This is a genomic window from Nocardia sp. NPDC058633, assembly GCF_042717045.1.
Taxonomy (GTDB): Bacteria; Actinomycetota; Actinomycetes; order Mycobacteriales; family Mycobacteriaceae; genus Nocardia.
The window spans coordinates 57,672-161,238 of sequence record NZ_JBHXRA010000018.1; the positions used below are offsets into that span (position 1 = coordinate 57,672).

The window sequence follows — 103,567 nt, forward strand, 5'->3', positions numbered from 1 at the left end:
AGATCGCGCAGTGCGCGCCCGGCCACTCCGCTCATCCCCGCCGCCGAGGTGCCGCCCGCCTTGAACGCGCCGAGCGCGACCTGGAAGCAGGCTTCGGTCACCGCGCCCTTGCCGAGACGCCACTGGGTGAACACCTCCGACTTCGGTTTGAACGGCGGCTCCGCGGTTTCCACGGTCAGCTGATAGCGCAACCAGAGGTAGGCGGTCTGCAAGTTCCGGGTCATCTCACCGATGAGGACCTGGTGCACGGGGGAGGAGGCGATCGGTTCGCCGGTATCGGCGAAGGTCTTCGTGGTCGTCGCCGCCAGCATCTCGTCGTAGACGTTCTGCGCGCAGCCGGTGTAGACCGCCGCGATGGCGAGTTGGTTGCCGACGAAACTGCCTCTGCTCATGGTGAGCATCTTCGCGAACGCGCCGGGCACCGCCAAGGCTTCGTTTTCGGGAACGAAGACCCCGTCGAGTCGAATGCCGTTGTTGGCGGTGGCCCGCATGCCGAGCCCGTCCCAGGGCGCCCGCACACTCACCCCCGGCGCGTCGCGGGGCACGAAGAAGGTCGCCAGCCCCTCGGCCGTGTCGTATCCCTCGAGCTTGGCCGAGGTCAGGTAGTAGTCGGCCACACCGGTCGCACAGCCGAATGATTTCTCGCCCTGCAGGATCCAGCCACCCTCGACCTTGCGGGCGGTGGTGGCGATGGTGATGTTCGCCGCGGTGGTCTTGATCGCCTCGGAGGCGAAGTTCGCCAGCCACTTGCCTTCGGCCATGCGAGTGAGGACCTTCTCGGCGAAGGCTCGCACAAGGGGGATCTCGTCGTCGGCGAACAGTCCGGCGTCGATGGCCTCCAGCGGCAGCAGGCCGCGTGAGGCGCTGGTGTTGTGGAAGAAGAACGCCAGCGCGGTGGACGGGCAGGCGGTGCCCATCGCGAAGGTGGCGGCGGCCAGATCCCGCAGGGTGCCACCGAGTCCGCCGAACTTCTCCGGCACCACCAACCCGAGTAGTCCGGCCGTGCGCAACAGTTCGACATGGCTCGAGGGGAAGGTGCCGAGCCGATCGGCTTCCTCGGCGGCCGCGCGTAGGGCAGGTAGCACGGCGTCGACCCGTTGTGCGCGTTCGCGTTCGGCGTCGGTCATGTCCTCGACGAGTCGTGCACCGATCATCGGATGATCCCCTCGTGATAGTTGCGGTCGTGGTAGATGAGTGGCGCGGCGGGCCGGGGCGTCGCGGCGTCGCGCACGGACCCGACGACGATGGTGTGGTCGCCCGCGGTGTGGCAGTCGGTGAGTGCGCAGTCGAGCCACGCGACGGCGTCGGTCAATACCGCCGCGCCGGTGCGCGCGATGTCCCAACGCCCGGTGGTGAAACGATCCGCTGGTGCAGGCCGGGCGATGGACGCGAAGCGTCTGCCGATGGCCTCGTGATCGTGCCCGAGGACGTTGACCGCGAAAACGCCGCTCTCGCGGATCTTTCGGCAGGTCGTGCTCGTGGAACGGAGGCATATCGAGATGAGCGGTGGGTCGAGGGACACACTGGTGAACGAACTGGCCGTCATGCCGTGTCGGGTGCCATCGGCTCGGACGGTGGTGACGACCACGACGCCGCTGGCCCATTGGGCCAGGACCGTGCGGAGAATATTAGGCTCCACCTGGATACCCGTTTCGATAGTGGAAACATTGTTCCACTCACGGTAACGCCCGGTGTCGACTCGGCGCAAGCGGAATCCCGATGGGGATGGTGTTTCCCATCGGGAAATCGACGGCTTAGACTGTCGATGTGCCCGAAATCGAATCCGACACCCAGAGCCGGTCGATCGCCGCGGTCGAGCGCGCCATGGATGTGCTGCTGCTGTTCGGCCGTAGCGGTCGACCCGATCTCGGCGTCACCGAGATCGCCACCGAACTCGGTATCACCAAGGCCGCGGTGCACCGCATCCTCACCGCGCTGCGCAATCGCGATCTCATCACCCTCGAACCGACCACGCGCCGCTACGCACTCGGGCATGCCGCCATCGCGCTCGGCCGGGCGTATCTGGCGCGCACCGATCTTCGGGTGATGGCCGCCCCGGAGCTGCGCAGGCTGGCGTCGGTGACCGGCGAGACCGCCACCCTGTCGATTCGCCGCGGCGACACCAGGATGTACGTGGATCAGGTGGTGCCGGATCAGGAATTGCGGATGGAGGTCGTGCTCGGTGTGCCGTACCCGCTGTATGCGGGCAGCTCCTCCAAGGTGATCCTGGCGTTCCTGCGCAAGGAGGAGATCGACGAATATCTGAGCAGGCACGAGTTGACCGCGTTCACCGACGCGACGATCACCACGGTCCGCAAGTTGCGCACGGAACTGAACGCCACGAAGAAGCGTGGTCATGCGATCTCGATGGGAGAGCGTCAGATCGGGGCGGCCTCCATCGCCGCGCCGATCCTCGACCACGACGGCGGGGTCGTGGCAGCGATCAGTGTGTGCGGTCCGCTCTCGCGTTTCCAGCCGCGCATGGCCGACTGTGTTCCGATGCTGCTGAAGGCGGCCGGGGCGATATCGGCCCAATTGGGCTACACGCCGTAGCCACGATTCACAGCTGGGCGCCGGGCTTGATGACACCGAGTACCGCCGCCGCGAGCACGCTGCCCCAGATCAGCCACACATAGGGGAGGCAACCGTCGACGCTGCGCCGCAAGGTGCGCTCGACGGCCTCGCTCGAGCCCTCGGTCATCAGGGTGCCGAAGGCCGCACCGAAGGGGCGCAACGTCATTCGGATGCCGAGCCCCGCGGCGATCGCCAGGGTGTACAGCAGAATTTTCGCGCCGAGCCAGCGCGGGTTGGTCGTCACGCCGAACGGCTCGCTCGCCAGCAGGGCGTAGCCGCCCGCTCCGGCCATGGCCGCGATCACGGCGATCCGGATGGTGAGGTCGGCGCGACGGACCGAGGCGACCTTCCCGTGCGTGCGGTGTGCCTGCACCGCCAGCGCCGACCAGCCTGCGGCGACGATCCACACCAGCACGACCGACCACCAGGGAAACAGGGCGATGCCGAACAGGCTCGCACCGTGTGGCTCCAGGGCCATCAGTGTGATTCCGCTGGGCAGGAACAGGACCAGACAGATCTTCGGCGCCAGGTCCAAGCCGCTCATGATCGTCAGCGCCGTGGCGCGGGCGGGTGGGGTGAGCGCCGGATCGATCACTGACCGGCTGGAATAGAACACACCGAGATCGCCGCCGAGCCAGAACACGAACAGCGTCAGGTGCAGCACGATCCACCAACCGTGCGGATGTTGGCCCATGGGAATCCTCGTCCTCGACTTTCGGGAAACAGTGTTTCCAAGTACCGTTCCGCCATAGTTTCATACCGAAACGCTGTTTCTGCAACCGAAACGGGGGGCTCCATGCGCGCCTTCTTCCTGACCGTCTTCTGTCTGCTCTCGGTGACTGTGACGACACCAGCACCCGCGTCCGCCGAGATCGGCGTCGCACATTTCGAGACCCGCATCGCCGGTGACGCGACGACGGTCTGGTATCCACTGGGCACCGATCGCGCACTACCGGTGGCAGCGGTGCTGCCCGGCGCCGACGTGAAGCGCGAGTACTACGGTCGGTTCGCCACCGAACTCGCCGGATACGGCTTCGTGGTGGTGATTCCCGAGCACTACCCACTGCCGTTCATCGACCGCAGCCTGGCCAGCGAAAACTCGCTCACCGATATCGCGGCGTGGGCACACGCTCAGCCGGGCGACCTGTCCTCACCGGTGCGCACCGTGATCGACCCGGAAACCCTGGTGGCCGCGGGTCATTCCTTCGGCGGCGCGACTGCCCTCTACGCTGCCGCGAATCGATGCCAGATGCCGTTCTGCTTCGGCTTGTCGTATCAGCACCCGCGCGAACTGCGCGCGATCGTCGGCCACGGCACCAACACCACGATCGGCGGCAGTGTGGATCCGGTGACGGTGAACGATATTCCGACGATGCTGATCAACGGCACGCTCGACGGTGTCTCCGAACCAGCCGAGGCCTACGACACCTTCACCCGATTGACCGGCACACCGACCGCGGCCTTCGTCAGGCTTGTCGGGGCAAACCATTTCGGCCTCGTCGATCAGAACAACCCACCCGGTGCCGCACCCGACCATCACGAGGCAACCATGCCTCGTGATCAGTCGGTGCACGCCGCCGCGCAATGGACCGCACTGTGGTTCCGTGCCCAGCTCGGTGATGCCGAGGCGCGCGAGACCATCCAGCGCACCGCCGCGGGATCCGACCCTGCGGTGACCATCGAATTGCGCTGAAACACAGTGCGGCGCTGACGGTTCGGGCGGCAGAACCGTCAGCGGCGTGGCCGATCCGAGGGCTCCGGGCGCAGTACCGCGAGGGCTTCCTCGAGGCTGAGCACATCGGCGTACTTGATGTCGAGGTCGGTGAGGTTGGCCTCGTGCAGGGCGGCGTCACGATCGCCGCAGGCGTCGGCGACGACCAGCGGCCGGAAACCGTGCTGCATCGCATCGGTCGCGGAGGCGCGCACGCAACCGCTGGTGGTGAGACCGACGATGACGAGGGTGTCGACGCGTCGGGCGGCCAGGGTCGCCGCCAGCGCAGTGGCGTGGAAGGCGCTCGGGTACTGCTTGGTGATCACCACGTCGCCGGGGGCCGGTGCCGGGTCGTCGAGAAAGTCGCCGAGCGGATTGCCCTGCTCGAATACTCGGAGCACGGGCACTTTGCGGCGGAACAGCCCGCCGTCGGGACCGTTCGGTTCGAAATGCACGCGGGTGAAGATCACCGGCAGCCCGGATTCCCGTGCCTGCGCGACGATGTCGGCGGCGGCGCGTACCGCGTCCTCCACCGGTGCGCGCAGCGGTGAGCCGTCGGTGACGTAGGCGGCGCAGATGTCGACCACCAGTACGGCGGGGGAGTTGCCCGCGCCGAGGCGCGCGCTGTAGCCGGAGCGACGGTAGTCGCCCGCACGATCGGTCATGGCGAGCTCCTTCTCAGAGAATGCCGTCGGCGGCGAGTTGATCGATGGCGTTCTCGTCGAGACCGAGCAGACCGCCGTAGACGTCCTGGTTGTGCTCGCCGAGCTCCGGGCCGGGGTGACGCACCGAGCCCGGGGTCTCGCTCAGTTTCGGGAAGACGTTCTGCATCGGCAGCTCGCCGAACTCCGGATGCGCGAGTCGCACGATGGCCTCGCGCGCGGCGAAGTGCGGGTCGGTGAACATATCTCGCGCGGTGAAGATCCGGCCCGCGGGTACGCCCGCCGCGTGCAACTGCTCGAGCAGCGCATCGGTCTCGAACGTCGCGGTCCACGCGGCGATCAGGTCGTCCAATTCGGTCATCCGGGCGCCGCGGGCGCTGTGTGTCGCATACCGTTCGTCGGTCGCGAGTTCGGAGCGGCCCATGGCCTCGACGAGGCGGGCGAAGACGGTGTCCTGGTTCGCGGCAACCAGGATCATCTCGCCACCGAGGGTGGGGTAGATATTGCTGGGTGCGACATTCGGCAGCACCGACCCGGTGCGCTCACGCTGATACCCGGTGACCGCGAATTCGGGCAGCAGCGACTCCATCATCGCGAGCACCGCCTCGTAGATGGCCGAGTCCACCATCTGGCCGCGCCCGGTATTCGCGCGGTGATGCACCGCGGCGAGGGTGCCGATGGTGGCGAAGACCGCGGCGAGCGAGTCGCCGAGCGAGATGCCCGCTCGGGCCGGGGCATGGTCGGGATCGCCGGTCACATAGCGAATTCCGCCCATGGCCTCCCCGATGGAGCCGTATCCGGCGCGCGGCGAGTACGGCCCGGACTGGCCGTATCCGGTGACACGCACCATGATCAGCCCGGGATTGTGCTCGCGTAGCCGGTCGAATCCGAGGCCCCAGCGTTCCATGGTGCCGGGCCGGAAGTTCTCGATCACGATATCGGCGCGCTCGATCAGCTGGCGTGCCAGCTGCTGCCCGGCGGGATCGCGAAGGTCGCAGGTCACCGACTTCTTGTTCCTGGCCACCACCGGCCACCACAGCGACTTGCCCGCCGACTGCTCCCGGCCCCACTGCCGCATCGGGTCGCCGGTGCCGGGGGATTCCAGCTTGATCACCTCGGCGCCGAGGTCGCCGAGTAGCTGGCCGCAGAACGGTCCGGCGAGCAGCTGTCCCATCTCCACCACTCTCAGATCGGCAAGCGGACCCGTCGGTGTTGTCGCCTCGACTGCCATGTGGTGGTCTCCATTCCGTGATATCTGCGTCGATGTCGCGGTGGACATATCGCGAACCCTCAATTTGGATACAATGTATCCCTTAGCGGAACGGAGCGGCAAGATGGCTACTTACCCCCGCGACGAAAGCGTTGTGTCGACAGCAAATCTGGAGGATCTGTGAACGTCACATTGGTCGAGGTCGCGCCGAGGGACGGCCTGCAGAACGAGCCGGTCATCGTCACGGTCGAGGACAAGATTCGGTTGGTGCAACGCAGCGTCGACGCCGGCTTGCGTCGGATCGAGGCGGTCAGCTTCGTCCACCCGAAGCGGGTGCCGCAGATGGCGGACGCGGAGGCCGTCATGGCGGGAGTGCCACGGATCGACGGCGTGTCCTACGCCGGGCTGGTATTCAACGACCGCGGCTTGGATCGCGCACTGGCGGCGGGTGTCGACGAGATCAATGTGGTGGTCGTAGCCACGGATTCGTTCAGTCGGCGCAACCAGGGATGCTCGACCGAGCAGGGGGTCGACCACTGGTTGGCGTTGGCGGCAAGGGCGAAAGAGGCGGGGGTGCGCCGCACGGTGACGATCGCCGCGGCGTTCGGCTGCCCCTTCGAGGGAAGCGTCGCCGAATCGACGGTGCTGGAACTCGTGCGCCGAGTCGCAGAGGCGCAACCCGAGGAGATCGCGCTCGCCGACACGATCGGCGTCGGCACCCCGGATCAAGTCAGCGCGCTGGCCACCGGCGCGGCGAAGATCGCCCCGGACGCGGACCTGCGGTTCCACTTCCACAACACCCGAAACACCGGCTACGCCAATGCTATTGCGGCACTGAACGCCGGCGTCCGCATCCTGGACACCAGCACCGGTGGCATCGGCGGCTGTCCCTTCGCACCCGCCGCGACGGGCAATATCGCCACCGAGGACCTGCTGTACACGCTGCACCGGATGGGCATCGAGACCGGCGTGCAGATCGAACGGGTCATCGAAACCGGTTCGTGGCTGGGCGAATTGCTCGGCCGGCCGGTGCCCGCTCTCCTCGGCCGAGCCGGTCTGTTCCCGGAACCGGCCCGAACCGCACCGGTCGACGCGTAACCGTTGCGCACCGCGGCGCCGCACCGGGTACAGTGTCTCGCGGGGGCGTCGCTACCGCGCCTCGCGCAGCAGCGCCATCACAGCGTCCAGGCCGGGCTGACTCGCCAGATCGGCGACCACCGTGCTGATCTCGTCCGCCCGATCGCCGGAGAAGGTGCGCTCGGTGTTGAGCCGGAACTTGGTAGCGAGTTCGTTCCCGGACAGCGGATTACCGGGACCACCCCGGTTCACCTCGACGCGCTCGGTACGGACGCGACCGTCGTGCAACCAGGCCGTGAGGACAGCGGGAAACTGCTGAGGGAAGATCGCGTCGCAGCGCGGATCCGCGACACAGGTGACCCGAGCCGCGAGGGCGAGCCGGTCGGGGTCCGCGGCGGCCGCATCGGTGAAGTCCTGGTGGAACACGCCGAGGCCGCCACCACCGAGTAGCGCGGCCGCCACGGTGTACGGGCCGGAAAAGGCAGCGTGGTAGCCCGATTTCGGGCGGATCTTGTCGGCGTGCGGTTCGCCGATGGTGCGCAATACCGCGGTCGGTACACCGAGTTCGAGGCGCTCGATGTCGTCGGCGGTGATGCCATCGGCGCGCAGCCGCAGTGCCGCGTCGATGCCCGCGTGGGTGAAATGATTGCAGGGGTAGGGCTTGAAGAACACACCGGGCAGCTCCCAGTGCGTGCCGAGACCGTCGAGGATCGCGGCCGGGTTGCTCTGCTCGCCGCAGAACGCTTGCAGCAGGCCGAATCGTCCCTCGAAGACCGTCGGTGGCCCGGTCAGCCCGGCGCGCGCGAGGGCGGCGGCGGTGACCGCGGAGTGTGCGGCCCACCCGCAGTGCACCCGCTTCACCGTGCCGCCGGTGCGGTTGGCTTCCAGTAGACCCGAGCCCATACTCGCCGCGATGCCGATCGCGTGGGCGATGCCGTCGGCATCGGCGCCGGACAGCATCGCGGCGGTCGCGGCGCCACCGAGGGTGCCGCAGATGGCGGTCGCGTGCAGGCCACGTTCGAAGAAGACCGAATTGCCCAGCGCTTCGTCGTAGCCCGCCATGCCTACGCGGACCGCGATTTCCACCCCGACGGCGATGGCATCCAGCAGCGCGGCACCATCGGCACTGCGGGATTCGGCGACCGCGAGGGCGGCGGGCACCACCGTCGCCGAGGGATGCAGGACCGCCGGCAGATGCGTGTCGTCGAAATCCATGGCGTGCGCGAGTGTCCCGCCGAGTAGCGCGGCACTCGCGTCAGGCCAGCGACCCGGCAGGCCGAGTGCGGTGGCCCGAGGTGCGCCGCCCCACTCCGTGATCACCGTGCGCACGGCGTGTGCCGGTGCCGTCCCGAGCGCGGCGATGCTGTTGCCCAAAACGTCCAGCACTCGCTGCGCCGCGTTCGCGCGCAGCTGGTCCCCGACCCCACGCTCGCGCGCCGATGCGGCGAAGGCGGCCACCCGCGCCACGATGGTGGTGTCGTTCATCGGCTGACCGCCGCGAGCGGGCGGATAGGGGAGCCGGTTCCGCCCACAATGCGCAACGGGGCGAGCAGGAACGCGAATTCACTGATCCCGGCATCGGCGAGATCCTCCAGCGCGAGGTGCTCCATGATGTAGATGCCGGATTCGACGAGCAGCACCCGATGCACCGGCAAGATGCTGTGGCCTGCCCCCGGCGCTATGCACTCGTAGGCAGTGGTATCGGAACCGGTCGCCGACACCTCGTGCTCGGCGAGCCAGCGTGCGGCGTCGACGCCGATCCCCGGGACGCCGGTCTCCCGGCCCAGGTAGGCGCCGGGTTCGTCGAACAGCCGCGACCATCCTGTGCGGATCAGCGCGACGTCGCCCGCCGTCACCTGGACTCGCGCCTGCCGGGCCGCCGCTTCCAGATCGTCCACCGTGATCTCGTAGCCACCGGGGAGAGTGTCGGTCTCGTGCACCCGCGCGATGTCGAGCAGTACGCCGCGGCGCAGCATGCCGGGCAGATGTTCGGCGCCGTGCGCGCTGAACTTGCCGCCGCGCTGGGCCTCCTGCGCGTCGACCCCGCCGTGTAGTGCGCCGTCCTGGCTGACGTGGCTGAGTGCGTCGATGTGGGTGCCGACATGCCCGCCGGTCACGATGATCTCGTTGGCTGCCGAGCCGCCGTCGGCACGCACCATGTCACCGTGCCTGCGGGCCAGCGTCATCCGGAAGCCGGGATGATTCGGCGAGCACGGCATACCGGTGAAGAAGGGCTGTCCCAACTCGATCAACCGGATATCGCCGCGCACGGCCACGATCAACGGATCGATGGCGGCTTCTTCGGGCACGGCGGACTCCTGTGATCGTTGTGTCGTTGTCATCGGATCACCCCGGCAGCGCGAAGCTCGGCGATGTTGCTCGCGTCGACGCCGTAGCGACCCAGTACCTCGACGGTGTGCGCGCCCAAAGTCGGCCCGGTCCAGCGTATTTCGCCCGGCGTCTGCGACAGTCGGAACAGGATGTTCTGCATGCGCACCTGGCCGAGCTCGTCGTCGGGCAGCGTGATGATCGATCCGAGTGCCTGGAACTGCGGATCCGCCATGACGTCGGCGGCCGTATAGATCGGCGCGACCGCGGCGTCGGCCTTCTCGAAGGCGTGTATCACCTCCTGGGTGCTGTGCTGTGCGATCCAGCCGCCGACCGCCGCATCCAGTTCATCGGCGTGCTCGGCTCTTCGGGTGCCAGAGGCGAACCAGGGCTGGTCGATGAAATCGGGTCGACCGACCAACCGCACCACCCGTTCGGCGACCGACTGCGCGCTGGTGGAGACGGCGACCCAGCCCCCGTCGGCGGTGCGATAGGTGTTGCGCGGCGCATTGTTCGACGACCGGTTGCCCATCCGAGGTTGCAGCTCGCCGAGTTGGTCGTAGGCGATGATCTGTGGGCCGAGCAGGGTCAGGATCGGTTCGATGATGGCGAGGTCGACCTGCTGGCCGTGACCGTCGTGTTCGCGGGCACGAAGTGCGGTCATGATCGCGAAAGCTGTTGTCAGAGCGGCGATTCCGTCAGCGAGCCCGAAGGGCGGCAGGGTGGGTGGGCCATCCGGCTCACCGGTCACGGCCGCGAAACCGCTCATCGCCTCGGCGAGCGTTCCGAAGCCGGGCCGTTTCGCGTACGGCCCGAACTGGCCGAATCCGGTGACCCGTGCCAGCACCACGCGCGGGTTGATGGCACGCAGTTCGGGGTAGCCGAGTCCCCACCGCTCGAGGGTTCCGGGCCGGAAGTTCTCGATCACCACATCCGCGTCAGCGACCATGCGCCGGAAGATCTCCTGGCCCTGCGGCGAGCCGAGATACAACGTCACCGACTTCTTGCCGCGGCCGAGCATCTTCCACCACAGCCCGATCCCGTCGCGCTGGGCGCCGTGGCTGCGCACCGGATCACCGTTCGGATGCTCGATCTTGACGACGTCGGCGCCGAAATCGGCGAGCAGGGTGGCCGCCAGTGGACCGGCGAACAGCGTCGCCACATCGAGCACCCGGATTCCGGCCAGCGACTGCACCATCGCTCACTCCTTCACGCCGCGAGCGTTTCCCGTACCGAAACGGTGAGGGAGCTCGCGACATTGACTACCAGCGCATGCTACTGCGATGATCGCCAAATTGGTAATGCTGTTTCGTACAGAGAAACTTGGAGGTTGCTGTGCCCGCGACCGAACTGCTGATCCGCAATGCCCGCGTGGTACGTCCGGACGGCCCACCGTCGGAGAATCCAGAGCCCCTCGACATCGCGATTTCCGGGGACACGATCGACGCGATCGGCCCGAACCTGCCCGCCGACGACCGGACGCGGGTGATCGATGCCAACGGCCTGCTCGCTTTTCCCGGCGTCGTCGACGCCCACCAGCACTGGGGGATCTACCGAGATCTCGCCGCCGACACCGAGAGCGAGAGCCGGGCCTGCGCCCAGGGCGGGGTCACCACCTCGTTGACCTACATGCGTACCGGGCGCTACTACCTCAACCGCGGCGGTTCCTATCGCGATTTCGTCCCCGAGGTCCTCGACCGGATGGCCGGGCGATCCCAGGTGGACTACGGCCTGCACCTGGCGCCGATGACCGCCGAGCACATCGACGAAATCCCCTATCTCGTCGAAGAATTCGGGATCGCCTCGTTCAAGATCTTCATGTTCTACGGCGGACACGGCCTGCACGGCCGATCATCGGACCAGGCCGAGTTCCTGATGATCGGGCCGACCGAACGCTACGACCTGGCCCATTTCGAATTCGTGATGCGTGGAATCCAGCGCGCCCGCGAGAAGTACGGCGACCACATCTCGCTGTCGCTGCACTGCGAGACCGCCGAGATCATGGCCGCCTACACCGCGCTGGTCGAACAGGACAGCACGCAGACCGGGCTGCGCGCCTACAGCGCCTCGCGCCCAGCGCATTCCGAAGGCCTGGCGATCACGATCGCCTCCTATCTCGCACACGAGACGGGCCTGGCCAACATCAATCTGCTGCATTTGTCGTCGGAGAAGGCCTTGGCGGCCGCGCTGACGATGGCCGAGGCGTTCCCGAACGTGAACTTCCGTCGCGAGGTCACCATCGGCCACCTGCTCGCCGATGTCGACACCGCCCACAGTATCGGCGGCAAAGTGAATCCGCCGTTGCGTGAGCGCGCCGATGTGGAGGCGCTGTGGCGACATCTGCTGGCAGGCGAGATCGACTGGGTGGTCAGCGATCACGCGTGCTGCCGGGCCGAACAGAAGTTCGGCGCCGATCGCGACGATGTGTTCCTCGCCAGATCCGGCTTCGGAGGTGCCGAATATCTGCTTCCGGGCTTAGTCGGTGAGGGACGCAAGCGTGGCCTGTCACTACAACGCATCGCCGAACTCACCGCGGCCAACCCCGCCCGTCGTTACGGGCTGAGCCGCAAGGGGCACCTGGCCGCAGGATACGACGCGGATGTCGTGCTCGTCGACCCGGTCGCACGATGGACGGTGCGGGCGGCGGACTCCGAATCCGCGCAGGAATACACACCTTTCGAAGGCTTCGAGATGACCGCGAGCGTCACCGATGTGTTCCTGCGCGGAAACCACATCGTGCGCAAGGGCCAACTGCAGGGGCCTGCGCACGGCCGCTACCTGCGGCGCGGCCCGGACGGCAGCTGATCCGTGCCGACGCCGACCGCGCCGCGGGGAGCGCCGGCGGTGTCGGATTACTGGTAGGTGGGGTCGGTCCACGCTCCGATGGAACGGGAGCGGACCGGCTCGACCAGCCGTGGTGCGAGGCTGTGCGCGAAGCCCGGTCCCCAGTTCGTCGCGTCGCCGGATATTTCGATCTTGGCGTTGTCGGTGTACCAGTCGACGAGATCGGCATCCGAGCGCACGATCCAGGTGCACCCGTGTTCGGCGTCGGCGGTGAAGTCACCGTGGCGGATCAGGGCAGGCCGCCAGAAATAGGTTCCGGGCCACATCTTTCCGAAGTTGTAGTCGAAACCGCCGTCGAGGCAGTAAGCCTCCTCGCTGCACGGGTGATGAGCGAGGGGTTCCTCGCGCCACCCGGGCTTGGCCTTGATGAGACGGGTGTAGGAGCCGGTCGTCACGTCGCGTTGCAGGAGCTTGATGTAGAGGCCGGGGACGGGGGTGCCGCCCAGGTCGAAGCGCATCGGGCTGCCGTCCTCGACATCGATCCACGGCATCGACGCGGTGTCGAGGACGACCAGTTTCTGGTCGTCGCGGACGAAATCGCGGTCCGCGTCGGCGATGTCGAAGTGCCAGTCGCCCCCCTCACGGAACAGCAGGATCTCGGTGCCCGCGGCCACGGAGATGGCCGGTGTCCACACCCCGATCGGCGCCATCCAGTAGCCGTGGGGACCGAGTGCGGTATCGCCGATAGTGACCTGTCCGGACAGCACGTACCACTCGGTCGCGGCGTGATGTACGCCGGCGGGCCGCGACCAGTCGCTGGTGAAGCGGACCTTGAGCGAGGCGGAGCCGTCTTCCTCGTCGTAGCTGAGATTGCGTTGTTCGGCACTGCCGGTGGCGTTCTGGAACTCGGCGGGGTGCTGGATCAGATCGCGTTCGTCGATGATCTCGACATGTGGACGCATGGGGTCCTCCTGAAGCGAGCGGTAATTCCACTACAGAATGTACTGGTTATTAATAACCACGACAAGATGTATCGTTTATTACTGTGAGTAAGCCAGGACGCCCCGCCGGTCCCGCCGCCGAGACCGCAGAGCTCGTGCTGTCCGCGGCCTTGGATCTCCTGCTCACCGAGGGCGGCGCCGCGTTGACGCCGCAACGCCTGCATGCGGTGACGGGCGTGGCCAGGACCACGATCTATCGGCACTGGCCGATGCCGCGTGACTTCCTCGCGGCCCTGATCGCCGTCGCCCCACATCCGGGTCCGCAACCGTCCGGCGACCCGGCCGCCGATCTGCACGCCGAAGTCGATCTGCTGTGTGATCGCCTGCGCGACAAGCCCGTTGCCGCCTTTCTGCGCGCCCTCGTCACCGCCTCGTCGACCGATCCGGACTGCGTGCCGCTGCGTCAGCGTTACGTCATGGACTTGCTCGCTCCGGTCCACCGGTCGGTCCGCGCGCTCGCTGTCACCGCCGAGTGTGACGTCGAGGAGGCCGCCATGGCGATTGTCTCGCCGCTACTGGTCGATGCGCTGCTGCTCGACCGGCCGGCCGAGCGGAACCGGGCGCATCGCGCCGTCGACGACCTGCTGGCGCGGGCCACCGACCCGACGTGACACCCGACCGATCGAGGAATGAGCAGAGTAGATGACCAACGCAGTCGGCACCCGAGCCGTTTTCGGTGTGATCGTGCCGAGCACGAACACTGTTGTCGAACACGACTATTGGCGGGCCGCGTTGCCCGGCATCGCATTCCGTTCGGGATCGATGTACATCCCGAACCCGGTGATGGGCAACGACGAGGACTTCCAAGCCCTGCTCGGGCAGATCCGCACCTCCATCGACACCGCGGTGCGCGATGTGCTGACCGCCGAGCCGGATCGCCTGGTGATGGGCATGTCCGCCGAGACCTTCTGGGGTGGGGTAGCGGGCAACGAGGCCTTCGAACAGCGCCTGCGCGAGCGCACCGGGTTACCCGTGACGACCGGCGCGAGCTCGTGCCGGGCAGCCCTCGGTGAACTCGGTTGCCGTCGTATCGCGGTGTTCTCGCCATACCAGCCGATCGCCGACATCGAAGTCGGCCGGTTCTTCACCGAGGCGGGATTCGATGTCGCCGCGATCACCGGCCTGCGCTGCGCGACCGCGACCGACATTGCCCGGGTCGAGGCAGACCGGCTCCGCGAGGTCGTCGCGAACATCGACGGACCGGATGTGCAAGCAATCGTGCAGGTGGGCACCAACCTGTCTTTCGTCGCCCTCGCCGAGGAGTTGGAACGCGAACTCGGCAAACCCGTCGTCGCCATCAACGCCGCCACCCTGTGGTACGCGCTGCGCGAGCACGGCCTGGACGACCGTGTGCAGGGTGCGGGCCGCCTGCTGCGCGAGCACTGATGCCGCGGTGCGAGACGCGACAACCCTTGTTTCTCCCACAGGAACGGTGTTTCCTGTACGAAAAGTCTGTTCCAGAACGGAGAATCGCGTGTCCGCATCAACTCGGCGTGTTTCCACACTCGCTCTCACCCTGGCCGCCGTGGCGCTGAGTCCGCTCTCCGCGGCGCCCGCGGGGGCGGACCCGACCGACTACGGCAACCTGTGCATTCGCGCGCAGGCGCAAACCGCGGATCTACACCCGCGCAAGTTCGAACACGCGGGTGGAACCCTCGACAATGTCGACTATCCGGACGCGGCCGGTTTCGCCACGTCCAAGCCACAGCTCCGCCCGCTCACCACCACGCGGTACACAACCTATGAGGATGCCGCGAAGACCCAGCCGAAACAGGTGCGGTGCAAAGGGAAATCGGCCGACCACATCGCCGCCGAATACGGTGCGCGCGTCGCTGGCGAGGAAGGCACCTGCGCGGAGGTCAACCAGCGAACGGTGCGCGAGGTCGCCAAGGATCTCACCAACCATGAACGAAAAATGTTGGTGCACAAGCCTCGCGACATCGTCATCGACCCGGACACCGTCGCGGTGACCGGTCAGGAGTGGGTTGCCGAATTCCCCACCACGACCATCGATGCCGCCGGAGTCCTGCACCTGCCGTCCAAGGCGTTGTACGTCCCGTACGACACTCCCGGTATCCCGGAGGCGTTCAAGGGGCAGCACTACTGCACGCTGGCCGCACACGCCTATCTGAAGCGTGTGATGCTCGGGCAGGTCACGTCGTAAGGGTGTGTCTCATGTCGCAGACCGGGGCTTGGGCTCCGTTGCCTGGTCGTCGACTCTTCCCTGCCCAGGGTAGAAACGGCCAGACGCGGTCGAGCTGAAAGGGAACCCCTGGGAGATCATGGAGATAATTCCATTTAGGCGTGCCATGGCCGTATTGACAAGCGAGCCGGCTCGCGTTGTCCTGGCGCGGAATCGTTTTCAGGCTGTTTCATCGTGACGAACGGCGCGCGAAAAGCGCAGGTCTTGCAGAGAATTACCTTCAGGGACTGAGTGCGTCGCGAGCGGAGCCCCGGTGGGTGGATACATCCGGGTAGGACAAGCGGATACGGGCTGATCCGACGTCTGGGCATGGGCTGGGGTCTCGTGCAGGTCGTCAGCAGCTTGTGTTTGCGGCCGTGCCTGCGATGAGAACGAGGAGATACCCGGCCACCATGACGAGGATCCCGGTGTTGGTCAGCACGAGTGATGACGAGTTGATGCGGAGGCGATTCGTCCACAGGTAGATCAGCAGGAACAGTCCGACCGCGAGCATGATCATCGAGCCCGTGGTCTGAATGCCCTCGAGTAGCGCGTAATCGCGTTCTCGCTGCCCGGGGCTGCCGTGCGGGCTCACATCGCAGTAGTCGCCGTTGGCCGGGGTGATCACGTATCCGGCCACGGCGATCGCCGGTCCAAGGAAGATCGAGCCGGCGATGTAGATCACGGCAAACAACGATGGCCGGTTCTTGGTCATGGTGTCCGACGATAACCATCCACTGTGGCGGCCCTGCGGTTGTCGTCGACCATGACGCGAATTGTCGAGACAGCCGATTCGCCCAAAGCTCCAGTGGCGAGAACCATTGGGCGCCGGTCAGTTCGGCCCGGGTCGACCGGCGGCGGGGGTGAGGCTGCGGACGAGCAGGTCGATGACCGCTCGCTTGTCCGCGTCGTCGCGCTGATGGGTGAGCAGGCCTTCGATGACGAAGGTGCCGATGGCGGACATGGCGGCGAGGTCGGTCTCGGCGACTCCCGCCGCGCGGAGGTTGTCGGCGAACAGCGCGTCGGCCACCTGGTGGAAACCGGAGTGCCAGGCGTCGATGGCGGGGGAGGCCGCTACGCGGGCGTGCACGGTGTTGACGAGCCCGTGCAGCTGTTCCAGCTGGTCGACGACCCACAGCAGCCGCTCGGTCAACGACAGGCCGTCGATCTCGGCATAGGTGGAGAGCGCGTCGGCCAGGATGCGGTCCAGGACCGCGATGAGCAACTCGTCCTTGTCCTGGAAGTACCAGTAGATCGTATTGACAGCGACTCCCGCGCTTTTGGCGATCCGCCCCGTGGAAGCCGCGTCGAAGCCGTCGTCGATGAGCAGGCGGTGCGCGGCGGCGATGATCTCCTCGCGCTTCTCCTCGCGGTTCTGCGGACGTCGATTCCTTGGCACCTCACCACCCTATCTTGAACGTTGCTCAAGAAGGCGTTACGCTTCTTGAGCAACGTTCAAGAAATCAGGAGATGAGGTTCCCATGGACCCCGACAATGCGGCCGATGAGCTGCGCCGACTCGATACCCGCGGCCTGCTCGACCTGTTCACCACCTTGGAAGCCCCCACGATCGCCGAGATCGACGGCGAGTACACCGCCGCTCTGCTCGCCCAGCCGAACCTGTTCGCCGTGGTCACCGGAAAGGTGGCCGTGGCCAACCCGCTCGGGCCGTGGCTGTGCAAGGCATTCCGGCCCGTCGACGAGAACGGCGGACGCGGCTACAACACTTTCGGCGAGTTCGGCCGGGTCCGGCAGCGCTATCCGATGCGCACGCTGTTGGCCCCGTCACGCTACGACGGAGCCCCGGCCTACACGCTCGTCTACCGCGCCTACACCTCGATGTGTGGGTCGATCAATATGGTGGACGAGGTGCGACGTGCCGCGCCCGGCGTCTACCTGGGCATGGGCACCTGGGGATTCACCGACACTCAGCGCCGCGTCCCTCGACCCTTCCTGCTGACCGGCCCGGTCGGCTCCTACCGCGGCGACATCGGCAAGGCCCGGCTCTCCTTTACGCCCGGCCGCCGCGAACTGCCCGGCTTACCCGCCTGAACGCCGCTCACCTGTCGGCCTCCATCCGAACGAAGGACCCATGACCACATCCCCCCGTACCGCCCTGATCACCGGCGCGTCCGCCGGCATCGGCGCGACGTTTGCCCACCACCTGGCCGCAAGTGGCTACCAACTGTTGCTCGTGGCCCGCCGCGCCGATCGTCTCCAGGAGCTCGCCACGCAGCTGACCGATCGCCACGGTGTGCGCTGTGAGGTGTTCGCCGCCGACCTCACCGACCCCGCCGCACCCACCGCGATCGTGGACTACGCCGACCAACAGGGCCTGGACATCGATGTGCTGATCAACAATGCCGGACTGTCGGGCAAGACCGCGTTCGCCGACACTCCATGGGATGCCCTGTCCGGGGAGATCCAGCTGATGGTGACCGCCCCGACCGAACTCGCCCACTTGGTCATCCCCGGTATGAAGAACCGCCGCTGGGGCCGCATCATCAACCTGTCCTCGGTCGCCGCGTTCAGTCCACCCGGTGCAAGCTTGCTCTACACCGGTATCAAGTCCTACGTCCTCAATGTCTCGCAATCCCTGGACATGGAACTCAAGCCCCACGGTATCCACGTCACCGCCCTGTGTCCCGGCTTCACCCGTACCGAATTCCACGATGTGATGGGCACTCGCGACACAGCCGACCACCTGCCCCGCATCCTCTGGCAACAGCCCGACGCCGTTGTCGCCGAAGGCTTGGCAGCGGTGATGCACGGCAAACCCGTGTGCGTCCCCGGCATCGTCAACAAGATCTCCGTTGCCGCTATGAAGCCCCTGCCCATCCGCCTGGGCTACCTCGTCGGAAAGACCTTCAACCCCTTCAAGAACGACTGAAGCCGTTCTGCTCCCGACCGGGCCACTGCGATCGCGCCTTGCGGACGGTGATCGGAGCCTGCGCAATCTAGTTGTACGAAAGTACTATTTGTACTAACGTACAATTACATTGAGCGGGAGGAAGCCGAGATGACGGAAGTCGCGACTAGGCGGGCAGGCGCACGGGAATGGGCAGGGCTGGCATTACTGGCGCTGCCGACGGTCCTGCTCGGCCTCGACGTCACGGTGCTCTATCTGGTCCTGCCCAGCCTGGTCGAGGCACTCGATCCCTCCGCGACACAGACGCTGTGGATCATGGACGCCTACGGGTTCTTCATCGCCGGATTCCTCATCACGGGCGGGACATTGGGGGACCGGATCGGTCGGCGCCGTCTGCTGATGATCGGCATCACCGCGTTCGCGGCGGTCTCGGTATTCGCGGCCTTCGCCCCCAGCGCCGGGCTCCTGATCCTTGCCTGGGCCCTGCTGGGAACAGCGGGAGCAACCCTGATGCCGTCGACGCTGTCGTTGATCTCCAACATGTTCGGCGATGTGCGTCAGCGCGCGGTGGCGATCGGGATATGGGCGACCATGTTCGCCCTGGGCATGGCGGCCGGACCGGTCGTCGGCGGCGCGCTGGTCGGCGCCTTCTGGTGGGGTGCCGCATTCCTGCTCGCGGTCCCGATCGCCGTCATCGTGCTGGTGGGGGCGCCGGTTCTGCTGCCCGAATACGCCGACCCCGAGGCAGGAGCACTGGATCCGGCGAGTGTCGCGCTGTCCTTGGTTGCCATCCTGCCGCTGATCTATGCGATCAAGCTGGCGGCCGACCACGGGCCCGGCCTCGGCACGGTGACACTGGCGGTCCTCGCCGTGCTCGCCGCGATCGCGTTCGTGCGCAGGCAGCGCCGACTGACCTCCCCGTTGCTCGATGTCACCCTTTTCGCGAAGGGGGCGTTCTCCGCGGCGCTGGCTGTGCTGCTGATCGGACTGATCGGAGTCGGCGGAACCATGTACCTGGTCACCCTGTATCTCCAACTCGTCGAGGGGTTCACACCACTGGTCGCGGGACTGTGGATGGGCCCGCCCGCCACCGCGATGTTCGTCGCCGCCATCGGAGCACCGTTGATCGCCCGGCGGATACGTCCCGGCACAGTCATGGCCGTCACCCTCGGGGTCTCGGTGATCGGTTACGCACTGCTGGCGCTGGCCGACGCCGGTGATCCGGTGCGAGTGGTGACCGGCTTCGCCTTCGTCTATCTCGGCCTCGGCGCGGTCGCCGCACTGGGCACGGACATGGTCGTCGGCGCCGCACCGCCGACGAAATCCGGTTCCGCTGCCGCACTGTCGGAAACCGTCCAAGAACTCGGAATCGCCGTCGGCGTCGCCGTTCTCGGCAGCCTCACCACCGCGCTCTACCGGGCCCGGGTGACCCCACCGGAAAATGTCGCGCCCGAGGTCGGCAAACAGGTCACCGAGAGCCTCGACGGCGCGCTGTCGGTGGCCGATCGAGTGCCCGCGGAAGTCGTACGAGCCGCGCAGCACGCATTCGTCGCCGGAATGAATATCGCCGCCGTGATCGCGGGCATCGCCATCGTCGCCGCAGCCGCGCTCTGCCTGACGGTACTGCGACACGTACGTCCGCTCGGGGCGAGTCGAGATCCCGCAACGGTTGAGTACTGACCGGCTCGACTACCCTCGAAACACACAGGAGGGCGCATGACCGACGAGCATCGGCCCATCGATGGCCGCAAGGCCAGAGGCGACAAGCGCCGCGCCGAAATCATCGAGGCCACCCTCGCCGTGGTCACCCGTGACGGCGCCGCGGGCGTCACCCATCGCACCGTGGCCACGCAGGCCGAGATCACCACCAGCCTGACCACCTACTATTTCGCCACCCTCGACGATCTGCTGGTCGCGGCCCTGTCCAGCGTCGCCGACGGATACACCGCACGCATCCGCCGGATCATCGACGATCCTGGTGACAAGCTTCGCGGTCTGGCCGAACTGATCGCCGATTCCGCCGGGGCGGGGCGCGAACGTGCCTTGGCCGAACGCGAACTGTCCACCCTCGCGGCCCGGCGCCCGGCACTGGCCCCCCTCGCGCGGCGCTGGCGCGACAACGTCGCCGACCTGGCCGCCACCCTCACCGACGACCCGGAGGCCGGGGCCGCGCTCGTCGCCGCCTCCGACGGCCTGTGCACCGCGATCCTCATCGACAACGCCCCCGCCGATGCCGACTTCGTGCACCGCATTCTGGCCCGCGCCCTCACTGAATCCAACGACAGCTCCACGCCATCGCACTGATCTCGACGCTGGTGATCACGCCGGGCGCCCGTGAAAGTTGCGAGCGTTCCGGTTCGCCTGGGCGACAGATCAGCTGAAGCGCAGGAGCATGGTTGTGCTGGTGCTCTCCGGTGCGTTGATGATGTCGGCACGGGCCACTTCGACGAATCCCGTGCGTTCGTAGAGACGCCGGGCGGGATTGCCGGTGTCGACGCTCAGGCTGACACCGGGGTAGCGGGTTTCGGCCTCGGCGAGCAGGCGAGTGAGCAGGGCGGTGCCGAGTCCGGTTGCCCGAGCGGCGGGAATCGTTGCGATGGCCAGTTCGGGAATGTCGTCGTCGACGTATCCGTATCCCGCATTCGCCTTGTCCAGCAACCGAACCCATGCCGCGCCCTGCAAATGCTCACCCTCGCCACCCACGATGCCGAGATCCGCGGCTTCGGCCCAGCCTTCGAGGTAACGCGACAGTTCCGGTATCGCTCGCAGCTGCCCGGGATCGCGCGCCCCTCGCTTCGCGGCATGGGACGCCTCGTAGAGCATTGCCCACAGGAACGGCTCGTCATCCGGGCAAGCTCGGCGCAGTGACATCGCGATGATGACCGCCTCCTTTTCCGTGGTGCGTCGGAATGAACCGAATTCGACCGTACTCCCGACCTGCGACGTGGCACCGAGCTGAGCGTCAACGCCGCCGGATGACGATTCCGCTCATCCCCGAGATCGCCCCGACCAACCGGATCACTTGCCCGCCGGGGCGTTTCGGCGACCCCGCCTTGTCCTTCACGCTCGACCAACCGATCACGTCGACGCCGTTGTAGTCGATCTCGTGATCGGGGCCGAGCATCATCTTGACCGTCGACACCGACACCTGGAGTTCGATATCGACGCTCGGCCCGAGGAATTCGGCATTGACGAAGTTCAAGTCGATCGTTCCCCACGAACCGGTGACCAGCAGCCGCGCGGGCACTTGCCAGACACCCTTGCGCCGGACCGTCGTCCAATCGGCCGCGATCTCCATCGGCCGCACGCCGAGCGGAACGGGCACCACCGCGGCCGACCGCGACATCTCATCGGGAAACAACTGCGCGGCAACGGGAAGCTGCGCCAGCACCCCACGCAGCTCACCGCGGGTCCGTGCGCTGTAGGCCACCACCGACCGCTCCTCGAACTCGGAGATCTCCAGATATCCCGACGAGAACGCGTCATTGAGCAACGCGATGGCGCGTTCACGCTCCGGGTTGCCGACCCGCAGGTCGTCGTCAGGCAGTGATTCGGCCATGCGTTACACCCTAACGAAGGCCGTCAGCGGGGTGTGATGTTCCATCTGCCAACGGGTTCGGCCGGATGAATCGCGGACGACACCGGCATCTGCCCACCGCCGACGAGCGCGAACGTGGCGGCTCCGGTTCGACGGGGATCGGCCCTCGAGGCAGGGTTGTCCCGGTCACCCGGGCGAAACTATCGCTTTGCGCAGACTCGTCAGCGCCTGTGTCTGCGCGTGCATGCGGCCGGCCGACCCACGGTTGACGTGGTCGACGGCGGCATACAGCAGCGCCCACATCATGTTCAGGATCCACGAGGCGTCGAGCGCCGCGTCGATCGAGCTGTCGTGGCGCCCCCGTTCGATCGCCGCGATGGCGTCGTCGTCGGACAAGCTCGACGTGGCCTCGTCGTACACACCTGAGGTGAAGAAGATGACCGTGAGGACATCGCTGAGTTCGAAGTACTCCTGGCACAGCCGCAGGACCGCGTCCAGGCCTGTCCCGTCGGCCAGGCGCGCGCGCTTCGCGGCGTCGGTCACGGCCTGTTCGGTGACTCGCCCGACGGCGGTGATCAGGTCGGATCGTTCGGGAAAGTAGCGGTGCAGCGTCGTACGCCCGACGCGCGCCTTCTCGGCGACTTCCGTCAGCGACGCGTTGGGCGATTTCGCGAACGTCGCCACCGCCGCGTCGAGAATCGCGCGGCGGGTGCGTTCGCGGGCACTGGTCTCTTCGACATCCTCCACAGGTGCAGCATAAACGAGATCCATCCTGGATATTCGCTTTACTAAAATGGAACAATGCTGTTCCATTGAGGGGTGACGACGACAGCGCCTCCCACCGCAACCGCTCCACCGATGACCCTGTCGAACCTGGGTGTCCTGATCGGTTATGCCCGACCGCACACACGCACCCTGTTGATGGGGCTCGTCCTCGCCCTCGGCAGTTCCGCGACGGTGATGGCGACGCCGATGGTGACCAAATCGATCCTCGACGCGCTCGGCACGGGCGCGTCGATCACGGGCCCGACCGTCGCCCTGTTGGTGCTGCTCGTCATCGGCGCCGCACTCGGCTGGGGCTACTGGATCCTGCTCGGCACCGTCGCCGAGAACATCGTCTTCGACGCGCGCACGACGCTCGTCGGACGACTGCTCGGTGCGACGGTTCCGTCGGTGCAGGCGCGGCCCACCGGCGAGCTGGTCACGCGCGTCACGGCCGACACCTTGCTGCTGAAGGAGGCCGCGTCGTCGGCGGTGATCGGCATCATCAACGCCACCTTCCTGACGGTGGGCACCGTGATCCTCATGGGGGTGCTCGACATGATGCTCCTCGGCGTCACTGTGCTCGCCATCGTCGTCGTCGGCATGCTGTTCGCAACGCTCATGCCGCGAATCGCCAAGGCGGACGCGCAAACTCAGGAATCGCTCGGCCGCCTCGGCGGAGTGCTGGAAGGCAGCCTGCGTTCGGTGCGCACCGTCAAGGCGGCACGCGCCGAGCACCGCATCGCCACGTTGATCGGCGCCGACGCCCGCAACGCGCGGACACACGCGATCGAGTCGGTGCGCGTCTCGGCCACGGCATGGACCGTCGCGTGGACCGGTGTGCAGGGCGCCATCATCGCGATCCTGGCCATCGGCGCCTGGCGCGTCGACAACGGTTCGCTGACCGTCTCGACGCTGATCGCGTTCCTGCTGTACGCGTTCACGTTGATGGGACCGATCCAAGAACTGACCACCCACATCACGGCCATGCAGTCGGGTATCGCGGCCGCCATGCGGATCCGGGAGATGGAGACGCTGCACTCCGAAGCGGACGTGGCGCACGAGCCTGCGCAGGCGACGACCGCCGAGCCCGACGCGGCCGTGCGTTTCGACGACGTCACCGTCCGCTACGCACCCGACGCACCGCACGCGTTGCGGGGATTGACGCTGCGGATTCCCGCGACGGGCCACACGGCCATCGTTGGGCCGTCCGGCGCGGGCAAGACGACGGTGTTCTCGACGATCCTGCGATTCGTCGAACCCGACACCGGGTCCATCTCAGTGGGCGGCGTGGCGTACCGGAACCTGACCATGTCGGAAGTTCGTGCGCGGATCGCCTACGTCGAGCAGGAGTCGCCGTTGGTGCCGGGCACATTGAGCGACAACCTGCGGTTCCTGCGCCACGATGCCACCCATGAGGAGGTAGCCGAGGTTCTTCGCCTTCTCCGCCTCGATTCGGTCGTCGCGGCCCAGCCGAAAGGCCTGGACACCCACGTTCGCGACACCGACCTCTCGGGCGGGCAGCGGCAACGGATCGCGATGGCACGCGCGATGCTCGGTGACGCCGACGTGCTGCTTCTCGACGAAGCGACCTCACAGATCGACACCTTGACCGAGGCATCGATTGTCGAAGCGATCGCCGTGCGGGCGCGCACCCACGCCGTCGTCACGATCGCTCACCGCTTGTCGACCGTGCGGCACGCCGATCGGATCGTGGTGATGGAAGACGGCAGCGTACGGGCGGTCGGGACGCACGAGGAATTGATGCGCGCCGACGATCTCTACGCGCGGATGGTCCGCGCCGGTGGATTCGCGTAGGCGCGCGTCCGGTGTCGGCCATGGTCGCGCCCGCGCTCCTCGGTCAGCTGGAACCGCTGGGCAACAGTCCCGCCGAGCCACTGCCGAGCTGGGCGTCTCCGGTGATCTCGACGACGAGGGTCTTGGTGGAGGAGCCCTGAGTGGCCACGATCGTGTACGTACCCTTGGCCGGCGGGCGCCAGGTGCCGCGGACAGCGCTGCGCTGCCGGTCCGGGTAGTCGAGGCGCTCGGGCGAATCGAGCTCGCTGCCGTTGATCGTCACGGTGGCGGGCAGGGCGTAGTCGGAGCCGAACATCCGGGCCATGACACTGCAGTTGGCGCCCACATAATCGCAGGCGACGGGTACTTCGCTGTTGCCCCAGGCGGAGATGGTGATGTCCTCCACCTCCGCCGAGGCAGCGGGAGCCAGGACGGCCGGGAAGATCAGTGCGCCCGCCGCGAGGGCGGTCAGTCCTGCGATTCGCATGGGTTCGGTGGTCCTTCGTCTCGGTGTGGTCAGCCCCGGAGCTCGACCGGGAACCGCGTGAATCGGTAGCGTTCCACAATCTGCGCGGGGCTGGTACCCCGAGAACCCAGGGCTTGACCATCGGTTCTGGCAGTGGCGTACTCCGACTGGGCGGGTCCCCGGTGATCGCCGAAGCCGCCCGTGATCAGCCGCGGAGCGAGGTTGGGCAGTGCAGTGCGAGGTCGGTTACCTCACCGGCGATCGAGCCGTCGATCGCGACTACAGTGGGGCCTGAAATGGTCGGCGGGCAGCACATGAACCTGCCGACCATCCCCATGCCCGTGCCGCACGTGTCCGCTTCTGATCGCTGAGTTCAGGTAGGTAGCCCACCAATGATGATGTACCCCATGGCCAGTCAGGTGACCACGAATCTGGCGTTGCTGCCGGGTTTTCTGGACCCGGTGAACCTGCTCAACTCTTTCGGCACCTGGATGCTCGCGGGTCTCCTCGCGGTGGTGTTCATCGAGTCGGGGCTGCTGTTCCCCTTGTTGCCCGGCGACTCGCTGCTGTTCACCGCGGGCTTGATCGCGGCGTCGAAGTCCACCGAGATCGCTCCGTTCGCGCCGATCGGGGTCTTGTTGGTGCTGGTCCCGATCGCCGCGATCCTCGGTGACCAGGTCGGGTACGTGATCGGTGCGCGCGGCGGCACCGCGTTGTTCAAGAGCGACGACGCTCGGTTCTTCAAGAAGCGCTACATCGACGAGTCGCATGCCTTCTTCGTCAAGCACGGGCCGATCACCATCGTGCTGGCCCGGTTCGTGCCGATCGTGCGGACCTTCGCACCGGTCGTCGCGGGTGCGTCCGGCATGCGGTACCGGACTTTCGCGATGTACAACATCATCGGCGGCGTGCTGTGGGGCGCCGGCGTCACCTACCTGGGTTTTCTCCTCGGCCAGATCAAGATGGTCCGTGACAACATCGATCTCATCTTCCTGCTCATCGTCGCTGTCTCGGTCCTGCCGATTGTCATCGAGGTCGCCAAACGCGTACTCGGCAGCAGGCGAGCCGACCGCGCGTCCGATCCTGCGGTGGACAGTGCCGATGCCAACGAAAGTGTCCACTCCACAGAGTCGCGGTAAGCCACTCGTCGGTGGACAGGCAGGCGCCGGGGCGGCGAGCACCCGCTTCCACCGCGTGGCGGCGGCGCTTGCCTGTGTGAGCGGAACTCGATCGGCGCGGAAAACCTGACAGGACCTGTCAGGGGGGCGGTGTCATCCTGTCTTCCATGGCGACATGGCAGCAGTTCGCGAGCGAGGCGCCCGAGTTGGCCGCCCGCGTGAGGTCCCGGTTCGACGCGTACAAGACCCATGTGCTGGCCACACTGCGCCGCGACGGCGCCCCGCGCGTGAGCGCCTCGGAGGTGGAGTTCATCGGACCCGACCTGATGTTCGGTTCTATGCCCAACGCTATGAAGGCAGCCGACCTGCGGCGCGACGGGCGGTGCGCCATCCACTCCCATCCCGGCGACGGCGACGGCGACGGCGACGCCAAGGTCATGGGCGTCGCAGTCGAGATCACCGGACCGGCACAGGCAGCCTTCGGATCGCCCCCGGGTGTCCACGACTTCCGGCTCGACCTCACCGGCGCGGTTCTCACCTACGTCGACGCGGCCACAGAGCTGCTAGTCATTCAGCACTGGCATCCCGGCACCGGTGTAAAGGTCACCCGGAGGCGCTGAGCGGCCGGCTCGGCACTTCAGCATTCGACGAGGTTCACCGCCACGTTGACGGCGAGGCCGCCGGTGGAGGTTTCCTTGTACTTGGAGCTCATGTCGACGCCGGTGGACCGCATTGTCTCGATCACCTCGTCCAGGCTGACGCGGTGGGTGCCGTCGCCGCGCAGTGCCATCCGGGCGGCGTTGATCGCCTTGCCCGCCGAGATGGCGTTGCGTTCGATGCAGGGGATCTGCACCAGACCCCCGATGGGATCACACGTCAGGCCGAGACTGTGCTCCATCGCGATCTCGGCCGCGTTCTCCACCTGTTCAGCGCTACCGCCGAGGATTTCGGCGAGTCCGGCGGCGGCCATGGACGCGGCGGATCCCACCTCACCCTGGCAGCCCACCTCGGCGCCGGAGATCGAGGCTCGTTCCTTGTACAGGGAACCGATGGCTCCCGCCGTCAGGAGGAACCGCACCGCCGTGCCGTCCGGATCGGACTTTCCGGTGGGGGTGTAGTGCAGCGCGTAGTGCAGCACCGCCGGAATGATGCCGGCGGCGCCGTTGGTGGGAGCGGTGACGATCCTGCCGCCGGAGGCGTTCTCCTCGTTGACGGCCAGAGCCACCAGGTTCACCCAGTCCTCGGCGAAGCCGGGATCGCGGTCGGGATCTTCGAGGTTCAGCCGCTCGTACCAGTCGCGGGCGCGCCGGCGCACCCGCAGTGCGCCGGGCAGGTAGCCCTCCCGGCTGATCCCACGTTGCCTGCACTCGACCATCACGTCTCGAATGTGGAGCAGTCGTGCCCGGATCTCCGGCTCGGGCCGCAGGGTGCGTTCGTGTTCGAGCATGATCTCGCCGATGGTGAGCCCGTAGCGCTCGGAGAGGTCGAGTAGTTCACGAGCGGACCCGAACGACAACGCGTTCTCGACGACTCCGACGGGCACCTTCGGTTCGGCGCCGGTGACGACGAACCCGCCGCCGATCGAGTAATAGGTCTCGGTACGCAGTTCACGACCGTCTACACCGATGGCGGTGAGAGCCATGCCGTTGGGGTGGAAGTCCAGCGCCGTCAACGGATGCAGCACCATCTCGTCCTCGGCGAGCGGAATATCCGTCGTCCCGGCCAGGCGAATCCGCCGACTCACCCGCATCTCGGTCAGCCGCGTCTCCATCTCCTCGGTGGCGATGGTCTCGGGTCGGTACCCCTCGAGTCCGAGGAGGATCGCCGCCATCGTGCCGTGGCCCGCGCCGGTGGCCGCGAGCGATCCGTACAGATCGACTCGGACACCGGCGACGTCCTCGAGCAGGCCGACGGCGGCGAGGTCGTCGACGAACAGTCCCGCCGCCCGCATCGGCCCGACAGTATGCGAGCTCGAGGGCCCGATACCGATCGAGAACAGGTCGAACACACTGATGGCCATGGGATTACAGGCCGGGGTAGAGCGGGTACTTGTCCGCCAGCGCCCGGACCTGGGCGGCCAACCCGGACGGGTCCGCGTCGGGTGGCGCGACGAGGGCCTGGGCGATCAGGTCGGCGACCGCGGCGAAGTCGTCCGGGCCGAAACCACGTGCCGCGAGTGCCGGAGTGCCGATGCGCAGGCCGGAGGTCACCATCGGCGGCCGCGGATCGAACGGAACGGCGTTGCGGTTGACGGTGATGCCGATCGCGTCGAGCCGGTTCTCGGCCTGCTGACCGTCGATTCCGGCATCGCGCAGGTCGACGAGGACGAGGTGCACATCCGTGCCGCCGGTGAGGACGCTGATTCCGGCCCCCTTGACGTCGGGGCGGCTGAGCCGCTCGGCGAGCACCTTCGCCCCGGCGAGACAGCGTTCCTGGCGATCGGCGAACTCCGGTTCGGCGGCCATCTTGAAAGCGGTTGCCTTACCGGCGATCACGTGTTCGAGCGGTCCACCCTGCTGGCCGGGGAAAACGGCGGAGTTGATCTTCTTCGCGATGGCCGCGTCGTTGGTCAGAATGATTCCGCCACGGGGTCCGCCGAGGGTCTTGTGCGTCGTCGACGTCACGACATGCGCGTGCGGTACGGGCGAGGGGTGCAATCCGGTGGCGACCAGGCCGGCGAAGTGGGCCATGTCGACCATCAGATAGGCGCCGACCTCGTCGGCGATCCGCCGGAATTCGGCGAAGTCCAACTGGCGCGGGTACGCCGACCAGCCGGCGATGATCAGCTGCGGCCGATGCTCGCGGGCCGCCGCGGCCACCTTGTCCATGTCGATGAGGTGGTCGTGCTCGGACACCCCGTAGGCCGCCACGTTGTAGAGCTTGCCCGAGAAGTTCAGGCGCATGCCGTGGGTGAGGTGGCCGCCGTCGGCGAGGGCCAGCCCGAGGATCGTGTCACCCGGCTTGATCAGCGCGTGCATCACCGCCGCGTTCGCGGTGGCACCGGAATGCGGTTGCACGTTGGCGTATTCGGCGGCGAACAGCGCCTTGACGCGATCGATGGCGAGCTGCTCGATGGAGTCGACATGCTCGCACCCGCCGTAGTAGCGCCGCCCGGGGTACCCCTCGGCGTACTTGTTGGTCAGCACCGAACCCTGCGCCTGCATCACCGCGAGCGGCGCGTGATTCTCCGAGGCGATCATCTCGAGGCCGACGCGCTGACGCTCGAGTTCCTTGCCGATCAGTGCGGCGACCTCCGGATCGAAGTCCGCGAGGTCGCGGTCCAGAATGCTCATGCCTGCGCTCCGGTCTTCTCGGCGTATTCGGCCGCGGTGAGCAGATCCCCGACAGCGGAGGGCTGGACCGCGAACAGCCAGCCCTCGCCGTAGGGGTCGGACGTGACCAAGCCAGGGTCCTCGACGGCGGCGGTGTTGATCAGCGTGACCCGGCCGCTCACCGGCGGGTACAACTCGGAGACGGTTTTCGTGGATTCGACCTCGCCGCAGGGTTCGCCGACGACGATGGTCGCGCCGACCTCCGGCAGATCGATGAAAACGAGCTCGCCGAGCGAGTCGACGGCGAGTGAGGTGATGCCGACGCGGACGGGCTCGTCGGGCAGCGTGGCGCCCGGCGCGATCGAGACCCACTCGTGGTCGTCGGTGTAGCTGCGGTCGTCGGGGAAAGTCGCTGAAGACATGGTGGTACCTCTTCCAAGGCTGGCGTGAGCGGGGATGTTCAGGAGCGGCGGTAGAACGGCGAAGGGGTGACCACGAACGGTTCCTTCTTGCCACGGATATCGACCGTCAGTTCGGTGCCGGGTTCGCGGAAGGCCACGTCCACGAATGCCAGTGCGACCGGATGCCCGAGCGTCGGCGACAGCGCGCCCGACGTGACGATGCCGATCGGCGAGTCCCCGGCCGCGTCGAACAGCGTGTAATCGGCGCGAGCGGCCCGGCGGCCGGTGCCGGCGATGCCGACGAGCACCCGCTGCGGGGCTCGATCCGACAATGTCTGCAGCGCGTCGCGGCCGACGAAATCCTTGTTCAGCCGGACCACCCTGCCGAGCCCGGCCTCGTACGGGTTCGTGGCCAGGGTCAGTTCGTGGCCGTACAGCGCCATTCCGGCCTCGAGCCGCAGCGTGTCGCGGCAGGCGAGGCCCGCGGGGACACCGCCTCGGGCCACAGTGGCGTCGAGCAGGGCGCGCCACAACCGCACGGACTGGTCGTTGGGCACATACAGCTCGAAGCCGTCCTCTCCGGTATATCCGGTGCGGGCGAGGAGAACGTCGATGCCGGCGACCGCCGCGGGTGTGACCGCGTAATACCTCAACTCCGCCACCTTCTCCTGCTGAAGGGGAGCGAGGGACTGCACGATGTCCTGGGCGGCGGGTCCCTGGATCGCGATCAGCGCGGTTTCCGAGGATCGGTCGTGAACTGTGGCGGAGAATCCCTCGACGCGTGCCGCCAGTTCACGGGACACCGCCGCGGTGTTCGCGGCGTTGGCGACTACGAGGAAGTGCTCGTCGGCGAGCCGGTAGACGACGAGGTCGTCGACGACTCCGCCATCGGTGTTGCAGAGCAGCGAGTACTTGGCCCGGCCCACACCGATCTTCGAGAGTTCGCCGACCAGGGCGTAATCCAGCATCGCGCCCGACTCGGGTCCGCTCACCTCGATCTCACCCATGTGCGAGAGGTCGAACAGTCCGGCGGTTGTGCGGACCGCGTGGTGTTCGGCGAGTTCGCTGTCGTATTTCAGTGGCATCTGGTAGCCGGCGAAGTCGGTGAACTGTGCGCCGAGCGTGCGGTGTTCGCCGAGCAGAGGGGATGCGGGCGTCGTGGTGATGGTCATGCGAAGGCCTCCGCGGGCGTCTCGGCGATGGCTGGAGTGTTGTTGTCGGTGGTGTTGTCGAAGGCCTCGGGGGCGGGGCACGAGCAGACGAGGTTACGGTCGCCGTGGACGCCGTCGATGCGGCGCACCGGAGGCCAGTACTTGGCACCGCGCAGCGACGCGACGGGGTAGGCGGCGAGGTGTCGCGGGTAGGGCAGATCCCAGTCGTCCGCGGTGACCTGTTCCGCGGTGTGCGGGGCCTGACGGAGCGGGCTGCGCTCGAGCGGCCAGACGCCCGCGCCGACCAGATCGATCTCGCGGCGGATCGAGATCATCGCCTCGACGAAGCGGTCGAGCTCGGCCAGATCCTCGGATTCGGTCGGCTCCACCATCAGCGTGCCGTTGACGGGGAAAGACAGGGTGGGTGCGTGAAAACCGTAGTCGATCAATCGCTTTGCCACGTCCTCGGCGGTCACGCCGGTCGCCGTCGTGATCGGGCGCAGGTCGAGGATGCACTCGTGCGCCACCAAACCGGCGGGCCCGGTGTACAGGACGGGGAAGTGCGCGTCGAGCGCCTTCGCGACGTAGTTGGCCGCGAGCACCGCAGCCCTGGTGGCCTCCGTCAATCCCTGCGGGCCCATCAGTGCGATGTAGGCCCAGGTGATCGGCAGGATTCCGGCGGACCCGTAGTTCGCAGCCGACACCGGGGCGCCGAGCTGGTCGCCGCCGAGCGGGTTACCTGGCAGGTATGGCGCCAGGTGTTCGCGCACCGCGACCGGACCCACACCCGGACCGCCGCCGCCGTGCGGGATGCAGAAGGTCTTGTGCAGGTTCAGGTGTGACACGTCGCCCCCGAACTTCCCTGGCTGGGCCAGTCCGACGAGAGCGTTGAGGTTGGCGCCGTCGACGTACACCTGGCCGCCTGCCTCGTGCACGAGATCGCACACCGTCCGCACGTCGTTCTCGTACACCCCGTGCGTGGAGGGGTAGGTGAGCATGATCGCGGCGAGCGCGCCCCGATGGGCGGCGATCTTGGCGCGTAGATCGTCGAGGTCGATGTTGCCGTTGTCCGCCGTCGCGACCACCACCACCCGCATGCCTGCCAGCACCGCGGACGCCGCGTTGGTGCCGTGCGCGGATTGCGGGATGAGACAGATGTCGCGGCCGAGTTGCCCGAGGCTGTCGTGGTAGCCCTTGATGGCCAGCAGACCGGCGAGCTCGCCCTGGGATCCGGCGTTGGGCTGCAGCGAGACTCGGTCGTAGCCGGTGATCTCGCTCAGCCACCGCTCGAGCTCGTCGACGAGCTGCAGGTAGCCGCCGGTCTGCTCGACCGGGGCGAACGGGTGGATCGACGCGAACCCGGGCCAGCTGATCGGCTCCATCTCGACCGCCGAGTTGAGCTTCATCGTGCACGATCCCAGCGGGATCATGGTGCGGTCGAGAGCGAGGTCCTTGTCCGACAGCGACCGCAGGAAGCGCAGCATCGCTGTCTCGGAGCGGTGCTCGTGGAACACGTTGTGCCGCAAATAGTCCGACGTTCGCAGCAGAGACCGCGGCAATCCCGAGACCGTGCTTGCCTGGACTCCGGCGTCGAACGCGGACAGGACACGGCCCACGATCTCGTCGGTGGTGCACTCGTCGCAGGCGATCGCGACGTGGTCCGCGTCGACCTGCCTCAGGTTGATGCCGTCGCGGTCGGCGCGATCCACGATCTCGCGCGCCCCGGCCGCAACGCGTACCAGCACGGTGTCGAAGAAGCTGTCGTGGACTACCGAGTGCCCGGCCGCGCGCAGACCGCCCGCGATCGCGGTCGCGTGTCCGTGCACCCGAGTCGCTATGGCGCGCAAACCTTCCGGGCCGTGATAGGCGGCGTACATCGCGGCGACGTTGGCGAGCAGTGCCTGCGCCGTGCAGATGTTGCTGGTCGCCTTGTCGCGCCGGATGTGCTGTTCGCGGGTCTGCAGCGCGAGTCGGTAGGCGGGCTTGCCGTCGATGTCGACAGACACCCCGACGAGCCGACCGGGAAGCATCCGCTCGAGTCCGCTGCGCACCGCCATGTAGCCGGCGTGCGGCCCACCGAAGAAGAGCGGCACACCGAAACGCTGGGCGGACCCCACCGCGATGTCGGCCCCCTGCTCCCCGGGCGGGGTCAGCAGCGTCAACGACAGCAGGTCGGCCGCGACCGTCGTGAGCGCACCGCGCTCCTTGGCGGCCGCGATGAGTGGGGCCAGCTCGCGCACCGCCCCGCTCGCGCCGGGAGCCTGGAACACGACACCGAACAGGTCATCGTCGGGGAGTCCGTCGGAGAAGTCGGTGACCACGACGTCGATGCCCACCGCCTTCGCTCGACCCAGGACGACGGCCAGCGTCTGCGGCAGGCAGTCGGAGTCGACGACGACCCGGTTGGTGCGGGCTTTCGTCTTGTTCGCGCGCCGCATCAGCAGGACCGCCTCCATCACCGCGGTGGCCTCGTCCAGCAGCGATGCGCCGGCCAAGGGCAGGGCGGTCAGGTCCTCGATGACGGTCTGAAACGTCAGCAGCGCCTCCAGCCGGCCCTGGGAGATCTCCGGCTGATAGGGGGTGTACGCCGTGTACCAGGCAGGCGATTCGAGCATGTTGCGGCGCAGGACCGCGGGGGTGATGGTGTCGGAGTAGCCGAGGCCGATCATCTGCACGCGGGTCTCGTTGCGCTCCGAGAGAGCCCGAAGGTCGGCGAGCACCTGCTGCTCGCTCCGCGCCACGGGCAGATCCAGGGGCTGTGAACTGCGAATCCGGTCGGGGACCGCGGCGTCGATGAGCTGATCGAGCGTGTCGTACCCGAGCGCGCTGAGCATGCGCTGGGTGGCCGCAGCGTCTGGACCGATATGGCGTGACGGAAAATCGCTGGTGAAAGGCACGCCAGACAGCGTGAGAGGGGACTGCGCGGACATGAGGAGACTCCGGTTTCGTAGAGTCCGGCACGCGCCGGACATCGACAAAGGGGACCTCCCCGCTCTGTCCTGAAACCTGAGAGTTTGGGCGTACCGCGTGCGCGGCGCGCTCTTCACCTTCGGTAAGTACCGACCGTGCGGCCGATTCTTTCTCCAGAGTTGCCTCTGCGCTGCGGTACTGGGGCCTGAGAGATTCCTGGGGAGGGCTTGCTCCTACGGCGCCTCCGAAAAGGAGGTTCTCCCGCTGCGCGTCAACGGCGTCTTCAGTTGTGGTTGGCCAAACAGTACACACGCGCCGCCGGTTTGTCTCCCGTAGCCCACACGGCCGATGAGCGGGCTGCCGTACAGCCTTGTCCCGCAGCGAATTACGTTCGTGCTGCCGAATCCGCGCGAAAGGCAGGCAGGGCTGGGACGAGGGTGTCGGCGTAGTCGCGAATGCGCTGTGGTGGGAAGGCTTCTGGGTCGGCGAGCACGAGGCGACCTGCTTCCCGGAACAGCGCGTACAGGGTGCGGGCGGTGAGTTCGACATCGAGGGTGGGCAGTCGGTCCGGTGGGCAGGATTCCCGGACGAACGTGGTGAGTGCGGCGATGAAGGCCTGCCTTCCGCGGTCGAATCGGTCGCGGAAGGCGGGGGTGCTGGCGTCGGCGATGAGGAAGACGGCTCGCCAGCGGTCGGGCGCGGCCAGTACAGCGGTGAGGAAGTGTTCGAGGCTTTCCGATATCGCCGCGGCCGGATCACCTGTGCCGGCGACAGGCACTGCCCGCGCCATCTGTGCCAGTGCCGCGGTCTCCTCTCGGTCGAGTGAGGCGCGCAGCAGTTGGTCGGAATCGGTGAACAGGCCGTAGATGACCGGGCGGCTGACGTCGGCCGCCCGCGCCACGGTGTCGATGGACACCTTGTGGACACCGTGGTCGACGATGACACGCAAGACGGCGTCGAGCAGCTGTTCGCGCCGCTGCTCCGGCGCCATTCGCGGTGCGTAAGCGCGGTTTCGTCGTTCGGCCATGGTCGCTGACCACCTCTCCGTATCGCAGGACTGCTTGACATCGGGCAGCGCCTCGGCAAATAATACGCATACTGTAGCTACATTTACTGTAGCTTTTGCCCCCATCGGTTCCAAGAGGGCGACCGCCATCGCGGGCCGGTGGCAACTGGGCGCGAGCGGGATCGCGCGAAGGGTCGGTCATGGTCGTGCAGATCGATCACCCCGGACGCGCCGCGGTCGGACCGCTGCGTCGCCGCCCCGTGCACCCCGCGCGCTGGTCGGACCGTTGCTGCGCGCTGTCTACCGAAAGCTCACGTGAGCGATCACCGACAGTGCTGGTATCGGCATCGACGTCGTCGCCGGGGGCATGTGCAAGTCGCCGATCGCCCATAACGACTGCGGTGCTCTTGCGCATTTCCCTGCGGGGAACAGCGCTCGGCATGCGAATATCGACTGTGGTCGATATTCCGTAGGTGACTGGCCGATATGGTCTTTCAGTATGAAATTCGCCGGTGTTGCCTCGAATGGCGGGAGCGCAGTGTGGGCAGTGGAAGGGGCAAACGTAGTCGCGCGGCCGTAGCGACGGTCAAGCGCCGCCGTGGATTCATCGCTGAGGTACTTCGCGCCCGGTTGTGGCCGGTGCCCCTGGTGGGAGTGGTCGCAGCGATCCTTGCCGGCATAGCCCTTCCCGCACTGGACAGTCGGCTGAACGGTCGCCTTCCCGAGTCCCTCACCGAGTACTTGTTCGGGGGCGGTGCGGATGCTGCGCGAGAAGTGCTCGGCACCATCGCGACCTCGCTCATCACGGTGACCTCTCTGACGTTTTCGCTGACACTGGTCACGATGCAGTTGGCCAGCAGCCAGTATTCACCCAGGTTGTTGCGTTCCTTTTCCTCCGACCGGTTTGTCCAGCGCACCCTGGCCTTGTTTCTCGCGACGTTCGCATACGCACTCACCGTCCTGCGCGGGGTCCGCAGTGGCGACGACGGCGGTGTCGAGTTCGTCCCACAGATCTCGGTGACAGTGGCGTATGTCCTCGCCATGGTCAGCGTGTTGGGATTGGTCGTATTTCTCGGCCACCTGGTGCGGCAGATTCGAATAGAGACAATGCTCGACCACGTCGCGTCCGAATCCATGGACAACGCCCGTCACCTTCTGGAGCCGTGCGGCGAGGACGATCAATCCATCGGCGCTCCGACAATACCTCGGCAGCGAACAGGAATTGAGGCCCGGGCGTCGGGATATCTCGTCGAAGTCGACGAAGAGGTACTGCTAGCTGCCGCGATCGAAGCGGACGCGGTGTTGTTCGTGCGCTGCCGTACCGGTGATCCAGTCGTTGCCCGCACCGTCGTGGCGTACTGTTGGCCCGCGGGGACCGGTACCTTCACTGCAGAATCCGTCGAACGTCTCGACGACGAGGTTTCTCGAGCGTTGAGCTACGGTGCAGAACGCACGGCTACGCAAGATATCGGATACGGGTTGCAGCAGTTGACCGACGTAATCATCCGCGCGTTGTCTCCGAGTATCAATGACCCCTCGACCGCGAGCCATGGTATCCACTCGGCGACCGTGGTTTTGTGTGACCTCCTGCGATACCAGCTGGGGCCGAAGACTTTTTACGACGACAGCGGCACCGCTCGCCTGTATTCGGCCTATCCAGATTTCCAGGATTTGCTCGACCTCGTCTGCACGCAACCCAAACGATACGGTGCTCATGATCCAACGATCCTTGCCAGCTTGATAACGATGCTGAGTGAGCTTTTGTCTGTTGCGCGCGACCCGGTGATTCGGCGAGCGATCGGTGACCAACTCGCCCGCATCGAGAGGATCGGTCAGGCCCAAGATTTCGACTCGACCGAACGCGACCATCTGAGGCAGCTGGCACAGGCGGCGCAGCGGCAACTGTGAGGTTACCGGACGTTTGCCGCCTCCCGCTCCCGCCGGGCTCAGGCTCGGTCGCGGTGCGCGACATGCTCGCGTTCAGCCGACAACCGTTGCGTAGGTCAGCGGTCGAACTGGGCGCGTTTGTAGTCGCCGTAAGGTTCGTCGCGTTCACGGACCGCTTCCCGGAAACCGACAGTGGCGGCACGCAATTGGAAGGCATAGCCCTCCCTGGTGTGGCGCGAGATACCGTCGAAAACGGTGCTGATCATGCCGGAGTTGGCCACGCCCTGGGCCAGCAATGCCGAGTTGAGCGCCAGCTTGGCCATCATCAGCTGGTTGACCGGCATCCGGGCGATCCGCTCGACCAGCGCCTCGGTGCGTTCGTCGAGTTCCTCGGCCGGGCAGGACTCCACCGCCAGTCCCCATTCGGCGGCCTGCTTGCCGCTGATGCTGTCGCCGGTGAACAACAGCCGTTTGGCGCGCGCGTCGCCGAGACGGTGTGCCCACATTCCGGCGGCCGGGATGCCCCAGGTGCGGGTAGGCGGATAGCCGATCTTGGTGTCGTCGGCGCAGATGATCTGATCGCTGAACAGCGCGATGTCGGTGCCGCCCGCGACAGCGAAGCCGTGCAGCTTCGCCACCGTCGGCTTGTTCGCGTGCAACAGGCTGGAAAAGCCCTTGTTGCAGCGGCTCATCATCGCGTAGTCGATCATCGGGTCCCACGTGCCCCACGGGTTGTGGTTGGCCGCGTTCACCACCGGGTCCAACATGGTGCCGGTGACGTCGTCGGGACCGTCGCCGGTGGCGAACCCCGTCTCCGCGAACATGCCCAGGTCGTAACCGCCGCAGAACCCTTTGCCCCGCCCGCTGACCAGGATCACGTGTACTCGCGGGTCCAGGTCGGCTCGCTCGACGGCGTGGGTGAGGTCGCGCGGCGTCTGCGGGGTGATCGAGTTGCCCTTGTCCGGGCGATTGAACGTGATCCGCGCGATTCGACCATCCCGTTCGTAGGTCAGGGTCGAGTACTCGTGCTCGGAGTCGGGTGCGGGGCGGTCCTGCCACGGCGAGTCCGCGACCTCGGTCCAGTTCTCGTACCAGTCGGCGGGGCGGGTGCCTGCGTGTGAGTGCTCGTCGGACACGGTATTTCCCTTCGATTCGTCCCAGATCGGGCACCAGCGGAAATTGCCGTCGCCGAATGGGTGTCCACCGAAGCTTGACCTATCGAAGCTTTGACAGTCAAGGCTGACTGTGAAAATGTCGGTGCATGACCGCACGCGACGAACAGCGGCAGGCCACCCGGGCCCGCATCCTCGAGGTCGCGACGAACCTGCTGGTCGAGCGCGGATACGCCGCGCTCACGACGGTCGCGGTCCAGAAGGCTGCCGACGTGAGTCGAGGCGCGCTGCTGCATCACTTCCCGACGATGCAGGACCTGACGCAGGCTCTCGTGGCCAATCTCGTCCAACTCAACGAGGCCGCTGCTCGTGAAACCGCCGAGCGGATCGGCGGGGCGATCGACCCGGTCGAACGTGCGCTGAGGGCGTTGCACGAAACCATGACTCGCCCCCCGGCGCAGGCGGAGTTCGAATTGTGGGCGGCGGCGCGCACCGACTCGGCACTCGCGGCCGTTCTGGTCACCGCCGAACGCAAAGCCGGGCGCGACTTGTACCGCGTCGTGGACGAGCTGTTCGGCCCCGACATCGCCGCGCATCCGCGCTACCCGATCGTTCGCGATCTCACCATCACCATGGTGCGCGGGCTGGCGATCGCCCGGGTGGTCCACGGGTCGGAAAGAGCGGCGGACCGCACGATCGGGCACTGGGCCGACACCGTCAGAACCATGCTCTCACTCGGCTCGGGCAGCTCGACCGAATAGCGACCGCGTGGATGCCGAGCCTTTTCGTGACCTCGGCATCAGGAGCAAAAAGGTTGCGACCACTCGCTATCTAAGTTAGCGTACGGGCAATCTATGACGGAGGTCACATGAACTCCCACCTCTTCGACGTAATCATCAGCGGCGGCACGGTTTACGACGGCGGTGGCGGCCCTGGCGTCGTGCGCCACGTGGGGATTCGCGACGGTGTCGTCAGTGCGCTCTCCGCGGAACCGCTCGATCCCACCACTGCGCGAGAAGTCGTCGACGCCACGGGCCAGTGGGTGATGCCCGGCTTCGTCGACGTCCACACCCATTACGACGCCGAGGTTCTCGTCAGCCCCGGCCTCAACGAGTCCGTCCGACACGGCGTCACCACGGTGATGCTCGGCAACTGCTCGCTGTCGACCATCTACAGCACCGCTGTCGACATCGCCGATCTGTTCTCGCGCGTGGAGGCGTTGCCGCGCGATCACGTCCTCAAAGCCATCGATACCGCGAAGACATGGTCGCGGCCCCAGGAGTACATCGAAAACCTCGAACGGCTACCACTGGGACCGAATGTCGCGTTGCTGGTGGGGCACTCGGACCTGCGCGCGCACGTCATGGGACTCGACCGGTCGACCGATCGTCACCACAAGCCCACCGGTGCGGAATTCCGGGCGATGGCGCGGGCATTGGACGAAGCCCTGGACGCGGGAATGCTCGGTATGTCCACGATGACCAATCCGTGGGACAAACTGGATGGTGATCGATATCGTTCGAGGTCGCTGCCGTCGTCGTATGCCAGGTGGAGCGAGTTCCGTGGGTTGCACAAGATCCTGCGCAAGCGAGGACGACTGTTGCAGAGCATCCCGAATCTCAATACCAAATACGACATGATCTTCTTCCTCGGTGCCGCAACAGGACTCGGACGTGAGTCGTTGAAGGTGTCGCTGTTGGCCGCCGCCGATCCCAAGGCGTCGCCGTGGATCCATCGGATCTTCGGGCCGATCGCGGCCCTTGTCAACGGGCCGGGCCGAGGCCGGTTCCGGTGGCAGCATCTGCCCACGCCTTTCGACGTCTACTCCGACGGCATCGATCTGGTGGTGTTCGAAGAGTTCGGCTCCGGTCGGGCGGCGTTGCACCTGCGAGACGAGTTGGAGCGCAACGAACTTCTGTCCGACGAAGCGTATCGGCGGTGGTTCCGCGCCGACTTCGAGAAGAAGTTCAGCTCACGGGTCTGGCACCGCGACTTCGCGGACGCGCGGATCACCGAATGCCCCGACAGCACGATCGTGGGCAAGACTGTCGCGGATGTCGCGAGATCTCGCGACATCCACGTCGTTGACGCCTTCCTCGATCTGGTCGTCGAGCACGGCCGCGCACTGCGCTGGCACACCACCATCGCCAACAATCGACCCCGGACCATGGATCGACTGATCAACGCGCCCGGAGTGACCGTCGGATTCTCCGACGCGGGTGCGCATCTGCGCAATATGGCCTTCTACAACTTCGGTCTGCGGCTGCTCCATCGTGTGAACAGTGCTCGAGGCGAACGGAAACCGTTCATGAGCGTCGAGAAGGCGGTGCACAAGCTCACCGGCGAGCTCGGGGATTTCTACGGCGTCGACGCCGGGCATCTGCGACTCGGTGGCCGCGCGGATGTGGTGATCATCGATCCCGAGGGCCTCGACGACGACGTCACCGCCTATCACGAGGAGATCATGCCCGAATTCGGCGGGCTCAGCCGGATGGTCAACCGAAATGATCGGGCAGTGACGGCGACGTTGATCGGCGGCAAAGTTGTCTTTCGCGATGGGCAGTTCGCGCCGTGGTTCGGCGTCTCCGAACGTGCCGGACGGTACCTGCGGGCTACCGACGGCTCCGTTTCTGCCACGGTGAACGTGTGAGCCGAACCCAGCAGCAACGCCGTACCGAAACCATCCGCAATCTGATCGATGCCACCATCGAATCTCTGTGCGAAAAGGGTTATGCCGCAACCACGATCAGCGAGATCGTCGCACGGGCAGGAGTATCCTCCGGTGCGCTGTTCCGTCATTTCCCCACGCGACTCGAGCTGTTGGTGGCCGCGGCGGAAGAGGTCCGTGCTCGGCAGTTCGCCGAATTCCGCGCCGGACTGAGCGGACTCGGCACCGATTCCATCGACCATTGCCTCGCACTGCTGCGAGCGGCATGCCGTGCCCCGATCAACGGGGCATGGTACGAGCTGCTCATCGCCGCCCGTAGCGACTCGGCGCTGCGCGCACAGCTGACGCCGTTCACCGTTCGATACCACGAGCAGATCGCCCAGCTGGCGAGGACGTTGCCGTTCGCGGCCACTATCGATCCGGAGCTCTTGGACACGGTCATCTTCAGCGTCGTCTACCTCCTCGACGGAGAAGCGCTCGCTGCCGTGGTCCATCCGCACCCCGAGCAAGACGAGCTGCGGCTGACAATGATCGCGAACCTGCTGCGCGTCGGTGCTCCGAACCAGGAATTCGTCAGCGCGTGACAAGTTGGGCGGTGTCGATCGGTGGGTGAACGATCGGCCTGCGGTTCGTGATCGCGCGTCGAGCCGAACCGATCATCCATCCAAAAGCGCGCTGCGCTCGGCAGAGATGGTGTGGGGCAACCAGATCGCTTGGACCGGCACCAACGGGGCGTCTGTCAAGTCCAGTACCGTCACCCGACCTCCCAGTGCCGGTCCGGCCGGTGCGGTGACCAGAGCGACGAAGTCGTTCCCCGCCACCGCGGTGACCGGAGGTGTTCCTTGCACCGGGTTCACCACCAGGGTGGGCTCGAATCCTGCTCGACGACAGGAGGAAACAAGAAAATCGGTGTAGAAGGAACGCATCGGCGGTGCCCACACGATCAGGGTCGAGTCCGCGATGTGCGACAACGTCAGTGACCGGCGCTTCGCGAGCGGGTGCGCGGAATCGACTGCGAGTCGAAGCCTGTCGTAGCCGAGGACCGCGGCGGCGAGATCGGTGGGGGTACTCACGCCGCGACGCAGTCCGACGTCGACGGTGCGATCGATCAGGGCACGTTCGATTTCGTCGAGGAACATCTGGCGAACGGTGATCGAGACCTTCGGCCTCGCCCGGCGCACCGGTGCGATCAGGTCGAATACTTCCTCGGAGGTGATCGCGGGGGTGTGGCCGACGATGAATGCCGGCACTTCGCTCTCCGCTGCCCTGCGAGCGGCAGCGGCGAGCGATCCCGATGCTGCCAACAGGGCTGTGGCACCCTCTCGTAGTTTGTGCCCGGCGGGGGTGAGGATCACATTTCGCCCCTGCCGGGTGAAGAGTTCGGCGCCGATCTCGTCCTCCAGTCGGCGCATCGCGCTGCTCATCGCTTGTTGAGTCATGAACAGTGCACGGGCCGCACCGGTGAGGCTCCCGTGGTCTGCGGCGGCGACGAACTGCGCCAGGCGGCGAAGGTCCATGGGTGGGGTTGTTCGCGCCCCGAGTTCCGCCGTGCCATCCGCCTCCACCGACTGCTCCTCCCGAATGCACAACCAATTCTTGTGAGTCTACCAAGATGTTTAGCTATTCATTTGTGGGTGGCGTTCATAGTGTGGGTGTCACAGGAAGTCGATGACAGGAGCAAGCATGTCGAAATCACTGCAGGGGAAGTCCGCGATCGTCGCAGCGGGCGCCAAGAACTTGGGTGGGCTCATCAGCACCACCCTCGCTGCCCAAGGCGTGAACATCGCCGTCCACTACAACAGCGACAGCACCGAAATCGACGCGGACAAGACCGTGGCCGCAGTCGAGGCCGCGGGAGCCAAGGCCGTGAAGTTTCAGGCGGACCTGACTCGGGTGGCCAATGTCGAGCGTCTCTTCGACACCGCGATCGATGCCTTCGGCAGCGTCGATATCGCGATCAACACTGTCGGAAAGGTGCTGCGCAAACCTATTGTGGAGACTTCCGAAGAAGATTATGACTCGATGCTCGACGTCAACTCCAAGGCCGCCTACTTCTTCATCAAGGAAGCCGGCAAGCGCCTCGAGGACGACGGCAAGGTCATTACCGTTGTCACCGCTCTGCTCGCGGCGTTCACCGACGGATATTCGACCTACGCCGGCGGAAAGAGCCCGGTCGAGCACTTCACCCGGGCCGCGGCGAAGGAATTCGGCGCTCGCGGAATCTCGGTCAACAACATCGCCCCCGGCCCGATGGACACACCCTTCTTCTATGGCCAGGAAACACCGGAACGGGTCGAGTTCCACAAGTCTCAAGCGATGAAGAATCAGCTGACTCAGATCGAAGATATCGTCCCGATCGTCCGCTTTCTCGCGGACGAGGGTTGGTGGATCACCGGACAGACCATCTTCGCCAACGGCGGCTACACTACCCGCTGAACACTGCCTGCTCAGCCAACCGACTCGAGGAGGAATACGATGACAACCGCGCTACCCGCACCTATCGCTCGCCTGATCGAGGCAACCAACAACGGGGACATCGAGTCCTTTCTCGGAGGATTTACCGATAACGGGGTCGTGGACGATTGGGGCCGGGAGTTCACCGGTTCCGCCGAGATAGGCAGTTGGAGCGAGGCCGAATTCATCGGTAAGCAGGTAACCCTGTCTGTCCTCGATTTCGAGAGCGCCGGTTCCGAGACGGTTCTCACCGCGCAGGTGGGCGGAAACGGCTTCAACGGCCCGAGCACCTTTACCTTCGTTGTCGATGGAAATGCGCTGTCCAGGATGAATATTCGCGCTTGATCCGGGCCGCCGATGTCGAACGCTGCGATCGCGGAACCTCGGCCACGCCCGCACAGGCCACTGCCATTTGACGTGGTGGTCGGTGACCCTCGGCTGCCTCGGCCTGGCCGGTTCATCCGGTGGTTTCCCGCGGCAGCGTCGCGTCGTCGGCCGGCATCGCCCGATCAGCGATAGCCTCGGGCGATGACCGACAATGATCAGCCTGCCGAAAGGCATCGGCGGCCCGCCGGGGTCAGCTCTTCGACGGTGGCGGCCGTCGGCAAGCTGTCGGAGGCGTTGGAGACGACCGAACGTGCTCGCGGGCACCTCTACGACTTCCACCAGCTCACCGGCGGAGCCGATCTCGCTCTCGGTGAGGCGGTGGACATGTTGCGCGACGCCGGTCATCGGCAGCTCGCCGAGAAGCTGGCCGCCGCGCTGGTCGGCCGCAATGTGCTGCCCGGCCGGTGGACCTTCCAGATCGTGGAGGAATACGACGAGGGCTACTACGCGCAGTTCCGCCAGATCGAGCGTGAGATCCGCGACGAACTCCTCGACGGGCGTACCCACGTGTACGAGGCCGAGATGAAAGAAGACCGCCGCTCCCATGGTCGTTCTGGACACGAGGCCGGACCGGACAGCTAGTCCGGAGCTTTCGGTTCTGCGGTGTCGCCGACACGTGCGGAAGGCTCGAGGCCGTGCGAGATTCCGGTCCGGGCACCCAGTAGCTTGGCCGGAGAGAATCCGTCGAACGAAGAGAGCTGATCAATGTCGACCTCTACCGCGCGTGCGCACATCGGTGTCACCGGGCTGGCCGTGATGGGTAGCAATATCGCCCGCAACTTCGCCAAGCACGGTTACACCGTCGCGCTGCACAACCGCTCCGTGGCCAAAACCGACGCGCTGCTCGCCGAGCACAGCGGTGACGGCGATTTCGTCCGCACCGAGACCGTCGAGGAGTTCGTCGCGGCGCTGGAGAAGCCGCGGCGAGTGTTGATCATGGTCAAGGCAGGCGAGGCGACCGACACCGTCATCGAGGAACTGGCCGCCGTGATGGAGCCGGGCGACATCATCATCGACGGCGGCAACGCCCTCTACACCGACACGATCCGGCGCGAGGCCGCCCTGAGCGAGCGCGGTCTCAACTTCGTCGGGGCCGGCATCTCCGGTGGCGAGGAGGGTGCGCTCAATGGCCCGGCCATCATGCCGGGTGGACCGAAGGAGTCCTACGAGTCGCTCGGCCCGCTGCTCGAGTCGATCGCGGCGCAGGTCGACGGCACACCGTGCTGCACCCACATCGGCCCCGACGGTTCCGGGCACTTCGTCAAAATGGTGCACAACGGCATCGAATACGCCGATATGCAGTTGATCGGCGAGGCCTACCACCTGTTCCGCGACGCGCTCGGTTTCGATGCCGGGCAGATCGCGGACGTGTTCACCCAGTGGAACTCCGGAGACCTGGAGAGCTACCTGGTGGAGATCACCGCCGAGGTGCTCGCGCAGGTCGACGCGAAGACAGGCAAGCCGCTGGTCGACGTGATCGTCGACGCCGCCGAGCAGAAAGGCACCGGTCGCTGGACAGTCAAGTCCGCGCTCGACCTGGGCGTTCCGGTGACCGGCATCGCGGAGGCGGTCTTCGCCAGGGCGTTGTCGGGTTCGCGCGCCCAGCGCAAAGCCGCGGTGGGTCTGGCGTCGGGCACGCTCGTCGACAAGCCCACCGATGTCGAGCAGTTCACCGAGGACATCCGACAGGCGCTGTACGCCTCGAAGGTCGTCGCCTACGCACAGGGCTTCGACCAGATCGCCGCGGGCAGCGCCGAATACGGTTGGGATCTGCGCCCCGGTGACCTGGCGACGATCTGGCGCGGCGGCTGCATCATCCGGGCTCGGTTCCTGAACCGGATCAAGGAAGCCTACGAGCAGGACCCCGCCCTGCCGAGCCTGATCCTGGCCCCGTACTTCCGCGAGGCGATCGAGACGGCGATCGACAGCTGGCGGCGCGTGGTGTCCACCGCCACCCTGCTCGGCATCCCGGTCCCGGCGTTCGCGTCCTCGCTGTCCTACTACGACGCCCTGCGCGCGCAGCGGCTGCCGGCCGCCCTGACCCAGGGCCAGCGCGATTTCTTCGGTGCACACACCTATGAGCGCATCGACGCAGACGGCAAATTCCACACGCTGTGGAGCGGTGACCGCAGCGAGGTGGCCGCGGACTGAGCGCCGGCTCCGGCGGTGCGTGCCGCGACGGCCTCGGGCCGACATCGGTGAGTCTCCGACCCGAAACGATGTCGGGTCGGACCGCCGGACGTTGCACAGTGGGCGCGCTCGCGGGGCGAGGGCATCGTCGCCATGGCGCGCGCCGGCGCTTTCGAGGGGCCTCCGGCGGTGCGACTCGAGGCATTGGGCACCCCGCCGACTCGGCCGACCCTTCTTGTGCGCGAAAGACCATGACGTGCACGACATTTCCTGCCAAAATGGGTCATGGGCCGTGCCATACACGTGAGCGAACTCCAGACCTTGATCGAGTACAGGCGTGCCGATGTGATCGACGCCCGCATCAAGGACAACGCCGACCTACAGTGCGTGGCCGAGCCCCGCTTCGGATCTCGTTCGCCCTCGGACGCCACAGCCACCGACAGCGACTATCACCGCTGGCGTTCGGCGACCGAGGAATTGCTGGCCTCGATCCGTGTATTGCAGGACCGAGCTCGACAGGTCGGTTTGCACCTGCACCCCCCGCTCGGCGGCTCCGCGCTGTCTCGGCGGTGGTGGCATGTTCGGTACGCGAGAAGAAACCGATTGCTGCGTGCGAACTACGACCCGCAGGCAGCCGCACTGCGAGCGCAGTTCGATCGAGCACTGACGGCCTACCTGGCGCGAGCCGGTGACCTGCCGGCATTCCTGTCGGAGTATCGCGTACAACAACAGCAACGCGCGCAGCAGGAGTGGCAACGACGCAAAGAAGAGACAGAGCGCGAGGAAGCGCGAGCCCGCTCGCGGCGCGCGGAGGCACTGAACGCCGCCACCGGGCCGCAGTGGGCCTTCAAGATCAGCGACTACGCAGGCAGCCGCAGTTTCTGGATCTTGCTGTCCAGCTTGGATGAGGGCCGCGCGGACCGGACCGGGTTGACCGTGGCCGAGGTGCATGCCGCGCTGGTCGCCGAAAGAGCGCAGTACCCGTACACCGGGATCATTTGGGGCACGGAGACCGGACGGGCTCTGGAAGAACAACACCGGAGCAAGGCCGCCGGCTGGGAGGCTCTGACCGGCGAGCTGATCGATCCGCATCCGCTCGATCCGAGCAGGCCACAACGGTCCACCAGATACGGCGGCCCCTCCAGCACCTACGGCAGTGACGGTGGCGGCGGGTTCTCCGGTGGATTCGGCGGTTATCGCTAGTACCTGGTCCGCTGGAACAGGACACCGGGTGTCACGTCGGGGGTATCGCGACCTGGGAGGCGACTCGACAGAGTTTCGGACGGCGCCGACCGGGTAGATCCGGGTGGATTCCGAACGACGGGTGACTTGCGTAATGGTGCGGCAACAACGATGACCACATTAGATATCGAACGCCTGTACTTTGCGGCCGGAATCGCGCTGCTGTTGGCAGCGACGCTTCCTCGCATCTTCAAGGATCGGGCGATCACCGCTCCGATGCTCATGCTGGGAGTCGGAGCCATCGGTGGGCTCGTGATCGGACCCAGCGGCCTGCACGCGGTGTCACCCCTGTCCCATCCCACCGTGATCGAGCATCTGGCAGAGCTGTGCGTGATCGTGGCACTGATGGGTGTCGGGCTCGCGATCGACCGCCCCCTGCATTGGCGCACCTGGGGCTCGACCTGGCGGCTGCTGCTGATCACCATGCCGCTGTGCATCGCGGCGGTAGCGGTGTTCGGATGGTGGGCGGCGGCGCTGACGCCCGCCGCGGCAGTTCTGCTGGCGGCCGTGCTGGCACCCACGGACCCGGTGCTGGCCTCGGATGTGCAGGTCGAGGGTCCGACGGCGGGCGCAGGCTCCGCCGAGGAGGACGATGAAGTCCGTTTCGCGCTCACTTCGGAAGCGGGCCTCAACGACGCGCTGGCCTTCCCGTTCGTCTACCTGGCGATCTTCCTCGCGACCAAAGGTTCGGTCCAGACCTGGTTCGCCGGTTGGTTCGCCTGGGAACTCGTCGGCAAGATCGTGGTCGGCGCCCTCATCGGCGGGATCGTCGGAAGCTTGCTCGGTCGTGGTTTGTTCCGATTCCCCATCAAGAACGCGCGGCTGGCCGACCGCGGGGAACCGATCGTCGCCTTGGCCGCGGTGTTCGCGGTCTACGGGCTCACCGAACTCGTCGGCGGCTACGGATTTCTCGCGGTGTTCGCGTGCGCGATCGCTGTTCGACGGATCGAGCGCGACAGCGATTACCACGAACAGATGCACACCCTGGTCGAACAGCTGGAACACGTCCTCACCCTGGTCGTGCTGCTGCTGCTCGGTGCGGCCCTCACCACGGGCCTGATGGCAGGGCTTTCTTGGCAAGGAGTCGCGGTCGGCGTGCTCCTGGTCTTCGTTGTCCGGCCCGTCGCGGGGTGGCTCGCACTGCAGCGATGCGACGGGATGGAGCCCAAGGAGCGAACCATCACAGCCTTGTTCGGAGTCCGTGGAATCGGTTCGATCTATTACCTCGCGTACGGCCTGACCCAGGCGGACCTCAGCTCGGAAGCGGGTGCCCTATGGGCGATCGTGGCGTTCACGATCGTGCTGTCCGTGGTCGTGCACGGCGCCAGCGCGGGTTGGGTCATGCAATACCTGGAGAACGCACGGGAAAGTAAACAGCCGAGATGACGGTCATCCGGTGCGACGCCACACTGTGGTCACCCCGCCATGGGAACGCGCGGGCGTTGCCTGTGTTCCCAGCTTCTCCACAACTCCGCAACGCCGCAGACGCAGCATCAATGGGCCGAGGCGACGGCGTTCGGCGACCACCGGCAGACCGTCGGCTTCGATGTCGCGCAGGACATCGGCACCGATGAACACCGTGCCCGCTGGATAGTTCGCTATCACCCCGGCGGCCGCCGCGAGAAACCGCTCGGACTCGTGATCGTTCGTTGTTTTCGCCACGCTGTCCCCGATCAGCCGCCCGAACTCGCCCCACTCGAAAGACGATATCTGAACTACCGCAATGTAATTCGGTATTCGAGGTCAAAGTTTCATCGGCGAGAGCCCGTAGCAGCACGTGCCCCAGCGGGTGCATGGCGTCGTTCGATCAAGTCGGGCGCAGTCGGTCTGCGCTTTGACCCGAGGTGCGGCGCGTGGGTGGCCTGATGCCTGGGTCGGCGCCCTTCATGATCGCGGTCCACCAATCCTGCAGCGGGCTGGGGTCGGGCCACCGCACAAACGGTGTCTGACGCTGCGGGGACGGGACTTCCTGAGTGCGGGTCGGCCGGTCGAGAGCACGGTTCATGAAGGTCCTTCTCGATGGTGTGTCACGCAACGACGCGCGCGTGGGCAGTTCTTGTCCGGTACCCGCCGGGTCGGGGTGCTGCGAACTCGTCATCGGAACCCTCCCTCGGTTTCCTTGCCGATGGCTCGCTCACGTAGCCGACCCAGAGTGCGGGTGAGGGTTCGGGCGATGTGCATCTGCGAGACTCCGAGTTCGGTCGCGATCTCGGCCTGGTTCTTGTACTGGAAGAACCGCAGCTCCACGACTCGGCGTTCCTGCGGGGGCAGATGGGCCAGCAGGGGCGCGACGGTGGTGCGGTCGTCGATGTCGGCCCGGCCGGGTTCGGTGTGGCCCAAGGTCGTCGGCGTCGTGAGTGGGCCCTCGTCGCAGTTCCCGCGTTCGACGGTGTCGATGAGCTCGGTGGTGCGGGCGTTGCCCGCGATCAACGCCCGCGTGACCTCGCAGAGTTCGACGTCGAGCTCTGCGGCGATCTCGTAGGCCGTCGGGGGGTGACCCAGCTGCCGCAGTAGTGCCTCGATGCACGCCCCCACTTGCTGGTGGATGTCTTCGGTTCGGCGAGGTACGCGCACCGTCGAGGAGTCGTCGCGGAAGTAGCGGCGTACCTCGCCATGAATGGTCGCGATGGCGAAGGACAGGAACGCGGAGCCGCGTTCGACCTGGAAACGGTCGACAGCATCGACCAGGCCCGCCGACGCCACCCGGAGCAGATCGTCGTACGACTGTCCGCAGCCGCTGTATCGGCGAGCGATGTTCTGCGCCAACGGGAGACACCGTTCGATCATCTCGAGTCGCAACAGCGCCTTCTTGGCTTGGTCCTCGGCCGCAGCCATCTCCACGAACCATGGCTCGGCGTGTTGGTAGATTGTGCGCGGGTCATCGGAACGGTCTGTCCGCGCGGTCATACGGTGCCCGCGATACCTGGGACGACGAGGGTGCTCATGAGGGCCTCCGATGATTCCGACACTTCGCGCCTGTCGCGGCAGCGAGAGTGGTTGTTGTATTGGACAGCACCACCCGAAATGGGCTTCGCTGTGACAATTCCCGGAAGGCGCAGGGTTCTCGACACCGAAATGGGAAGCGGCCGACTGTAAGAAAACGCAGCCGACGAGTGTTATTTCGAGGATTTCGATTCACGCATCGATGCTGCGGTGAAATCCGGCTGACTCACGACGTGGTAGGCATGGAAGCGGATCGTGCTCGCCGCAGAGAAATTCGGCTGAATGCGGGTCCGCGACGACATCGTCGAGACCATAGGGTCGAGCAGTGATCAGTACAGTCGCTGATCGAGAGTGTTCGACGACTCGTGTTTCAGGGTTCGGTGGTTCATCCGCTGCGGTGCGGGTAGGGCTGACGAACCGGGTCTGGAAGGCTCGATGATGGTGCTCATCTGGGCTCCGATGTGGCGCTTGCGCACTGTGGGCGGTCGGGAAGACCGCTGTAGACACAGCCGACCGTTGCCTTATGTCTACCAGAGACAGGGCTGTCTGTATACCTGTTGGCTCAGTAGTGTGAAAGGTGTTATGGAATCCCCGCAGGACAGTCGGACCGCCCCACCACCCGCGATACCGGCTCGGGAACGCATTCTCGGTGCCGCCTACGACTTGTTCACCCGTCGCGGTATCCGCGCTGTCGGCACCGATGAGGTCATCGAGGTGTCCGGGGTGGCGAAGGCCACCCTGTATCGCCACTTCCGCAGCAAGAACGACCTGGTGCTGGCGGTATTGGAGCGTCGAGAGCAACTGTGGACGCTGGGTCTGGTCGAACAGCAGTCGCGACTTCGAGGAACCACACCCGAAGAGCAGTTGCTCGCGATTTTCGACGTGTTCCACGACTGGTTCCAGAAGCGGGAGGACTTCGACGGCTGTTCGTTCATCAACGTCCTGCTGGAGCTGGGCGCCGCGCATCCGGCAGGTCAGGCCAGCATTCAGTATCTGGACAACATCCGCTCGATCGTGAGTCACCGAGCGCGAGCGGCCGGGCTGCGCGATCCCGAAGGGTTCTCCCGGTCCTGGCACATCCTGATGAAGGGATCCATCATTTCCGCGGCCGAGGGCGACGTTTTCGCCGCGCGGAGAGCTCGGGACATGGCCCGCACCCTGATCGAGCAACACCGAACCTCGCCAACCTGAGTGGCGGCCAGTTTTAAGGGTTTGTTGAGAGTGCGCGCTCGGTGCGGAGCCCAGCGCTTACCCGCTGGTAGCTTGTTGGTGCGTATATCGCATGCCGCCAAGCCCGTTTCGCCGGTGCGGGACCGAGTAGAGCAATGAACATCTCGCGTGTACCAGCTGGGCCGATCCAACCCAGCGGCAAAGCTTCTACGCGGTGCGCCTGGTCAGGAGTTGTTTTGTCTGGTGAAAATCTGAATCTCGCACAAATCCCGGAAGATTCTGCCGGGATAGCTCTATCCGGTGCGCGTCGGTGAGTGCGCCGATTCCGCGTTACCCGATCTCACCTCAGCGCAGCCCGCTCCTCTCGCCCCAGGAGTTGTTGGCCGCGATCAATGGGCGTACCGATTGTGAACTGCCGTTGGCGCAATGGGCCCGCACACTCGGATCGTTGTATCGGGACTGGCTGGCCGAGCCTTCGTCTGCGCGCGTCGGCCAGCAGATCGTCGCCGTCATCCACGACATCGACGTGTGGATCAGTGCCCAGCTTCCGCGTCCGCGCCCAGGCGTTCCCCGCGGCATCGACTCGGTCGGCGGGGTGATCGGTCGTGTCGCCGAGGCCGCTGCCTCCGCTCATTGGGCGCTACACAACGCCCAGGACACCGACCAACGGCACCGAGCGTGGAATCACCTCGCTGAAATGCGCGAGGGCTACGAAGATCTGGTGCGGTTGATCCTCGATGGTTTGGTCAAGCTTCCCAAGTCCTGGCCCAGCATCAGCTGGCCGGCCACGGCGATGTAGAAACCTGCTCGGGTTCTGTTGTCGCTCATGCCAACCGATTCGACGAGCCGAGAGGCCATCGGCATCGCGTGCCGTGCCCCACTCGACCAAATCTAGAACACGTTCTACACTCCGGTCATGGATCTGGTTGCTATCGAGGAGATCAAGCGTCTCAAGCACCGTTATTTCCGCACGCTCGACCTGAAGCTGTGGGACGAGTTCGCGGACTGCCTCACCGAGGACATCTCCGCGCGCTACGGCACTCAGGCCATGGACAAGCCGCTGCACTACGACAATCGGGCCGACGTGGTGTCGTTCATGGAGAACAACCTCGGGCCCGGGATCGTGACGATCCACATCGCCAACCACCCCGAGATCGAGGTCGACGGCGAGACCGCGACGGGGTCGTGGGCATTCGAGGACACTGTCCTCGTGCCGGGCGCGAAAGTCCAGATCCGTGGTGGCGGATATTATTCCGACACCTATCGCCGCGACCCGGACGGGGCGTGGCGGATCTCCTCGACGCGGTACGAGCGAATCTACGAGGCGTTCACCTCTCTGGAGGACATTCCGAGTTTCAAACTGCTCGCCAACCGCTGGGATCCTTCCCTCGGACACTGACCACCCGGTTCCGCCCGACGTGCGAGAAATGGTCGCGGTCGCACTGGTGATGGGTACCGCACACCCGCGACCGCCACGGCGCCGCACCCAGCGCCGGTCGCCGACGGCTCGACCTACCTACCCGAGGCGCTGTTCGAGCTCGCCATCTGCCTGATCCGGGTACCGACCTCGGCCTCCGGCGACTCCTCCCAGGGCTGTAACACCTGACCTTCCGCCGGGGGCGTCCATCACGCTGGGCGAGCTCCCGCCGTTGCAGCGGCGGGCGATGTCGACTGACAGCATGCCCTACGAGTTCTGTTGTCGTGGAATCAATTCTGGGCAAGTGTCGCCCGCGGGTATGGCGAACCGTCCGCGTTCCCCATCCGCGTCGAGCCACCGCGCTCGGGTCCGCGGTGCACGGACGAGGCTCGGACCTTCGTTTGGCTCCTTCGATGTCGGGTAAGCAGCCGACGATCAGGAGGAGATGTGTGATGTCGGACAGTGTTGCCGAGCGCGAGCCGGCGGCGCAGGACTGGTCGGAGGGGCCTTCGACGCTGCGATGGCGGTCGTGGTGGGGCGTGCTGCGCCGCACTGTGGTCGAGTTCGTGGAGGACAATCTGACCGATTGGGCGGCGGCGCTCACCTACTACAGTGTGATGTCGCTGTTTCCCGGCATCATCGTGCTCACCGCGGTACTCGGGCTGCTCGAGCCCGCGGCGACCGACTCGCTCATCCAGACCATCGAGGAACTCGGCAGCGGTCCCGGAACCGACCTGCTCATCGACGCCATCAGGGAGCTGCAGGGATCCCGCTCGCTGGCAGGCCCACTGGCGATCGTCGGTGTGGTGGCGGCGCTGTGGACGGCGTCGAGCTATATCGGGGCCTTCATCCGGGCGTCCAACACGGTCTATGACACCGAAGAGGGCCGCCCGATCTGGAAGACGCTTCCGCTGCGTGTCGGGCTCACCGCGGTGATGGTGCTGCTGATCGCGCTGTGTGTGATCGGCGTGCTGTTCACCGGCAGATTCGCCGAGGCGGCAGGGGAGTGGCTCGGTGTCGGCTCGGTCGGTGTGCTGATCTGGGACATCGCCAAGTGGCCGGTGCTCGCCGTCCTCGCCAGTCTCGGGGTCGCGCTGCTGTACTTCGCCGCGCCCAACGCGCAGCAGCCCGGCTTTCGGTGGCTCTCGCCGGGCAGTGTGCTCGCGGTGGTGCTGTGGATTGCCGCCTCGGCCGGCTTCACCCTCTACGTGGCCAACTTCGGCTCCTACAACTTGGTGTACGGCTCGCTGGCCGGCGCCGTCGCCTTCCTGGTGTGGCTGTGGCTCAGCAATGTCGCTGTCCTGCTCGGTGCCGAATTCGATGCCGAACTGGCTCGCGGGCATCGCATCGAACAGGGCCAGCCACCCGAACACGAACCCGTACTGCCCCCGAGAGACACACCCGAATAAGGAGGTAATGCCATGGCGAACACGCACACCGGACCGCCCGCCACCGCGGACAGCCGCTCGGTGGCCGAACTGGTCGACGACGCCACCCAGCAGATCACCCGCCTGGTGCGCGACGAGATCGCGCTCGCCCGCGTCGAGATGCAGGGCCGCACCAAGGGAATCGCCCGCGGCGCCGGAATCGCTGGTGCCGGGGGGCTTCTGGCCCTCTACGGCGGCCTCGCGCTCACCGCTGCCGCTGTCTTCGCCCTCGCGCTCGTGCTGCCGAACTGGGCTGCGGCCCTCATCGTGGGCGCGGTGCTGCTCGCGGTCGGCGCGGGGTTGGGACTACTCGGCAAGAAGAATGTCACCGAAGCCGCGCCGCCGGTGCCGCGGGAAGCCATGCAGGGTGTCAAGGAAGACATCGAGATCGTCAAGGACGGGAGTAAACGATGAACGAACCCAACGACGCGGAAGCACTGCGCCGGGACCGCGACCGCGCACGGCAGGAGCTCGGCGAGACCGTAGCCGATCTGACCGACAAGCTGGACGTGCCCGCGCGCGCGAAGGACAAGGTCCACGAGACGGCCGAAGCGGCCAAGGACCGGGTCACCGACGCCAAGTACCAGACACTTGCCGCCGCCGACCAGGCGCGGGACAAGGCAGAAAAGGTGCAGGCGACTACCCAGGCGAAGGCGGAACAGGTGCAGGCGACTACCAAGGCCAAGGCCGAGCAGGTGCAGGCGACCACCAAGGCGAAAGCCGAGCAGGTGCAGGCGACTACCCAGGCGAAGGCCGAGCAGGTGCAGGCCGTTGCCAAGGAGAAGACCAGGCAGGTGGCGGCCAAGGCCGAGTCCTCGGTTCCCGAGCCGGTGACCGAACGTGGCAGGCAGGCTGTCGAGGTGGTTCGCCGGAATCCCGTGCCGGTGGCGGCGGCCGCGGTCTCCGCCGCGGCGGTGTTCTGGTGGCTGGCACGGCGGGGTCGGTCATGAAGACGCTGTACCGGCCACTCGGCATGGTCGTCGGAGTGCTCGGTGGTGTCGCCGCCGGCGCGGTGTTCAACCGGGTCTGGGGTGTGGTGGCCGGAGGCGAGGAACCGCCGTCGGCGACCGCCCGCGACCACACCTGGCGTGAGGTCCTGCTCGCTGCCGCGCTACAGGGTGCGGTCTTCGGTCTGGTCAAGGCGGCCGTGGACCGCGCGGGCGCGACCGGTTACAAGTCCCTGACCGGGACCTGGCCCGCCGACTAGCCCGCGCGCCTGTCCCTCCCTACCTCATAGTGGGAGTCACAGGAACTCTGCGGTGCCGAACACGCGGTGCCCGACAGCGGGGAAGCGTTGACCGACCTGACATCACTCGGATACGGATACGGAATCGGCGCTTCCTCGCCCGATCCCCGGTCGAGATGTGGCCACACCGGCCGGATCGAGAACCGCGATCGGGCGCCCGGCCCAGATGGAAAATAGCCCGAAGTTTGCGATGAAAAATCGCGTCGGGCTGTTTGATGTTGCCGGAGAAGGGAATTCCGCGTGGAGTCGAACAACGAAACGTTGCTCCTCGTCGGTGCCCGCACCGCGCGGGGACACCCGAGGAGACCGCCATGCAGATTTCTAGTCCAGCTCAGCAGCTCGACAGAACGCCTGAATATGGCGATATCGAATCCGCTGCAGCGATGATCGCGCACGACAACCACCTCGTCGTCGAACTCCAGGATCCGGGTCTGCGCAGGCTGTGTACGTGCGCGGCCGGGCTGTCCGGCCGGGCGCAGCTACGACTCGAGGCGGTAGCCGAGGCATTGCGCAGCACTGAATGACCCGAACCTGTTTCGGGCGTGAGCCCCCGGCCTCGTGGGTCGGAGGACTCCGCCGCTCTGGTCAGCGCCGTTTCAGGCTACCCACCGTGAGCGATCCGCTCGGCGGGATCTGCGCCTTCTCCGCCGCGCGAACGTAGCTGTCGGGATCCTTGTCGACGGCCCGCACACCGGCGTAGTTGCGCGCCTCGTAGGTGGCGAAGGTAACGGCCAGTTGATGGCGCTGTGCCAGTCCGGCCAAGCGCCGGAATTCGGTGAGGCCTTCGCGTTCTTCCTCGGCCATGTGGTCGCTGTTGGCGAGGTTGGCTGCCGCGACAGCCGCGTACCAGTCGTCGGTGCCGACTCGATGACGCGCTACGTCGGCCACCGCGTCCCTGATGTCGTTGTGGTCGTGGATGGCGTCGAGCGTTTCGTCCTCCACCGGGCCCGTGCGGTTGGCCGCGATGCCCGCCTGGAGCAACGCCGGGTAGAAGATCTCCTCCTCTGCCTGCGCGTGTAGCTCGAGAAAGGCCGCGAGCCTGTCCCAGATCGCGGACAGCGCGTCGGTGTCGGTGCGGTTGATCTGTTCCAAGATCGCGAACAGCCTGCGCTGCTCGTGGTGGTCATCAAGGATCAGCTGTGCAATGTCCACGATTTCTCCCCGATACGACGTGTCAGGTCAGCATGGAACGCCAGGGCTGCCGGCGCGTTCCTCGGAAACGTCGACGATAGCGCACTGTCTCGCCGTTTTCGGTCAGCATCACTCGGGCGCGCATCGCGAGGAGTGGCGCCGCCTCGAGCGCTCGGCGCCGGTGTGAGCCTCGGGCAGTTCGTCTCGCGAGCCTGGTCTACACGCACCCTGCGCCGCAGTGGATCGGCCGCTGCAGGAGACCGACCTGTGGCGGATTTCGGCACACCATCGAGTGATGTGCCGAATTCCGGCGCATTTGTGGTCTCTGCCGATTCGGCAGCCATGGTGGCGGGACTCGACGCGAAGGACTCTGCCGGACCCCCTTCGCGTCGAACGAAGTCCACCCCTAGACCCGACAGCTGGTGCCCGAACCATGACTCGATCCCACGTCACCGACGATCTCGTCTATCTCAGCGCGACCGAGGCGCAACGTCTGTTCACCGCGCGTGCATTGTCTCCCGTCGAGTTGATGCGGGCCGTGATCGAACGCAGTGAGAAGGTCGAACCGGCGGTGAACGCGTTCACCGAGCGACTCTTCGACGAGGCCTTGGAACAGGCAGCCGAGGCCGAACTCCGCTACCTCGGCAAGGGCGGCCTGACGCCACGTCCGCTGGAGGGGCTCCCGATCGCGGCCAAGGAGAAGCACGCCATCGCGGGACGCTCGCTCACCGAAGGATCGTTGGTCAACGAAGGCACGATCGCCACGGAGAACGCGCCGATCATCGATCGCATCATCGCCGCCGGCGGAATCATCCACGCGCGTACCACCACACCGGAATTCTCCATCGCCACCTACACCCACAGTCGGATGTGGGGTGTGACGCGCAATCCCTGGAACCGGGACTTCAGTCCCGCCGGATCCTCCGGTGGTTCCGCGGCGTCGCTGGCCGCGGGTACCTCGCTGCTGGCGACCGGATCCGATATCGGTGGTTCGACACGACTTCCGGCGGCGGTCACCGGGACGGTCGGCTTCAAAGCTCCCTACGGTCGAGTGCCCGGTGCCGGGGTACTGACCAATGACCACTATCGCGGTGACGGATCGATGGCGCGGACCGTCGCCGACACCGCCCTGCTGCAGAATGTCCTGGCCGGCCCCGACCCGCGCGACCACACCTCTATCGCGCCCGAATACGTGCTGCCGACAAGCTACGAGGATGTGTCCGGCATGCGGATCGCACTGTGTATCCGGTTGGGCGAGTACGTGATTCATCCGGAGGTGGAAGCCAACACCCGCGCGACGGCACAGGCGCTGGCCGACGCGGGCGCCGTCGTCGAGGAGATCGAACTGCCCTGGACCCACCAGGACCTGCTCATTTCCCAGGCCGGACACTTCTCGACCCTCTTCGCGGCGAGCGTCGCCGATGTCACCGCGGGTCGCCGGGAGCTGCTCAGTGACTACACCGTCGCCTTCCTCGACCTGATGGCCTCGGCGCGCACCCAGGTGAGCTACCTGGACTCGTTACGAGCCGAGCAGCGCCTACAACGCGAACTCGCCGAGGCGCTGGTCGGCTTCGACGCCCTGCTGTGCCCCACCACCGCCGTGCCGGGGTGGCACGCGGGCGACGCACTCGGGGGAGCGAAGCTCGAAGTCGACGGTGAACCGGTGTGCGACACGCGCTGGGCCGCGATGACGGTTCCGTTCAACATCAACAACAGGTGCCCTGTTCTGAACGTTCCCTCCGGCCGGTCGAGCTGGGGAATTCCCACCGGCATCCAGATCGTCGGCCACCCGTACGACGACGCGACCGTGTTCCGGATCGGTACCGCGCTCGAACACCTGCGGCCGTGGGCCTACACCAACGCCAACCGACCGGCCCTGTAGCGATCGCCCTCATCGGTACCGAATGATCACCGCCGCACTGCATCGACACGTTTGCGCGCCGACCCATCGCTGTATGGCCGAACAGCCGGAACGCCGGACGCCCCACACTCGAAGTGAGTGGTGGGGCGTCCGGCGTTCTTACTGAAATGACGACTGGTCACAGGCCTTCCGGCCGACGCGACCGGGGATTCCCGGCCGCCGCCGTCGGCATATCGCTGGTCAGATCCCGGCGTCGGGGCGCGGGATATCGCCACGCCAAGCTCCGGTCGCGTCACCCTCGCTCTCGATGAACTGCTTGAAGCGCTTCATGTCGCCGTTCACTCGGTGCTTCAGCACGCCCAGCTTGTCGGCGGCGGTTTCGATGAAACCCTCCGGGTCGACATCCATCTGCGCGGTGATGCGAGTGTGGGTGTCGTCGAGACGGTGGAACGTGATGACCCCGGCATGGTCGGGTCCACTGTCGGATTTCCACGCGACCCGCTCGTCCGGGTGCTGTTCGGTGATGGTGGCGTCGAACTCCCGCGTCGAGGGACCGACGTGGATGCGCCAGTGGGTGTGCCGGTCGTCGAGCTGACTGACCTGCTCCACACCCTCCATGAACTGCGGAAAGGTTTCGAACTGAGTCCACTGGTTGTAGGCGGTCCGGATCGGGACGTCTACATCGACAGTTGCGGCTACCGTGCTCACGGGTACTCCTTCCCCAGCCTGCTTGCGTCGCCGCCACAGCCTGGATTCGGTCACAGCTGCAAGCCTTCGAGGCCCTGCAACTCGTACAGTGCCTGCCTACCCGGGGCTCGAAAGCGCAAACAGGGGGTGCGCGGTCCTTGTCGGTAGGACACCGAAATGATCTTGTACCAACATTTTCGAACCGTGCGTGCCATCGAGTTGCTCGCAGCCAGTGATCGAGTGCGCCAACGTCGTCGTCGGTGCGCCGGCGGAACGACTCGATGCGCAATAGGAGGGCGCGGCCGGGGTGATGGGTGGCGACCCGGTCGCGCTCGGCAGAGTTCGTCTCTTCCAGTAGGCCAGTCCGGCGAACACGAATAGGGGCCACCGGTGAAATTCGCTCACAGGCATGAATCGTGACCATTTCATACGAGGCAAACATAGCCACGGGCCGGTCGCGGTCATATAGTTCAGGCCTGAATATAACTGAACTGAAGAAGTTTGGATGCTCGGTGTACGGCATGTATCGACCTGTTCGAGAGGGGCATTCAGTGTCCGCTTCGATACTGGAACCGGTATCGAAGCGGCCGTGAAAGTCGTGCTCGAAGAACAGGACCGTTTCGACGTGTATCCGGGCGACGTGTATCCGGGCGAGGCCTGCGCTTCATCCGGCCACTGATCGCGGTCGATTTCGTGATCGTCTGCGTCGTGCTCGCGGTGGCGGCAATCTGGACTGAGGCGCACGTGGATCGAATCACAGGGAGCACAATGGATTCCGCTCGGACAGGCGAAACCGATGTCGGCACCGGTGGTGCCTGCGAGGCGTCGCCCTCGTCGCGTCGAGGATTGTCGTTCGGCGGTGCGGTGGGTGTACTGGTGTTGGTGTGGCTGTCGTTGACGCCGTCGCTGCTTCCTCGGGGGCCGCTGTTCCAGGGTGTGGTTACCGGTGCGGCAGCAGTGGTCGGGTACGGCCTCGGTGTCGCGGTCGCTGCCCTGCTCGGATGGATGCTGCAACGTCGAATCGGGGCAGCCCCGAACGCGGTGCGGTGGGGTTTGGCGGTGGTGGCGGTTGCCGGAACCAGTGTTGTGCTGCTCTGGTACTCCGAGTGGCAGAGCGAACTGCGCGCGTTGATGGGCGTGGATGCGCTGCCGTGGTACGCGTACCCGATCATCGTCGTGGTCTCCGTCGTCGCCTTCGCGGTGTTGCTCGCGGCCGCACGGGGGTGTTCGGCGGCGGCGCGGTGGGTCGGTCGACAGCTGGGCCGGGTGCTGCCGGCACGGATCGCCGCGGTGCTCGGCGGGGTGGTGGTGGCATTGGTCCTGGTCGCGGCGGTCAACGGTGTCGTCGCCGAGGTCGCGATGTCGGCGCTCAACCAGACGTTCAAGGCGGTCAACGAGCAGTCTCCGGAAGATACTTCGGAGCCGGTGCTCACCACGCGATCCGGCGGACCGGGCTCGTTGGTGAGTTGGGACTCGCTCGGCAGGCAAGGGCGAATCTTCGTGAGCAACGGTCCGACAGCCGCCGAGCTGGCAACGTTCAGCGGCAGGACGGCACCCGAACCGGTTCGCGTCTACACAGGGCTCGATTCGGCGGACGACGTCCGAGCGGAAGCTGATCTGGCGGTGGCCGAGCTGCGGCGAACCGGGGGTTTCGACCGCGCTGTCCTCGGTGTGGCCACCACGACCGGGACCGGATGGATCAACGAATCGACCGCCTCCGCACTGGAATACCTGGCGAACGGCGACAGCGCGCTGGTGAGTATGCAGTACTCCTACCTGCCGAGCTGGATCTCGTTCATCGTCGACCAGGAACGCGCTCGCCAGGCCGGTCAAGCACTGTTCGAAGCCGTGCACGCGGTATGGGACACCCTGCCCGCCGATCAGCGGCCGAAATTGGTCGTCTTCGGCGAGAGCCTCGGATCTTTCGGCGGCGAAGCCGCGTTCGCCAGTGTGCAGGACATGGCCGCCCGCACCGACGGTGTCCTGTTCGTCGGCCCTACCGCCACCAACCCCGTGTGGCGCGATGCCACCGCGCGCCGCGACCCGGGCTCACCGCAGACGCTGCCGATATACCGCGACGGACACACCGTGCGTTTCATCGCGGGCGCGGCCGATCTGGCGCGCCCCGCGACACCGTGGCCGTCGCCTCGGGTGGTGTACCTCCAGCATGCGTCCGACCCCATCACGTGGTGGACACCGCAGTTGCTGTTCCAGAAACCGGACTGGCTCGACGAAGAACGCGGCGAGGATGTGCTGCCGAGCACCCGCTGGATTCCCCTGGTGACCTTCCTACAGGTCTCGGCGGACATGGCGGTCTCGGTCGACGTTCCCGACGGACACGGCCACGCCTTTCACGCCGCTCTCGCCGACGCGTGGGCGGCAATCCTCGCACCGCCCGACTGGACTCCGGCCGACACCGAGCGCCTGCGAGGAATTCTGCGCGACGAGCGCTGAACCCACCATCGAAAAGAGGTCACGATGAACAAGTCCGACAAGCCTTCCTTGCTCGCTCGCATCTCACCCACGCAATGGGTCGCGCTCGGTTTGAGCATTCTGGTCATCGTGTTCGTGTTGGAGAACCGGTCGAAGGTATCGGTGGAATTCCTGCTGATCAGCATTCGGTCACCGATGTGGTTGATTCTGCTGACCATGTTTCTGATGGGTCTGGTCACCGGAGTACTGATTACGCGGCGTGCCCGCAAGTAGCTGGAAGTACCGACTCCGACGAAACAGGTTGGTACAGTGCCTCAAAAGCGGTTGTGTGAATCTCGGTGTCGAACTCCAGAGATCGGAACAGCTCGATATGCGACTGAATCCTTCGGATACCGAAAAGCTGCTGCTCAGCGTCGCGGGCATGATCGCGCGCGACCGACACCAGCGCGGCGTGAAGCTCAACTATCCCGAGACGGTGGCATTGCTGTCGTGCTGGGCGATCGAGCGCGCCCGCGACGGTGAATCCGTGGCCGAGGTGATGAGCGCGGGACGCCAGGTGCTCACGCGCGACGATGTGATGGACGGAATCCCGGAGATGCTGGGCGACGTGCAGGTGGAGGCGACCTTCCCCGACGGCCGGAAGCTGGTCACCATCACCGAGCCGATCCGATGATCCCGGGCGAGTATCGGTTCGGGGACACGCCCTTGCCGGACGAGCGCGGCCGCGACCGGCTCGATGTGGTGATGGTGAACACCGGGGATCGGCCGATTCAGGTCGGCTCACATCTGCATCTTCCCGAAGCGAACGCGGCACTGGAATTCGACCGCAGTGCCACGATCGGTTTCCATCTCGATATCCAAGCGGGCACTTCGATCCGCTTCGAACCGGGCGTGAGCCGGAATGTGGCGTGTACCCGGTTCGGTGGCCGGATGGGCCGGGAGGTGCTGGGGTGAAAGGGATTGCGCGGAATCGGTCGGCGGAGCTGTTCGGGCCGACCACCGGCGATCAGATTCGACTCGGCGACACCGATGTGTGGATCGAAGTGGAATCCGATCGCACCAACCGCTTCGACGCTGTCGTCTTCGGTGGCGGCAAGACCATCCGCGACGGGATGGGCCAGGGGCGGGTCAGCCGGGAACAGGGCGCTCTCGATGTGGTGATCACCAATGTTGTCGTGCTCGACCATTGGGGCATCGTCAAGGCCGATGTCGGCATTCGTGACGGTCGCATCGTCGCGGTCGGTCGCGCGGGCAACAGCGAGATCATGGACGGCATCGACGCCGGTATGGAGATCGGGCCGAGCACCGATGTGATCGCCGGCGAAGGCTGCATTCTCACCGCGGGTGGGGTGGACACCCATGTGCACTTCCTCTCCGAACCCGAAGTGCGCGAGGGCATCGCGGCCGGAACGACCACCATGATCGGTGGCGGCGCCGGCCCGACGAAGGGAACGAAGGCGACCTCGGTGACCCCGGGTGCGTGGTCGTTGGCGATGATCCACCGCGCCTTGGACGAACTGCCGGTCAACATCCTGCTCTTCGGCAAAGGCAGCACAACCAGCACCCAGGCCCTGCGCGAAGACGCGCTCGCGGGTGCGGGCGGGTACAAAATCCACGAGGACTGGGGTTCGGCGCCACCGGTGATCGACGCGGCGCTGCGGGCGGCCGACGAGTTCGGTCTGCAGGTGGCCCTGCACAGCGACAGCCTCAACGAAACCGGATACGTGCGGGAGACGATCGAGGCGATCGCCGGACGCGGGATCCACGCGTTCCACTCCGAGGGCGCGGGCGGTGGCCACGCACCCGACATCATGGTGCTGGCCGGTCAGCCCAATGTGCTTCCCGCATCGACGAATCCGACGATGCCGTTCAGCGTCAACACCGTGGTCGAGCACCTGGACATGTTGATCGTGTGTCACGCGCTCAACCCGAAGGTGCCCGAGGACCTGGCTTTCGCCGAATCACGCATCCGTGCGACGACGATGGCCGCCGAGGACATCCTGCACGACATCGGCGCCATCTCGATCATGTCCACCGACGGCCAGGCGATGGGGCGCATCGGCGAGATGATCTGTCGTACCTGGCAGACCGCGCACGTGATGAAAACCCGCTTCGGACGCGGTGATTCGACGTTGCCCGCCGACAACGAGCGCGCGCGCCGCTATGTCGCCAAGTACACGATCTGCCCGGCGGTGGCGCACGGAATCGACCACGAGGTCGGGTCGGTGGAACCGGGCAAGATGGCCGATCTCGTGCTGTGGAAGCCCGCGTTCTTCGGCATCCGGCCCGAGGCCGTCATCAAATCCGGTGCCGTGGTCGCCGCGCCGCTGGGTGACCCGAGCGCCTCGATCACCACACCGCAGCCGGTGTTGATGCGTCCCGGTGTGGCGGCCCACGGTGCGGCCGCGGCCCATCTGTCGACGACCTGGGTGGCGCCGATCGCCCTGGAAAACGGGATCGCGCAGCGGCTGGGCCTGACCCGCGAACTGGCCGCCGTGCGGCCGACCCGCGAGATCGGGAAGAAGGACCTGCCGCGAAACAACGCGCTGCCCCGCATCGACATCGACCCGGAAACGTTCGTCGTGTCGATCGACGGAGATCCGGTGCCGCCGCAGCCCGCCGTTGAGCTTCCGCTCGCCCAACGCTACCTGCTGTTTTGACGAATCTCATGGCCCTGTTGCTGGCCGACGGGCGGTTGCCCGTGGGTGGGCACGCCCATTCCGCGGGGCTCGAACCGGCGCTGAGCGCGGGAATGGCACCGGCGCAGATTTCGCGTTACCTGACAGCCCGCCTGCACACGGTGGGTCGCGTCGACGCCGCGACCGCGGTCCTCGCACGGCGGGTCGCGCTCGGCGGGACCGCAACCGAGCTCGATGCGATTCAGAATGCTTACGCCGCAAGGACTTCCAGTTCCGCAATGCGGGCGGCCTCGGCGCAACTGGGTCGGGGTATAGCCAGGCTCGCACAGCGACTCTGGCCGGAGGAACTCGCGGTGTGCGAACTCGTCGCCATGGCGGCGCCGTGCCGGCCGGTCGCGTTCGGTGTCGTCGCGGCGGTCGCGGGGCTCGACGACACCCAGACCGCCCGCACCGCGCTCTACGACGATCTGCAGACCGCCGCCTGCGCCGCGCCGAAGCTGATTCCCGTCGACCCGGTCGAGCCCGTGCGCTGGGTGCTCGAACTGGCGCAGTCCGTCGAACAGATCGTCGACCTGGCCGTGACCGTCACCGGGTGCGGCGATCTGCCCGCACCGACCGCACCACAGGTCGAGCAATGGTCCCTCGAACACGCCCACCGACACAGGAGGATCTTTCATGCCTGAACTGTCCGACCCATCGACGCGTCCGATGCGCCTGGGAGTGGCGGGGCCGGTCGGTACCGGCAAGAGCACACTCATCGCCACCCTGTGCCGGCGGTTGGCCGGCGAACTGCAGATGGCCGTGGTCACCAACGACATCTACACCGACGAGGACGCCCGGCTCCTGCGCGCGGCGGGGGTGCTGCCGGTGGAGCGAATCGTCGCGGTGGAGACCGGCGCGTGCCCGCACACCGCGATCCGTGACGACGTGACCCCCAACCTGCTCGCGGTCGAAGACCTCGAGAGGCGTTTCGCGCCGTTGGATCTGGTGCTGGTGGAAAGCGGCGGCGACAACCTCACCGCCACGTTCAGTCCGGCCCTGGTCGACGCACAGGTGTTCTGCATCGACGTCGCCGGTGGGGGAGACGTCGCGCGCAAAGGCGGCCCCGGTATCGAACGGGCGGATCTGCTCGTGGTCAACAAGACCGATCTGGGTCCGCACGTGGGGGTCGATCCTGATCAGATGGTGCGCGACGCCGGCGCGGTGCGCGGCGGGCTGCCGGTGGTGGCGTTGAGTCAGCGCGATCCCGCCAGCATCGACGAACTCGTCGACTGGGTGCGCGCGGTGCTGCACTCCCATCGGGCGGGCGGGTTGGTGCCCGCGGATCCGGGACCGATGGCACCGCATTTCCACGCCGACGACGACCACGGGCATGTCCACCATGACCATCAGCACGCTCACCAGCACTGACACCGCCACCGATCGCGCGCGTGCACGTCCGACTCGAATCTCGGTGCAGCCCAGCGGTCGCGGCGTGGTCGTCGAGGCACTCGATCGCGGTGATTTCTTGGCTCCCCGCCTCCTGGACGTCGACGGGCGACGCGTGCGGATCGCCTTGGTCGGATGCTGCGCCATGCTCGTCGCGGGTGATCAGCTCGAGCTCGACGTCGAGGTCGGTGCCGGTGTCGAAGTGGAACTGGTCGAGCCCTCGGGCACCGTCGCCTACAACGCACGTGGCGCGAGCGCGAGCTGGGCGGCGCGGGCGACGGTGGCCACGGGCGGGCTCCTGAGTTGGCAGGCGGCGCCGCTGGTCGTCGCCGCGGGAGCGGATCTGACCCGCACCATCACCATCGACCTCGCCGAGGGTTCGCGGGCGCTGTTCTCCGAGGTCGTGGTGTTGGGTCGAAGCGGCGAGGTCGGCGGTGCGCTGCGTTCGGGGCAGCACGTCACCTACGCCTCGATCCCCCTGCTGGTCGAAGAACTGGATCTGACCGACGCCGCATTACGTGCCTGCCCCGGCATTCTGGGCAGGCACAGGGTTGTCGGAACCGTCGCGGTGTTCGGGCACCGGCCCGAGACACTGCCCGGTCCGACCGCCACCTATCTCGCCGGGCCAGGTGCTCTGGTGCGGGTGCTGAGCCACGCGGCGCACACCATCGAGAACGAGATGCACGAGGTGTGGCAGGCCTGGCGTCTGTGATTTACGCCGCCGGGACCGGCTTGTCGGGGGTGTCGGCAGGACGGCGCGGGTGGGAGAGCAGCGCGGCGATCGGGGCCACGACCGCCGCGACGAAACCCGCGGCGAAACCATTGCCGTAGAGGTTGAGCCCGGCCACGAGTTCACCGGTGACCTGAGCGGTCGAGGCGTGGAAGAACCCGGCGATCACACCCCAGTGCGGGCCGAACCGTCCGGCGATGGGTGCCAGGCAGGTGCCGTAGAGCGCCGCCCAGATCAGGCCGGGATCGGTCAGCTCGAAAGGCTTGAGCAGTCCGGCCAGCGCGACGCCGACGACGATGGGAACGATATTGAGCGCGTGCTTGCCGCACGCCCCGAACCCGGCGACACTGAGGATCCCCGCGACGACGGGCCCGTTCAGATCCGCGCCGATGACCAGGATGTAACCCGTTGCCAGCGTGCCGATGACGGCCATGTTGAGCAGCACCGCCGCCGCGCCACAGTCGGAGAGAAAGTCGGTCGGCGCGCGTCCGGTTTCGCGGACCAGGCGCCCGAGATCGCGCCAGGGCCTGCGGTCGCAGAGGAAGGCCGCCACCACCAGCCCGGCGAGGATGATCCCGAGCAGGATCAGCAGCTCGGTGTCGTGACCGGAAGTCCACACCATCTCGGGCTGCGGGTGGAGCCCGAACGCCCGGTACACGGCAACGATCACCGCGCCGACGACCCCGGCCACGAAACCCATGTTGTAGAGGGTGAATCCGGCGTGTGCGTCGAAGAGCCTGCGCGCGACCGGCGGCACCACGAACCCGATGAGTACCGAGGTCGCGACGCCGAGCACGAGGCCGGCCCACGCGGGCAGCGCGGTCGTGAAGGCCAGCACGGAGAACATCGGTGACAGTGCGGTGGCGAAGAACGCCGTGGAGACATAGTCGGAGAGTCGATCACGACGAACCCACACGTAGAGGGCGACGCCGACCAGGATCGGCCAGATGTTGAGCAGTGTCTTGCCATAGAGTGCGGTGCCCAGAACCAGCAGCAGACAGGCCACCGCCTCCCCGTCCACCGGCGCCCCGGTGATCCGGTAGATCGCACACGCCACCAAGGTGAGCAGGCCCGCGTGGACGAACGCGCCGCCGAGCCCGCCGACCCCGGCGAAATCGGTGATCACCAGATCCCGCGCGAACACGATGTCACCGACACCGCGCAGCACCTGCTCCGGCGGATCCACGAGCAACCCGAATGCCACGAAAGCCAGCGACATTCCCACGATGACGAGAAACAATGCGCGCTGATCGCGTCGATCGGTCATGGTGTTCACCACTGCGCTCCTCCTGCGCGTCCAGCACGCGCGTTCACGTGTGGTGCTCATCCTCGCTGTCCTGGCAGCGCATTCCGTGCACCGACGCGGCGATCGGATCGGAACATGTCGGGCACAGGGCAGTGCTGCGGCATGCCGATCACGATGGACGCGTCTCGGAATAGATGGGCTGGGTGCCGGGTTGCCTCCGGCATGACCAGAGAACAGCTCGGAGCATTCGGTGTGTGGCGCCACTACAAGGGGTTCGCCCCAGCGGCGGCCCGCGAGCTGGAAGAACTGGGTTTCGGTGCGTTGTGGCTCGGCGGTTCGCCGCCTGCCGATCTGCCCGTGGCCGAATCGCTGCTTGAGGCAACGGAGTCGCTGACTGTCGGCACCAGCATCGTGAACATCTGGACTGCGCAGGCTGCGGCCGTTGCGGAGTCCTTTCACCGAATCGACCAGCGGTTTCCCGGCCGTTTCCTGCTCGGGATCGGGGCCGGTCATCGGGAGGCCAACGGCGCGGCGGCCGTGAAGCCCTACGACGCGCTCGTGGCCTACCTGGACGAACTCGACGCAGCAGGTGTGCCGAAGGAGCGGATTGCGTTGGCGGCGCTGGGGCCGCGCGTGGTGAAGCTTGCTCGCGACCGGACCTCGGGCGCATTGCCCTACCTCGCCCCGCCGGAGCACACCAGGATCCTGCGCGAAACGCTCGGCACGGACCCGCTGCTCGTCGCGGAGCAGAAGGTGGTGCTCGACGACGATGCGATGCGGGCGCGTGAGGTCGCCAGGGGCATGGTCTCGATGTACCTGGGACTGGTGAATTACCTGAGCAGTCTGCGGCGCCTGGGATTCTCCGAGCAGGACCTCGCCGTGCCGGGCAGTGATCGGCTCATCGACATCCTCGCGGTCCACGGCACACCCGCCGAGGTCGCGACCGGCTTGGTGGCGCACCTGGACGCGGGTGCCGACCATGTCGCGATCCAAGCTCTGAACGAGGACTATCTCGCGGCACTCCGCGCACTGGCCCCGGTACTGCCGTTCGCCCGTTCCCTCGGGTAGACAATCTTTCAAATCTGTATACAGGTGTCCAGAACGTGTTCTAAATTTGGGCCATGGCGGCAACGGTCACCGAACTTCTGCTGGCGCGGGCCGAAGACGATTCCCTCGCGATCACCTGCTCCGGCCGGACGTGGACGTGGCGCGAGCACATCGCCGAGGCCCGGCGCCAGGCCTCGGCGATCCTGGCGGTCGCCGACTCGGCACGCCCGATGCACGTGGGAACACTGCTGGGCAACACTCCCGAGATGGTCATCAGTCTCGCCGCCGGGGCGCTCGGCGGATATGTGACGGTCGGCATCAACAACACCCGGCGCGGCGCGGCACTGGCCGACGACATCGGGCGAGCCGATGTCCAGATCCTGCTCACCGACGCCGAGCACCGAGCGCTGCTCACAGGACTCGACCTCGACGGCGTCACCGTGGTCGACGTCTCGTCCTCACACTGGGCCGAATCACTGGACGGTGCGGGGGAATTGACGCCGCACAGCGTGCCGGGTGCGACCGATACCTTCATGCTCATCTTCACCTCGGGCACGAGCGGGAATCCGAAACCCGTGCGGCTCGCGCACATGATGGTGCCGTTCGCGGGTCCGCCGCTGGTCGACCGGTTCGGGCTCGGCGCCGACGATGTCTGCTACCTGTCGATGCCGCTGTTCCATTCGGCCGCGATACTCGGCGGCTACTGCGTCGCCCTGGCCAGTGGGGCGGCCATGGCGCCCGCCAAGTTCTCGGCCTCCACGTTCCTCGCCGATATCCGGCGCACCGGTGCGACGTACATGAACTACGTGGGTAAACCGCTGGCCTACATTCTCGCTACCGAACAGCGGCCCGACGACGCCGACAATCCGCTGCGCGTGGCCTTCGGCAACGAGGCGACCGACCGCGATATCGACGAGTTCACCCGGCGCTTCGGATGCACGGTGTGGGACGGTTTCGGCTCCACCGAACTGGCGATCATCATCACCAGGGAACCCGGCACCCCGCCGGGATCCATCGGCAAGGGCTATCCCGGTGTGGCCGTGTACAACTCGGCCACGGTCAGCGAATGTCCGCCCGCGATCTTCGACGAACACGGCGCCCTGGCCAACCCGTCCGAGGCCGTCGGTGAACTCGTCAACGCCGACGGGACCGGCCTGTTCATGGGCTACTACGGTGACGAGGAGGCCACCGCGGAACGCACACGCGGGGGTCTCTACTGGTCGGGCGATCTGGCCTACAAGGACGCGGAAGGCTACATCTATCTCGCCGGGCGCACCGCGGACTGGATGCGTGTCGACGGTGAGAACCTCGCCGCGGGGCCGATCGAACGGATCCTGCAACGGCTCGACGCGATCAGTCGGGTCGCCGTGTACGCCGTACCCGACGACCGGGTCGGCGACGCCGTGATGGCCGCGATCGTCCTGCGCGACAACGCCTCTCTCGATCCGGGCGAGTTCGCCGCGTTCCTCGGCGGACAACGCGATCTCTCACCCAAGGCCTGGCCGCGCTTCGTGCGCCTGGCCGCCGATCTGCCGACGACGGCCACCAACAAGATCGTCAAACGCGCACTCGCCGGGCAGGGCGCCACCGCGGGCGGAGGCACCCTCTGGCGCCGCGAATCACGGTCGACCACTTACGAAATCGTCGCCACGGAGGGTGCTGTCGATGTCACCGGGTGAACCACTCGCGCCGCAACTGACCGAACTCGGCTATTACGCGCTGTCGCGGCATCCCGTCACACCCGCCGAACTCGCGGCCGAGGCGGTCCTGGCCGACCGGATCGGGGTGGGCACGGCCTTCGTCTCCGAGCGGTTCAACATCAAAGACGCCGCAGTCCTGTCCGGTGTGCTCGCCGCTGTGTCGACCCGGCTGGGAATCGCCACCGCCGCGACCAACCACAACACCCGTCATCCGATCGTCACCGCGAACATGGGCGCGACCCTCGCCGAACTCAGCGGTGGGCGTTTCGCGCTCGGTCTCGGGCGCGGAATCGCGCCACTGTGGCAGGTTCTCGGACTACCGAACGTCACCGGGGCGCAGCTGGCCGAGATCACCGACCTGCTGCGCAGGCTGTGGCGCGGGGAGACGATCATCGGCCACGACGGCGCGATCGGTTCCTACCCCGTGCTGCATCTCGGCGTGACACTCGACGCGCCACCGCCGGTGCTGCTGGTCACCATGAGTCCGCGAACCCTGCAACTGGCGGGACGCGTCGCCGACGGCGTCGTCTTGCACACCTTCCTCAGCGCGCGAGCCACCGCCACCGCGGTGTCGACGGTACGCGAGGCGGCGGAACGCGCCGGGCGTGATCCGGCCTCGGTGCGGATCTGGTCGGTCGTGGCCACGGTCGGCGACGATCTCGACGAGCAGGACCAGCTGCGCCGCCTCTACGGTCGCCTGGCCACCTACCTGCAGGGCTACCCCGACATTCTGATGCGAGCCAACGGCTGGCGCGGCGACGATCTGGATCGGGTGCGGGCGAGCACGGCCTTCACCTCGGCGCGCGGCGCGATCGACGCGACCGCCGAGGCCGCCCAACTCGCCGAACTCGCGGCGGTGATTCCGCGGGAATGGGTGCGCGACTGCGCGACCGGGTCCCCGACCTCGTGTGCCGCGGCGATCCACCGACAATTCGACCTCGGCGTCGATTCGGTGATCATGCACGGGGCCACCCCCAGCGAACTGGTCTCGGTCGTCGAGGCCTACCGGGCGATCCGCTCGACCCGGCGCCCACTGCCGGCCAACCCGGGCTCGGTCGCGCTGCCGGTACCGTCAGGAGTTCTCGCATGACCGCCGAATACGCAGCCCCCGCAACGGTGCCGGGGGCCATCCCGACCGATCCGAGTGCACTGACGCCTGCCTGGCTCACCGCGACACTGCGGGCCCACGGCCACGCCGTCGATGTCGACAGCGTGACCGTGACGCCGGTGGGTTCGGGCCAGATGGCCGGCTCGTATCGGCTGCGGCTGCGCTATCGCGACGATGCCGCCTTGCCGGTCGGCATGGTCGCCAAACTCGCCATCGGTTCCGAGGACCATCGCCGCTTCGGTGCGGGCGCGTTCCGCAACGAGGTGCGCTTCTACCGCGACCTGGCAGCGACGCTGCAAACACCGGTGCCGGGCTGTTATGCCACGGTCGTCTCGGAATCGGGCAGCGAATTCGTGCTGCTACTCGACGATCTCGCGCCGGCGGTACAGGGCGACCAGATCGCCGGCTGCACCGTCGAGCAGGCGCGTGCGGTCGCCGTCGCCGCCGCGGGACTGCACGGCCCGCGCTGGTGTGACGACACGCTGTTGCAGGTGCCCGGCCTGTCGCTGCCCACCGCCGAGGACCGGGACCTGATGGAATCGGTGCTCGCGCCGATGGCCGACGCCTTCGTCGAACGTTTCGACGATCGGCTGACCGACCTCGAACGAGCCGCCGTCGCCTGGCTCGTCGCGTCCGCCGGTGCATGGCTGATCGCCCCCGTGCGGCATTTCGCGTTGCTGCACGGCGATCTGCGGGTCGACAACGTGATGTTCGCCCCGGACGGCACCGTGACACTGCTGGACTGGCAGACGATCACCCCTGGACAACCGTTGCGCGATATCGCCTTCCTGCTCTCGACGAGCCTCACGATCGAGGACCGGCGCGCGCACGAGCGCGCTATCGTTGCCGACTACCACGGGGAACTCGCTCGGCACGGCGTCACCGGGTACAGCGCCGAGCAATGCTGGGCCGACTACGTGTCGTCGTTGATCCATGCCCCGCTGATCATCGTATTCGGTTGCGGCGCAGCCGCTCCCACTGCCCGCGGTGACCAGATGTTCCACACCATGCTCACGCGCAGCGCCGCCGCGATCGACGACCTCGTGCCGGGTACCCTGCGCTGAAACCGGCCGACGTGGACGCCGCAACGACTTACGGCTGCGCCGGGGGCGCCGCCATCGCCCGCACCCGGCCCAGCACGTCCGGGTAGCGGCGCAGATGTGCGCCGCCGTTGAGATCGATCGCCGTGCCGGTCATCCAGCTCGCGCGGTCGGAGGCGAGGAAGGCGACGGCGTCGGCGATCTCCTCCGGGCGCCCGCTGCGCCCGAGCGGGGTGTTGTCGAGGTACTCCTCGGTCAACCCCGGCACCAACGAGATACCGGCGACCAGTGGGGTGTCGACCAGGCCGGGATTGATGGCGTTGACGCGAACGCCACGCTCGGCCAGTTCCAGCGCGGCGACCTCCACCAGCATGAGCACGCCGGCTTTGGCCGAGCAGTAGGAGGCCATGCCCGCCCCCGGTTGGCGGCCGTTGAGTGAGGCGATGCAGATGATGCTGCCGCCGTCGGCGATGTGGCGACCGGCGTGTTTGAGGACCAGAAAGGTACCGGTCAGACAGACATCGATCGTGGTCTGCCAGTGCGCCAGTTCGAGTTCGGTGATCGCGCCCGGTATCGAGAGACCGGCACAGTTCACCACAGCGTGCACACCTCGCGCGGATCGCAACCCCGCCGCGACCGAGTCCTCATCGGTGACATCCACGCGGATCGCGGTGACATCGTCGCCGAGCAGCGTCGCGGCCTCGCGGGCCGCGCCGTCGTCGATGTCGGCGATGGTTACCCGGTACCCCTCGGCAGCCAGGGTGCGTGCGGTGGCCAGGCCGATGCCGGACGCTCCGCCGATCACCAGAGCCGAACGTCGCTCGTCGCTCATGCTTTGTCCTCCGTAGTCCGAACCTGGTTGCGCGCGCCGTCGAGCAGATGGCGGCGTAGGAAATGCAGTTGGTGGGCGAGGGCGGCCTCGAACCACTGGTTACCCGCGAACAGGTCGAAATGGTCACATGGGTAGTGCCTGACCTCGGCGCGGGCTTTGAACGCCGCCTTGGCCGCGGCGTGTGGGGGAGCGGCGCGGTCGAAATCGGCGATCTGCACGAGGACCGCGGCGGTGACGCGGTCCAGGTGCCGATCGGCCCGATAGCCGCCGAGTTCGAGTCCGACGGCGGCGTCGACTTCGTTGCGCCACGTCGGCCCGGCCAGTGCGGTATAGGCCTCGAAGTAGCCCTGCGCGGTCAAGGCAGCCCGCTCGCCCGGCCTGCCGACCAGCGGCATCATGATCGGTGTGCCGCGCAGGCGTCCCGCGATCGCGCTGCGCACACCGGTCACCGCGGAACGGGCGACCGCGCCGATGCCCACCTGGGCCAGGGCGTTGCGACCCGCTGACAGTCCGTCGATCATGGGCACCATCGCGATCACCGCGCGGATATCGGTCCGGTCGGCGGCCACACTCAGCGCGTGCCCCGCGGACTGGGAGACGCCCCACAGCACCGTTCGCGCCGGGTCGACACCGGACTGCGCGATCGCGGCGGCGATCGCGGCGTGATAGTCCTGGGCCTGGGCGGTCATCGAGACCCGTTGGCGCGGTTGCCCTTCGGAGGCACCGAAGCCGCGGTAGTCGAACGCGAGAACGGCCACGCCGAAGTCGGCGAGGCGCTGGGCGAACGGAGCGAGACCGGAATCCTTGGTGCCGCCGAATCCGTGGGCCATGACCACGACGGGCGAGCCGGACGGCCCCGTGAAGGGACTGTCCGACGCGGGGGAGAAGAACCAGGCATCGCAGGTGGTGCCGTGCGAAGAGAAGGAGATCTGCCGATAGTCGTCGGTCACTGGTGCGCCCCCGCGGTGAGGCCGCTGATGCCGGCGCCGATGACCGCGGTCCGTGGTTGATGCATCCCGAGTCCTTTCGAGCCGGTCAGTAGACAGATTCGCAGGAGTGTCTACTCGCAGTTGTCACATTCTCAGATCTGTCCACTGCTTGCTAGTGTTTTCGGGAATCCGATGTCGTCCCGTGGACGTCGACCCGGAAAGCGAGGAGCGTGACCGAAGCACCGACGGCGACGGTAGTGGATCGGCTACTGCACGCCGCGCAGAAGTTGTTGGCGACCAAAGGGATCCGAGCTACCACGGTCATCGAGGTCGCCGAGGAGGCCGGAGTCTCGCGCGCCTGGCTCTACCGGCATTTTCCCGACAAGACGGCCCTGCTCGGTGCGGCGCTCGTCCGCCTGACCGACGCCTTCTGGACCGACGCGCGCGGCGAACTGGATACGATCGATACCTTCGGTGAACAGCTCGCGGCGGGAGTACGCATCGGTCGAGGGGCCTACGACGATCCCGGCGCATTGCTCATCCGGCTGCGGATCGAAGAACCCGAGGAATTCGCCCTGTGCACCGACGCGGGCGTCTCCGGCTTGATCCCCGACCTGGCGTCCTTCTGGCGTCCCTATGTCGAGGCCGCGGCGGCGCGCGGGGAGATCCATCCCGACCACGACCTCGCTCAGGTGTCGGAGTGGGTGGCGCGGGTGCTGATCAGTCTGGGCACGGTCCCCGGTGACACCATCGATCCCGATGACAGAGCGGCGGTGCTGCGTCACGTGCGACGCTTTGTCCTTCCCGGCCTGATGGCCCACCCTTTCTGAGTCTCAGCTCCGGAAATCGGCGAAGTCGAAGCCGGGGGCGACCACGCAGCTGACCAGGACTTCCTCGTCTGCGCAGGGTCGCGCGGCCTGCCAGTGGCCCGCGGGTACGAGCTGCTGTACGCGCTGCCGCTCTTCGATGTTCGGGCCGAGGATCACCCGCTCGGCTGTGCCCGGTGTGTCGCCGTCGCCGCCGAGCGACAGCTCCAGCGGCCCGCCTCGGTGCCACATCCAGAGTTCGTCGGAGCGCACCGCGTGCCAGATCGACTCTTCGTCCGGTGGCAGCAGGAACAGGATCCCGGTCGCGGCGACTCGCGTACCCGGGTAGCCATCCGGTACGAAAGTATGTGTGCTACGCCAGGTTTCGCGGAACCAGCCACCCTCGGGATGTGGCAGGAGGTCGAGCGTCGCCGCGGTCGGTGGACGGTGCAGCAACTCTGTGTGGCGACCCGCGGGGCCACGTCGAGCCCAACGGACATCGACGATCGCGGCCCGGGGAACGGCGTCGGCGGTGGGGGAGATCCCGCGTGCGGTGAGCACGAGGATCGGTGCGGTCGTCGGCACGCGGTCGGCGACCGCGAGCACGGACTCCTCGCAACCGGTCCAGGTGGTGTGTTCGTTGTCGATGTGGAGTCGGTCTCCCGCGGTCGACCAGGCATCGAGCGTGGTGACGATCACCGGATCGGATTCGGGGGGCTTGCTGCCGGTGGAGTTCATCGGTGAGCCAGCTGCGATTGCACCTCGGCGGCAATGAGTTCCAGGTGATCGAGATCGGCGAGATCGAGGATCTGGAGGTAGATGCGGCTCGCGCCGATTTCGCGATAGCGGGCGATCTTGTCGACGACCTCGGCGGGCGAACCGGCCAGGCCGTTGTCCTTCAACTCGTCGACCTCGCGCCCGATCGCGGCGGCCCGGCGCGCGACCTCGGCGTCGGAGCGTCCGACGCAGGCGACCAGGGCGTTGGAGTACACCAGTTCGTCGGTGCGCCCGGCCGTGCGCACCGCGGCACGCACCCGGTCGAACTGGGCGGCGCTGTCGGCGATCGAGGAGAACGGCATGTTGAACTCGGTGGCATAGCGGGCCGCCAGGCGCGGGGTGCGGACCTTGCCGTGACCGCCGATGATCACGGGCACCGGATCCTGCACCGGCTTGGGCAGGGCGGGGGAGTCGGTGAGCTGATAGTGGTCGCCGTCGAAGCTGAACGTCGCCCCCGGCTTGGTCTCCCACAGTCCGGTGACGATGGCCAGTTGCTCTTCGAGCAGCCCGAACCGGTTGTCCGGGAACGGGATTCCGTAGGCCGCGTGTTCGGCGGCGAACCAGCCGCTGCCCAGGCCGAGTTCGACTCGTCCGCCCGACATCTGATCCACCTGGGCGATCTGGATGGCCAGCGGTCCCGGCAGCCGGAAGGTCGCGGCGGTCACCAGGGTGCCCAGCCGGATCCGGGAGGTGTCCCTGGCCAGCCCGGCCAGGGTGATCCAGGCATCGGTCGGGCCGGGCAGGCCCGAGGCCTCACCCATGGCGAGGTAATGGTCGGAACGGAAGAACGCGTCGAATTCGAGCTCCTCGGCGGCGCGCGCCACCGACAGCAACGTGTCGTAGTCGGCGCCCTGCTGGGGCTCGGTGAAGATGCGGAGGTCCATGATCACCATCGTGCCCGATGCGTTCCGGGTGCGCCCGGCGCCGGGGTGTGCGCAGTGGGGTGGTATCCCGTCAGGCCGATCAGCGGCCTGACGGGACGGCGTCAATTCGCGGTGAGGCCTGCCATCACGTAGCGGGTGGGAGAACAAGGATCGGGCAGTGCCGAAAACGTGGCCAAGTCGCAGATCCCACCGGTCAACATGTGGATCGGGGTAACGCCGAGCAGGACGATTATTCCGATGATGTCGCCGTGCTCGATGAAGTAGCCGGCCGATGGCGCCGCCGCCGAGGCGGAGTCCACTGCCGCCGAGCCGGTTTCCGAGTCGGCGGCCACAGCCGTGGGCGACGGGGCGACCCCGGGCTGGGCAGTCGCCTCGTGTGCGGTGCCGATCAGTGCTGTCGTCGCGATGGTAGCGACGGCGATGGTCAAGGTGTTGCGCATCATGTGTTCCTTTGTTTCAGCGAGCGAGGAGTGCGGTGGGGAGGTCGTGGGTCACGGTCTCGGTGCGATGTCATCGGCGAGCGGTGACACCACGGCGAGGACTTGGACCAGCAGCTCGGGCGGGACGCCCGCGGCGGACATGGCGTCCGTCAGGTGTTCGGCGACGAGATCGAAGTGGTGGCTGGTGATCCCACGGCCCCGGTGGACCTGCTTCATCGAAGCGCCGCTGTAGCGGTGGGGCCCACCGAGAGCGGCGGAGAAGAACTCGGTCTGACGACCTTTCATCCGAGTCATGTTGATGCCGACGAAGAACGGGGCCAGCGCCGCGTCGGCGAGAACCCGCACATACAGTTCCTCGACGACTGTTCGAACGGCTTCGTGACCGCCGAGCTGTTCGTAGATCGACGAGGCGCTACTCGAATCCTGGCTTTCGGAAGGGATGGGGGGAATAGGCATTTCAGCACCTGCGGGTGGCTCAGCGGTGTGGTTGGCTCATATCGCGGTTCATCGTCGGGAGTTCGATGCTGATCGGCATCCGCAGCTCGGCCAAATAGATCAGAGCGGCTTTGCGAAGGAATTCGTCGAGCAGCCAGTAGGGGTCGCCGATAGGCGGAACGGCGGTGAGCAAGCCTTCACGCACCGCGATGAAAGGACCCCAACTGAACCGCAACAGCGGATCCCACACCGGTTCCCTCGGGATCGCCAAACCGTCGGCGATGGAGTCGCCCAGCAGGAAACGGGTGAACGCGCCGAGAATCGGCTTGCTCAGCAGCGCGAAGTCGATGTTGGCCCCCAACCCCAGCAGTCGGTCGGCGAGCTTGGCCCCTTCCGGTGTCGCCGCGATGATCGGGTCCAGGACCTGTGCCGCTTGAGAATTCGCCTCGGGCCAGGAATTGGGGATGTACTCGTCGCGGACACCGAGCATGTGCGCGGCCACCTGCCAGGAATGCAGAAAGGCCGCCGATTCGTGCGCGGGGATCGGCACGTTCCACGCGGTCAGATATTTCATGACCGTGGTGGGCAGGCTGTGCCAGGTGACCATGATGTCGTTCTGGCTGATCGGGATGGATTCGGTAGCCGAGTTCACCCAGTGTGGTGACTGCGGCAGCAAATGGCGCACCGCCGAGTGCACGAGACGGGTCTTCACACAGGTGACGATCATTTCCCCGTCGGCGCCATAGGCATTCGCGCTACCGATGTCGTAGCCGAGCTTGGCGGTCTTGGAAATCCGGTCTTTGAGGTCGTGGCCACCCTTGGAGTAATAGACCGCCCGCGCCTCCTTCGGGATGACGGTACTCATCATGCCGCTGGCGAACCCGTAGAGCACACCGAGGTACAGACCGCGCTTCTTGTTGAACTCGATCGCGGTACTCAACGCGCCCAGGTCGGTCCATTGCGGCAGTTGCCGGGCGTACTCCATGAAATCGCGCAACTGCGGCGGCAGGCCGTCGGGCAGTGGTTGGCCGTTTCTGGTCCAGGTGCGCAACAGCTCGTTGACCCTGGGGACTTCGCCTCGGTCGATCAGTCCCGCGACCAATTCGTCGGCCTCGGGATCCCACACGGTCATCGGGTCGACACCGGATCCGGTGCCGGCCACCGACCCCTGCGGCGACCACGTCCACGGCTCGGCCCGCGCGGGCGTCACTATCGCCAACGCGCCGAGCACACCCGCGATCCCACCGGCCTTCAGCGCGCTACGTCTGTCGAATCCGTCCATGATTTCACTCCTCGTCGAGTACGAGCAGACTCGCCGTGCGGCGAAGCGAGCGAGCGCTTCAGCGAGATCTAGCTCTAGAATGAGCAGTAACTTAACAGGAACGTGTTGCACTGTCGACGTTTTGGCGGAATGCCCGAACCGCGACCTGCTCGGGTACGTGATTCGACGGTCCGCTACCAGGAAAGTCGTAGCCAGGACGCTATTCACCCCCCTTGCGGTCTCCCTGCTCAGGTGCTCGTTCGCGACGTGAGTATGAGCACGCTCGTGTAGTGGGGGTGAAAATTGGCGAAATGCTGAGTAACTTACAGCGCTACTACGGCTCGCTTTGTGGATAGCGCAGTGTGACTGAGCCCCATTGTCTCGGCCGGTGTGCGATGCGAGGATGCGTCGAGATCTCGACCGTCGGCTCCGGAGTACACGAGTACTCGGACTCGGGCCACGGGTCATCTGTCAGCGGTACCTGGCCGGTCTTCTGGCACGCCTCGGCGCTCAGTCGAAATGAACTCCGCCGACGGTCGAGGCGTCGTAGGGAGCGCCGTGACGGGTTGTCGTTCGGACCTGCGACCTCATCTGGCTCGGAGCGGCCACTGGGGTAGCGGCCTGTAGCTACCGTTCGAGTCGGACGTGCGTGACAGGCGCTGTCGCCGCGCCCTCGGCAAGCCGTTGGTGTGACGACGTCGACAGTGCGAAGGTGCGTGCGATCACGGCTGATTTCAGCTGCCACAGACCTGCGGTATGTGTCGCATCGAGACCGGTCAACGTCTGGATGCGACGGATTCGGTAGAGGACGGTGTTGGCGTGGATGTGGAGGAGTCGGGCCGTGCGCTGGCGGTTCATGTCATTGGCGACCAGGACCCGCAGTGTCTCGTAAAGATCGGGATGGGCATCCAGCGGTTCGAGCATCTGCCCGAGTCGGGTCAGGCCGGGGCCGGGCCGGGTGAGCTGGTATTCGAGCGCTAGGTCTTCGAATCGATAGAGCCGCGGGGTGTAGCCGAGCCGACCGATGACGTCGAGAAGTTCATGAGCCCGCTGCGCGGCGTCCGGAATCTTGTCGGTGGTGGTCGTTATCGAGGTCGCCGAGATGTCGAGCCGGGCGGCGCGTGAGAGCTCCTCGATCAAGATGTCGAGCCGGGTGTCGTCGGGGTCCTCGCCGGGAACCAGGACGGTTCCCCCCTCGATCGACAGCATGGCCAGTGCGTCTTCACGATGGTGGGCAAGTGCCGCGCGGACTCTGCGGAGCCTGCGTCGGGCCGCCATGGGCTTGTCGAGCGGTGGACGATGATCTTCGGCGTCCTGTGGGATCGACAGGGCGATCACCCGGTAGTTCTCGGCGATGCCGATGCCGCAATCGCGGGCGATGGTCGTGGTCGCTCGGCCGGCCAGTAGGGCCGAGGCGAGAGCGCGCGCCGCGGTGCGATGTTCGCCGACCACCCCGCGGTGCTCCCGGAAGTAGGCCCGGATCATTGTCGTGGACATGAGATTCGAGATCGCCATGGCGGTGCGTAGTCCGTCGACGAGTGCGTCGCGGTCGTGGGCCGCCTCCGGGGCGCACAGCACGTCCAGGCTCAGTTGCAACGCCTCGTAGAACGCGAGCAGCATGGTGTCGATCGGCACGCCCTCGCGAGCCCAGCTCGCCGCGGCGGCCGAGAACCAGCTCAGCTCGTGGGACACGTCCCGCCCGGCGATGACGCGGTCGCCGACCTCCCGGCACTTCGTCGTCATCGTGGTGACGTCACCGGAGATCGCGTCGCCCAGCAGGGTGTTGCGGGTGGACACGCTGTCGATGAAGTGGCTGACCAGTTGACCGGTGAGGGTTCCCACGTCCGGCAACGGCCGCCGTATCGGCGAGCTGTCCAGTTCGATCGACATCGTGAGCTCCCCTCTCGTGATCACGCCCAGGGCAGGGCGGCGGCATCGTCGGCTGACAGGCCGTGTCACGCCCCTGTTCACGCCGTGCGGTTCGTGACATCGAGCGCCGCGTTAGTGAGAATGAGTAGTAACTTAGCAAACGGCGGCCCTCTTGTCCTCTGTTCACCGGAGGCGCAAGGATTCTCATCGTGCTAGGTAACGACCGGGGAAAATGTCGTGGCCGCCGTAGCTCACGGCCTTCCAGTTGCTGAGAACAGAAAGTAACTTACATCCAGTCGACGAAGACCGATACGGCAGAAGCCGATTGATCGGGAGGTCGGTCTACGTCGTCGCCGGTGACCAGTAGGTCGACCGGATCGTGGTCGGGATCGCGAGGGCGCCGCGTGCGGTCAGCCGACGCGGCGCTACCTGGATGGCAGGCGTGTCGTGGGTCTGTGTCCGGGATGCGGGCGTTACTCCTGCTCGGCGCGCAGGCGATCGCGTTCCGCGCGCAGGGAGGCCACGGTGTCCTCGAGTTCGAGGATGCGAGCTACTGCCGTGAGGTGGATGCCTTCGCCGGTGAGGGTGGTGATGCGGTGCAGGCGGGTGAGGTCCTCGCCGCTGTAGCGGCGGGTGCCGCCGGCGCTGCGGGCGGGCGTGAGCAGTCCGTGTAGCTCGTACAGGCGCAGGGTCTGCACCCCGATGCCTGCCAGCTCCGCGGCGACCGAGATCGCGTACACCGCCTGTGCGGGCGACGGCATGCCGTCGTGGGGGGAGACCATCTGTGTCCTCACCTCGGTTCCTTCGATTCTTGATGAGATTACTTGCCTCTTGTACTTGCACTCACCTGGGTCGAGTGCTAAACAATATCTATGTCAGATGACACAGGTTATCTGATGACCATCCTACTGAGAATGGAGTGAGTTGGAGGTGGCGACCATGTTGATGCGCACCGATCCTTTCCGCGATCTGGACCGGTGGACCCAGCAGATGTTCGGCACGGCAGCACAGCCCACGGCGATGCCGATGGACGCCTGGCGCGACGGTGACGAGTTCGTCGTCGAGTTCGACCTGCCCGGGATCGACCCGGAGTCGCTGGACCTGGACGTCGAACGCAATGTGGTAACCGTCCGCGCGTCGCGCCCCGGCCTCGACGCCGATCGCGCGATGATCGCCGCGGAGCGCCCGCGCGGGGTGTTCAGCCGTCAGTTGTTCCTCGGTGAGAGCCTCGATACCGACCGCATCCGCGCCGACTACCGCAACGGGGTGCTGCGCCTGTCGATCCCGGTGGCCGAGAAAGCCAAACCTCGCAAGATCGAGATCGCGCGAGATCACGAACCGCAAGTGATCAATGCCTGAACCGACGCATCCGCTTCGCGGCAGGTGCCGAAAGTGAGGTGATGGGAATCGACCGATCCTCGAGAACTCTTCCATCGAGCTGAGAACGACCCCTTCTGTCCCGGTGGCCGGGCCCGCGCGGCCCGGCCACTCTCCCTCCGACGGGCGGTCGATCCGACGAGAAATCAACGGCTGCCATCCGGCTCTGTTGGGGTGTCGTTTCTGCCGCGCGCGGCAAAACGATGCACAAACGATGCAATTTGGCCCGAACGGTGTCACAATCAAGAGGTGGATGCAGAACGAGTAGCACTCTCGCTCCGGCCCGACGAACCCCCGAACGATGGGAACGGTTCCGCGCGGTTCGAGGATTGGCTTGCGCGGACGCAATGCTCGGTACGCAGTCACGTCGACGAGTTCGTCCGGGCGCGCTGTCGGGCAGAACTGGACCCAGCGGGGTTCTCGCTTCCCGGCCAACTGATGATCGACTTCGCCGCGGGCGGCAAGTGCGTGCGCTCGGTGTACGTCTATCTGGGCTGGTTGTGCGGCGGCGTCGGGGAATCCGAACCCGCGCTGCGCGCCGCGGCCAGCGCCGAGCTGCTGCACGCGTTCGCGCTCGTGCAAGACGACGTGATGGACGAGTCCCCGGTCAGGCGGGGAGCTCAGTCCGCCCATCGGCGACTCGCCGGATGGCACAGCAGCCAGGGGTTGTCGGGGTCGTCGGACCGATTCGGTGAATCCGCGGCGATCCTGCTCGCCGATCTGTATCTGGTGTGGGCCGAGCGCATGTTGCGTGAGAGCGGCGTCGCCGCCGCCGCGCTGGATCGGGCATGGCCGCGCTACGACTCGATGCGCAGCGAACTGGCCGTGGGACAGCTCGCGGACCTGACCAACGACGCCAACCGTGTGCCGACTGTGGGCGCGGTGATGGACATCGCCCGACGCAAGTCCGGCAACTACACGGTGCGCCGCCCGCTCGAACTGGGTGCCGCGATGGCCGACTGCGACGAGACGGTGATGGGCGTTCTCGGTGAATACGGCGAAGCGATCGGGGAAGCGTTCCAGCTCCGTGACGACTTGCTCGGCATCTTCGGCGACCCCTCGGCCACCGGCAAACCCACCGGCGACGATGTCCGAGAACGCAAGGCCACCACCGTGATCGCGCTGGCCGATCAGCTCGCCACGCCATCGGAGCGCACCCGACTCCGCGATCTCTGGAAAGAAGCGTCGATCGATGAACGCGGCGTAGCGCTCGCGCAAGCCGTGATCACCGACAGCGGCGCGGCACAGTGCGCCGAGCAGATGATCGACGACCGCGTCGCACACGCGCGTCGGGTCCTCGACGGCGTTGATCTCGAACCATCGGTGGTCGACTCGCTGCACCGGATGGCCCTGCTGTGCACCCACCGCACGCACTGATCGGCCTGCTGCCGTAACCACCGATCAGTTTGATGGAGAGGAAAGCTATGCGAACCGTATCGGGGAAAACCGATGAGGTGGTCGTTGTCGGGGCCGGTTTGGCAGGTCTGGCCGCCGCGCTACACCTGGCGGGGCGGGGTCGCGCGGTCACAGTGGTGGAGCGTGACACGGTGCCCGGGGGACGGGCCGGACGGCGCGACGTCGACGGCTACCAACTCGACACCGGACCGTCGGTACTCACCATGCCCGACATCGTGGCCGACACCCTGGGCGCGGTCGGCGAAAGTCTCGAGTCCCGGTTGGACTTGCTGCCGGTAGTTCCCGCCTACCGCGCGCACTTCGCCGACGGCAGCGGGTTGGACATCCACAGCGACGCCGCGGCGATGGAGGAATCGGTTCTGGCCTTCGCCGGGCCCAAGGAAGTCGAGGGCTACCGCCGGCTGCGCGCGTGGTTGAGCGAGCTGTACCGCGTCGAATTCGATCGGTTCATCGCCGCGAACGTCGATTCGCCATTGTCGCTGCTGACACCGTCCTTCGCGAGGCTGATCGCCCTTGGCGGATTCCGGCGCCTCGACCGGGCGGTCGGGTCGTTCCTGACCGATGAGCGGCTGCGCCGGGTCTTCACCTTCCAATCCCTCTACGCCGGGGTATCGCCACAGCGGGCACTGGCGCTGTACGCGGTGATCTCCTACATGGACACCGTGGGCGGGGTCTACTTTCCCCGCGGTGGCATGCGCGCACTGCCGGACGCCCTGGCCGCCGCCGCCGTCGACGCCGGTGTGACGTTCTGTTACGGCGAGACAGTCGACGCCCTGGAACGAAACGGTTCCCGGATCACCGCGGCGTTCACCGAGCGCGGACGTCGGATCCCTTGCGACGCCGTTGTTCTGGCGACCGAGCTGCCAACCGCCTACGACTTGCTCGATCGCAGCCCGCGCCGCCCGATCAGCTGGCGCCCGGCACCTTCGGCGGTGGTCATGCACCTCGGCCTTCCCGCCACGGTGCCGACCGCACATCACAACTTGGTCTTCGGCGGCGCATGGCAGCAAACCTTCGACGAACTGATCGGTGCGGGAACATTGATGACGGACCCGTCGCTGCTGGTGACCCGCCCTACCGCCACCGATCCCGCTCTCGCCCCGGACGGGCGCGATCTGTTCACCGTCCTTGCTCCGGTACCCAACCTGTACCGCAGCGGCGAGCGCGACTGGGATCGCCGCGCCACCGCCTACGGCGAGGAACTCGCCGCGATCGTCGAGGACCGGTTGGTCCCCGGCTTCGTCCGTGACTCCGAGGTCGTGCATCTGGACACCCCCGCCGATTGGGAACGGCAGGGCCTGCTGGCCGGTACGCCCTTCTCGCTCGCGCACAACTTCGCGCAAACCGGCCCCTTTCGCCCCGCGAACCTGCCGCGCGGCACCACCAACGCGGTGCTGGCCGGCTGCGGCACGGTACCCGGGGTCGGTGTGCCGACGGCGTTGCTGTCGGGCCGTCTCGCCGCCGACCGGGTCACCGGCACGGTGTCCACCTCGCGGTCTTCGGCCGCGCCCGCGACCAGGGGTGATCGACGATGATCCGCACTGAACTCGACGCCGCGGGCATCCGCGCCGCGGAGCTGCGCGAGGCCTACCTCAGATGCCGCGAACTCAACGCCCGGCACGGGCGGACCTTCTTCCTCGCCACTCGGCTGCTGGCACCCGCCCAACGGCCGGCGATCCACGCGCTGTACGGATTCGCCAGGTGGGCAGACGACATCGTCGACGAACCACCGTTCGACGATGCCGCAGGTACTCGCGCGGCCCGGTTGGACGCGGTGGCGAAAGATCTGCGCGACAGTCTTTCCGGTGCACCCTGTGCCGACCCGATCTTCGCCGCGCTCGCCGATACCGCCGCCAGATACCGGATCGACCACGTCTTGTTCGACGAATTCCTCGACTCGATGCGCATGGATCTGACAGTGACCGACTACCCCGACCGGGCCGCGCTGGATCGCTATGTGCACGGTTCGGCAGCGGTGATCGGCCTGCAGGTGCTGCCCGTCCTCGGCACTGTCGGTGCGCAAGCCGACGCGGCTCCCTACGCGGCGGCGTTGGGAAAGGCGTTCCAGCTCACCAACTTTCTCCGCGACATCGCCGAGGATCTCGATCGCGGCCGGGTGTACCTGCCTGCTGACGAACTGGCGGCTTTCGGGGTCGACCGCGCCCGGTTGCAGTGGTGCCGTGACAATCGCCGCACCGACGCCGAGGTGCGATCGGCGCTGGCCGCTCAGCACGAGGTCGCCCGTGGCTGGTACCGATACGCCGACGCCGGACTCGCGCTGCTACACCCGGTTTCGCGGCCCTGCGTGGCCACGGCGGCCGTGCTGTACTCCGAAATCCTCGACCGTATCGAGGAGACCGATTTCGCGGTGTTCACCGCGCGTGCCACCGTGGGCAACGCGCGTCGCGCCCGGGTGGCCGGTTCGGCGTTGGCTCGCGCGTTGTGGGCGCGCCGGGGCAGCCGCGTGCGCACGCTGACCTCGGCCGAAGGACCGGCGTGATCGGTGCGACCACGGCGGTAGCGGGTCGATCGTCAGCCCGGTGACGCCGTGCCCTCGGTGGGGGTGCGTTCGGCGGTCCCGGTGATGTTGCGGACCATGCCGCCGAATACGACGTTGTGAAACGGTGAGATCGCCTTCCAGTAGAGATGCCCGGCGAGTCCGTGCGGCTGGAAGACGGCCCGCTGCCGGTAGCGAGAGCCCCCGTTCGGGTCGGGCTCGACGCTCAGTTCGAGCCAGGCCAGTCCGGGGACCTGCATTTCGGCGCGCAGTCGCAGCAGGTGGGGCCGGTCGATGTGTTCGACGCGCCACCAGTCCAGGGCTTCGCCCAGATGTAGGTAGCGCGGGTTCTTGCGGCCACGGCGCAAACCGACCCCGCCGGTGACCCGGTCGATCCAGCCGCGCAACGACCAGGCGAGCGGGAACGAGTACCAGCCGTTCTCGCCGCCGATAGCTTCGATCACCGCCCAGAGGACGTCGGGGTCGGCGCTGGTGTGCTGCTCGCGCAGATCCTCGTAGAGGGAGCCGCCGGACCAGGCCGGGTCGGTGGGCAGGGGATCCGACGGCGCGCCGAAGGTGCTGGCATCGGACCAGCGGGTAGGCACCTCGGCGTTGCGAATTCGAGTGAGCGCCAACTCCACGGCACGTTCGTAGGGCGTGAGACCTTCGGCGGGATCGGGAATGTAGTCGGCGATGTCGTGCTCGGCGCACACGACTTCGTGGACGAGGGATTCGATGAGCGGGATGGCCAGAGCGCGAGGCACCGGCGTCACCAGGTTGACCCATTGCGCCGACAGCCATGGCGTGAGGACCGGCACCGGGAGCACCAGTCGCCGAGTCAGCCCGGCCACGACGGCGTATCTGCGCATCATGGCCAAGTAGGTGAGCACGTCGGGCCCGCCGATATCGAACGAGCGGTTGACGTCAGCGGGCAGTTCCGCGGCGTGCACGAGATAGTACAGGACATCTCGGACGGCGATGGGCTGAACTCGGTTGTGCACCCATCGCGGAGTGATCATCGCGGGCAGGCGTTCGGACAGGTAGCGCAGCATCTCGAAACTGGCCGAGCCGGATCCGATGATCACCGCGGCGCGCAGTTCCGCCGTGGGGACGCCGGATTCCCGGAAGATCTCGCCTACCTCGGCGCGGGAGGCGAGATGGCGCGAAAGCTGCGCGTGCTCGGGGACGATGCCGCCGAGGTAGATGATGCGTCCGACGTCGGCCGAGTCCGCGGCGGCCGCGACGATCTCCGCTGCCTGCCGGTCGGTGTCGGAGAAGTCGCCTCGGGTCAACGAGTGCACCAGGTAGTAGACGACCTCTTGGCCGGCGACGGCCGCGCGCACCCGGTCGTCGTCGGTGACATCGCCACGGACGATCTCGACCTGATCCCGCCAGGGGACCTCCGACAGTTTCTCCGGCGTCCTGGCCACCACTCGGACCTGATGACCGGCCTGAAGCAGCTCGGGCACCAAACGTCCGCCGATGTAGCCGGTCGCCCCGAATACCACGCACCGCATGCTCATCACTCTCTTCCCTGTTGTGGATGTCGAGATCGGTGAGAACCGAGCAGTAAGGAGTGCAGTCCGGGTCAGGCGAGGACGTGGTCGGCCCAGTCGGCCGGAAGGGCCGCGCTGGAGACGCCGGCGATCTCCTGTAGTCGCCGCGACGGAACTCCCAAGCGGCTCAACTGGATCAGGCCTTGGGAGACCAGAACGATGTTGGCGCTGAGTGCGCAGAGTTCGGAGTCGTCGATATCGTCGCCCGCGCGAGCCGCGGCGACCCGGAGCCGTTCGGCCACGCTCTGCTCCATCGCGGCGGTGGTGCGGGTACTGATGGTGGCGACCTCCGGTATTCGCGTACCGAGCTCGGCGATGCTGTTGATCATCAGACAGCCGCGCCGATCCCGGTGTGCGGCGCAGTCGTCGATGACGGCTTGGAACAGAGCACGCACAGCAGCCCGCGCCGAGCCGGGGGCCGACAGCACGACATCGCGAACGAACTGGGCGCGGCCCTCGCAGTAGCGTTCGAATGCCGCGAGGAACAGCCCGCGCTTGTTGCCGTACGCAGCGTAGATGCTGCCGTTGCCGACACCGGTCGCGCGGGACAGGTCCTCGACCGACGCACTGTCGAAGCCCTTGGACCAGAACAGCTCGGTGGCGGCGGCGAGGAGGCCCGCTTCGTCGAACTTTCTCGGCCGTCCCATGCGCTCACCGTACCAATCCAGCGGGGGATTCCATGCCCCCGTTTGTTCTGGAGGCGTCATTCCATAATAATAGTTGCCATGTCCCCAATATTCGCCGCAGGCCCCGGCAGACGGGTGGGCGTTCTGGTGTTCGACGGCGTGAAGATGCTGGACTTCGTCGGCCCCGCGGAGGTGTTCGTCGAAGCGAATCAGTCCGTGGCCCGATATGAAGTAGTCCTGATATCGGCCGACGGCAGCGATGCGTTGACCTCGATCGGCGCGCGCGTCCAGGTCAGCTGTGCCGCGGCCGACGCGGGCCGGTTCGACACGGTCGTCATTCCTGGCAGCGAACTGCCGCCCGAGAAGTTCGTCACTCCCGAACTGCTGGCAGCGACCCGGCACCTGATCGGCAACGCCCGGCGCGTGGCGTCGATCTGTAGCGGGGCGTATGTGCTGGCCGCCCTCGGCCTACTCGACGGCAGGCGCGCGACCACCCACTGGAAGTTCACGGCCGATCTGGCCCGTCGATTCCCGTCGATCGCGGTCGATCCCGATGCGATCTTCGTTCGCGACGGCAACCTGTACAGCTCGGCGGGCGTCGCGGCCGGGGTGGATCTCGCGCTCGCGCTGGTCGAGGAGGACCACGGTGCCGATCTCGCCCGCCGGGTGGCGCAGTCGCTGGTGGTGTACATGCAACGCGCGGGCGGGCAGTCGCAGTTCTCGGCGTCACTGAGCGGGCCTGCCCCACGCAGCCCCCTGCTGCGCGGTGTGGTCGACCGGATCTGCGCGGATCCGGCCTTTCCGCACACCGTGCAGAGTCTGGCGGCCCACGCCAAGGTCAGCGTGCGGCACCTGACCCGGCTGTTTCGCACCGAACTCGAACGCTCGCCCGCCGAATACGTCGCGTTCATCCGTTTCGGGATGGCCAGGGACAAACTGCACACCGGATGCAGCGTCACCGAGGCGGCGATGGCCGCCGGGTACGGCAGCAGCGAAGCGTTGCGGCGCGCGTTCGTCGCTCGACTCGGAATTTCGCCCAGCAAATACCAGCAACGGTTCCGATCCACCCGCATCATGGAGGTCGCGGACACGAGGGCCGTGTCCTGATCGGAGGCTTTTGCGGCCCGTAGAGGGGGGCGCGCGACGGGTCGATCGGGAAAGACTGAACGGGGTCCAGCAACCGCCCCGACGGGATGGACCCGCACACCTCTCGCAAGTCCAGCATTGGAGCGATCACCCGATGTCATCTCCGACCATTGTTCTCGTGCACGGCGCCTTCGCCGATGCATCCAGTTGGGCTCCGGTCACCGAACGGCTGCTCGCCGACGGCTACCGGGTGCTCGCGCCGCCGGTCTTCAATCGGAGCCTGTCCGCCGACGCGGCCTACATCACGTCCTTCGTCGAGCAGATCGAGGGCCCGGTGCTCCTGGCCGGACACTCCTACGGCGGTGCGGTCATCACCGTCGCCGGCGTCGCGGACAACGTCGTCGGCCTCGTCTACGTCTCCGGATACGCGCTGGACGAGGGGGAAAGCCTCGGCCAACTACAAGGCGGCTTCCCGGATTCCGAACTGGCGGCGAATCTGGTCTACGCGCCGTACCCGACCGACGCCGACGCACCGGGCACCGATGTTTCGGTCGACATCGAGGCGTTTCCCGCGGTGTTCGCCGCCGGTCTCGATACCGCGAAAGCGCGGGTTCTCGCGGTCTCCCAGCGTCCGCTCTCGGCGATCGCCTTCGGCGAGGCGGCGACAGCCGCCGCGTGGAAGACGAAGCCGGGCTGGGGAATCGTGTCCAGCGCCGACCACACGATCAATCCGGAGGTCGAACGCTTCGGATACAAGCGAGCCGGGCTGCGCTCGGTGATCGAGATCGACGCACCGCACCTGGTGATGCAGACCCACCCCGAGCAGGTCGCGAAGGTGATCACCGACGCGATCGCCGAATTGGACTGACCAGCAACACCGTTCACCACTACAAGAAAGGGTGTCATCATGTCAGGCAACCCGCTGGGTCTCCCGCTCGAGCAGGCAGCACAAGAATTCGTCGACGCGACCTCGCAGCCGCCGTTCCTTTACCAGCTGCCCCCGGAAGAAGGGCGCAAGGCGGTGGATTCGGTCCAGGATTCACCGATCTCCAAGCCCGAGATCGACGAGGAGTGGATCACCGTCGAAGGCGGCCCGACCGGCTCGGTGCGGGTACGGATCGTCAAGCCGAAGGGCGCGACCGAAACGCTGCCCGTCATCGTCTACACCCACGGCGCCGGCTGGGTATTCGGTGACGCGCACACCCACGACCGGCTGGTGCGCGATCTCGCTGTCGGCGTCCACGCGGCCGTGGTGTTCCCCGAGTACGACCGCTCTCCCGAGGTGCGGTATCCGGTGGCCAACGAGCAGTCCTATGCCGTCGCGACATGGGTTGCCGCCCATGGCGCCGAGAAGAATCTCGACCAGAGCCGCATCGCGATCGCGGGTGATTCGGTCGGCGGCAACATGGCCATCGCGCTGACCCTGATGGCCAAGGAACGCGGCGACGTCTCCTTCGTGCAGCAGGTGCTGTTCTACCCGGTCACCGACGCCAACTTCGACACCGGTTCCTACCAGGAGTTCGCGGAGGGGTACTTCCTCACCCGCGAAGGCATGAAGTGGTTCTGGGATCAATACACCACCAGCGACGCGGATCGCGCCCAGATCACCGCGTCGCCGTTGCGGGCGAGCACCGAACAGCTGGCCGGGCTGCCGCCCGCGCTGGTGATCACCGGCGAAGCCGATGTGCTGCGCGATGAAGGCGAGGCCTTCGCCGGAAAGCTGCGCACCGCGGGCGTTCCGGTGACCCAGGTGCGTTACGGGGCGATCATCCACGACTTCGTGATGGTCAACTCGATGCACGACACCCATGCCGCCGTAGCGGCGGTCGCACAGGCCGTCGCGGTCCTGCGCGCCGCGTTCGAAACCGCGTGACAGAAACCGCGTATTCGCCTGCCCATCTACAGATTCGGAGCGACTCCCGTCGTGAGCACTGATCAAACGACCCCCACCATCGTGCTGGTACACGGCGCGTTCGCCGATTCCGCCAGCTGGAACGGTGTCATCGAACTGTTGCGCGGACAGGGACATTCCGTTGTCGCGGCCGCCAACCCACTGCGCGGTCTCGACAGCGATGCCGCCTACATCGCCTCGGTCATCGACGATGTGAACCGACCGTGCGTCCTGGTCGGCCATTCCTACGGTGGCAGCGTCATCACCGTGGCCGCCGCCGGGAAAACCGCCGTGCGGGCACTGGTCTACATCGCCGCGTTCATACCCGATGCGGGGGAGAGCGCACTGCAACTGACCGACAAGTTCCCCGGCTCCACACTGGGACCGGCTACGCGTGCGGCGGCCTACCCGCTGGCCGACGGTGGCGAAGGCACCGAGCTCTACATCCGGCAGGAGGAGTTCCATCAGCAGTTCGCCGCCGACGTATCCGCCGCGGTGGCCGAGGCGATGGCGATCACCCAGCGTCCGGTCGCGCTTCCCGCGCTCCAGGAACCGGCCGCCGCGACGGCATGGCGGGCGGTCCCGGTCTTCGCCCTGCTCACCACCGATGACAAGAACATCCCCATCGAGGCGCAGCGATTCATGGCCGAACGCGCTGGTGCGCACACCGTCGAGGTCACCGCGTCACACGCGGTCGCCGTGTCGAATCCCGGTGCGGTCGGCGACCTGATCGCGCGGGCGATCCAGGGCTAGCGAGCAGTCGCCGGAATCCGGAACCCTGCCGACAATGCGACAGGGTTTCGGATCCGGTCGGCGTGTTCGTGGCAGTGGACGCGCCCCCGCATTCCTTGCCGGGGCGCCGCCGCGAACGGGCGGGCCCGCGCACGCTACGTTCCAGCTCGTGACGGAAATTTCAGGCAGTGCCTCTCGCGACGAACGGCGACCGGAAGTCGAACGTCGGCTGATCGCGGCTGTGTCGGATCTCTGTGCAGGCGGTGCGCTTTTCGCCGATCTGAGTGTTTCGCGGATCGTCCGAACGGCGGCGATCGGGCGGGCGACGTTCTATCTGTATTTTCCGGATCGCTCGGCGTTCGTGCTGCGCCTCGTCGATCACGTTCGCGCGGAGTTGGCCGGCAGTGTCGCGGCGGTGTGGCGGGCTGCCGGAGATCGCGGCGCGTTGGAGGCCGCCCTCGCCGATTTCGTCGAGATCTACGCACGCGAGTATCCGTTGATCACCGCGGTGGTCGACGCGTCGGGCACCGATGCGCAGGTGGCCCAGCGGATGGAGGCCAACCTGGGCTTGTTCATCGAGGAGTCGGCTCGAACGATCGTGGCCGCTCAACAACGCGGCACCGTCCGCGGGGAGGTCCCGGCCGAGGAGACCGCCGCCGCGCTGGTCTGGATGGTGGAGCGTACTTGCTACCGGGTGATCGGGGGGAGCACGGAAAAGGAACGCGCACGCCTGAATCGAGCGCTGACAATGATTATCTGGCACAGTCTGCACCCCGAGAATTGAGGTTGGACAACGTGTCCAACCCCCTGTTAACGTCGATTCATGACGACCACGCGCTTTCTGAACCGGAATCTCGCGCACGCCCGTTTCGATCCCCGGCTCGTGCGGCGTGTGGAGCAGGGGCTCGAGGAATCCGACTCGCCGGCCGACGCGATAGTTGCTTCGTTCGCCACCACTCCGGGGCACTCGTTTCGTGCGGTCAACGCGTGGCTCGACGGCGAAACAGGTGTGCCGGACAGCCTCGCGGCAATGCTCGAGCCGATCGCCGACCTGCCTGATTGGCTGGATCACAGTGCGCTGGATCGGGGCTCGACCGCGTTGTGGCGCAACGGGATCCTGTGGATCGGCCTCAGCTTCAATTGCGCGGCGCTCGCGGCCGGATATCAGTCGGGAGCGGGGGTCAAGCCACTGACCTTCACCGGCGAATTGAGTTACCGGTCGCGTCGACGAATGCAGGAGACCGGGCGGTGGTTTCTCGCGGCGACCTCGCCCGGGGCACTGCGACGAAATGGCGCGGGCTTCCGGGAAACCGTGCGCGTCCGACTCATGCATGCCGGTGTCCGTCAGCGCATACTCCGATCGGGCGAATGGAATCACCAGGCGTGGGGTACGCCGATCAACCTCACCGATACCGCGTACGGGGTATCGGGGGAGTTCTCGACAATCCCCTTGGCGGCGATGCGCGACGCGGGGTTGCACTTCACCGATCGCGACCTCGACGACATCCAACATATGTGGCGCTATGTCGGCCACCTGCTCGGCGTACCCGGCGACATGCTCCCCGACAGCGCCGCGCGCGCCAGGGAGATCATCGCGATCAAAGACCTCACCGATACCCCGGCCGACGAGGATTCACGACGGTTGGTCAGAGCGCTGATCGAGAACGGCTTCGACCCGGCGACTGTGCTGCCGAAATCCGTGCTCGGACTCGGCACCGGCCCGCTGATCGCGACGCTGTACGCGCTGACCCGGAGGTGGGCGGGCGAGGACGTGGCCGACAGCCTCGGATTGCCGAATACGACATTGAAATATCTACCGACGCTGTTGCGGCCCGCGGTACAGCTCGCTGAGGTGGCCCGCAGAGCGGGTCTTCGCGACGAGCAACGACTGGCTCGCCGAACACGGGCGAGTTTTCGCGACTTGCTCGACGGCGCCCAGGCTCCGACGACCGTCGCCGCAGAGGCGGTGCTGCGAACCGCTCACTGACATGCGATCCCGGCGTCGAGCCGGCCGGTCGGCGGTATCGTCGAGAACGCGAAGATGTGTCGACCGCGATCAGCGATATCAGTCGAACGAGGGGGAACCCCATGAATGTCCGTACTCGACGTTTCGGCATGGCCGTTGTTCTCGGTGCCGTGCCGACCATGATCATGGGCGTGCCGAATGCGACCGCGGCGGTGACCGGAGTGAGCGTGGAGCAGTCGAGTGAGGGCCTTCGCGGCGGATGCACCTATACGGTGACGGTCGCTGTCGACGCACCGGTTTCCGAGGCCGGTGAGGTGACCATCGGCATCAGCGGTGGTCCGGTCCCGGGCAACGGTGAGCGGCTCGGGGTCGCTGTCTATCATCCGGAGAGCGGCACGGCGACCTTCGCCTGGACGCCGAAGTACACCGGTCGCCAGAACCTCATCGCCCAGCAGTTCGAGCCGGGGGAGTACACCTCCGCGCAGTACATCACCGTCGACGTCGTCGGGCGGGGGCTGGATACCGGAAGCTCCTGCCTGCCACTGCCGTAGGCGTCGTGTCGTCCGTCGGCAGCGACCCACCGCCGACGACGATTTGCAGTTTCTGAAATATTGCAGTTTGTGCTAATTTGTTGGCGTGACTCAGGAACCGGCCGCGCAGGCCTCGGGTGGTCTGCGTGAGCAGAAGAAGCAACGGACCCTGCTCGACCTGTGCCTCGCCGCACGGCGGCTGGCGGTAGAGCACGGGCTGGACGCGACCAATGTCGACGACATCGCCAAGGCGGTGGGCGTCTCCTCGCGCACCTTCTTCAACTATTACGACACCAAGCTCGACGCGGTCGTCGGCCCGATCGGGGAAATAGGCACACCCGAAGCCCGGCAGCAGTTCATCGAAGGCGGTCCGACCGGCGTGCTCATCGAAGATCTCACCTGGCTGCACGCCGCCGGGTTCCAGGCGGAAAGCGAAGTGCGCGAGGGTATCTCGCTGATCACCGAGCTCGTCACGGCCGAGCCCAGGGTGCTCGCCGCCTTCATCGCCTCCGGCGCTCGGATGGAGGCGGCCACCGCCGAACTCCTCTCGGCCAGGCTCGGCGCCGACGTCGCGCCCGAACTCGCCTCGCTCACCGCGGGAATCATGACGACCATCACGACGCGGGCGGCGATGTCGCTGGCCGCGGACCCGAACGGGTCGATGACGGCAGCGCTGCACGAGCACTGCGCCATGGCCGCCCGGCTGTTCGATCGGCCGGACGACAGCACAGGGGAGACGCTCCGATGACCACTACGGCCGATTCGCCGCCCACCCCGATCGTCTTGACCCAGAAGCGGATCTGGCTGATCTTCTCCGCTCTCATCGCGGGCATGTTCCTGGCCAGCCTCGATCAGATGATCGTGGGCACCGCGATGCCGACCATCGTCGGTGAACTCGGCGGGGTCTCCCACATGGCCTGGACCGCCACCTCGTACCTGCTCGCCACCACCATCGTGATGCCGATCTACGGAAAACTCGGCGACATGTTCGGCAGGCGCCGGCTGTTCCTGTTCGCGATCACCGTCTTCACCGCCGCGTCGATCGGCGCCGCCGCGTCGACCGGGTTCTGGGAGTTCATCGCCTTCCGCGGCCTGCAGGGCGTCGGTGGCGGTGGTCTGATGATCCTGGCGCAGGCCATCATCGCCGATGTGGTGCCCGCGAAGGATCGCGGCAAGTACATGGCACCGATGGGCGCTGTCTTCGGTATCACCTCGGTCGCCGGGCCGCTGCTCGGCGGTCTGTTCGCCGACCACCTCGACTGGCGCTGGTGCTTCTGGATCAATGTGCCGATCGGCGTCGCCGCCCTGTTCATCGCCTTCCGCTACCTCGACCTGCCCAGCCATCGGCCCAAGTTCCGGCCCGATTACCTCGGCATCGTGCTCATGTCGACCGCGACCACACTGCTGATCCTGATCACCGATTGGGGCGGCAAGCAGTACGAGTGGGGTTCGATGGTGATGGTGTCGATGATCGTCGCATTCGTCGTCGTGGTCGCGGCTTTCGTGTTCGTCGAGTCGCGGGCCGCCGAGCCGATGCTGCCGCTGTGGCTGTTCCGCAATCGCACCTTCGTGCTGACCTCGGCGATCGGATTCCTCGTCGGACTGGTGATGTTCGCGGCGATCGGCTTCATCCCGACCTACCTGCAGATGGCCAGCGGTACCTCCGCCTCGGTCTCGGGCCTGCTGCTGATCCCGATGATGATCGGCCTGATGCTCACGCTGATCACCTCGATGAACGTGATCACCAAAACCGGTCGCTACCGGGTGTATCCGCCGATCGGCGCCGCGCTCATCGGCATCGACATGCTGTGGCTGACCCGCCTGGACGCCAACACCTCGATGTGGTTGGTCTCGGCGATGCTGTTCGGGATGGGCGCCGGCCTCGGCCTGATCATGCAGATCATCGTGCTCGTGGTGCAGAACGCGGTGTCACCCGATCAGATCGGCACGGCGACCAGCGCGAACAATTACTTCCGCGAGATGGGCGGCGCGCTGGGCATCGCGATCTTCGGTTCCATCTTCACCAGCAGGTTGACCGAGAACCTCACCGGCGCCTTCCAGGCGAACTGGCAGGAGGCGATGGCGGCGAACGTCGACCCGAGCGCGCTGATCCCCTCGGTGGTGAAGGACCTGCCGGACAAGCTGCACGACGCGATCGTGGGCGCCTACGTCGACGCGCTGGTCCCCGGGTTCTGGTACCTGATCCCGGGCGCGGTGCTCGCCTTCGTACTCGCGTTGTTCATCCCGCACCTGACACTGTCGGACGAAGCAGGCATGGTCGCGCGCGGTGAAGCGGTCATGGAGGAGAAACCGGATCTGGTCAAAGAGGGATGATCGGCGGTCTCGCGGCTGTCGGATGACCCGGGGCCGCGTCGGGAAACTCGGGCTAAGCTGGCTCGGCGGAAGGCAAGCGATGTCGACGTTGGGGGAGTGAAAGTCTTGCGGACGAAGGTGTTTCGATATATTTCGGTTCTCGCCTTGCTGGCGTTGACCACGGTCGACGGCGTGGCGCACGCCGAACCGAAGTTGCCGCAACAGGACTCGGTGCTCATCGCCTTGCCGGAGCCCTCCGGCGCCGAGGCTGTCGGCGTGGTTGATCTGCATATGGTCGACACCTCACGGCGCGATCCGTACGAACCGGCCGTGCCGCGTGAGTTGATGGTCAGCATCTGGTATCCCGCCGCCGACGTAGCGGGAGCACCTGCTCGGCCCTGGCTCTCTCCCCGCCTCGTCCGCATCTACGCCAACAGTCTCGCTCAGCTCGGCGCGTCGACCATCGATCGAATGACGTTCGCGCCCAGCCACGGCCACCTCGGTGCGCCCGCGCAGGCATCTGGCGGCCCCCGCCCGATCGTTGTGTTCTCGCCGGGTAAGGGCATGCCACGTGAGCTGAGCACAGCGCACGTCGAAGACCTGGCCAGCCACGGTTTCGTCGTGGTCACGCTGAGCCACACCCACGAATCGTCAGCGGTCGAATTTCCCGACGGGCGGATCGAACGCAGCGTCCTGCCGCCGACAACCGATCCCGGTGAGCTCGAGGCTCAGGGCACTGCCGCGTTGGCGACGCGGGTCGCCGACACCCGGTTCGTGCTCGACAAGCTCGCCGACATCACCGCGGGGAGCAATCCGGATGCCGACCAGCGCCCGCTGCCCGCGAACCTCGACCGAGTGCTCGACATGTCGAAGGTCGGGATGTTCGGACACTCGCTGGGCGGTGCCACGGCGGCCCAAGCGATGCACGACGACCGCCGAATCGCCGCGGCAGCTGATCTCGACGGCCGCCTCTGGGGCTCGGTCGTTTCCGACGGGCTGGACCGCCCCTTCATGCTCATCAATCGCGAGGGTCACGAACGTGACGACGTGCCCAGTTGGAAACAGTTCTGGGCCAACGACAACGGGCCGACACTGAACTTTCGGCTCAACGGGGCGCACCATCAGTCGTTCTGCGACAGCCCGCTGATCGCCGCCGCACTCGTCGCCGCGGGCCTCGTCCCCGCCGCTGTCGCGGCACAGATGGTCGGCACGATCGATCCGCGCAAGTCGCTCGATGTGCAACGGGACTACCTGCGCGGCTTCTTCGATACGGCGCTGGGTCGGTACGACGAGCTCACCCGGATACCGGCCACCTTGCTGCACCCGGAAATGGTTCTGGTCCCGTAGGCGCTGCCGGATCGCTCGGCGGCCCGGTCTTTGCGTGCACGACGCCACCGGTGTGCCGCTGTTCGACCTCGGGGCGGGTCGTCTGCGCGGTAGGTTCGCAACGGAGAGCGAAACGTGCTGCGGCACCGCTGATTACGGCGCCGCACGTCCGGTAGAAGGAGAATGTCATGGAACCGATCGTGCTGGATTCGACCGGTGCCGACATCCAAGGTGAGTCGGCACGCATTCAGCAGCGCGGGTCGGTGACCCTGGTCGAATTGCCCGGTGGCGTGCCCGCCTGGTCGGTGACCGATCAGGCGGTGCTCCGGAGCCTGCTCGCCGACCCTCGGGTGTCGAAGGACCCTCGCCGGCACTGGGCGGCGTTCGTCAACGGCGAGATCACCGAGGCGTGGCCGCTGCTGCCCTGGGTGGCTGTGGACAGTATGTTCACCGCCTACGGTCCCGATCACCGTCGGCTGCGCAGGCTGGTGTCGCCGGCCTTCACGCATCGTCGCACCACCGCGATGCGGTCACGGATCGTCGAGATCACCGAGGGCCTGCTCGACGAGTTGGCCGCCGCACCGGCCGGCGAGTCGGTGGATCTGCGCGCCGGATTCGCCTACCCGGTACCGATCCGGGTCATCACCGAACTGTTGGGTGTGCCCGATGGATTGGGTCCGGCCATGCACAAGTGCGTCGACGGATTCTTCGACGGCTCGTTCACCGCCGAGCAGGCACAGGCCAACTACCTCGAAATGTACGGATTGGTCAGCGAACTCGTCGCTTACCGTCGTCGGCATCCCGGTGACGACGTCACCAGCGTCCTGATCGCCACGCGGGACGAGAACGACGACTCCCGGATGACCGAGAAGGAGCTCGTCGACACGTTGATGCTGGTCATCAATGCCGGTCACGAGACGACGGTCAATCTGCTCGACCAGGCGATCGTCGCTGTGCTCACCCGTCCCGAACAGCGTGATGCGGTGGCCGAGGGCCGGGTGTCGTGGGCGGACGTGGTGGAGGAGACCCTTCGCTTCCAAGCTCCGGTAGCGCACCTACCCCTGCGGTACGCCGTCGAGGACATCGACATCGAGGGCGGGTTCCGGATCGGCAAGGGTGAGGCGATCTTGGCCTCGTACGCGGGTGCCAGTCGTGACCCGAAGGTGCACGGCGCCGACGCCGCCGAGTTCGACCCCGCCCGTGCCACCCGCGAGCAACACCTGGCCTTCGGCTACGGGGCGCACCACTGTCTCGGCGCACCGTTGGCCCGCCTGGAGGCCGCCGTCGCACTGCCCGCGCTGTTCCGCCGATTTCCGCAGCTGCGCTTGGCCGCGAGTCCGGCCGAGCTGGCGCCGGTTCCCAGTTTCATCTCCAACGGCCACCTCGCCGTTCCGGTGTTCCTACACGGGCAGTAGTGCCGCGGTCGGGCGGTCAGGCGGATCGATTGACCACAGCGAGGGCGAGCTCGGTGCAGAGTTTCGCCACGTCGGCAGTCGGCCGGCGGGGGTCGCGAAGCCAGGTCGCCACCAGTTGATTGATCCCGCCGACGACGAACAGTGCTTCCTGGCGCCGGATTTCCGGGTCTGCGGGGGCGTCGAGGAACTCCGCGCTGTACTGCACCACGAGATCGGTGACGATGCCGACGGCCCGGGTGCGTAGTTCCTCGAGCCCGGCGACGCTGTGCGCGTCGCTGGTCAGGATGCGGTGGACGCTCGGGTCGTTGGCGATGGCGTCGAGATAGGTCGTCAACGCTTGGCGCAGTTTGGGTTGCAGGCCGCCCGATTCGGCCTGGCTGGCCTCGATCAGGGTCGTGAAAAGCTCCTCGTTCACCTGTTCGGCGACGGCGAGGACCAGCGCGTCCCTGGTGGTGAAGTGCTCGTAGAAGTAGCGCGGCGTCAACCCCGACGCGGTGCACACGCGGCGCACCGTGACTTCGGTGAGGCCGGCTTCGCCCCAGATCCGACGGGCCGCGGCGAGGATCTTGTCGCGGCGTTCGTCTCGACGGTTCGCCGCGCTGATCCCCCGGTAGGACCGGACCACCTCCGCGCGCGCCATTGACAGCACTTTAGCAGGCGATCTAATTTGGATATCAGACGTTATCCAATTTGCGTCGCTCAACGAGGAGTGCCGATGACCACCGTTCCCACCCGTCACCCCGATCGCCCCCACGGCGTCCCGGCGATCGTCGGCGGTTTCGCGACGATGCTGGGTGTGCGTGGCCCCGACCCGGACCAGTGGCGACGCCTCGGCGAGGGGCTGCTCGTCGGCGACGAGCCGATGGACCAGCTGCTCGACTGGATGGTCGGCGCCGGCATGAAGCAGATGCGTCCGCTGTTCGATCGGGCGCTCACCCACGGCATCGCCGCGGTGCCGCAGGCGCCGGAACCGTTGCGCGCGTTCTTCACCGCGATCGAGACCACGCCGGCGTGGGTCGACCACGACAAGCTGGTGCGGGGGGCCAAGGTATTGGTCAGCAGCGGATCCGACGGCATGTACATCGCGCGTGACGTCTCCATGATCGGCGGCTACCAGTTCTCCAGCTTCAACAAGACGCTGCTGCGGACGGGCGCGCTGGAGAAGGGCTCCAATCAGCGGTGGGCCGAGACGATGCAATGGGCGATGGATGTGCTGTCCGAGGACGGGCTGGCCCCGCTCGGCCTCGGCTACCGGTCCACCATCCGGGTGCGGCTGGTCCACTCGTTCGTCCGTCGCCATGTGGCCGCCATGCCGGACTGGCAGGCCGACGACTGGGGACTGCCCATCAACCAGACCGATATGGCCGCGACGCTGGTGGGTTCGTTCATCGCCCCGGCGATCGGGGGAATGGGGTTGGGTGTGCTGCTCACCCCCTCGCAGGCCGACGCCGTCGCGCACGTGGTCCGCTACGTCGGCTGGCTGCTCGGGGTCGAGGAGCAGTGGATTCCGCACACCTTCCGCGACGGTGTGCGTCTCATGGTGCACACGCTGTCCGCCCTGTCCGATCCGGACGAGTCGTCGCCCCAGCTCGCGATCCCGATGTCACGTGATCCGCTGTCGTGGAACTACGACCGTCTGCCCGGTGTCCGCCGCCGGCTCGCCTATGCCCAGCACATGTCGGTGGCAGGGACCTTCCTCGGCCGCCGTGCGATGCGCGCGCTCGGTCTGCCGACGGTGATCGTGCCGTGGTATCCGGCGGTGCGCATTCCCGTCAATCTCGTGCGCTCGGCCACCCGGCTGTCGCCCGGTGGACTCGACCGTGCCGCGATTCGTGGTGCGCGGGAACAGGATCGGTTCATGCGCACGCTGGTCAGCGCCGGTCCGACCGTCGGCGCGGCCGCCGCGAAGCTCACCCACGCGGCTTAGGGATCACACCCGCCCGCCGGGGGTTGCTACGGCGGTCATCGGCGGGTCTGGTGGTGATGGTTCGTGGGCGGGCTGAGATCGTCGACCACCACCAGGTTCCCGCCGGACTGTTTGGCCCGGTACATCGCCGCGTCGGCGGATTGCAGCAATCGGTCCGGGGTCGGGCGCGGACACTGCGGACAGGTCGTCGCGTCGAAGAGGGCCACGCCGACGCTCGCGGTGACCACCACCGTGGTCTCCGACGGTTCGGCGACCACCTGACACAAGCGTTCGGCTTCCGCGCGCGCGGAAGCCGCCGCGATCGGGGCGGCCACCACGAACTCCTCCCCGCCCGTGCGCGCCACCACCGCCGACGTCCCGGCGGCATCGTGCAGCCGCCGGGCGGTGCGCACCAGAACGAGGTCGCCGATGCGGTGGCCCCAGGTGTCGTTGACGATCTTGAACCGGTCGAGATCGAAGCAGATGACACAGATCGCGGGCGTGCGGTCCATCAGCTGCGGCAGCTGGTTCTCGAGGCCCCGGCGGTTGAGCAGTTCGGTGAGCGGGTCCGACAGGGATTCGGTACGCAGGATCCAATAGAGCAGCTGGAACGCGGGCACCGCACCGACCACCGACACGAGCAGGAGCGCGACCGCCAGGGCCAGGTGCACATCGCCGCCGCCGGTGGCGATCCGCACCGACAACACCACCACCGACAGCAGCGACCACGCCGAATGCACTGCCAGGGCTCGCGCGCAGTGGAAAAAGCTCAGGTAGCTGCCGGTGATCACGAGCAGGACCGTGCCCATCGCCCCGAAGAGCCGGTCCGGCAGCTGGAGGAATTCGATCGTGAACAGCACATCGGCGCAGGCGATCAGCACCAGCGACTCGGTCTTGTTCGGCCAGGGCAGTAGCCACCAGCGTGCCGCCCACAGCGTTCCGGCCACTACGCCGATCGTCGACGCGATGCCGGGATCGCCGGGCGGCCCCACCGGGGTTCCCGCGATCACCGCGCCCATCACCGCGATCGCCGCTCCCGCGACGCCGATCAGTACCTTCAGCGGTGCCAGCGCCGATCGAGCCGCCAGGGTGCGTACCAGCCAGCGGTAGTCGACCGGGTCACTCCACCAGGCGCGCAGCGTCTTGCTGTCATTCATCGACTCACCCTTGGTCCTGACCGCATCTGCCCACTTCACGTGAGGATTCACCGCAATCCCACCAGCTGATCGGCAGTAGTCTAGGTCGAAGCTGTTCGCATTCGGGGCGTTCGTCGGTCTCGCAGCCCACCGGCGGACGTGTCGAACCGATCGCTTCGCCGGTGTCGACCCGGTCGCGGGTCGATCGGGCCGTGCGACACGCGCGGTCGGGTCAACCGTGCCTGCGCCGGTAGGCCTGCACCGCGCCCGGATGCAGCGGGACTGTTCCGGTGCCGATCAGGAACCGGCTGTCGAGGAACTGGGTGCCCGCCGCTTCGGCGGGCACGAGGGCGTCCGCGTGCCGAACCAGCAGGTCGACGACGGTGGCCGCGGTCTCGTCCGGCAGGGTCGCGGCCGCGAGTAGCAGGTTGGCGACGCCGATCGTGTGGATCGCGGGCCCGGCTGGATAGGCATCGGCGGGGACGGCGACTCGGTCGTAGACGGGGCCGTACCGCTCGCGCATCGGCGCGGCGAAGGCGCCGAGGTCGATCAGTCGCATCGGGTCGGGCACGGTGAGCGCGGCGGTCGGCACCCCACCGGCCCAGAGCAACGCGTCGATGGTGCCGTCGGTCAGCGACCGCGCGGCATCGCGCAGGCGACGATGCTCGACCACCACATCGACGGCGGGATCGAGACCGGCCGTCGCCAGCAGCCGCCGACCGGTGACCGCGGCTCCCGAGCCCGCGGCGCCGAGATTTACCCGGCGTCCGCGCAGGTCGGCGACCTCGCCGATCGGGCCGTCGGTCCGCACCGCCAGCTGCAGGTAGTTCTCGTACACGCGGCCCAGCGCCACCACGCGCCCCCCGAAGTCGCTCGCCGAATCCGCCAGCGCCAGTGCCATGTCGACCTCGCCGTCGGCGACCATCCGCAGATTCTGTTGCGAGCCCGCGGTTTCCACCGGTTCGATGCGTAGGGACTCGTTCGCGGCCGCGGCGGCGAGGAGGCCGGCGAAGGCGTAGTAGAAGCCACCGTCCTCGCCCGAGGCCAGCCGCACCGTCACCGGATCGCTCGTGCCACAGCTGACCATGCCCGCCGACGCGAGGGCGGCCAAGGCCAGCATCCGGCGACGCGACATCGGTGAGCCGCCGCTCATCGCGTCACCGCGGGCACACGCACCGCCACGGCGAGGCCGTGCGGCCGCGTCGCCTCCACGGTCAGGGCCCCGCCCCGCGCCTTGGCCAACGCCTGCGCGATCGACAGTCCCAATCCCGTTCCGCCGGACACCGCGGTCGTACCGCGGAAGAACCGGGCGGTGAGCTTGTCGAGTTCGTCCGGCGGCACGCCTGTCCCGTCGTCGGCGACCCGGATAGTCACCCCGTCCGGCTCGGCCGTCACACTCACGACCGTGTGCGCGCCGGAGCCCGCGTAGCGACACGAATTGCTCAGTGCCACATCGAGAATCTGGGCGAGAGCCGCCGAGCTGATCGCGGCGAACGGGCGGCTGCCGGAGATCGCGCCGTCACCGGGCGGTGGCGTGTGAACCGGTGTCGCCAGGTCGTTCGCACCGAGTTTCGGCACGTGGTCGGTGGTCGCCGCGCTCAGCTGTACCC

General features: G+C 66.8%; 105 protein-coding genes and 1 riboswitch (1 of these 106 running past the window's edge). Of the genes, 62 read left to right on the top strand and 43 right to left on the bottom strand.

All coding sequences use genetic code 11. From position 1 onward, the window contains the following. A protein-coding gene (locus ACFWUR_RS23175) for an acyl-CoA dehydrogenase family protein (protein ID WP_378909513.1) crosses the window boundary here: on the bottom strand, window positions 1–1,154 show its 5' portion. Its footprint begins 121 nt before the window's first position; the window shows 1,154 of its 1,275 coding nt (coding positions 1–1,154); the start codon lies at window positions 1,152–1,154; the stop codon falls past the left edge of the window. Beyond that, complete coding sequence (locus ACFWUR_RS23180) at window positions 1,151–1,639, bottom strand: flavin reductase family protein (protein WP_378909515.1); 489 nt, start codon at window positions 1,637–1,639, stop codon at window positions 1,151–1,153. Before ACFWUR_RS23180 ends, ACFWUR_RS23175 begins: the two co-directional genes overlap by 4 nt. A gap of 128 nt (window positions 1,640–1,767) precedes the next feature. Here ACFWUR_RS23180 and ACFWUR_RS23185 point away from each other — a divergent pair, with 128 nt between their 5' ends. Further along, on the top strand, window positions 1,768–2,553 hold the full coding sequence (locus ACFWUR_RS23185; protein ID WP_378909516.1) for an IclR family transcriptional regulator: 786 nt from the start codon (window positions 1,768–1,770) through the stop codon (window positions 2,551–2,553). 7 nt (window positions 2,554–2,560) lie between these two features. Here the strand turns inward: ACFWUR_RS23185 and ACFWUR_RS23190 are convergent, their stop codons facing one another. After that, the gene (locus ACFWUR_RS23190) at window positions 2,561–3,268 is read right to left on the bottom strand and encodes a hypothetical protein (RefSeq protein ID WP_378909518.1); all 708 of its coding nucleotides are present in this window, start codon (window positions 3,266–3,268) and stop codon (window positions 2,561–2,563) included. Between the two features lie 102 nt (window positions 3,269–3,370). Here ACFWUR_RS23190 and ACFWUR_RS23195 point away from each other — a divergent pair, with 102 nt between their 5' ends. Next, the gene (locus ACFWUR_RS23195) at window positions 3,371–4,267 is read left to right on the top strand and encodes an alpha/beta hydrolase family protein (RefSeq protein ID WP_378909519.1); all 897 of its coding nucleotides are present in this window, start codon (window positions 3,371–3,373) and stop codon (window positions 4,265–4,267) included. Window positions 4,268–4,305: 38 nt separating this feature from the next. Here ACFWUR_RS23195 and ACFWUR_RS23200 read toward each other — a convergent pair whose 3' ends face one another. Beyond that, window positions 4,306–4,950 carry an isochorismatase family protein gene (locus ACFWUR_RS23200; RefSeq protein ID WP_378909520.1) on the bottom strand — a complete coding sequence of 215 codons (645 nt, stop codon included), beginning with the start codon at window positions 4,948–4,950 and terminating at the stop codon, window positions 4,306–4,308. A gap of 13 nt (window positions 4,951–4,963) precedes the next feature. Further along, complete coding sequence (locus ACFWUR_RS23205) at window positions 4,964–6,178, bottom strand: CaiB/BaiF CoA transferase family protein (RefSeq protein WP_378909522.1); 1,215 nt, start codon at window positions 6,176–6,178, stop codon at window positions 4,964–4,966. A 159-nt stretch (window positions 6,179–6,337) separates the two neighbouring features. Here ACFWUR_RS23205 and ACFWUR_RS23210 point away from each other — a divergent pair, with 159 nt between their 5' ends. Further along, a complete protein-coding gene (locus ACFWUR_RS23210; protein WP_378909523.1) occupies window positions 6,338–7,255 on the top strand; it encodes a hydroxymethylglutaryl-CoA lyase in 918 nt (305 codons plus the stop codon). A 51-nt stretch (window positions 7,256–7,306) separates the two neighbouring features. Here the strand turns inward: ACFWUR_RS23210 and ACFWUR_RS23215 are convergent, their stop codons facing one another. Genes ACFWUR_RS23215 through ACFWUR_RS23225 form a run of 3 tightly spaced genes read right to left on the bottom strand, consistent with a single transcriptional unit; the run spans window position 7,307 to window position 10,760 of the window. Further along, window positions 7,307–8,719 carry an MmgE/PrpD family protein gene (locus ACFWUR_RS23215; protein ID WP_378909524.1) on the bottom strand — a complete coding sequence of 471 codons (1,413 nt, stop codon included), beginning with the start codon at window positions 8,717–8,719 and terminating at the stop codon, window positions 7,307–7,309. Beyond that, window positions 8,716–9,543 carry a cyclase family protein gene (locus tag ACFWUR_RS23220; RefSeq protein WP_378909526.1) on the bottom strand — a complete coding sequence of 276 codons (828 nt, stop codon included), beginning with the start codon at window positions 9,541–9,543 and terminating at the stop codon, window positions 8,716–8,718. Before ACFWUR_RS23220 ends, ACFWUR_RS23215 begins: the two co-directional genes overlap by 4 nt. Window positions 9,544–9,572: 29 nt before the next feature. Beyond that, window positions 9,573–10,760 carry a CaiB/BaiF CoA transferase family protein gene (locus ACFWUR_RS23225; protein WP_378909528.1) on the bottom strand — a complete coding sequence of 396 codons (1,188 nt, stop codon included), beginning with the start codon at window positions 10,758–10,760 and terminating at the stop codon, window positions 9,573–9,575. A 137-nt stretch (window positions 10,761–10,897) separates the two neighbouring features. Between ACFWUR_RS23225 and ACFWUR_RS23230 the strand changes: the two genes are divergently transcribed. Beyond that, window positions 10,898–12,367: a dihydroorotase family protein gene (locus ACFWUR_RS23230; RefSeq protein WP_378909529.1), complete on the top strand. Its 1,470-nt coding sequence runs from the start codon at window positions 10,898–10,900 to the stop codon at window positions 12,365–12,367. 47 nt (window positions 12,368–12,414) lie between these two features. On the opposite strand, the gene ACFWUR_RS23235 is transcribed toward ACFWUR_RS23230, so the two are convergent. Beyond that, window positions 12,415–13,308, bottom strand: a complete 894-nt coding sequence (locus ACFWUR_RS23235) for a DUF4437 domain-containing protein (RefSeq protein WP_378909530.1) — start codon at window positions 13,306–13,308, stop codon at window positions 12,415–12,417. A gap of 83 nt (window positions 13,309–13,391) precedes the next feature. Here ACFWUR_RS23235 and ACFWUR_RS23240 point away from each other — a divergent pair, with 83 nt between their 5' ends. The 3 genes from ACFWUR_RS23240 (at window position 13,392) to ACFWUR_RS23250 (ending at window position 15,511) form a co-directional block, all read left to right on the top strand. Further along, window positions 13,392–13,958, top strand: a complete 567-nt coding sequence (locus ACFWUR_RS23240; protein ID WP_378909532.1) for a TetR/AcrR family transcriptional regulator — start codon at window positions 13,392–13,394, stop codon at window positions 13,956–13,958. Window positions 13,959–13,989: 31 nt separating this feature from the next. Continuing rightward, on the top strand, window positions 13,990–14,733 hold the full coding sequence (locus tag ACFWUR_RS23245) for an arylmalonate decarboxylase (protein WP_378909533.1): 744 nt from the start codon (window positions 13,990–13,992) through the stop codon (window positions 14,731–14,733). Window positions 14,734–14,821: 88 nt separating this feature from the next. Beyond that, window positions 14,822–15,511: a hypothetical protein gene (locus ACFWUR_RS23250; protein WP_378909535.1), complete on the top strand. Its 690-nt coding sequence runs from the start codon at window positions 14,822–14,824 to the stop codon at window positions 15,509–15,511. A 373-nt stretch (window positions 15,512–15,884) separates the two neighbouring features. Here ACFWUR_RS23250 and ACFWUR_RS23255 read toward each other — a convergent pair whose 3' ends face one another. Together ACFWUR_RS23255 and ACFWUR_RS23260 are read right to left on the bottom strand one after the other, a co-directional pair. Next, on the bottom strand, window positions 15,885–16,244 hold the full coding sequence (locus ACFWUR_RS23255) for a hypothetical protein (protein WP_378909536.1): 360 nt from the start codon (window positions 16,242–16,244) through the stop codon (window positions 15,885–15,887). Between the two features lie 117 nt (window positions 16,245–16,361). Then, on the bottom strand, window positions 16,362–16,928 hold the full coding sequence (locus tag ACFWUR_RS23260; RefSeq protein ID WP_378909538.1) for a TetR/AcrR family transcriptional regulator: 567 nt from the start codon (window positions 16,926–16,928) through the stop codon (window positions 16,362–16,364). A gap of 82 nt (window positions 16,929–17,010) precedes the next feature. On the opposite strand from ACFWUR_RS23260, the gene ACFWUR_RS23265 reads away from it, so the two are divergent. The 4 genes from ACFWUR_RS23265 (at window position 17,011) to ACFWUR_RS23280 (ending at window position 20,701) form a co-directional block, all read left to right on the top strand. Beyond that, window positions 17,011–17,580 carry a hypothetical protein gene (locus ACFWUR_RS23265; protein WP_378909540.1) on the top strand — a complete coding sequence of 190 codons (570 nt, stop codon included), beginning with the start codon at window positions 17,011–17,013 and terminating at the stop codon, window positions 17,578–17,580. A 40-nt stretch (window positions 17,581–17,620) separates the two neighbouring features. Then, window positions 17,621–18,418, top strand: a complete 798-nt coding sequence (locus ACFWUR_RS23270; protein WP_378909542.1) for an SDR family NAD(P)-dependent oxidoreductase — start codon at window positions 17,621–17,623, stop codon at window positions 18,416–18,418. A gap of 129 nt (window positions 18,419–18,547) precedes the next feature. Continuing rightward, window positions 18,548–20,077: an MFS transporter gene (locus ACFWUR_RS23275; protein WP_378909543.1), complete on the top strand. Its 1,530-nt coding sequence runs from the start codon at window positions 18,548–18,550 to the stop codon at window positions 20,075–20,077. Window positions 20,078–20,113: 36 nt separating this feature from the next. Beyond that, the gene (locus tag ACFWUR_RS23280; protein WP_378909545.1) at window positions 20,114–20,701 is read left to right on the top strand and encodes a TetR/AcrR family transcriptional regulator; all 588 of its coding nucleotides are present in this window, start codon (window positions 20,114–20,116) and stop codon (window positions 20,699–20,701) included. Window positions 20,702–20,770: 69 nt separating this feature from the next. Here the strand turns inward: ACFWUR_RS23280 and ACFWUR_RS23285 are convergent, their stop codons facing one another. The 3 genes from ACFWUR_RS23285 to ACFWUR_RS23295 all read right to left on the bottom strand — a co-directional run bounded on the left by ACFWUR_RS23285 (window position 20,771) and on the right by ACFWUR_RS23295 (window position 22,682). Continuing rightward, complete coding sequence (locus ACFWUR_RS23285; protein ID WP_378909546.1) at window positions 20,771–21,268, bottom strand: GNAT family N-acetyltransferase; 498 nt, start codon at window positions 21,266–21,268, stop codon at window positions 20,771–20,773. 91 nt (window positions 21,269–21,359) lie between these two features. After that, on the bottom strand, window positions 21,360–21,956 hold the full coding sequence (locus tag ACFWUR_RS23290) for a DUF1707 domain-containing protein (protein ID WP_378909547.1): 597 nt from the start codon (window positions 21,954–21,956) through the stop codon (window positions 21,360–21,362). Window positions 21,957–22,121: 165 nt separating this feature from the next. Continuing rightward, window positions 22,122–22,682 (bottom strand): TetR/AcrR family transcriptional regulator, encoded by a 561-nt coding sequence (locus tag ACFWUR_RS23295; protein WP_378909549.1) that lies wholly within the window; start codon window positions 22,680–22,682, stop codon window positions 22,122–22,124. Window positions 22,683–22,793: 111 nt separating this feature from the next. Here ACFWUR_RS23295 and ACFWUR_RS23300 point away from each other — a divergent pair, with 111 nt between their 5' ends. Further along, complete coding sequence (locus tag ACFWUR_RS23300) at window positions 22,794–24,515, top strand: ABC transporter ATP-binding protein (RefSeq protein WP_378909551.1); 1,722 nt, start codon at window positions 22,794–22,796, stop codon at window positions 24,513–24,515. A gap of 43 nt (window positions 24,516–24,558) precedes the next feature. Here ACFWUR_RS23300 and ACFWUR_RS23305 read toward each other — a convergent pair whose 3' ends face one another. After that, a complete protein-coding gene (locus tag ACFWUR_RS23305) occupies window positions 24,559–24,981 on the bottom strand; it encodes a hypothetical protein (RefSeq protein WP_378909552.1) in 423 nt (140 codons plus the stop codon). A gap of 386 nt (window positions 24,982–25,367) precedes the next feature. Between ACFWUR_RS23305 and ACFWUR_RS23310 the strand changes: the two genes are divergently transcribed. Together ACFWUR_RS23310 and ACFWUR_RS23315 are read left to right on the top strand one after the other, a co-directional pair. After that, window positions 25,368–26,099 carry a VTT domain-containing protein gene (locus ACFWUR_RS23310; RefSeq protein ID WP_378909554.1) on the top strand — a complete coding sequence of 244 codons (732 nt, stop codon included), beginning with the start codon at window positions 25,368–25,370 and terminating at the stop codon, window positions 26,097–26,099. A 146-nt stretch (window positions 26,100–26,245) separates the two neighbouring features. Beyond that, window positions 26,246–26,698 (top strand): pyridoxamine 5'-phosphate oxidase family protein, encoded by a 453-nt coding sequence (locus ACFWUR_RS23315; protein WP_378909555.1) that lies wholly within the window; start codon window positions 26,246–26,248, stop codon window positions 26,696–26,698. Between the two features lie 17 nt (window positions 26,699–26,715). On the opposite strand, the gene ACFWUR_RS23320 is transcribed toward ACFWUR_RS23315, so the two are convergent. The 6 genes from ACFWUR_RS23320 to ACFWUR_RS23345 form a co-directional block, all read right to left on the bottom strand. Then, window positions 26,716–28,098 carry an L-serine ammonia-lyase gene (locus ACFWUR_RS23320; RefSeq protein ID WP_378909557.1) on the bottom strand — a complete coding sequence of 461 codons (1,383 nt, stop codon included), beginning with the start codon at window positions 28,096–28,098 and terminating at the stop codon, window positions 26,716–26,718. A 4-nt stretch (window positions 28,099–28,102) separates the two neighbouring features. Next, entirely contained in the window at window positions 28,103–29,371 is a 1,269-nt protein-coding gene (glyA, locus tag ACFWUR_RS23325) for a serine hydroxymethyltransferase (protein ID WP_378909558.1), read from the bottom strand. After that, complete coding sequence (gene gcvH / locus ACFWUR_RS23330) at window positions 29,368–29,772, bottom strand: glycine cleavage system protein GcvH (protein WP_378909560.1); 405 nt, start codon at window positions 29,770–29,772, stop codon at window positions 29,368–29,370. Before gcvH ends, glyA begins: the two co-directional genes overlap by 4 nt. 38 nt (window positions 29,773–29,810) lie before the next feature. Continuing rightward, on the bottom strand, window positions 29,811–30,923 hold the full coding sequence (gene gcvT, locus ACFWUR_RS23335; protein ID WP_378909561.1) for a glycine cleavage system aminomethyltransferase GcvT: 1,113 nt from the start codon (window positions 30,921–30,923) through the stop codon (window positions 29,811–29,813). Then, the gene (gcvP, locus tag ACFWUR_RS23340; RefSeq protein ID WP_378909562.1) at window positions 30,920–33,832 is read right to left on the bottom strand and encodes an aminomethyl-transferring glycine dehydrogenase; all 2,913 of its coding nucleotides are present in this window, start codon (window positions 33,830–33,832) and stop codon (window positions 30,920–30,922) included. Before gcvP ends, gcvT begins: the two co-directional genes overlap by 4 nt. 163 nt (window positions 33,833–33,995) lie before the next feature. After that, window positions 33,996–34,086: riboswitch (glycine riboswitch) on the bottom strand. A gap of 111 nt (window positions 34,087–34,197) precedes the next feature. After that, window positions 34,198–34,839: a TetR/AcrR family transcriptional regulator gene (locus ACFWUR_RS23345; protein WP_378909563.1), complete on the bottom strand. Its 642-nt coding sequence runs from the start codon at window positions 34,837–34,839 to the stop codon at window positions 34,198–34,200. Between the two features lie 465 nt (window positions 34,840–35,304). Here ACFWUR_RS23345 and ACFWUR_RS23350 point away from each other — a divergent pair, with 465 nt between their 5' ends. Then, a complete protein-coding gene (locus ACFWUR_RS23350; RefSeq protein ID WP_378909565.1) occupies window positions 35,305–36,726 on the top strand; it encodes a DUF2254 domain-containing protein in 1,422 nt (473 codons plus the stop codon). A 95-nt stretch (window positions 36,727–36,821) separates the two neighbouring features. Here the strand turns inward: ACFWUR_RS23350 and ACFWUR_RS23355 are convergent, their stop codons facing one another. Continuing rightward, complete coding sequence (locus ACFWUR_RS23355; protein ID WP_378909566.1) at window positions 36,822–37,841, bottom strand: crotonase/enoyl-CoA hydratase family protein; 1,020 nt, start codon at window positions 37,839–37,841, stop codon at window positions 36,822–36,824. Between the two features lie 125 nt (window positions 37,842–37,966). Between ACFWUR_RS23355 and ACFWUR_RS23360 the strand changes: the two genes are divergently transcribed. From ACFWUR_RS23360 to ACFWUR_RS23370, 3 genes are all read left to right on the top strand, one after another. Then, window positions 37,967–38,578: a TetR/AcrR family transcriptional regulator gene (locus ACFWUR_RS23360; RefSeq protein ID WP_378909567.1), complete on the top strand. Its 612-nt coding sequence runs from the start codon at window positions 37,967–37,969 to the stop codon at window positions 38,576–38,578. Between the two features lie 107 nt (window positions 38,579–38,685). Then, on the top strand, window positions 38,686–40,467 hold the full coding sequence (locus ACFWUR_RS23365) for an amidohydrolase family protein (RefSeq protein ID WP_378909568.1): 1,782 nt from the start codon (window positions 38,686–38,688) through the stop codon (window positions 40,465–40,467). Next, a complete protein-coding gene (locus ACFWUR_RS23370) occupies window positions 40,464–41,069 on the top strand; it encodes a TetR/AcrR family transcriptional regulator (protein ID WP_378909569.1) in 606 nt (201 codons plus the stop codon). Before ACFWUR_RS23365 ends, ACFWUR_RS23370 begins: the two co-directional genes overlap by 4 nt. Window positions 41,070–41,141: 72 nt before the next feature. Here the strand turns inward: ACFWUR_RS23370 and ACFWUR_RS23375 are convergent, their stop codons facing one another. Beyond that, window positions 41,142–42,002 (bottom strand): LysR substrate-binding domain-containing protein, encoded by an 861-nt coding sequence (locus tag ACFWUR_RS23375; protein WP_378909570.1) that lies wholly within the window; start codon window positions 42,000–42,002, stop codon window positions 41,142–41,144. A gap of 220 nt (window positions 42,003–42,222) precedes the next feature. Here ACFWUR_RS23375 and ACFWUR_RS23380 point away from each other — a divergent pair, with 220 nt between their 5' ends. The 6 genes from ACFWUR_RS23380 to ACFWUR_RS23405 all read left to right on the top strand — a co-directional run bounded on the left by ACFWUR_RS23380 (window position 42,223) and on the right by ACFWUR_RS23405 (window position 48,084). Next, window positions 42,223–42,921: an SDR family oxidoreductase gene (locus ACFWUR_RS23380; RefSeq protein ID WP_378909571.1), complete on the top strand. Its 699-nt coding sequence runs from the start codon at window positions 42,223–42,225 to the stop codon at window positions 42,919–42,921. Between the two features lie 39 nt (window positions 42,922–42,960). Next, window positions 42,961–43,284 carry a nuclear transport factor 2 family protein gene (locus ACFWUR_RS23385; RefSeq protein ID WP_378909573.1) on the top strand — a complete coding sequence of 108 codons (324 nt, stop codon included), beginning with the start codon at window positions 42,961–42,963 and terminating at the stop codon, window positions 43,282–43,284. 183 nt (window positions 43,285–43,467) lie between these two features. Beyond that, on the top strand, window positions 43,468–43,908 hold the full coding sequence (locus ACFWUR_RS23390; protein WP_378909574.1) for a hypothetical protein: 441 nt from the start codon (window positions 43,468–43,470) through the stop codon (window positions 43,906–43,908). Between the two features lie 123 nt (window positions 43,909–44,031). After that, window positions 44,032–45,477, top strand: a complete 1,446-nt coding sequence (gndA, locus tag ACFWUR_RS23395) for an NADP-dependent phosphogluconate dehydrogenase (protein WP_378909576.1) — start codon at window positions 44,032–44,034, stop codon at window positions 45,475–45,477. A 264-nt stretch (window positions 45,478–45,741) separates the two neighbouring features. Beyond that, window positions 45,742–46,659 carry a hypothetical protein gene (locus ACFWUR_RS23400; protein WP_378909577.1) on the top strand — a complete coding sequence of 306 codons (918 nt, stop codon included), beginning with the start codon at window positions 45,742–45,744 and terminating at the stop codon, window positions 46,657–46,659. A 150-nt stretch (window positions 46,660–46,809) separates the two neighbouring features. After that, window positions 46,810–48,084 carry a cation:proton antiporter gene (locus ACFWUR_RS23405; RefSeq protein ID WP_378909578.1) on the top strand — a complete coding sequence of 425 codons (1,275 nt, stop codon included), beginning with the start codon at window positions 46,810–46,812 and terminating at the stop codon, window positions 48,082–48,084. A 3-nt stretch (window positions 48,085–48,087) separates the two neighbouring features. Here the strand turns inward: ACFWUR_RS23405 and ACFWUR_RS23410 are convergent, their stop codons facing one another. Further along, window positions 48,088–48,360 carry a hypothetical protein gene (locus ACFWUR_RS23410; RefSeq protein WP_378909580.1) on the bottom strand — a complete coding sequence of 91 codons (273 nt, stop codon included), beginning with the start codon at window positions 48,358–48,360 and terminating at the stop codon, window positions 48,088–48,090. A 432-nt stretch (window positions 48,361–48,792) separates the two neighbouring features. Next, window positions 48,793–49,533 (bottom strand): sigma-70 family RNA polymerase sigma factor, encoded by a 741-nt coding sequence (locus ACFWUR_RS23415; RefSeq protein ID WP_378909581.1) that lies wholly within the window; start codon window positions 49,531–49,533, stop codon window positions 48,793–48,795. Between the two features lie 690 nt (window positions 49,534–50,223). Here ACFWUR_RS23415 and ACFWUR_RS23420 point away from each other — a divergent pair. From ACFWUR_RS23420 to ACFWUR_RS23455, 8 genes are all read left to right on the top strand, one after another. After that, window positions 50,224–50,832, top strand: a complete 609-nt coding sequence (locus ACFWUR_RS23420; protein WP_378909650.1) for a TetR/AcrR family transcriptional regulator — start codon at window positions 50,224–50,226, stop codon at window positions 50,830–50,832. 289 nt (window positions 50,833–51,121) lie between these two features. Further along, the gene (locus tag ACFWUR_RS23425) at window positions 51,122–51,610 is read left to right on the top strand and encodes a hypothetical protein (protein ID WP_378909582.1); all 489 of its coding nucleotides are present in this window, start codon (window positions 51,122–51,124) and stop codon (window positions 51,608–51,610) included. A gap of 117 nt (window positions 51,611–51,727) precedes the next feature. Continuing rightward, window positions 51,728–52,210, top strand: a complete 483-nt coding sequence (locus tag ACFWUR_RS23430) for a nuclear transport factor 2 family protein (RefSeq protein WP_378909583.1) — start codon at window positions 51,728–51,730, stop codon at window positions 52,208–52,210. A gap of 470 nt (window positions 52,211–52,680) precedes the next feature. Beyond that, window positions 52,681–53,637: a YihY/virulence factor BrkB family protein gene (locus ACFWUR_RS23435; protein ID WP_378909585.1), complete on the top strand. Its 957-nt coding sequence runs from the start codon at window positions 52,681–52,683 to the stop codon at window positions 53,635–53,637. A 12-nt stretch (window positions 53,638–53,649) separates the two neighbouring features. Next, window positions 53,650–54,069, top strand: coding sequence for a phage holin family protein (locus ACFWUR_RS23440; protein ID WP_378909586.1), 420 nt, complete (start codon window positions 53,650–53,652; stop codon window positions 54,067–54,069). Then, window positions 54,066–54,605 (top strand): DUF3618 domain-containing protein, encoded by a 540-nt coding sequence (locus ACFWUR_RS23445; RefSeq protein WP_378909588.1) that lies wholly within the window; start codon window positions 54,066–54,068, stop codon window positions 54,603–54,605. The genes ACFWUR_RS23440 and ACFWUR_RS23445 overlap by 4 nt, the downstream gene beginning before the upstream one ends. Beyond that, complete coding sequence (locus tag ACFWUR_RS23450) at window positions 54,602–54,862, top strand: DUF4235 domain-containing protein (RefSeq protein ID WP_378909589.1); 261 nt, start codon at window positions 54,602–54,604, stop codon at window positions 54,860–54,862. The genes ACFWUR_RS23445 and ACFWUR_RS23450 overlap by 4 nt, the downstream gene beginning before the upstream one ends. 350 nt (window positions 54,863–55,212) lie before the next feature. Further along, window positions 55,213–55,425: a hypothetical protein gene (locus ACFWUR_RS23455; protein WP_378909591.1), complete on the top strand. Its 213-nt coding sequence runs from the start codon at window positions 55,213–55,215 to the stop codon at window positions 55,423–55,425. Window positions 55,426–55,486: 61 nt separating this feature from the next. On the opposite strand, the gene ACFWUR_RS23460 is transcribed toward ACFWUR_RS23455, so the two are convergent. Then, the gene (locus tag ACFWUR_RS23460; RefSeq protein WP_378909592.1) at window positions 55,487–56,053 is read right to left on the bottom strand and encodes a hemerythrin domain-containing protein; all 567 of its coding nucleotides are present in this window, start codon (window positions 56,051–56,053) and stop codon (window positions 55,487–55,489) included. A 412-nt stretch (window positions 56,054–56,465) separates the two neighbouring features. On the opposite strand from ACFWUR_RS23460, the gene ACFWUR_RS23465 reads away from it, so the two are divergent. Continuing rightward, window positions 56,466–57,914, top strand: coding sequence for an amidase (locus ACFWUR_RS23465; RefSeq protein ID WP_378909594.1), 1,449 nt, complete (start codon window positions 56,466–56,468; stop codon window positions 57,912–57,914). Window positions 57,915–58,133: 219 nt separating this feature from the next. On the opposite strand, the gene ACFWUR_RS23470 is transcribed toward ACFWUR_RS23465, so the two are convergent. Then, entirely contained in the window at window positions 58,134–58,601 is a 468-nt protein-coding gene (locus tag ACFWUR_RS23470) for an SRPBCC family protein (RefSeq protein WP_378909596.1), read from the bottom strand. Between the two features lie 747 nt (window positions 58,602–59,348). Here ACFWUR_RS23470 and ACFWUR_RS23475 point away from each other — a divergent pair. The 8 genes from ACFWUR_RS23475 to ACFWUR_RS23510 all read left to right on the top strand — a co-directional run bounded on the left by ACFWUR_RS23475 (window position 59,349) and on the right by ACFWUR_RS23510 (window position 65,792). Further along, window positions 59,349–61,034, top strand: a complete 1,686-nt coding sequence (locus tag ACFWUR_RS23475) for an alpha/beta hydrolase (protein WP_378909597.1) — start codon at window positions 59,349–59,351, stop codon at window positions 61,032–61,034. 24 nt (window positions 61,035–61,058) lie between these two features. Further along, a complete protein-coding gene (locus ACFWUR_RS23480; RefSeq protein WP_378909598.1) occupies window positions 61,059–61,286 on the top strand; it encodes a hypothetical protein in 228 nt (75 codons plus the stop codon). A gap of 97 nt (window positions 61,287–61,383) precedes the next feature. After that, window positions 61,384–61,686, top strand: coding sequence for an urease subunit gamma (locus ACFWUR_RS23485; RefSeq protein ID WP_378909599.1), 303 nt, complete (start codon window positions 61,384–61,386; stop codon window positions 61,684–61,686). Continuing rightward, window positions 61,683–61,967 carry an urease subunit beta gene (gene ureB, locus ACFWUR_RS23490; protein ID WP_378909600.1) on the top strand — a complete coding sequence of 95 codons (285 nt, stop codon included), beginning with the start codon at window positions 61,683–61,685 and terminating at the stop codon, window positions 61,965–61,967. Before ACFWUR_RS23485 ends, ureB begins: the two co-directional genes overlap by 4 nt. Then, window positions 61,964–63,673: an urease subunit alpha gene (locus ACFWUR_RS23495; protein WP_378909601.1), complete on the top strand. Its 1,710-nt coding sequence runs from the start codon at window positions 61,964–61,966 to the stop codon at window positions 63,671–63,673. The genes ureB and ACFWUR_RS23495 overlap by 4 nt, the downstream gene beginning before the upstream one ends. Then, window positions 63,670–64,335, top strand: a complete 666-nt coding sequence (locus tag ACFWUR_RS23500; RefSeq protein WP_378909602.1) for an urease accessory protein UreF — start codon at window positions 63,670–63,672, stop codon at window positions 64,333–64,335. Before ACFWUR_RS23495 ends, ACFWUR_RS23500 begins: the two co-directional genes overlap by 4 nt. After that, entirely contained in the window at window positions 64,328–65,062 is a 735-nt protein-coding gene (ureG, locus tag ACFWUR_RS23505) for an urease accessory protein UreG (RefSeq protein ID WP_378909603.1), read from the top strand. Before ACFWUR_RS23500 ends, ureG begins: the two co-directional genes overlap by 8 nt. Beyond that, window positions 65,025–65,792, top strand: a complete 768-nt coding sequence (locus tag ACFWUR_RS23510; protein WP_378909604.1) for an urease accessory protein UreD — start codon at window positions 65,025–65,027, stop codon at window positions 65,790–65,792. Before ureG ends, ACFWUR_RS23510 begins: the two co-directional genes overlap by 38 nt. A gap of 1 nt (window position 65,793) precedes the next feature. Here ACFWUR_RS23510 and ACFWUR_RS23515 read toward each other — a convergent pair whose 3' ends face one another. Then, entirely contained in the window at window positions 65,794–67,077 is a 1,284-nt protein-coding gene (locus ACFWUR_RS23515) for a DUF1576 domain-containing protein (RefSeq protein WP_378909651.1), read from the bottom strand. Window positions 67,078–67,278: 201 nt separating this feature from the next. Here ACFWUR_RS23515 and ACFWUR_RS23520 point away from each other — a divergent pair, with 201 nt between their 5' ends. The 4 genes from ACFWUR_RS23520 to ACFWUR_RS23535 are packed head-to-tail and all read left to right on the top strand — an operon-like array spanning window position 67,279 to window position 71,975. Beyond that, window positions 67,279–68,124 carry an LLM class F420-dependent oxidoreductase gene (locus ACFWUR_RS23520; protein ID WP_378909605.1) on the top strand — a complete coding sequence of 282 codons (846 nt, stop codon included), beginning with the start codon at window positions 67,279–67,281 and terminating at the stop codon, window positions 68,122–68,124. A 53-nt stretch (window positions 68,125–68,177) separates the two neighbouring features. After that, window positions 68,178–69,782 carry a fatty-acid--CoA ligase FadD1 gene (gene fadD1, locus ACFWUR_RS23525; protein WP_378909606.1) on the top strand — a complete coding sequence of 535 codons (1,605 nt, stop codon included), beginning with the start codon at window positions 68,178–68,180 and terminating at the stop codon, window positions 69,780–69,782. Continuing rightward, complete coding sequence (locus ACFWUR_RS23530; protein ID WP_378909607.1) at window positions 69,769–70,893, top strand: TIGR03857 family LLM class F420-dependent oxidoreductase; 1,125 nt, start codon at window positions 69,769–69,771, stop codon at window positions 70,891–70,893. Before fadD1 ends, ACFWUR_RS23530 begins: the two co-directional genes overlap by 14 nt. Then, the gene (locus tag ACFWUR_RS23535; protein WP_378909608.1) at window positions 70,890–71,975 is read left to right on the top strand and encodes a phosphotransferase; all 1,086 of its coding nucleotides are present in this window, start codon (window positions 70,890–70,892) and stop codon (window positions 71,973–71,975) included. The genes ACFWUR_RS23530 and ACFWUR_RS23535 overlap by 4 nt, the downstream gene beginning before the upstream one ends. A 28-nt stretch (window positions 71,976–72,003) precedes the next feature. On the opposite strand, the gene ACFWUR_RS23540 is transcribed toward ACFWUR_RS23535, so the two are convergent. Together ACFWUR_RS23540 and ACFWUR_RS23545 are read right to left on the bottom strand one after the other, a co-directional pair. Then, complete coding sequence (locus ACFWUR_RS23540) at window positions 72,004–72,783, bottom strand: SDR family NAD(P)-dependent oxidoreductase (RefSeq protein ID WP_378909609.1); 780 nt, start codon at window positions 72,781–72,783, stop codon at window positions 72,004–72,006. Next, window positions 72,780–73,733 carry an alpha/beta hydrolase gene (locus ACFWUR_RS23545; RefSeq protein WP_378909610.1) on the bottom strand — a complete coding sequence of 318 codons (954 nt, stop codon included), beginning with the start codon at window positions 73,731–73,733 and terminating at the stop codon, window positions 72,780–72,782. Before ACFWUR_RS23545 ends, ACFWUR_RS23540 begins: the two co-directional genes overlap by 4 nt. Before the next feature lie 209 nt (window positions 73,734–73,942). Here ACFWUR_RS23545 and ACFWUR_RS23550 point away from each other — a divergent pair, with 209 nt between their 5' ends. Further along, complete coding sequence (locus tag ACFWUR_RS23550) at window positions 73,943–74,542, top strand: TetR/AcrR family transcriptional regulator (RefSeq protein ID WP_378909611.1); 600 nt, start codon at window positions 73,943–73,945, stop codon at window positions 74,540–74,542. Between the two features lie 3 nt (window positions 74,543–74,545). Here ACFWUR_RS23550 and ACFWUR_RS23555 read toward each other — a convergent pair whose 3' ends face one another. The 7 genes from ACFWUR_RS23555 to ACFWUR_RS23585 form a co-directional block, all read right to left on the bottom strand. Then, window positions 74,546–74,974: a cupin domain-containing protein gene (locus ACFWUR_RS23555; protein ID WP_378909653.1), complete on the bottom strand. Its 429-nt coding sequence runs from the start codon at window positions 74,972–74,974 to the stop codon at window positions 74,546–74,548. Between the two features lie 278 nt (window positions 74,975–75,252). Continuing rightward, window positions 75,253–76,179 carry an LLM class F420-dependent oxidoreductase gene (locus ACFWUR_RS23560; protein ID WP_378909612.1) on the bottom strand — a complete coding sequence of 309 codons (927 nt, stop codon included), beginning with the start codon at window positions 76,177–76,179 and terminating at the stop codon, window positions 75,253–75,255. 101 nt (window positions 76,180–76,280) lie between these two features. After that, entirely contained in the window at window positions 76,281–76,619 is a 339-nt protein-coding gene (locus tag ACFWUR_RS23565; protein ID WP_378909613.1) for a hypothetical protein, read from the bottom strand. A gap of 51 nt (window positions 76,620–76,670) precedes the next feature. Further along, window positions 76,671–77,075: a group 1 truncated hemoglobin gene (locus ACFWUR_RS23570; protein WP_378909614.1), complete on the bottom strand. Its 405-nt coding sequence runs from the start codon at window positions 77,073–77,075 to the stop codon at window positions 76,671–76,673. Between the two features lie 19 nt (window positions 77,076–77,094). Then, window positions 77,095–78,336 (bottom strand): oxygenase MpaB family protein, encoded by a 1,242-nt coding sequence (locus ACFWUR_RS23575; protein ID WP_378909615.1) that lies wholly within the window; start codon window positions 78,334–78,336, stop codon window positions 77,095–77,097. A 606-nt stretch (window positions 78,337–78,942) separates the two neighbouring features. Continuing rightward, entirely contained in the window at window positions 78,943–80,205 is a 1,263-nt protein-coding gene (locus ACFWUR_RS23580; protein WP_378909616.1) for a PucR family transcriptional regulator, read from the bottom strand. A gap of 452 nt (window positions 80,206–80,657) precedes the next feature. After that, window positions 80,658–80,966 carry a MerR family transcriptional regulator gene (locus ACFWUR_RS23585; protein WP_378909654.1) on the bottom strand — a complete coding sequence of 103 codons (309 nt, stop codon included), beginning with the start codon at window positions 80,964–80,966 and terminating at the stop codon, window positions 80,658–80,660. A gap of 157 nt (window positions 80,967–81,123) precedes the next feature. Here ACFWUR_RS23585 and ACFWUR_RS23590 point away from each other — a divergent pair, with 157 nt between their 5' ends. The 4 genes from ACFWUR_RS23590 (at window position 81,124) to ACFWUR_RS23605 (ending at window position 85,477) form a co-directional block, all read left to right on the top strand. Next, entirely contained in the window at window positions 81,124–81,543 is a 420-nt protein-coding gene (locus ACFWUR_RS23590; protein ID WP_378909617.1) for an Hsp20/alpha crystallin family protein, read from the top strand. A 456-nt stretch (window positions 81,544–81,999) separates the two neighbouring features. Further along, complete coding sequence (locus ACFWUR_RS23595) at window positions 82,000–82,938, top strand: polyprenyl synthetase family protein (protein WP_378909618.1); 939 nt, start codon at window positions 82,000–82,002, stop codon at window positions 82,936–82,938. Window positions 82,939–82,985: 47 nt separating this feature from the next. Further along, window positions 82,986–84,512 carry a phytoene desaturase family protein gene (gene crtI, locus ACFWUR_RS23600; RefSeq protein WP_378909619.1) on the top strand — a complete coding sequence of 509 codons (1,527 nt, stop codon included), beginning with the start codon at window positions 82,986–82,988 and terminating at the stop codon, window positions 84,510–84,512. Further along, window positions 84,509–85,477 carry a phytoene/squalene synthase family protein gene (locus tag ACFWUR_RS23605; RefSeq protein ID WP_378909620.1) on the top strand — a complete coding sequence of 323 codons (969 nt, stop codon included), beginning with the start codon at window positions 84,509–84,511 and terminating at the stop codon, window positions 85,475–85,477. Before crtI ends, ACFWUR_RS23605 begins: the two co-directional genes overlap by 4 nt. 32 nt (window positions 85,478–85,509) lie before the next feature. On the opposite strand, the gene ACFWUR_RS23610 is transcribed toward ACFWUR_RS23605, so the two are convergent. Together ACFWUR_RS23610 and ACFWUR_RS23615 are read right to left on the bottom strand one after the other, a co-directional pair. Then, on the bottom strand, window positions 85,510–86,997 hold the full coding sequence (locus ACFWUR_RS23610; protein ID WP_378909621.1) for an SDR family oxidoreductase: 1,488 nt from the start codon (window positions 86,995–86,997) through the stop codon (window positions 85,510–85,512). A gap of 65 nt (window positions 86,998–87,062) precedes the next feature. Next, the gene (locus ACFWUR_RS23615; RefSeq protein WP_378909622.1) at window positions 87,063–87,677 is read right to left on the bottom strand and encodes a TetR/AcrR family transcriptional regulator; all 615 of its coding nucleotides are present in this window, start codon (window positions 87,675–87,677) and stop codon (window positions 87,063–87,065) included. A 78-nt stretch (window positions 87,678–87,755) separates the two neighbouring features. Here ACFWUR_RS23615 and ACFWUR_RS23620 point away from each other — a divergent pair, with 78 nt between their 5' ends. From ACFWUR_RS23620 to ACFWUR_RS23670, 11 genes are all read left to right on the top strand, one after another. Further along, window positions 87,756–88,763, top strand: coding sequence for a GlxA family transcriptional regulator (locus ACFWUR_RS23620; protein ID WP_378909623.1), 1,008 nt, complete (start codon window positions 87,756–87,758; stop codon window positions 88,761–88,763). Window positions 88,764–88,896: 133 nt separating this feature from the next. After that, window positions 88,897–89,610: an alpha/beta fold hydrolase gene (locus ACFWUR_RS23625; protein ID WP_378909624.1), complete on the top strand. Its 714-nt coding sequence runs from the start codon at window positions 88,897–88,899 to the stop codon at window positions 89,608–89,610. Window positions 89,611–89,649: 39 nt separating this feature from the next. Then, window positions 89,650–90,615 (top strand): alpha/beta hydrolase, encoded by a 966-nt coding sequence (locus tag ACFWUR_RS23630; protein ID WP_378909625.1) that lies wholly within the window; start codon window positions 89,650–89,652, stop codon window positions 90,613–90,615. A 51-nt stretch (window positions 90,616–90,666) separates the two neighbouring features. Next, window positions 90,667–91,386 (top strand): alpha/beta fold hydrolase, encoded by a 720-nt coding sequence (locus ACFWUR_RS23635; RefSeq protein WP_378909626.1) that lies wholly within the window; start codon window positions 90,667–90,669, stop codon window positions 91,384–91,386. A 148-nt stretch (window positions 91,387–91,534) separates the two neighbouring features. Then, a complete protein-coding gene (locus tag ACFWUR_RS23640) occupies window positions 91,535–92,149 on the top strand; it encodes a TetR/AcrR family transcriptional regulator (RefSeq protein ID WP_378909627.1) in 615 nt (204 codons plus the stop codon). Window positions 92,150–92,188: 39 nt separating this feature from the next. Then, entirely contained in the window at window positions 92,189–93,352 is a 1,164-nt protein-coding gene (locus ACFWUR_RS23645; RefSeq protein ID WP_378909629.1) for an oxygenase MpaB family protein, read from the top strand. A 101-nt stretch (window positions 93,353–93,453) separates the two neighbouring features. Beyond that, window positions 93,454–93,882, top strand: a complete 429-nt coding sequence (locus ACFWUR_RS23650) for a hypothetical protein (protein ID WP_378909630.1) — start codon at window positions 93,454–93,456, stop codon at window positions 93,880–93,882. An 85-nt stretch (window positions 93,883–93,967) separates the two neighbouring features. Next, entirely contained in the window at window positions 93,968–94,609 is a 642-nt protein-coding gene (locus ACFWUR_RS23655; RefSeq protein ID WP_378909632.1) for a TetR/AcrR family transcriptional regulator, read from the top strand. Beyond that, window positions 94,606–96,195, top strand: a complete 1,590-nt coding sequence (locus ACFWUR_RS23660; protein WP_378909633.1) for an MDR family MFS transporter — start codon at window positions 94,606–94,608, stop codon at window positions 96,193–96,195. The genes ACFWUR_RS23655 and ACFWUR_RS23660 overlap by 4 nt, the downstream gene beginning before the upstream one ends. A gap of 144 nt (window positions 96,196–96,339) precedes the next feature. Continuing rightward, on the top strand, window positions 96,340–97,521 hold the full coding sequence (locus tag ACFWUR_RS23665; RefSeq protein WP_378909635.1) for an alpha/beta hydrolase family protein: 1,182 nt from the start codon (window positions 96,340–96,342) through the stop codon (window positions 97,519–97,521). Between the two features lie 167 nt (window positions 97,522–97,688). Continuing rightward, window positions 97,689–98,915, top strand: coding sequence for a cytochrome P450 (locus tag ACFWUR_RS23670; protein WP_378909636.1), 1,227 nt, complete (start codon window positions 97,689–97,691; stop codon window positions 98,913–98,915). A 16-nt stretch (window positions 98,916–98,931) separates the two neighbouring features. Here the strand turns inward: ACFWUR_RS23670 and ACFWUR_RS23675 are convergent, their stop codons facing one another. Further along, complete coding sequence (locus tag ACFWUR_RS23675; RefSeq protein ID WP_378909638.1) at window positions 98,932–99,555, bottom strand: TetR/AcrR family transcriptional regulator; 624 nt, start codon at window positions 99,553–99,555, stop codon at window positions 98,932–98,934. Between the two features lie 75 nt (window positions 99,556–99,630). Between ACFWUR_RS23675 and ACFWUR_RS23680 the strand changes: the two genes are divergently transcribed. Then, entirely contained in the window at window positions 99,631–100,842 is a 1,212-nt protein-coding gene (locus ACFWUR_RS23680; RefSeq protein WP_378909639.1) for an oxygenase MpaB family protein, read from the top strand. A 35-nt stretch (window positions 100,843–100,877) separates the two neighbouring features. Here ACFWUR_RS23680 and ACFWUR_RS23685 read toward each other — a convergent pair whose 3' ends face one another. The 3 genes from ACFWUR_RS23685 to ACFWUR_RS23695 all read right to left on the bottom strand — a co-directional run. After that, the gene (locus ACFWUR_RS23685) at window positions 100,878–101,978 is read right to left on the bottom strand and encodes a GGDEF domain-containing protein (protein WP_378909641.1); all 1,101 of its coding nucleotides are present in this window, start codon (window positions 101,976–101,978) and stop codon (window positions 100,878–100,880) included. A gap of 211 nt (window positions 101,979–102,189) precedes the next feature. After that, entirely contained in the window at window positions 102,190–103,110 is a 921-nt protein-coding gene (locus tag ACFWUR_RS23690; protein WP_378909643.1) for a TAXI family TRAP transporter solute-binding subunit, read from the bottom strand. After that, on the bottom strand, window positions 103,107–103,567 hold a 461-nt coding region (locus ACFWUR_RS23695; protein ID WP_378909644.1), incomplete at its 5' end, for a sensor histidine kinase. The genes ACFWUR_RS23695 and ACFWUR_RS23690, both read right to left, overlap by 4 nt.

Excerpts from the sequence above, each read along its gene's own strand:
- ACFWUR_RS23190 (WP_378909518.1), bottom strand. The coding sequence starts at position 3,268 with ATGGGCCAACATCCGCACGGTTGGTGGATCGTGCTGCACCTGACGCTG.
- ACFWUR_RS23195 (WP_378909519.1), top strand. The coding sequence starts at position 3,371 with ATGCGCGCCTTCTTCCTGACCGTCTTCTGTCTGCTCTCGGTGACTGTG.
- ACFWUR_RS23200 (WP_378909520.1), bottom strand. The coding sequence starts at position 4,950 with ATGACCGATCGTGCGGGCGACTACCGTCGCTCCGGCTACAGCGCGCGC.
- ACFWUR_RS23205 (WP_378909522.1), bottom strand. The coding sequence starts at position 6,178 with ATGGCAGTCGAGGCGACAACACCGACGGGTCCGCTTGCCGATCTGAGA.
- ACFWUR_RS23215 (WP_378909524.1), bottom strand. The coding sequence starts at position 8,719 with ATGAACGACACCACCATCGTGGCGCGGGTGGCCGCCTTCGCCGCATCG.
- ACFWUR_RS23225 (WP_378909528.1), bottom strand. The coding sequence starts at position 10,760 with ATGGTGCAGTCGCTGGCCGGAATCCGGGTGCTCGATGTGGCGACGCTG.
- ACFWUR_RS23235 (WP_378909530.1), bottom strand. The coding sequence starts at position 13,308 with ATGCGTCCACATGTCGAGATCATCGACGAACGCGATCTGATCCAGCAC.
- ACFWUR_RS23245 (WP_378909533.1), top strand. The coding sequence starts at position 13,990 with ATGACCAACGCAGTCGGCACCCGAGCCGTTTTCGGTGTGATCGTGCCG.
- ACFWUR_RS23255 (WP_378909536.1), bottom strand. The coding sequence starts at position 16,244 with ATGACCAAGAACCGGCCATCGTTGTTTGCCGTGATCTACATCGCCGGC.
- ACFWUR_RS23265 (WP_378909540.1), top strand. The coding sequence starts at position 17,011 with ATGGACCCCGACAATGCGGCCGATGAGCTGCGCCGACTCGATACCCGC.
- ACFWUR_RS23270 (WP_378909542.1), top strand. The coding sequence starts at position 17,621 with ATGACCACATCCCCCCGTACCGCCCTGATCACCGGCGCGTCCGCCGGC.
- ACFWUR_RS23275 (WP_378909543.1), top strand. The coding sequence starts at position 18,548 with ATGACGGAAGTCGCGACTAGGCGGGCAGGCGCACGGGAATGGGCAGGG.
- ACFWUR_RS23280 (WP_378909545.1), top strand. The coding sequence starts at position 20,114 with ATGACCGACGAGCATCGGCCCATCGATGGCCGCAAGGCCAGAGGCGAC.
- ACFWUR_RS23285 (WP_378909546.1), bottom strand. The coding sequence starts at position 21,268 with ATGTCACTGCGCCGAGCTTGCCCGGATGACGAGCCGTTCCTGTGGGCA.
- ACFWUR_RS23290 (WP_378909547.1), bottom strand. The coding sequence starts at position 21,956 with ATGGCCGAATCACTGCCTGACGACGACCTGCGGGTCGGCAACCCGGAG.
- ACFWUR_RS23300 (WP_378909551.1), top strand. The coding sequence starts at position 22,794 with ATGACCCTGTCGAACCTGGGTGTCCTGATCGGTTATGCCCGACCGCAC.
- ACFWUR_RS23305 (WP_378909552.1), bottom strand. The coding sequence starts at position 24,981 with ATGCGAATCGCAGGACTGACCGCCCTCGCGGCGGGCGCACTGATCTTC.
- ACFWUR_RS23310 (WP_378909554.1), top strand. The coding sequence starts at position 25,368 with ATGGCCAGTCAGGTGACCACGAATCTGGCGTTGCTGCCGGGTTTTCTG.
- ACFWUR_RS23315 (WP_378909555.1), top strand. The coding sequence starts at position 26,246 with ATGGCGACATGGCAGCAGTTCGCGAGCGAGGCGCCCGAGTTGGCCGCC.
- ACFWUR_RS23320 (WP_378909557.1), bottom strand. The coding sequence starts at position 28,098 with ATGGCCATCAGTGTGTTCGACCTGTTCTCGATCGGTATCGGGCCCTCG.
- glyA (WP_378909558.1), bottom strand. The coding sequence starts at position 29,371 with ATGAGCATTCTGGACCGCGACCTCGCGGACTTCGATCCGGAGGTCGCC.
- gcvH (WP_378909560.1), bottom strand. The coding sequence starts at position 29,772 with ATGTCTTCAGCGACTTTCCCCGACGACCGCAGCTACACCGACGACCAC.
- gcvT (WP_378909561.1), bottom strand. The coding sequence starts at position 30,923 with ATGACCATCACCACGACGCCCGCATCCCCTCTGCTCGGCGAACACCGC.
- gcvP (WP_378909562.1), bottom strand. The coding sequence starts at position 33,832 with ATGTCCGCGCAGTCCCCTCTCACGCTGTCTGGCGTGCCTTTCACCAGC.
- ACFWUR_RS23345 (WP_378909563.1), bottom strand. The coding sequence starts at position 34,839 with ATGGCCGAACGACGAAACCGCGCTTACGCACCGCGAATGGCGCCGGAG.
- ACFWUR_RS23350 (WP_378909565.1), top strand. The coding sequence starts at position 35,305 with ATGGTCTTTCAGTATGAAATTCGCCGGTGTTGCCTCGAATGGCGGGAG.
- ACFWUR_RS23360 (WP_378909567.1), top strand. The coding sequence starts at position 37,967 with ATGACCGCACGCGACGAACAGCGGCAGGCCACCCGGGCCCGCATCCTC.
- ACFWUR_RS23365 (WP_378909568.1), top strand. The coding sequence starts at position 38,686 with ATGAACTCCCACCTCTTCGACGTAATCATCAGCGGCGGCACGGTTTAC.
- ACFWUR_RS23375 (WP_378909570.1), bottom strand. The coding sequence starts at position 42,002 with ATGGACCTTCGCCGCCTGGCGCAGTTCGTCGCCGCCGCAGACCACGGG.
- ACFWUR_RS23385 (WP_378909573.1), top strand. The coding sequence starts at position 42,961 with ATGACAACCGCGCTACCCGCACCTATCGCTCGCCTGATCGAGGCAACC.
- ACFWUR_RS23390 (WP_378909574.1), top strand. The coding sequence starts at position 43,468 with ATGACCGACAATGATCAGCCTGCCGAAAGGCATCGGCGGCCCGCCGGG.
- gndA (WP_378909576.1), top strand. The coding sequence starts at position 44,032 with ATGTCGACCTCTACCGCGCGTGCGCACATCGGTGTCACCGGGCTGGCC.
- ACFWUR_RS23400 (WP_378909577.1), top strand. The coding sequence starts at position 45,742 with ATGGGCCGTGCCATACACGTGAGCGAACTCCAGACCTTGATCGAGTAC.
- ACFWUR_RS23405 (WP_378909578.1), top strand. The coding sequence starts at position 46,810 with ATGACCACATTAGATATCGAACGCCTGTACTTTGCGGCCGGAATCGCG.
- ACFWUR_RS23415 (WP_378909581.1), bottom strand. The coding sequence starts at position 49,533 with ATGGCTGCGGCCGAGGACCAAGCCAAGAAGGCGCTGTTGCGACTCGAG.
- ACFWUR_RS23420 (WP_378909650.1), top strand. The coding sequence starts at position 50,224 with ATGGAATCCCCGCAGGACAGTCGGACCGCCCCACCACCCGCGATACCG.
- ACFWUR_RS23430 (WP_378909583.1), top strand. The coding sequence starts at position 51,728 with ATGGATCTGGTTGCTATCGAGGAGATCAAGCGTCTCAAGCACCGTTAT.
- ACFWUR_RS23435 (WP_378909585.1), top strand. The coding sequence starts at position 52,681 with ATGTCGGACAGTGTTGCCGAGCGCGAGCCGGCGGCGCAGGACTGGTCG.
- ACFWUR_RS23440 (WP_378909586.1), top strand. The coding sequence starts at position 53,650 with ATGGCGAACACGCACACCGGACCGCCCGCCACCGCGGACAGCCGCTCG.
- ACFWUR_RS23445 (WP_378909588.1), top strand. The coding sequence starts at position 54,066 with ATGAACGAACCCAACGACGCGGAAGCACTGCGCCGGGACCGCGACCGC.
- ACFWUR_RS23450 (WP_378909589.1), top strand. The coding sequence starts at position 54,602 with ATGAAGACGCTGTACCGGCCACTCGGCATGGTCGTCGGAGTGCTCGGT.
- ACFWUR_RS23455 (WP_378909591.1), top strand. The coding sequence starts at position 55,213 with ATGCAGATTTCTAGTCCAGCTCAGCAGCTCGACAGAACGCCTGAATAT.
- ACFWUR_RS23465 (WP_378909594.1), top strand. The coding sequence starts at position 56,466 with ATGACTCGATCCCACGTCACCGACGATCTCGTCTATCTCAGCGCGACC.
- ACFWUR_RS23475 (WP_378909597.1), top strand. The coding sequence starts at position 59,349 with ATGGATTCCGCTCGGACAGGCGAAACCGATGTCGGCACCGGTGGTGCC.
- ACFWUR_RS23480 (WP_378909598.1), top strand. The coding sequence starts at position 61,059 with ATGAACAAGTCCGACAAGCCTTCCTTGCTCGCTCGCATCTCACCCACG.
- ACFWUR_RS23485 (WP_378909599.1), top strand. The coding sequence starts at position 61,384 with ATGCGACTGAATCCTTCGGATACCGAAAAGCTGCTGCTCAGCGTCGCG.
- ureB (WP_378909600.1), top strand. The coding sequence starts at position 61,683 with ATGATCCCGGGCGAGTATCGGTTCGGGGACACGCCCTTGCCGGACGAG.
- ureG (WP_378909603.1), top strand. The coding sequence starts at position 64,328 with ATGCCTGAACTGTCCGACCCATCGACGCGTCCGATGCGCCTGGGAGTG.
- ACFWUR_RS23510 (WP_378909604.1), top strand. The coding sequence starts at position 65,025 with ATGTCCACCATGACCATCAGCACGCTCACCAGCACTGACACCGCCACC.
- ACFWUR_RS23515 (WP_378909651.1), bottom strand. The coding sequence starts at position 67,077 with ATGACCGATCGACGCGATCAGCGCGCATTGTTTCTCGTCATCGTGGGA.
- ACFWUR_RS23520 (WP_378909605.1), top strand. The coding sequence starts at position 67,279 with ATGACCAGAGAACAGCTCGGAGCATTCGGTGTGTGGCGCCACTACAAG.
- fadD1 (WP_378909606.1), top strand. The coding sequence starts at position 68,178 with ATGGCGGCAACGGTCACCGAACTTCTGCTGGCGCGGGCCGAAGACGAT.
- ACFWUR_RS23530 (WP_378909607.1), top strand. The coding sequence starts at position 69,769 with ATGTCACCGGGTGAACCACTCGCGCCGCAACTGACCGAACTCGGCTAT.
- ACFWUR_RS23535 (WP_378909608.1), top strand. The coding sequence starts at position 70,890 with ATGACCGCCGAATACGCAGCCCCCGCAACGGTGCCGGGGGCCATCCCG.
- ACFWUR_RS23540 (WP_378909609.1), bottom strand. The coding sequence starts at position 72,783 with ATGAGCGACGAGCGACGTTCGGCTCTGGTGATCGGCGGAGCGTCCGGC.
- ACFWUR_RS23560 (WP_378909612.1), bottom strand. The coding sequence starts at position 76,179 with ATGGACCTCCGCATCTTCACCGAGCCCCAGCAGGGCGCCGACTACGAC.
- ACFWUR_RS23565 (WP_378909613.1), bottom strand. The coding sequence starts at position 76,619 with ATGCGCAACACCTTGACCATCGCCGTCGCTACCATCGCGACGACAGCA.
- ACFWUR_RS23570 (WP_378909614.1), bottom strand. The coding sequence starts at position 77,075 with ATGCCTATTCCCCCCATCCCTTCCGAAAGCCAGGATTCGAGTAGCGCC.
- ACFWUR_RS23575 (WP_378909615.1), bottom strand. The coding sequence starts at position 78,336 with ATGGACGGATTCGACAGACGTAGCGCGCTGAAGGCCGGTGGGATCGCG.
- ACFWUR_RS23580 (WP_378909616.1), bottom strand. The coding sequence starts at position 80,205 with ATGTCGATCGAACTGGACAGCTCGCCGATACGGCGGCCGTTGCCGGAC.
- ACFWUR_RS23585 (WP_378909654.1), bottom strand. The coding sequence starts at position 80,966 with ATGGTCTCCCCCCACGACGGCATGCCGTCGCCCGCACAGGCGGTGTAC.
- ACFWUR_RS23590 (WP_378909617.1), top strand. The coding sequence starts at position 81,124 with ATGTTGATGCGCACCGATCCTTTCCGCGATCTGGACCGGTGGACCCAG.
- ACFWUR_RS23595 (WP_378909618.1), top strand. The coding sequence starts at position 82,000 with ATGATCGACTTCGCCGCGGGCGGCAAGTGCGTGCGCTCGGTGTACGTC.
- crtI (WP_378909619.1), top strand. The coding sequence starts at position 82,986 with ATGCGAACCGTATCGGGGAAAACCGATGAGGTGGTCGTTGTCGGGGCC.
- ACFWUR_RS23605 (WP_378909620.1), top strand. The coding sequence starts at position 84,509 with ATGATCCGCACTGAACTCGACGCCGCGGGCATCCGCGCCGCGGAGCTG.
- ACFWUR_RS23610 (WP_378909621.1), bottom strand. The coding sequence starts at position 86,997 with ATGAGCATGCGGTGCGTGGTATTCGGGGCGACCGGCTACATCGGCGGA.
- ACFWUR_RS23615 (WP_378909622.1), bottom strand. The coding sequence starts at position 87,677 with ATGGGACGGCCGAGAAAGTTCGACGAAGCGGGCCTCCTCGCCGCCGCC.
- ACFWUR_RS23620 (WP_378909623.1), top strand. The coding sequence starts at position 87,756 with ATGTCCCCAATATTCGCCGCAGGCCCCGGCAGACGGGTGGGCGTTCTG.
- ACFWUR_RS23625 (WP_378909624.1), top strand. The coding sequence starts at position 88,897 with ATGTCATCTCCGACCATTGTTCTCGTGCACGGCGCCTTCGCCGATGCA.
- ACFWUR_RS23630 (WP_378909625.1), top strand. The coding sequence starts at position 89,650 with ATGTCAGGCAACCCGCTGGGTCTCCCGCTCGAGCAGGCAGCACAAGAA.
- ACFWUR_RS23645 (WP_378909629.1), top strand. The coding sequence starts at position 92,189 with ATGACGACCACGCGCTTTCTGAACCGGAATCTCGCGCACGCCCGTTTC.
- ACFWUR_RS23650 (WP_378909630.1), top strand. The coding sequence starts at position 93,454 with ATGAATGTCCGTACTCGACGTTTCGGCATGGCCGTTGTTCTCGGTGCC.
- ACFWUR_RS23660 (WP_378909633.1), top strand. The coding sequence starts at position 94,606 with ATGACCACTACGGCCGATTCGCCGCCCACCCCGATCGTCTTGACCCAG.
- ACFWUR_RS23670 (WP_378909636.1), top strand. The coding sequence starts at position 97,689 with ATGGAACCGATCGTGCTGGATTCGACCGGTGCCGACATCCAAGGTGAG.
- ACFWUR_RS23675 (WP_378909638.1), bottom strand. The coding sequence starts at position 99,555 with ATGGCGCGCGCGGAGGTGGTCCGGTCCTACCGGGGGATCAGCGCGGCG.
- ACFWUR_RS23680 (WP_378909639.1), top strand. The coding sequence starts at position 99,631 with ATGACCACCGTTCCCACCCGTCACCCCGATCGCCCCCACGGCGTCCCG.
- ACFWUR_RS23685 (WP_378909641.1), bottom strand. The coding sequence starts at position 101,978 with ATGAATGACAGCAAGACGCTGCGCGCCTGGTGGAGTGACCCGGTCGAC.
- ACFWUR_RS23690 (WP_378909643.1), bottom strand. The coding sequence starts at position 103,110 with ATGAGCGGCGGCTCACCGATGTCGCGTCGCCGGATGCTGGCCTTGGCC.